Annotated in this window: 100 protein-coding genes, 1 tRNA gene and 1 pseudogene (1 of these 102 running past the window's edge); 55 read left to right on the forward strand and 47 right to left on the reverse strand. The window is 60.2% G+C overall.

Annotated elements, in window-relative coordinates; genetic code table 11:
- The 5 genes from RV1423_RS06600 to RV1423_RS06625 form a co-directional block, all read left to right on the forward strand.
- On the forward strand, positions 1–2,393 hold a 2,393-nt coding region (locus RV1423_RS06600; protein WP_034294630.1), incomplete at its 5' end, for an RHS repeat domain-containing protein.
- Between the two features lie 355 nt (positions 2,394–2,748).
- Positions 2,749–3,198: a type II secretion system major pseudopilin GspG gene (gspG, locus tag RV1423_RS06610; RefSeq protein ID WP_051516561.1), complete on the forward strand. Its 450-nt coding sequence runs from the start codon at positions 2,749–2,751 to the stop codon at positions 3,196–3,198.
- 125 nt (positions 3,199–3,323) lie between these two features.
- Positions 3,324–3,752, forward strand: a complete 429-nt coding sequence (locus tag RV1423_RS06615; protein WP_034294634.1) for a CopD family protein — start codon at positions 3,324–3,326, stop codon at positions 3,750–3,752.
- Between the two features lie 49 nt (positions 3,753–3,801).
- Positions 3,802–3,878 (forward strand) — tRNA-Arg (locus tag RV1423_RS06620).
- Positions 3,879–3,949: 71 nt separating this feature from the next.
- A complete protein-coding gene (locus tag RV1423_RS06625; protein WP_034294635.1) occupies positions 3,950–4,180 on the forward strand; it encodes a hypothetical protein in 231 nt (76 codons plus the stop codon).
- Between the two features lie 6 nt (positions 4,181–4,186).
- Here the strand turns inward: RV1423_RS06625 and RV1423_RS06630 are convergent, their stop codons facing one another.
- Positions 4,187–4,999 (reverse strand): inositol monophosphatase family protein, encoded by an 813-nt coding sequence (locus RV1423_RS06630; RefSeq protein ID WP_051516530.1) that lies wholly within the window; start codon positions 4,997–4,999, stop codon positions 4,187–4,189.
- Between the two features lie 27 nt (positions 5,000–5,026).
- On the reverse strand, positions 5,027–5,602 hold the full coding sequence (locus RV1423_RS06635; RefSeq protein ID WP_034294637.1) for a phosphonate degradation HD-domain oxygenase: 576 nt from the start codon (positions 5,600–5,602) through the stop codon (positions 5,027–5,029).
- Positions 5,603–6,034: 432 nt separating this feature from the next.
- On the opposite strand from RV1423_RS06635, the gene RV1423_RS06640 reads away from it, so the two are divergent.
- The 5 genes from RV1423_RS06640 to RV1423_RS06660 all read left to right on the forward strand — a co-directional run bounded on the left by RV1423_RS06640 (position 6,035) and on the right by RV1423_RS06660 (position 10,437).
- Positions 6,035–6,577 carry an iron transporter gene (locus RV1423_RS06640; protein WP_034294639.1) on the forward strand — a complete coding sequence of 181 codons (543 nt, stop codon included), beginning with the start codon at positions 6,035–6,037 and terminating at the stop codon, positions 6,575–6,577.
- A 102-nt stretch (positions 6,578–6,679) separates the two neighbouring features.
- A complete protein-coding gene (locus RV1423_RS06645; RefSeq protein ID WP_051516531.1) occupies positions 6,680–7,027 on the forward strand; it encodes a cupredoxin domain-containing protein in 348 nt (115 codons plus the stop codon).
- Positions 7,028–7,080: 53 nt separating this feature from the next.
- Positions 7,081–7,953, forward strand: coding sequence for an FTR1 family protein (locus RV1423_RS06650; protein ID WP_034294641.1), 873 nt, complete (start codon positions 7,081–7,083; stop codon positions 7,951–7,953).
- 57 nt (positions 7,954–8,010) lie between these two features.
- Positions 8,011–9,351, forward strand: coding sequence for a 4Fe-4S binding protein (locus RV1423_RS06655; protein WP_034294644.1), 1,341 nt, complete (start codon positions 8,011–8,013; stop codon positions 9,349–9,351).
- A 102-nt stretch (positions 9,352–9,453) separates the two neighbouring features.
- Complete coding sequence (locus RV1423_RS06660; protein ID WP_034294647.1) at positions 9,454–10,437, forward strand: bile acid:sodium symporter family protein; 984 nt, start codon at positions 9,454–9,456, stop codon at positions 10,435–10,437.
- A 31-nt stretch (positions 10,438–10,468) separates the two neighbouring features.
- Here RV1423_RS06660 and oxlT read toward each other — a convergent pair whose 3' ends face one another.
- The 9 genes from oxlT to RV1423_RS06705 all read right to left on the reverse strand — a co-directional run bounded on the left by oxlT (position 10,469) and on the right by RV1423_RS06705 (position 20,101).
- Positions 10,469–11,743 carry an oxalate/formate MFS antiporter gene (oxlT, locus tag RV1423_RS06665; protein WP_034294650.1) on the reverse strand — a complete coding sequence of 425 codons (1,275 nt, stop codon included), beginning with the start codon at positions 11,741–11,743 and terminating at the stop codon, positions 10,469–10,471.
- Positions 11,744–11,923: 180 nt separating this feature from the next.
- Positions 11,924–12,694 (reverse strand): GntR family transcriptional regulator, encoded by a 771-nt coding sequence (locus RV1423_RS06670; RefSeq protein WP_034294653.1) that lies wholly within the window; start codon positions 12,692–12,694, stop codon positions 11,924–11,926.
- Positions 12,695–12,834: 140 nt separating this feature from the next.
- Positions 12,835–13,917, reverse strand: coding sequence for an adenosine deaminase (locus tag RV1423_RS06675; RefSeq protein WP_155835041.1), 1,083 nt, complete (start codon positions 13,915–13,917; stop codon positions 12,835–12,837).
- A gap of 165 nt (positions 13,918–14,082) precedes the next feature.
- Complete coding sequence (locus tag RV1423_RS06680; protein WP_034294659.1) at positions 14,083–15,048, reverse strand: nucleoside hydrolase; 966 nt, start codon at positions 15,046–15,048, stop codon at positions 14,083–14,085.
- A gap of 41 nt (positions 15,049–15,089) precedes the next feature.
- Positions 15,090–16,106 carry an ABC transporter ATP-binding protein gene (locus RV1423_RS06685; protein ID WP_034294661.1) on the reverse strand — a complete coding sequence of 339 codons (1,017 nt, stop codon included), beginning with the start codon at positions 16,104–16,106 and terminating at the stop codon, positions 15,090–15,092.
- A gap of 6 nt (positions 16,107–16,112) precedes the next feature.
- Positions 16,113–16,892: an ABC transporter permease gene (locus tag RV1423_RS06690; protein WP_034294663.1), complete on the reverse strand. Its 780-nt coding sequence runs from the start codon at positions 16,890–16,892 to the stop codon at positions 16,113–16,115.
- Positions 16,889–17,731, reverse strand: coding sequence for an ABC transporter permease (locus tag RV1423_RS06695; RefSeq protein ID WP_034294665.1), 843 nt, complete (start codon positions 17,729–17,731; stop codon positions 16,889–16,891). The genes RV1423_RS06690 and RV1423_RS06695 overlap by 4 nt, the downstream gene beginning before the upstream one ends.
- Positions 17,732–17,831: 100 nt before the next feature.
- Positions 17,832–18,869 carry an ABC transporter substrate-binding protein gene (locus RV1423_RS06700; RefSeq protein ID WP_034294666.1) on the reverse strand — a complete coding sequence of 346 codons (1,038 nt, stop codon included), beginning with the start codon at positions 18,867–18,869 and terminating at the stop codon, positions 17,832–17,834.
- 128 nt (positions 18,870–18,997) lie between these two features.
- On the reverse strand, positions 18,998–20,101 hold the full coding sequence (locus RV1423_RS06705) for a porin (protein ID WP_081768744.1): 1,104 nt from the start codon (positions 20,099–20,101) through the stop codon (positions 18,998–19,000).
- Positions 20,102–20,315: 214 nt separating this feature from the next.
- On the opposite strand from RV1423_RS06705, the gene RV1423_RS06710 reads away from it, so the two are divergent.
- The 6 genes from RV1423_RS06710 to moaE all read left to right on the forward strand — a co-directional run bounded on the left by RV1423_RS06710 (position 20,316) and on the right by moaE (position 25,682).
- Positions 20,316–21,233, forward strand: coding sequence for a LysR family transcriptional regulator (locus RV1423_RS06710; protein ID WP_034294671.1), 918 nt, complete (start codon positions 20,316–20,318; stop codon positions 21,231–21,233).
- 68 nt (positions 21,234–21,301) lie between these two features.
- Positions 21,302–22,540, forward strand: coding sequence for a gephyrin-like molybdotransferase Glp (glp, locus tag RV1423_RS06715; RefSeq protein ID WP_034294674.1), 1,239 nt, complete (start codon positions 21,302–21,304; stop codon positions 22,538–22,540).
- Positions 22,541–22,575: 35 nt separating this feature from the next.
- Positions 22,576–22,833, forward strand: coding sequence for a molybdopterin converting factor subunit 1 (moaD, locus tag RV1423_RS06720; RefSeq protein WP_034294677.1), 258 nt, complete (start codon positions 22,576–22,578; stop codon positions 22,831–22,833).
- Between the two features lie 29 nt (positions 22,834–22,862).
- Positions 22,863–23,501, forward strand: a complete 639-nt coding sequence (locus tag RV1423_RS06725; protein ID WP_034294679.1) for a bifunctional 2-polyprenyl-6-hydroxyphenol methylase/3-demethylubiquinol 3-O-methyltransferase UbiG — start codon at positions 22,863–22,865, stop codon at positions 23,499–23,501.
- Positions 23,502–23,573: 72 nt separating this feature from the next.
- Positions 23,574–24,950, forward strand: coding sequence for a gluconate:H+ symporter (locus tag RV1423_RS06730; RefSeq protein WP_034294681.1), 1,377 nt, complete (start codon positions 23,574–23,576; stop codon positions 24,948–24,950).
- 249 nt (positions 24,951–25,199) lie between these two features.
- A complete protein-coding gene (gene moaE, locus RV1423_RS06735) occupies positions 25,200–25,682 on the forward strand; it encodes a molybdopterin synthase catalytic subunit MoaE (protein ID WP_034295156.1) in 483 nt (160 codons plus the stop codon).
- Positions 25,683–25,789: 107 nt separating this feature from the next.
- On the opposite strand, the gene RV1423_RS28980 is transcribed toward moaE, so the two are convergent.
- From RV1423_RS28980 to RV1423_RS29720, 5 genes are all read right to left on the reverse strand, one after another.
- Complete coding sequence (locus tag RV1423_RS28980; RefSeq protein WP_081768726.1) at positions 25,790–26,665, reverse strand: helix-turn-helix domain-containing protein; 876 nt, start codon at positions 26,663–26,665, stop codon at positions 25,790–25,792.
- 110 nt (positions 26,666–26,775) lie between these two features.
- On the reverse strand, positions 26,776–28,776 hold the full coding sequence (locus RV1423_RS06750) for a sensor histidine kinase (protein ID WP_155835043.1): 2,001 nt from the start codon (positions 28,774–28,776) through the stop codon (positions 26,776–26,778).
- On the reverse strand, positions 28,769–29,203 hold the full coding sequence (gene tssE, locus RV1423_RS06755; protein ID WP_034294689.1) for a type VI secretion system baseplate subunit TssE: 435 nt from the start codon (positions 29,201–29,203) through the stop codon (positions 28,769–28,771). The genes RV1423_RS06750 and tssE overlap by 8 nt, the downstream gene beginning before the upstream one ends.
- The gene (gene tssH / locus RV1423_RS06760) at positions 29,200–31,953 is read right to left on the reverse strand and encodes a type VI secretion system ATPase TssH (protein WP_034294691.1); all 2,754 of its coding nucleotides are present in this window, start codon (positions 31,951–31,953) and stop codon (positions 29,200–29,202) included. Before tssH ends, tssE begins: the two co-directional genes overlap by 4 nt.
- Before the next feature lie 125 nt (positions 31,954–32,078).
- Complete coding sequence (locus RV1423_RS29720; protein WP_034294693.1) at positions 32,079–32,462, reverse strand: hypothetical protein; 384 nt, start codon at positions 32,460–32,462, stop codon at positions 32,079–32,081.
- Between RV1423_RS29720 and RV1423_RS06770 the strand changes: the two genes are divergently transcribed.
- The 6 genes from RV1423_RS06770 to RV1423_RS06795 all read left to right on the forward strand — a co-directional run bounded on the left by RV1423_RS06770 (position 32,433) and on the right by RV1423_RS06795 (position 41,100).
- Positions 32,433–34,544 (forward strand): ImcF-related family protein, encoded by a 2,112-nt coding sequence (locus RV1423_RS06770; RefSeq protein ID WP_231502080.1) that lies wholly within the window; start codon positions 32,433–32,435, stop codon positions 34,542–34,544. The genes RV1423_RS29720 and RV1423_RS06770 overlap by 30 nt on opposite strands.
- On the forward strand, positions 34,541–36,124 hold the full coding sequence (tssA, locus tag RV1423_RS06775) for a type VI secretion system protein TssA (RefSeq protein WP_034294695.1): 1,584 nt from the start codon (positions 34,541–34,543) through the stop codon (positions 36,122–36,124). The genes RV1423_RS06770 and tssA overlap by 4 nt, the downstream gene beginning before the upstream one ends.
- A gap of 16 nt (positions 36,125–36,140) precedes the next feature.
- Positions 36,141–37,940 carry a type VI secretion system baseplate subunit TssF gene (gene tssF / locus RV1423_RS06780; RefSeq protein WP_034295161.1) on the forward strand — a complete coding sequence of 600 codons (1,800 nt, stop codon included), beginning with the start codon at positions 36,141–36,143 and terminating at the stop codon, positions 37,938–37,940.
- Positions 37,941–38,026: 86 nt separating this feature from the next.
- Positions 38,027–38,986, forward strand: a complete 960-nt coding sequence (gene tssG / locus RV1423_RS06785) for a type VI secretion system baseplate subunit TssG (protein ID WP_034295163.1) — start codon at positions 38,027–38,029, stop codon at positions 38,984–38,986.
- 33 nt (positions 38,987–39,019) lie between these two features.
- Positions 39,020–39,532, forward strand: a complete 513-nt coding sequence (gene tssJ / locus RV1423_RS06790) for a type VI secretion system lipoprotein TssJ (RefSeq protein WP_034294698.1) — start codon at positions 39,020–39,022, stop codon at positions 39,530–39,532.
- Positions 39,533–39,783: 251 nt separating this feature from the next.
- A complete protein-coding gene (locus RV1423_RS06795) occupies positions 39,784–41,100 on the forward strand; it encodes an Nramp family divalent metal transporter (RefSeq protein ID WP_034294700.1) in 1,317 nt (438 codons plus the stop codon).
- Position 41,101: 1 nt separating this feature from the next.
- Here the strand turns inward: RV1423_RS06795 and RV1423_RS06800 are convergent, their stop codons facing one another.
- Genes RV1423_RS06800 through RV1423_RS06815 form a run of 4 tightly spaced genes read right to left on the reverse strand, consistent with a single transcriptional unit; the run spans position 41,102 to position 45,950 of the window.
- Positions 41,102–41,974 carry an HlyD family secretion protein gene (locus RV1423_RS06800; RefSeq protein WP_034294702.1) on the reverse strand — a complete coding sequence of 291 codons (873 nt, stop codon included), beginning with the start codon at positions 41,972–41,974 and terminating at the stop codon, positions 41,102–41,104.
- Positions 41,975–42,005: 31 nt separating this feature from the next.
- Entirely contained in the window at positions 42,006–42,206 is a 201-nt protein-coding gene (locus RV1423_RS06805) for a DUF1656 domain-containing protein (protein WP_034294704.1), read from the reverse strand.
- Entirely contained in the window at positions 42,196–44,436 is a 2,241-nt protein-coding gene (locus RV1423_RS06810; protein ID WP_034294707.1) for an FUSC family protein, read from the reverse strand. Before RV1423_RS06810 ends, RV1423_RS06805 begins: the two co-directional genes overlap by 11 nt.
- Positions 44,433–45,950, reverse strand: a complete 1,518-nt coding sequence (locus RV1423_RS06815; RefSeq protein ID WP_034294711.1) for an efflux transporter outer membrane subunit — start codon at positions 45,948–45,950, stop codon at positions 44,433–44,435. The genes RV1423_RS06810 and RV1423_RS06815 overlap by 4 nt, the downstream gene beginning before the upstream one ends.
- A gap of 208 nt (positions 45,951–46,158) precedes the next feature.
- Between RV1423_RS06815 and RV1423_RS06820 the strand changes: the two genes are divergently transcribed.
- The 5 genes from RV1423_RS06820 to rraA all read left to right on the forward strand — a co-directional run bounded on the left by RV1423_RS06820 (position 46,159) and on the right by rraA (position 52,801).
- Entirely contained in the window at positions 46,159–47,100 is a 942-nt protein-coding gene (locus RV1423_RS06820; RefSeq protein WP_034294714.1) for a LysR family transcriptional regulator, read from the forward strand.
- A gap of 32 nt (positions 47,101–47,132) precedes the next feature.
- Complete coding sequence (gene crcB / locus RV1423_RS06825; protein WP_034294717.1) at positions 47,133–47,507, forward strand: fluoride efflux transporter CrcB; 375 nt, start codon at positions 47,133–47,135, stop codon at positions 47,505–47,507.
- A 190-nt stretch (positions 47,508–47,697) separates the two neighbouring features.
- Positions 47,698–50,289 carry an ATP-dependent chaperone ClpB gene (gene clpB / locus RV1423_RS06830; protein ID WP_034295165.1) on the forward strand — a complete coding sequence of 864 codons (2,592 nt, stop codon included), beginning with the start codon at positions 47,698–47,700 and terminating at the stop codon, positions 50,287–50,289.
- A 288-nt stretch (positions 50,290–50,577) separates the two neighbouring features.
- Positions 50,578–52,272 carry a diguanylate cyclase gene (locus RV1423_RS06835; protein WP_051516562.1) on the forward strand — a complete coding sequence of 565 codons (1,695 nt, stop codon included), beginning with the start codon at positions 50,578–50,580 and terminating at the stop codon, positions 52,270–52,272.
- 34 nt (positions 52,273–52,306) lie between these two features.
- A complete protein-coding gene (gene rraA, locus RV1423_RS06840; protein ID WP_034294723.1) occupies positions 52,307–52,801 on the forward strand; it encodes a ribonuclease E activity regulator RraA in 495 nt (164 codons plus the stop codon).
- 88 nt (positions 52,802–52,889) lie between these two features.
- On the opposite strand, the gene RV1423_RS06845 is transcribed toward rraA, so the two are convergent.
- On the reverse strand, positions 52,890–53,810 hold the full coding sequence (locus tag RV1423_RS06845; RefSeq protein ID WP_034294726.1) for a LysR family transcriptional regulator: 921 nt from the start codon (positions 53,808–53,810) through the stop codon (positions 52,890–52,892).
- Positions 53,811–53,953: 143 nt separating this feature from the next.
- On the opposite strand from RV1423_RS06845, the gene metE reads away from it, so the two are divergent.
- The gene (metE, locus tag RV1423_RS06850) at positions 53,954–56,305 is read left to right on the forward strand and encodes a 5-methyltetrahydropteroyltriglutamate--homocysteine S-methyltransferase (protein ID WP_051516536.1); all 2,352 of its coding nucleotides are present in this window, start codon (positions 53,954–53,956) and stop codon (positions 56,303–56,305) included.
- Between the two features lie 49 nt (positions 56,306–56,354).
- Here the strand turns inward: metE and RV1423_RS06855 are convergent, their stop codons facing one another.
- A complete protein-coding gene (locus RV1423_RS06855) occupies positions 56,355–58,580 on the reverse strand; it encodes an FUSC family membrane protein (protein WP_034294728.1) in 2,226 nt (741 codons plus the stop codon).
- 146 nt (positions 58,581–58,726) lie between these two features.
- Positions 58,727–59,257, reverse strand: a complete 531-nt coding sequence (locus tag RV1423_RS06860) for a PaaI family thioesterase (protein ID WP_034294729.1) — start codon at positions 59,255–59,257, stop codon at positions 58,727–58,729.
- A 381-nt stretch (positions 59,258–59,638) separates the two neighbouring features.
- On the opposite strand from RV1423_RS06860, the gene aceA reads away from it, so the two are divergent.
- The gene (gene aceA, locus RV1423_RS06865) at positions 59,639–60,943 is read left to right on the forward strand and encodes an isocitrate lyase (protein ID WP_034294731.1); all 1,305 of its coding nucleotides are present in this window, start codon (positions 59,639–59,641) and stop codon (positions 60,941–60,943) included.
- 83 nt (positions 60,944–61,026) lie between these two features.
- Here the strand turns inward: aceA and RV1423_RS06870 are convergent, their stop codons facing one another.
- The 3 genes from RV1423_RS06870 to modA are packed head-to-tail and all read right to left on the reverse strand — an operon-like array spanning position 61,027 to position 63,214.
- Positions 61,027–61,710, reverse strand: coding sequence for a sulfate/molybdate ABC transporter ATP-binding protein (locus RV1423_RS06870; RefSeq protein WP_034294733.1), 684 nt, complete (start codon positions 61,708–61,710; stop codon positions 61,027–61,029).
- Positions 61,707–62,384: a molybdate ABC transporter permease subunit gene (modB, locus tag RV1423_RS06875; protein WP_034294736.1), complete on the reverse strand. Its 678-nt coding sequence runs from the start codon at positions 62,382–62,384 to the stop codon at positions 61,707–61,709. The genes RV1423_RS06870 and modB overlap by 4 nt, the downstream gene beginning before the upstream one ends.
- 44 nt (positions 62,385–62,428) lie before the next feature.
- Positions 62,429–63,214: a molybdate ABC transporter substrate-binding protein gene (gene modA / locus RV1423_RS06880; RefSeq protein ID WP_034294738.1), complete on the reverse strand. Its 786-nt coding sequence runs from the start codon at positions 63,212–63,214 to the stop codon at positions 62,429–62,431.
- A 126-nt stretch (positions 63,215–63,340) separates the two neighbouring features.
- Here modA and RV1423_RS06885 point away from each other — a divergent pair, with 126 nt between their 5' ends.
- The 4 genes and pseudogenes from RV1423_RS06885 to RV1423_RS06900 all read left to right on the forward strand — a co-directional run bounded on the left by RV1423_RS06885 (position 63,341) and on the right by RV1423_RS06900 (position 67,996).
- On the forward strand, positions 63,341–63,694 hold the full coding sequence (locus RV1423_RS06885; RefSeq protein ID WP_034294741.1) for a winged helix-turn-helix domain-containing protein: 354 nt from the start codon (positions 63,341–63,343) through the stop codon (positions 63,692–63,694).
- A gap of 7 nt (positions 63,695–63,701) precedes the next feature.
- On the forward strand, positions 63,702–65,438 hold the full coding sequence (locus RV1423_RS06890; RefSeq protein WP_034294743.1) for a ClcB-like voltage-gated chloride channel protein: 1,737 nt from the start codon (positions 63,702–63,704) through the stop codon (positions 65,436–65,438).
- Between the two features lie 187 nt (positions 65,439–65,625).
- Entirely contained in the window at positions 65,626–66,513 is an 888-nt protein-coding gene (locus RV1423_RS06895) for a 23S rRNA (adenine(2030)-N(6))-methyltransferase RlmJ (protein WP_034294745.1), read from the forward strand.
- Positions 66,514–66,665: 152 nt separating this feature from the next.
- Positions 66,666–67,996, forward strand: a pseudogene (locus RV1423_RS06900) (EAL and HDOD domain-containing protein).
- Positions 67,997–68,050: 54 nt separating this feature from the next.
- On the opposite strand, the gene RV1423_RS06905 reads toward RV1423_RS06900, so the two are convergent.
- Together RV1423_RS06905 and RV1423_RS06910 are read right to left on the reverse strand one after the other, a co-directional pair.
- The gene (locus tag RV1423_RS06905; RefSeq protein ID WP_034294747.1) at positions 68,051–68,638 is read right to left on the reverse strand and encodes a hypothetical protein; all 588 of its coding nucleotides are present in this window, start codon (positions 68,636–68,638) and stop codon (positions 68,051–68,053) included.
- A gap of 102 nt (positions 68,639–68,740) precedes the next feature.
- On the reverse strand, positions 68,741–69,631 hold the full coding sequence (locus RV1423_RS06910; protein ID WP_034294749.1) for a hypothetical protein: 891 nt from the start codon (positions 69,629–69,631) through the stop codon (positions 68,741–68,743).
- Between the two features lie 164 nt (positions 69,632–69,795).
- On the opposite strand from RV1423_RS06910, the gene greB reads away from it, so the two are divergent.
- A complete protein-coding gene (gene greB, locus RV1423_RS06915) occupies positions 69,796–70,353 on the forward strand; it encodes a transcription elongation factor GreB (RefSeq protein WP_034294751.1) in 558 nt (185 codons plus the stop codon).
- Between the two features lie 120 nt (positions 70,354–70,473).
- Positions 70,474–71,793 carry a DUF3422 family protein gene (locus RV1423_RS06920; RefSeq protein WP_034294752.1) on the forward strand — a complete coding sequence of 440 codons (1,320 nt, stop codon included), beginning with the start codon at positions 70,474–70,476 and terminating at the stop codon, positions 71,791–71,793.
- Positions 71,794–71,859: 66 nt separating this feature from the next.
- Here RV1423_RS06920 and RV1423_RS06925 read toward each other — a convergent pair whose 3' ends face one another.
- The gene (locus RV1423_RS06925; protein ID WP_034294754.1) at positions 71,860–72,468 is read right to left on the reverse strand and encodes an FMN-dependent NADH-azoreductase; all 609 of its coding nucleotides are present in this window, start codon (positions 72,466–72,468) and stop codon (positions 71,860–71,862) included.
- Between the two features lie 132 nt (positions 72,469–72,600).
- Here RV1423_RS06925 and RV1423_RS06930 point away from each other — a divergent pair, with 132 nt between their 5' ends.
- Positions 72,601–73,548, forward strand: coding sequence for a LysR family transcriptional regulator (locus tag RV1423_RS06930; RefSeq protein ID WP_034294756.1), 948 nt, complete (start codon positions 72,601–72,603; stop codon positions 73,546–73,548).
- A gap of 22 nt (positions 73,549–73,570) precedes the next feature.
- On the opposite strand, the gene RV1423_RS06935 is transcribed toward RV1423_RS06930, so the two are convergent.
- The 5 genes from RV1423_RS06935 to RV1423_RS29725 form a co-directional block, all read right to left on the reverse strand.
- On the reverse strand, positions 73,571–75,853 hold the full coding sequence (locus RV1423_RS06935; protein ID WP_034294759.1) for a bifunctional (p)ppGpp synthetase/guanosine-3',5'-bis(diphosphate) 3'-pyrophosphohydrolase: 2,283 nt from the start codon (positions 75,851–75,853) through the stop codon (positions 73,571–73,573).
- 37 nt (positions 75,854–75,890) lie between these two features.
- Positions 75,891–76,094, reverse strand: coding sequence for a DNA-directed RNA polymerase subunit omega (rpoZ, locus tag RV1423_RS06940; RefSeq protein ID WP_007881846.1), 204 nt, complete (start codon positions 76,092–76,094; stop codon positions 75,891–75,893).
- 89 nt (positions 76,095–76,183) lie between these two features.
- Positions 76,184–76,825, reverse strand: coding sequence for a guanylate kinase (gmk, locus tag RV1423_RS06945; protein ID WP_034294762.1), 642 nt, complete (start codon positions 76,823–76,825; stop codon positions 76,184–76,186).
- 34 nt (positions 76,826–76,859) lie between these two features.
- On the reverse strand, positions 76,860–77,753 hold the full coding sequence (locus RV1423_RS06950) for a YicC/YloC family endoribonuclease (protein ID WP_034295169.1): 894 nt from the start codon (positions 77,751–77,753) through the stop codon (positions 76,860–76,862).
- A gap of 11 nt (positions 77,754–77,764) precedes the next feature.
- Positions 77,765–78,022 (reverse strand): hypothetical protein, encoded by a 258-nt coding sequence (locus RV1423_RS29725; RefSeq protein ID WP_155835044.1) that lies wholly within the window; start codon positions 78,020–78,022, stop codon positions 77,765–77,767.
- A gap of 20 nt (positions 78,023–78,042) precedes the next feature.
- Between RV1423_RS29725 and rph the strand changes: the two genes are divergently transcribed.
- The 7 genes from rph to RV1423_RS06985 all read left to right on the forward strand — a co-directional run bounded on the left by rph (position 78,043) and on the right by RV1423_RS06985 (position 85,933).
- A complete protein-coding gene (rph, locus tag RV1423_RS06955) occupies positions 78,043–78,777 on the forward strand; it encodes a ribonuclease PH (protein WP_034294773.1) in 735 nt (244 codons plus the stop codon).
- Positions 78,778–78,914: 137 nt separating this feature from the next.
- A complete protein-coding gene (gene rdgB, locus RV1423_RS06960; RefSeq protein ID WP_034294775.1) occupies positions 78,915–79,499 on the forward strand; it encodes an RdgB/HAM1 family non-canonical purine NTP pyrophosphatase in 585 nt (194 codons plus the stop codon).
- Entirely contained in the window at positions 79,499–80,752 is a 1,254-nt protein-coding gene (hemW, locus tag RV1423_RS06965) for a radical SAM family heme chaperone HemW (protein ID WP_034295171.1), read from the forward strand. Before rdgB ends, hemW begins: the two co-directional genes overlap by 1 nt.
- Positions 80,753–80,898: 146 nt before the next feature.
- Positions 80,899–82,101 (forward strand): HDOD domain-containing protein, encoded by a 1,203-nt coding sequence (locus RV1423_RS06970; RefSeq protein ID WP_034294777.1) that lies wholly within the window; start codon positions 80,899–80,901, stop codon positions 82,099–82,101.
- A gap of 4 nt (positions 82,102–82,105) precedes the next feature.
- Entirely contained in the window at positions 82,106–84,142 is a 2,037-nt protein-coding gene (locus RV1423_RS06975) for a bifunctional diguanylate cyclase/phosphodiesterase (RefSeq protein WP_034294779.1), read from the forward strand.
- Positions 84,143–84,584: 442 nt separating this feature from the next.
- Positions 84,585–85,274 carry an SCO family protein gene (locus tag RV1423_RS06980; RefSeq protein WP_197034892.1) on the forward strand — a complete coding sequence of 230 codons (690 nt, stop codon included), beginning with the start codon at positions 84,585–84,587 and terminating at the stop codon, positions 85,272–85,274.
- A complete protein-coding gene (locus RV1423_RS06985; protein WP_051516538.1) occupies positions 85,271–85,933 on the forward strand; it encodes a hypothetical protein in 663 nt (220 codons plus the stop codon). The genes RV1423_RS06980 and RV1423_RS06985 overlap by 4 nt, the downstream gene beginning before the upstream one ends.
- A 70-nt stretch (positions 85,934–86,003) precedes the next feature.
- On the opposite strand, the gene RV1423_RS06990 is transcribed toward RV1423_RS06985, so the two are convergent.
- Entirely contained in the window at positions 86,004–86,702 is a 699-nt protein-coding gene (locus RV1423_RS06990) for a GntR family transcriptional regulator (protein ID WP_034294781.1), read from the reverse strand.
- A gap of 252 nt (positions 86,703–86,954) precedes the next feature.
- Between RV1423_RS06990 and RV1423_RS06995 the strand changes: the two genes are divergently transcribed.
- Positions 86,955–88,262: an MFS transporter gene (locus tag RV1423_RS06995; protein ID WP_034294783.1), complete on the forward strand. Its 1,308-nt coding sequence runs from the start codon at positions 86,955–86,957 to the stop codon at positions 88,260–88,262.
- 32 nt (positions 88,263–88,294) lie between these two features.
- The gene (locus tag RV1423_RS07000; protein WP_034294785.1) at positions 88,295–89,569 is read left to right on the forward strand and encodes a glucarate dehydratase family protein; all 1,275 of its coding nucleotides are present in this window, start codon (positions 88,295–88,297) and stop codon (positions 89,567–89,569) included.
- A gap of 20 nt (positions 89,570–89,589) precedes the next feature.
- On the opposite strand, the gene RV1423_RS07005 is transcribed toward RV1423_RS07000, so the two are convergent.
- The 7 genes from RV1423_RS07005 to RV1423_RS07035 all read right to left on the reverse strand — a co-directional run bounded on the left by RV1423_RS07005 (position 89,590) and on the right by RV1423_RS07035 (position 99,655).
- Positions 89,590–89,991 (reverse strand): hypothetical protein, encoded by a 402-nt coding sequence (locus RV1423_RS07005; RefSeq protein ID WP_034294787.1) that lies wholly within the window; start codon positions 89,989–89,991, stop codon positions 89,590–89,592.
- Between the two features lie 115 nt (positions 89,992–90,106).
- Positions 90,107–91,153 carry a 5'-methylthioadenosine/S-adenosylhomocysteine nucleosidase gene (locus tag RV1423_RS07010; protein WP_034294788.1) on the reverse strand — a complete coding sequence of 349 codons (1,047 nt, stop codon included), beginning with the start codon at positions 91,151–91,153 and terminating at the stop codon, positions 90,107–90,109.
- An 85-nt stretch (positions 91,154–91,238) separates the two neighbouring features.
- A complete protein-coding gene (locus tag RV1423_RS07015) occupies positions 91,239–93,977 on the reverse strand; it encodes a nitrate reductase (RefSeq protein WP_034294790.1) in 2,739 nt (912 codons plus the stop codon).
- Positions 93,978–93,990: 13 nt separating this feature from the next.
- Positions 93,991–95,244, reverse strand: coding sequence for an NAD(P)/FAD-dependent oxidoreductase (locus tag RV1423_RS07020; RefSeq protein ID WP_051516539.1), 1,254 nt, complete (start codon positions 95,242–95,244; stop codon positions 93,991–93,993).
- Positions 95,241–95,597, reverse strand: a complete 357-nt coding sequence (gene nirD / locus RV1423_RS07025; RefSeq protein WP_034294792.1) for a nitrite reductase small subunit NirD — start codon at positions 95,595–95,597, stop codon at positions 95,241–95,243. The genes RV1423_RS07020 and nirD overlap by 4 nt, the downstream gene beginning before the upstream one ends.
- 133 nt (positions 95,598–95,730) lie before the next feature.
- Positions 95,731–98,307 (reverse strand): nitrite reductase large subunit NirB, encoded by a 2,577-nt coding sequence (gene nirB / locus RV1423_RS07030; RefSeq protein ID WP_034294794.1) that lies wholly within the window; start codon positions 98,305–98,307, stop codon positions 95,731–95,733.
- Positions 98,308–98,320: 13 nt separating this feature from the next.
- Complete coding sequence (locus tag RV1423_RS07035) at positions 98,321–99,655, reverse strand: MFS transporter (protein WP_034294799.1); 1,335 nt, start codon at positions 99,653–99,655, stop codon at positions 98,321–98,323.
- A 466-nt stretch (positions 99,656–100,121) separates the two neighbouring features.
- Here RV1423_RS07035 and RV1423_RS07040 point away from each other — a divergent pair, with 466 nt between their 5' ends.
- Both RV1423_RS07040 and RV1423_RS07045 read left to right on the forward strand, forming a co-directional pair.
- On the forward strand, positions 100,122–101,570 hold the full coding sequence (locus tag RV1423_RS07040; protein ID WP_034295177.1) for an aldehyde dehydrogenase family protein: 1,449 nt from the start codon (positions 100,122–100,124) through the stop codon (positions 101,568–101,570).
- Complete coding sequence (locus RV1423_RS07045; protein ID WP_051516540.1) at positions 101,551–102,495, forward strand: AraC family transcriptional regulator; 945 nt, start codon at positions 101,551–101,553, stop codon at positions 102,493–102,495. Before RV1423_RS07040 ends, RV1423_RS07045 begins: the two co-directional genes overlap by 20 nt.
- A 13-nt stretch (positions 102,496–102,508) precedes the next feature.
- Here RV1423_RS07045 and RV1423_RS07050 read toward each other — a convergent pair whose 3' ends face one another.
- Entirely contained in the window at positions 102,509–103,678 is a 1,170-nt protein-coding gene (locus RV1423_RS07050) for a winged helix-turn-helix domain-containing protein (protein ID WP_034294803.1), read from the reverse strand.
- Positions 103,679–103,769: 91 nt separating this feature from the next.
- On the opposite strand from RV1423_RS07050, the gene RV1423_RS07055 reads away from it, so the two are divergent.
- Complete coding sequence (locus RV1423_RS07055) at positions 103,770–104,756, forward strand: hypothetical protein (protein WP_155835046.1); 987 nt, start codon at positions 103,770–103,772, stop codon at positions 104,754–104,756.
- Between the two features lie 331 nt (positions 104,757–105,087).
- Here the strand turns inward: RV1423_RS07055 and RV1423_RS07060 are convergent, their stop codons facing one another.
- From RV1423_RS07060 to RV1423_RS07075, 4 genes are all read right to left on the reverse strand, one after another.
- A complete protein-coding gene (locus RV1423_RS07060) occupies positions 105,088–105,630 on the reverse strand; it encodes a flavin reductase family protein (RefSeq protein WP_034294809.1) in 543 nt (180 codons plus the stop codon).
- A gap of 396 nt (positions 105,631–106,026) precedes the next feature.
- Entirely contained in the window at positions 106,027–106,347 is a 321-nt protein-coding gene (locus RV1423_RS07065) for an H-NS family nucleoid-associated regulatory protein (RefSeq protein ID WP_034294811.1), read from the reverse strand.
- Positions 106,348–106,762: 415 nt separating this feature from the next.
- A complete protein-coding gene (locus RV1423_RS07070) occupies positions 106,763–107,479 on the reverse strand; it encodes a FadR/GntR family transcriptional regulator (RefSeq protein WP_034294815.1) in 717 nt (238 codons plus the stop codon).
- Between the two features lie 9 nt (positions 107,480–107,488).
- Positions 107,489–108,232, reverse strand: coding sequence for an SDR family NAD(P)-dependent oxidoreductase (locus RV1423_RS07075; RefSeq protein ID WP_034294817.1), 744 nt, complete (start codon positions 108,230–108,232; stop codon positions 107,489–107,491).
- 264 nt (positions 108,233–108,496) lie between these two features.
- On the opposite strand from RV1423_RS07075, the gene RV1423_RS07080 reads away from it, so the two are divergent.
- The 7 genes from RV1423_RS07080 to RV1423_RS07110 all read left to right on the forward strand — a co-directional run.
- Positions 108,497–109,318 carry a shikimate dehydrogenase gene (locus tag RV1423_RS07080; RefSeq protein ID WP_034294819.1) on the forward strand — a complete coding sequence of 274 codons (822 nt, stop codon included), beginning with the start codon at positions 108,497–108,499 and terminating at the stop codon, positions 109,316–109,318.
- A 71-nt stretch (positions 109,319–109,389) separates the two neighbouring features.
- Positions 109,390–110,625 (forward strand): branched-chain amino acid ABC transporter substrate-binding protein, encoded by a 1,236-nt coding sequence (locus RV1423_RS07085; protein ID WP_034294820.1) that lies wholly within the window; start codon positions 109,390–109,392, stop codon positions 110,623–110,625.
- Positions 110,626–110,752: 127 nt separating this feature from the next.
- The gene (locus RV1423_RS07090) at positions 110,753–111,694 is read left to right on the forward strand and encodes a branched-chain amino acid ABC transporter permease (RefSeq protein WP_034294821.1); all 942 of its coding nucleotides are present in this window, start codon (positions 110,753–110,755) and stop codon (positions 111,692–111,694) included.
- Between the two features lie 4 nt (positions 111,695–111,698).
- Complete coding sequence (locus RV1423_RS07095) at positions 111,699–113,006, forward strand: branched-chain amino acid ABC transporter permease (RefSeq protein ID WP_081768729.1); 1,308 nt, start codon at positions 111,699–111,701, stop codon at positions 113,004–113,006.
- Positions 113,003–113,770, forward strand: coding sequence for an ABC transporter ATP-binding protein (locus tag RV1423_RS07100; protein ID WP_034294823.1), 768 nt, complete (start codon positions 113,003–113,005; stop codon positions 113,768–113,770). The genes RV1423_RS07095 and RV1423_RS07100 overlap by 4 nt, the downstream gene beginning before the upstream one ends.
- Positions 113,767–114,525 carry an ABC transporter ATP-binding protein gene (locus RV1423_RS07105; protein ID WP_051516541.1) on the forward strand — a complete coding sequence of 253 codons (759 nt, stop codon included), beginning with the start codon at positions 113,767–113,769 and terminating at the stop codon, positions 114,523–114,525. The genes RV1423_RS07100 and RV1423_RS07105 overlap by 4 nt, the downstream gene beginning before the upstream one ends.
- Positions 114,522–115,343, forward strand: the 5' portion of a protein-coding gene (locus RV1423_RS07110; RefSeq protein WP_081768730.1) for an SDR family NAD(P)-dependent oxidoreductase. It continues 42 nt past the right edge of the window; the window shows 822 of its 864 coding nt (coding positions 1–822); it begins with the start codon at positions 114,522–114,524; the stop codon falls past the right edge of the window. Before RV1423_RS07105 ends, RV1423_RS07110 begins: the two co-directional genes overlap by 4 nt.

Genomic DNA, 115,343 nt, shown 5'->3' on the forward strand with positions numbered 1-115,343 from the left:
CCGACAACGGCTACCTCAAGACCAATACCTACGACAGCCTGGGCCGCGGCAGCAGCACAACGACCACAATCGACACGGCCTACACCAACAGCGCCACCTATGACGCCAACGGCCGCATCAACACCATCACGTACCCGACCGGCCTGACAGTGCAATATGTCTACACAAGCCTGGGCTACCTAAAAGAAGTCAGAAACAACCAGACCAACGCCTTGCTGTGGCGCGCCGACACGCAGAACGCCCTGGGCCAGTTGCTGCAACAGACCTACGGCAACAACGTCGTGACACAGCAAGTGTTTGAAGCGACGACAGGACGGCTGAAGAACATCTACGCCGGCGCCGGCAACAGCGTGCAGAACTTCAGCTACGCCTATGACTACCTGGGCAATCTGGTCAGCCGCAGCGACGGCAACCAGAACCTGACGGAAACCTTCCTGTACGACAGCCTCAACAGATTGACCAATGCGGTAGTGAATTCACCGGCAGCAGGTCTGTCGAGCACCAACTACACCTACGACAGCCTGGGCAACATCACCAACCGCAGCGACATGGGGACGTATGCCTATGGCAATGCGAACGACAGGCCGCATGCCCTGAAGGAGCTGAACTTCATCCATGGCGGCAAGCTGCAATACAGCTACGACGCCAATGGATCATTAATAGCAGAAGTAGCGATCGACAGCGCCGGCCAGGTCATCGCCGACCGGGGAAGAAGCGAGGTGTACACCAGCTTCGGCATGCCGCAGGCGATTGGCGCCCCGGGCATCAGCCTGGCGTTTGCTTACGGTCCTGAACATCAGCGTGTAAAACAGATTGCACCGGCAGCCACCACGATCTACCTGCACCCGGACAATACCGGCGGCTTGTTCTATGAGAAGGACATCAAGACCGACGGGACGATCGAACACAAACAGTTCATTACGGCGGGTGGTCAGGTCATTGCTTTAATTAAGCAAACAGGCACGACACAGACGATCCGTTATATGCATCGCGATCAACTGGGCTCGACGACGACGATCACGGACGAGCAGGGCAATGCAATCGAGAGATTGGCGTATGAGCCGTTTGGTAAGCGTCGTTTCCCGGAAGGCAATACGGACAATGCAGGCACGGTAGTTGGCGTCAATACGGATCGCGGCTTTACGAACCATGAGCATCTGGAGGAACTGGGGCTGATCCACATGAACGGGCGGATTTATGATCCGGCCATTGGGCGGTTCATGAGTGCTGATCCGTATATCCAGGCGGCGGATAACTTGCAGAGCTATAACCGTTACGCCTATGTGTTTAACAATCCGCTGAGCTTAACGGACCCAACAGGCTACTTTAGCTTGGGGGGGATCTTCAGGGGGGTACGTGATGCAGTGAAGGGGGTTTTAAGTAGTACTGTGGGGCGTATTGCTGTCACTGTGGCCGTGGCTTATTTCACTGGCTACTATAACTATGGCACCGCCATGGCACCATCGTATGGAGCTATGGGGACATCATCGTTGGGGTTGAGTAACTCAATCATGGGGGGCGCGGCAGGCGCATTTGCCGGTAGTGGCGGGGATTTTAGAGCAGCAATACAAGGTGGTATTACAGGGGCGGTCTTTTATGGTGCGGGTAGTTTTGCTGATGTGCAGGGCGCGGGATGGGGCGCAGGCAGTCTTGGTCGTACCGCAGTTCATGCATTGGCGGGTTGCGCCACAAGTTCTGCGTTTGGAGGGAATTGTGCATCAGGTGCGGTGGCAGCGGGTTTTGCGCAAGGAGTCGGAGGGAATATACCTGAGCTTCAAGGTAATTTTGCAGCCAATGTTGCCATCCGAGCCGTCATTGGCGGTACAGCATCTATTCTTGGCGGAGGGAAGTTTGAAAATGGCGCTTTGACAGCCGCCTTTGCCTATATGTTTAATGAGTGTGGCCATACAAGAATGTGTGGTTCCGATGCGATGAAAGTAACTGCGTCTGGTAATCGTGTTGCACCTCTATTGGACTTTGCACATACCGAAATACAGATTACAGGTGGTTATGATTTTGCAGTACTTGAAGGTCAACCTGGATATTCAAATGGCAACGGGCGTTTGGAAGGTCGTTCGAATGGTGCAAACAATGGGGATGCATTTTCTATAAATTTGAGTCCTACTGACGGAAGTACCATGGCAGAATTTGCAACTGATTTAAAAACCGCCGCAGCTCAATATAAAGATAACTTGCTGTATTCATTCCCTTCTCTCCGATACGGCGGTAACAATCTGAATGGCGGCTATAACAGTAACAGTTTTGCTGGAGGGGTTGTCGATGCCGCGGCCCCCAATAGTGGGTTTAGATACGTAATACAATTGGAAGCAGCATCGAAAGGATTCCGTGTACCAGGAATGGAAAATCCGATACCGTTAAAGCCCGTACGTTAAATATATGATTCTGCGAAAACTAGCTGTTGTATGTATTTTCTTAGGGATAGTCAGCGTAATAATCTTCGGTAAAGACTTTTTTTTTAGTCAAATCTTAAGTAACGATACATTTGCATTCTTGTTCTTCGCCCCATGGGGATTCAGTTGGTTTCTTAATGTGATCGTTTTAGTCATCGCATTGCGCTGGGTTTTAAATGAGCTCCAATGGCTGACTCCTTCTTTTTTTAAAATGTTCAAATTAGTTTTTTGGGGATTTGCAATACTTCTGTTGGGACATGCAATCTGGGTCGGGTATGTTGTAAGCAGAGGTGGAATTTGATTACCCACTCAAGGTCTAAATGAGATGCATAAATTTATGGTGTTGAAAATTTCCTCTGAACATAAATCTTCAGCGGGAATTGTGGGAGAGAGTGGTTTTACCTTGTTAGAGCTATTGGTCGTAATGGTCATCATTGGATTGCTGGCCGGCTATGTCGCCCCCCGCTACTTCGCCCAAATCGACAAATCCGAAATCAAAGCCGCCCGTGCCCAAATCGACGCCTTCGAAAAAGCCCTCGAAGTCTATCGCCTCGACACGGGCCACTATCCGGCAACTGAGCAAGGCCTCGACGCGCTGATGAAGCAACCAGCGGGTGAGACCAGATGGCAAGGGCCGTATCTGAAAAAGGCGTTGCCACAAGACCCATGGCAGCACGCATATATTTACCGTTTCCCCGGCGAGCACGGCGACTACGACATTTTGTCTTACGGCCGCGACGGCAAAGCCGGCGGCGAAGGGGAGGATGCGGACGTGACCAACTGGTGATGTTTTGCCGTGGCTGTCTCCCTGATGTATGCAATTCCAACTCAATCAGATGTGAATAAGGAAATAATCGGGATTTATCTTTTGGGAGCCTATCCCAAACGCAACCAGGCACAGGAGGTCCCCGCATGATGTATCTATGGATCAAGGCATTCCATGTCGCATCGGTCGTGACCTGGATTGGCGGCATGCTGATCATGGCGCTGGTTTTGCCGACGCTGCCGAAGGCAACGTCCGGCTACGCCGCCGCCGAGATGCGGCTGTTGCTGGCGGTTCGCCGCTGGAACCGGCACGTCACTTCGCCGGCGATCAGTCTGGCGTGGGTGTTGGGCGTGGCGCTGGTTTATTTCGGCGCCTGGCATACGTCCGGCTGGCTGGCGGTGAAACTTGTCTTCGCGCTGCTGCTGTCGGCCTTGCACGGCATCCAGTCGGGCTATCTGCGCCGCCTGGGCGATGCGCCGGGGCAGGGCGCCTCCGCGCTGCTGAAAAATTCCGGCGTGCTGACCATTGCCGCCGTCCTCGTCATTGCAGTGATGGTGGTGCTCAAGCCTTTCTGAGCAAAAACAGTTTGCAGTATTTCAAAATCCCTATATAATCGCGCCTCTTGCGGCTGTAGCTCAGCTGGATAGAGTACTTGGCTACGAACCAAGGGGTCGTGGGTTCGATTCCTGCCAGCCGCACCAAAATGAAAAGGGTCCGTCGAAAGACGGGCCCTTTTGTTTTTTGACCGCAGCTTCAAACAGTGGAGTTCTTCATGAATTCAGCCAGTAAATTTCCCTACAAAGGGCACGCCGTCTTTCCGCAAGTGGCGTTGCAGGGCAACGGGCAATATGCTGCCTGCTTCGTCATCAAGGCCGGTTACGACGGCAGCGGCGAAACCCGTTATGTGCGCGAACTGCCGACGACGGAGTTTGCCAGCGAAGACGATGCCGTCGCCTACATCCTCGATTTTTGCGCCGAATGGATCGATCAGAATCCGCTTTGATGGCCCTCAGGGGTTCAACGCCCGCAATACTTCGTCGTGAAGGCCGCCCGCCGTCGCCACGACGGAGGTGGCGTCTAACGGGCTGTTGCCTTGCCAGTCGGTGATGCGCCCGCCGGCGCCTTCGATGATGGGGACGATGGACATGATGTCCCATATCTTCAGGACCGGATCAAGCATGATGTCGGCGCCGCCGGTGGCCAACTGGAAGTAGCCGTGGCAGTCTCCCCAGCCGCGATACAGGCGCGTGCGGCGCGACAGGCGTTCGAAGGCCGGGCCGTCGTGGTGCTTGAAGATGTCCCAATGGTCGGTTGCCAGCAGCATGGCGTCGCCGATATCCGTGCAGGCGCGCATGCCGACCGGCTTGCCATTGAGCGTGGCGCCGTGGACGGTGCCGATCAGCAGGTGTTCCATCAGCGGACTGTGCAGGGCGCCGACGATCGGCCGTCCCTGATGCATGACGGAAATCAGCGTGCCGAAGATGTAGCAATTGGTGACGAACGCCTTGGTGCCGTCGATGGGATCGAGGACCCAGCAATATTCGGCGTCCTGCTGGTGGGCGCCGAATTCTTCGCCGATGATGCCATGCTGCGGATAGCGGGCCATGATCGCGGCCCTGAGCGCCTGCTCGGTGTCGCGGTCGGCGGCAGTGACCGGCGACTGGTCGGATTTTGATTCGACCGCCGTGCCGCTCAGGTAATGACCGCGGATGATGGCGCCGCTGATCTTGCAGAGTTCGCCGATGAAGGCGTGAAACTCCTGCAATTGCGCAGGCTCGGCGGCCTTGGTGAAAAACGGAGCAGGCGGCAGGAATGCGGTCATGGGAACTCCCCCGACAGACAGGATGGTTCAGTTGTGCGCGCAGCGTTCCAGATAGCGCGAAAAATGCGCATAGTCCGGCGTCGCAAAGTCGGCCTTCTTGGCAAGGTCGTCCCAGCGCCGCAAGCGAACGGCGTCGGCTGCATACGGCAGCGCAATGAAGGCGGTGGCTTGCCGTTCGTCGAAGACGCCGCCTTGCAATTGCAGGCTTCGCACCGAGTCGGCCGAAAGCGTTGAAAAATACGCGGGATCGGTCGCGCACAGGTAGCGCTTGGCGTCGACGTGCAGGCGAATCGGCGCCAGTACGTCGTCATCGAACAAGGAGCGCAGGAAGGGCAGGATGCGGTACTGGTGCAGATCATCGATGCCTGCCATGGTCGGCGTAGCGTGGACGTCATGGGTATCGTGCGCATCGTCGCTCTCTTCCAGCATATGGCCGAGATCGTGCAGCAGGCTGGCCGCAATCAACGCCGGCGCGGCGTTTTCCTGTTCGGCCAGGGCGGCGGTTTGCAGTGCGTGTTCCAACTGCGTGACGGGTTCGCCGGTATATTGGGTGTGGCCGTGCCGGCGAAACAGCCGGTCGATGTCATGCAGGTTCAAGGCCATGGTTTCAGTCCTGAAGAGTAGGGAGCCGTTTCTATGCAAAAGCGCATAAAGCCGACATGATAGAGGGAGCAAGGCTGCGGTATTGTGACAGTTTCATGACCGCAACGCGCTCGCTTCGCACAAGAAGGCTGGTCCATAACCCTTGTCTGCTTATTAGATCATTACGACTTGTTAATATCCGTAACACTTTGTAAGAGGAGTGGGAAGCATTCATAGCGGGGTATATCTTGTGGATTCCCCCCTCTAATTCATCCCCTGAATTAGATTTCAACCCGCGCCGAAAGGTGCGGGTTTTTTATTGGCCGTCATGGTCTCCGCCGGCGTTTTTGGCCGGTTTCTCCCGGTATTTTCACGTCAGGCGGACACGTATTCTCTCAGATGATGCTACAATAATAGTAATCATTATCATCTAATCAGTCGGAGAGAAATCCTATGATCGGTATCAAGAAAATAGCAGTTGCCGCCGCCATGTTCGCAGCGATGTCCGCTGCCGGCGCAGCCGAATATCCCATCGGCAAACCGCAGATTCAAAACGGCATGGAAGTCAGCGCGGTTTACCTGCAACCGATCAAAATGGAACCGGACGGCATGATGCGCAAGGCGGAAGAGTCGGACGTCCACCTGGAAGCCGACATCCGCGCAGTCGCCAAGAATCCCAACGGCTTTGCCGAAGGCGACTGGATGCCGTACCTGGTCATCAAGTTCGAACTGACCAAGGCCGGTTCGACCAAGGTCATCAAGGGCGACATGATGCCGATGGTCGCCAGCGACGGTCCTCACTACGGCGACAACGTCAAGCTCGACGGTCCGGGCAAGTACAAATTGAAGCTGACCATCTCGCCGCCATCAGCCAACGAGCATGCGCATTTCGGCCGCCACGTCGACAAGGAAACCGGTGTGGGCGCATGGTTCAAGCCATTTGAACTGAGCTACGACTTCACCTTCGCCGGCGTCGGCAAAAAGGGCGGCTACTGATCTGCCGTACTGGTGATGAGGGGCATGGGCCTTTTACGGCGCATGCCGAATTGACAAGGCCTTGTTTTCTGCAAGGCCGGGTAGGTAGTCTGGGAGCAATGGATGTCCTTGCGTAAATTGCAATTCACGGCCGGCTTGATCGGCCTGGCCTGCACGCTGTCTGCCGCAACTGCGTTTGCCGCAGATTTGCAGACTTTCAGGCTCGACATGTCGGACGGAAAATTCAACCCGGCGCGCATCGAAGTCCCCGCCGGGCAGCGCATCAAAATTGAAATCCACAACGTCGGCAAGACTGCAGCCGAATTTGAAAGCGTCGAATTGCGCAAGGAAAAAGTCCTGGCGCCGGGCGCGCAATCTTTCGTCGTGATCGCGCCGCTGCGTCCGGGAGAATACAAGTTTTTCGATGACTTCCACCTGAACATGCCGCAAGGCGCGATCGTCGCCAAATAAGCCGGGAAGAGGGCCAGGAAGCAAGTCAGTCATATGCAATTGAAAGGGATGTAATGGGGCAGGTGCTATTTATCGTCTGGCGTGAAAGCGTCGAGGCCTTGCTGGTGGTTGGCATCTTGCATGCCTGGCTGAAGAACGGCGACATCGCCGCGCGTCGCGGTCTGCCTTATCTGTGGGCCGGCGTCGTCGCCGGCGTCATTATTGCCGTGGCGCTGGGCGCGGCCTTGCTTGGATTCAGCGAATTGTTGTCGGGCGACGCGCAGACCTATTTCCAGATCGGCATGGTGCTGATTGCTGCGGCGCTGATTGTGCAAATGGTGTTCTGGATGCGCAAGCACGGCCGCACGCTCAAGAAGGAAATGGAAAGCTCCCTGCAAGCCAATTATGAAACCGGCAACTGGTGGGGCGTTTTCCTGCTGGTGGCGCTGGCGATTGCGCGCGAGGGCAGCGAAACGGCAGTCTTCCTGTACGGCATCGGCATGGGCCAGCAGGATGCCAGCCGCGGCGCGTTGATCTTTGCGGGCGCACTGGGTTTCGGCCTCGCGTTCCTGACCTTTTATCTGCTGCAACTGGGCGGAAAAATCTTTTCCTGGCGCCGTTTTTTCCAGGTCACCGAGATCATCCTGCTGTTGCTGGCGGCCGGACTGCTCCTGACCGGCCTCGAGAAGCTGGTGGACCTGCTGCTGGAAAGTTCGGACTGGTTCTCTTCGCTCGGCTTTGTTTCCAGTCTGACGGTACCGGTATGGGATACCAGTTGGCTGCTCGACGATTCGAGCACTTTCGGCAGCCTGGTGTCGACGCTGACGGGTTATCGCGCCCACCCGGCGCTGATGAGCGTTGCAATTTATGTCATATATTGGCTTGGGGTATCGTCCGCGCTCGGTCGGTCGAAGAAACCGCAAGCCAATAACAAGCAAGCGGCATAGAACGATATGAGCACCTGGACGCTCCCCAACACCCGACTGGCGCGTACGGGAGACTGGATGCGCCGCCACGGCGCATTGATCCGCGGTGTCCAGTGGATCGTCGTATTGTTGTACGCCTTTCTCATCCTCGTTCCCATTTTTCTGCCGCTGCCCGACGAGACCGCGCATATCTGGTCCAACCTGACCCTGATTGCGCAGTTCTGCTTCTGGGGTATCTGGTGGCCGTTCGTGCTGGTCAGCATGGTGCTGATGGGGCGGGTGTGGTGCGGCGTATTGTGTCCTGAAGGCGCATTGACGGAATTCGCCAGCAAGTTCGGCAAGGGCAAGTCAATTCCGCACTGGATGCGTTGGGGCGGCTGGCCCTTCGTGGCGTTTGCGCTGACCACCATCTACGGCCAGATGGTCAGCGTTTACCAATACCCCAAGGCCGTGTTGCTGGTACTCGGCGGCTCCACGATGGGCGCCATGATCGTCGGTTACCTGTACGGCCGAGAAAAGCGCGTCTGGTGCAAATACCTGTGCCCGGTCAACGGCGTGTTCGGCCTGCTGGCCAAGCTTGCGCCGTTCCACTACAAGGTCAACGAAGACGCCTGGCGCGCTTCCTACGACACCCATGGCAAGAAGACCATCGCCGTCAACTGCGCGCCGCTGGTTCCTTTGCGCAACATGAAAGGCGCATCGGACTGCCATATGTGCGGCCGTTGCAGCGGTCATCGCGACGCTATCGCCCTGACATGGCGCGCACCGACCGTCGAGATCGTCAAGGTCGGCCGCACCAACAACAATTTGTGGGAAAGCGCGCTAGTGCTGTATGGCCTGTTCGGCATCGCCATCGGCGCCTTCCACTGGAGCGCCAGCCCCTGGTTCGTCCAGGCCAAGCAATTCGTCGCTGCCTGGCTGATCGATCGCGACATCATGTGGCCGTTCGCCACCAATGCGCCGTGGTGGCTCCTGACCAATTATCCGCAACAAAGCGATGTCTTCAGTTGGCTGGACGGCGCCATGGTGGTGTCCTACATCACGGGCACGGCGCTGGTCCTGGGAACCTCGCTGACCGCGTTGTTCGCCATCAGCAACCTGATGCTCGGCAAATGGAATCGTTCCCGCTTCAATCACCTCGTGCAATCAGCTATTCCCCTGGCCGGCTGCGGCGTCTTCGTCGGCCTCTCGGCCACCACCATCAGCCTGTTGCGGGCCGAGCATTGGCCGGTGGACTGGGCCAATGACGTGCGCGCCGCCTTGCTGACGGTGACGACGTTATGGAGCGTCCTGCTGGCCTGGAAGGTCATCGGCCAGCACACCAAGGCAGTTCCGCAGCGTTTGCTGGCCATGCTGCCGGTGATCGGCGCGCTCGCGCTGGTGAACTATGCCTGGCTCCTGATGTTCTGGATCTGGTGAGGCCGGCTTGGCATCGCCGCGGGTGAGGGCGGCCGGACTGGCGTAAAATAGCCGGCTCGGTCCGAAGCGGATCTTCTTCCAGAACAAGCTGCAATCATCCCTATGACGCGCCCTCGTTTTTTGCCGGACAACCTGACCCTGATGCTATTGGCGGTTGTCATCACCGCAAGCCTGTTCCCCTGTACCGGCCAGACCGCCGTCGCTTTCGACTGGCTCACGACGTTCATGATCGGCCTGCTGTTCTTCATGCATGGCGCCAAGCTGTCGCGCGAGGCGGTGGTTGCGGGCATGGTGCACTGGCGTCTGCATTTGACGGTGCTGCTGTGCACCTTCGCCGTTTTTCCCTTGCTCGGTCTGCTCTTAAAGCCGGCGTTGCTGCTCGTGATCACACCCGACCTGTATCTGGGCATCCTGTTCCTGTGCGTGCTGCCATCGACAGTGCAATCGTCGATCGCCTTTACGGCGGTGGCGCGCGGCAACGTGCCGGCAGCCATTTGCAGCGCGTCCGCCTCCAATTTGCTGGGCATCTTCCTCACGCCGCTGATGGTCAGCCTCATCGTCGTGGCGCACAATGCCCAGCATTCCTCGCTGGATTCCATCCTGAAGATCGTCTATCAGTTGCTCCTGCCCTTCCTGGCAGGCCAGATTGCACGTCCGTGGATCGGCGCCTGGATGGGCAAGAATAAGTCCTGGCTGCGTTGGGTGGACCAAAGCTCGGTCTTGCTGGTGGTGTATGTGGCGTTCAGCGAAGCCGTCAATCAAGGCCTCTGGCGCCAAGTGCCGGCGAGCATGCTGATCGGCCTGATCGTGATCAGCGCCCTGATGCTGGGGATCATCATGACGCTGACGACCTTCGGCAGCCGCCGCCTGGGTTTCAACAAGGAAGATGAAATCACCATCGTCTTTTGCGGTTCCAAGAAAAGCCTCGCCAGCGGCGTGCCGATGGCGAAAGTATTGTTCGCCAGTCAGACCGTCGGCATGGTGCTGCTGCCGCTGATGCTGTTCCACCAGATTCAGTTGATGGTCTGTGCGGTACTGGCGCAGCGTTACGGACGGCGGCCGGAGGAGCGCAAATCCGCAGCATGATTGTCATCGGCCAGCAAGCGCATAGAAGAGCCTACTTTGCCACTTGCGCCAGATAACGTTTGCGCCAGGGTTTCAACACCACCAGCGCCAGCACCGCAGCGATGATATCCAGCGTAATGGCCGTTCCGAACACCGGATGCCAACTGCCGGTCTTCTCATGCATCAGCGCCGCCAGCGGTCCGCCGAGGATCGATCCGATGCCCTGGGAAATATACAGCCAGCCGTAGTTGGCGGTCGCGTTGCGCGTGCCGAAGGTATCGGTCAGCGTTGACGGGAACAATGAAAATATCTCGCCCCAGCCGAAGAACACCACGCCCGACAGCAGCACAAACAGCACCGCATTCTCGCGCGTCATGAGCCACAGCGCCATGGCGATGCCTTCCAGCGCGAAGGCGAAGAACATGGTGTTCTCGCGGCCGAAGTGATCCGACACCCAGCCGAAGAACGGGCGCGTCAAGCCATTGGTCAGACGGTCGATGGTCAGCGCCAGCGGCAGCGCGGCGAGGCCGAACACCATCACGCCGGCGACGCCGAAGTCGCGCGCGAAGCTGGCCATTTGCGACGTCACCATCAGGCCCGAGGTCGACATCATGGTCATCATGCAGAACATCAGCCAGAACAGCGGCGTGCGTAGCATCTGGCGCGGCGCCAGGTCGCGGCCGGTGGCTTGCGCGATGAGCGTCGCCGGCTGCGCCAGCATCGGATCGGGCGAGCGCAGCGCTTGCGAGGCGACGACGCCGATCAGCGCGAAGATCAGGCCGAATTGCCACAGCGTGCTTTCCAGGCCCTGGCCGGCGAGCGCGGACGAAATCGGGAAGGTCGTCAGGATCGCGCCCATGCCGTAGCCGGCAGCCACCATGCCGACCGCGAAGCCGCGGCGATCGGGGAACCAGCGCACCATCTGGCCGACCACGCCCACATACACGATGCCGGTGCCGAGTCCGCCGACCAGGCCGTAGCTGAGGTAGAGCATGCCGATGCTGGAGGCTTGCGAAGCCAGCACCCAGCTCAGGCCGGACATGACGGTGCCGATGGAAATCAGGCGGCGCGCGCCGAAGCGTTCGATCAGCCCGCCCTGGAACGGCGAAAAGAAAGTCTGCAAGACGATCAGCATCGAGAAGGTGATCTGCAGCTCCGACAGCGGCACGCCGAGCTTGGCCGAGAGCGGCTTGGTGAAGAGCGTCCATACGTATTGCGGGCTGGAAATCGCCATCATGCAAATCAGGCTGATCAGCAACTGGAACCAGCGGTTCTGGAGCAGCCCCTGCGCGCTGGAGGGCGCTGAGGTATCGGTCAGAGTGGTCATGCGTTTTCTCCTGGGTGAAGGGGGAACGGGGCGTCTTGTCGATGTTGCAAATTTATGTATGCATAAATTTCGCGAAAACGAAAGCAGAATCCGTGCCATTGGGTAATGCGTTCAGTCCGGGAGTGGAAGGGCGGCGTCGTGCGGCGGCGACCGCACTAAATGCGTGCCGAATGCGCGGCTTTAGCCGAAGCGCTTGCGCCGCGAGGGTGCCGCGGAGGGATGTTGTGCCATCTCGGTGCGGACCAGTTCGAGCCGGTCGATGGTGATTTGCTGGACGACGGCATGGCTGTCCTTGATGTGTCGTTCGGTCAGCGCGCCGGCGCGGGCGGTGTCGCCCGCGGCAATCGCATCGAGGATCGCGACATGCTCGTTGTAGGTGTCGGCGATGCAGTCGCCGTAGGCGAAGTCGAGGCGCCGCATGATGCGGATGTGCTCGGTGACCTGCCGGTAGACGGCGTCGGTCTCGGGATTGCCTGCGGCCGCGACCAGCGCCAGGTGAAAGCCTTCATCCAGCACGGCCACGGCCAGCCCGTCTTTCAGCCGCTGTGCCGGCGCGACCCGCCAGACGGCGGCAGACTGCGCCAGCAGCGCCTCGCGCGCCGGTCCCGCCTGAGGCGACTCGCAGATCCGGCGCACCGCATGCAGCTCGATCATTTCCCGCAAATCGTACAGTGCGGCAAAGCGCGACAAATCGATCGGCACGACTTCCCAACCGTTGCGGAAGTAACCGCGCACCAGTCCTTCGCTCTGCAATCGCATCAGCGCCTCGCGTACTGGCGTGCGCGAGACTTGCAGGCGCTCGGCGACATCGTTCTCGGCAAAGCGGTCGCCCGGCAGCAGGCGGAAAGCGAAAATGTCGTCGCGCAGTTTTTCATAGACGGCTTCGGCCAGTCGGACGGCGGGGCGCCGGACAGGTTCAGCGGCAGGGGGCGGCGATGTTGTCGGTTTCATGCGGTGGCGGCCGGCATATCAGACCCGCACAACGGGCGAGGGCTGCGGCTATGTATGAAATGAGTTTGAATGCCGTCAATGGTATCGCAAGCGATGCGGGTCTGGTGCGCGGATGTTCGCCGCCGTGTTGCCGCAGGGATTTATCCTTCCTGCACCGTCAGTTTGCTGCGCAGGGTGTCGAAGTCGGCGCTCCATTCGAGACGCCAGCGCTGCCGCAGGTCATCCTCGATCCAGGCGCCGTCCAGTCCGTTGAGCATGAAGCCGCGCATGTCGTCGATGCCGAAACCGAACTCCATCATCATCAGCCAGGCGCGCGTGGGCGTAACCAGATGCAAGGTCGGATCGTCGGTGTTCGGATGGACGCGCAGGCCCGCGCGCACCATGGCGCGGATCGGATGATCGAGCGCCCAGCGTTGCGGATCGAGCGTGCGCAGATAGTAGGAGTTGGTAGGCACCACCGTGAATATCTTGTTCATCTTCACGCATTTTTCCAGGAACGCCGGATTGTCGATCACGGTATAGCCGTGGTCGATGCGGTCGACTTTCAATAATTCGATGGCGCTTTCCACGTTCAGCCAGGGCATGCCGAATTCGCCGGCATGCGCGGTCGTTCTGAAACCGGCGGCGCGGGCGTCGCGATAGGCCTTCCAGAACAGTTCCGGCGGCCGGTCGTTCTCGCGGTAGTCCATGCCGATGCCGATCACTTCCGGCTGGCGATGCTCGCGCATCCATCCGACCATGGCGACAGCCTCGTCGGGACTGGCCTCGCGGTCGATGCTGGGAATCAGCCGGCCGATCACGCCGAAGTCGCGTAGCGCATCGCGAATCGCCAGCACGATGGCAGCCTGCGCCGAGGCATAGCCGATGCCGGACACGCGCACCGTGCCGGTCGGATTCCAGAAAAACTCGGTATAGCGCACGCCGTGGTTGTGCACGTCTTCCAGGTATTCGTAGGTGATGCGATGGAGATCCACCGGTCCCTGGATCAGATGGGCGTCCAGCGCGCGCAACACGCGCAGGACGCCGACCGGTTTTTCTCCGCGCGTGTAGAAGGCATCGATCTCTTCATGCGAGATGCGGTTGCCGGCCTTGACCGACAAGTCGACGAAGGTCTGCCGCCGCACCGCGCCGAACAGATGGCAATGCAACTCCATCTTGGGGATGGCGCGGACGAACTGTTCCAGATTCAGGGTGTCCTCCGCAACGATATTGTGGTCAGGCATGATCATGCTCCGGACGGGAAATAACGGTCGCGCGCAAGGCCGCGACAGAAGCATTCTTTGTTCTCATAAAGCTTGAATTCCATCTGTATGCAAAGGGACGGCCGCCGCCATGTCCATGGCAAAGCCGGCCCGTCAATCGGTATTCGTCGGGTTGCCCGCGTTCAGCTACAGGGTGCCGAGCAGCTCCTGCATCATGCACGCCATCGCGCTGGGGCCGTCGACCGTCATGGCGACCTCGGCATTGGCCGCAGCGCGGCGCGGCACGCGAAACTCGCACACGGTCATGCCACGCGTCAGTTTTCCCTGCAATTCGATATCCACGCGCGCCGGCTTGAAGCTGAAGAGTTCGGGACGGCGCAGGTAGATCGCCACCGCCGGGTCGTACATCGGCATCGGCACCGAAGCGTCCGGACTGCGGATGCGCAGGTAGGCGTCGAAATAGCCCGCCAGCCATTTGGCGCGCATGGTGCCCAGCGCGCGCACCTGCCGTACTTCCGCGGAGGTCACCAGCAATTGCCGGCACAGGTTGAGGCCGAACATGCGCAGCGGCACGCCGGCATTGAAGACCGCATCGGCGGCTTCGGGATCAGCGTAGATGTTGAATTCCGCCGCCGCCGTGTGATTGCCCTGATCGGCGGAACCGCCCATGAGGATGATCTCCCTGATCTGCGCAGCGATATCGGGCGCGCGCTGCAGGGCGGTGGCGATGTTGGTCAGCGGTGCGATGCACATCAGCGTGAGTTCGCCGGGATGGCGGCGCACCGCTTCGATCAGGGCATCGACCGCGTGCGGCAGCGGACTGCGCTTTTGCTGCTGCTCCTGCTCCGTTTCGGACTGGCGGATGTCGACCACCGGCAAGGGATCTCCGGTAGTCGACATACCGCTGTCGCCCAGGATGCACTGCGCGGTTTCCATCGCGCCGTTGAGCGGCGCTTCGCAACCGGCGTAGACCGGCACGTCGAGGTGATAGTGCTTCTTGATGCGCAAGGCGTTGTCGTAAGTCGTCGCCAGCGGCGCATTGCCCGCCACGACCGACACGCCCAGCCATTCGACGTCGAGATTGGCCGACAGCAGCAGCATGGCGAGCCAGTCGTCAAAGCCAGGGTCGGTATCGAGCCATATTTTTTGCATGGTGTGTTCTTGCCTGCTATTGAATCGGATGTTTTTTGTCGTCAGGCCTGCAAGAGCAGGGCCTGGTCCGCCGGCAGGGCAAAGTCGACGCTATCGCCCTCGCGCCATTGCGCGGCCCCGGCGCTGGCGCTGCCCTTGACGGGACCGACCGGCGTTTGCAACAGATATTCCACCGAATCGCCGAGGAAGCCGCGCGACAATACGCTGCCGCTATACGGACCGGCGCCGACGGCGACGCGTTCCGGACGCCAGCCGACGCAGACCGTGCCGGCCGGCGGCGCCATCGCGAACGGCAGGCGTCCGCCTTCCCCGTGCAGGAAGCCGTCGCGGTAGTCGAACAGGTTTTCAAAACCCATGAAATTGGCGACGAAGCGGGTGCGCGGAGCATTGAATATGTTTTCCGGGACATCCATCTGCTCGATCTTGCCGGCGTTCATCACCACGATGCGGTCCGACAGCGCGAGCGCCTCTTCCTGATCGTGCGTGACGTACAGCATGGTGATGCCGAGTTCGCGCTGGATGCGCCGCAGTTCGGCGCGCATCTGCACGCGCAGTTTGGCGTCGAGGTTCGATAATGGTTCGTCGAGCAGCAGCAACTTGGGTTCGATCACGATCGCGCGCGCCAGCGCCACGCGCTGTTGCTGGCCGCCCGACATCTGCGCCGGCAGGCGCGCCTCGAAGCCGCTCAGGCCGACCGCCGCGATGACGCGCTCAACCTTGTCGCGCAAGCTCGCGCCATCCACCTTGCGCAGGCGCAGGCCGAAGGCGACGTTGTCGAACACGTTCAGATGCGGGAACAGCGCATACGACTGGAACACCATGCCGATGTTGCGCTTGTTGGGCGGCAGGCGGCCGATGTCGCGCCCATCCAGCATGATGCTGCCGGCGCGCAGGTCGATCAGGCCGGCGATGGCGCGCATGGTGGTGGTCTTGCCGCAGCCGCTCGGGCCCAGCAGCGAAATCAGTTCGCCTTGCTCGACCGCCAAGTCCAGCCGGTCCACGGCGGTTTTGTTCTTGCCGTAGCCGAGCGCCAGTTGGTGTAGTTCCAGATAACTCATCGTGTCTCACATATATTTTGAAATGCCCAGCACCTTTTCGGTCACCAGCACAAAGGCCATGGTGAACAGGACCAGCAAGGTCGACAATGCCGCGATCGACGGATCGAAACTGTTTTCCATATGGCCCAGCATCTCGATCGGCAGGGTGCTGATGCCGGGGCCGGTCAGGAACAGCGACACCGGCACCTGGTTGAACGAAGTGACGAAGGCCAGGAAAAAGGCGGCGATCACGGCGCTGCGGATGTTCGGCAGCACGATCAGGAAGAAGGTCTGCAGGCGCGACGCGCCCAGCGTGATGGCGGCTTCCTCGATGTCGACGCGCAGGTTGATCAGGCTGGCGTAGACCACGCGCACCGCATAGGGCGTGAGCAATCCGATATGGCCGACCAGCAATCCGAGGAACACCGGCGCATCCGCCACCAGCACGAAATGGCGCAGCAAGCCCAGTCCCACCAGCATGGCCGGAATGATCAGCGGCGACGTCAGTATCTGTTTGATGACGCCCATGCCCGGCGGCGGCATGCGCGACATGGCGTAGGCCACCGGCACGCCGAGCAGCAGCGCGACGACGGTCGCCAGCAGGCCGATTTCGAGGCTGGTTCGGAAAGCGCGCCGGAATTCCTCCGACGCCAGCACGTCGACAATCCAGCGCAATGAATATGACGTCGGCGGAAACGCCAGCGTGTCGCCGGCGCTGAAGCCGGCCAGGAACACGATGACGAACGGTCCCAGCAGGAACAGGAACACCAGCCACAGCATGGCGCGCGAGAACAGGCCTTGTTTCATACGGTGCTCCGGCTGGAAGAGAGGCGTTTCAATCCGGCATTGACGGCGATGGTCATGGCGACCAGCACCACGGCGATGACATTGGCGGTGCCGAAGTCGCTTTCCACGCTCACCTTCTGGTACAGCAGCGTCTCCAGCATCAGCACCTTGGGGCCGCCCAGCAGCGCCGGCGTGACATAAGCGGTCACGCAGCCGGTGAATACCAGCGTGCCGCCGACGATCAGGCCTTCCTGCGTCAACGGCAAGGTCACGCGCGTGAAGACTTGCCAGGCGTTGGCGCCGAGCGTGGAGGCGGCCAGGGCGATGTCGCGCGACAGGTTTTCCATCGAACTGACCAGCGACATCAGCATCAGCGGCAGCAACAGTTGCAGCAGGCCGACGAACACCGCCATTTCGCTGAACAACAGGCGCTGCGGCTCATCGGCCAGGCCCAGCGCCAGCAGGGCGGAATTGATCGCGCCGTTGCGGCCGAACAGGACGATCCAGGCATAGGTGCGGGCGATCGGCGACACCATCAGCGGCAGGATCATCATGCCCAGCACCATGCCGCGATAGCGCGGCGCGACGCGCACGATGGCCTGCGCCGCCGGATACGACAGCAGCGCCGAGAACAAGGTCACCAGCGCGGCGATGCGCAGGGTGCGCAGGAATACCTGGCGATTGAGCGGTTCGGCAAAGAAACCGATGAAACGCTCGAATCCCCAATGCGCGGCCGGCGCATCCACCCGGAAGGCCTCCAGCAGCAAGGCCAGCACCGGCAGCAGGAAACACACTACCGTAAAGATCAACGCCGGCATGACGAGCATGACGCCGTTCCATTTTTGTTGACGCACCGACATCGGCCTGAACTCCCTTTACTGCTTTTTCAATAACGCATTTCAATGCACAAGCCCGGGCTGAGGCGGACTCAGTCCCGGGCGCTTCCTGGCTGGCAGGAACTTACTGGCTGATGCCCTTGTTCCACTGCTCGATCCATGAGGAGCGATGTTTGAGCAGGACTTCCGGTTTGACGAATTTCAGCGAGGCGATATGGTCGGCGCCGTAGGTGTTGAATTCGGCCTTATCCTTGGGCAGCGTCACCTGCATGTTGACCGGCGAATCCACCAGATCCATCGCCAGCGCGGTCTGGACTTCCTTGGACAGCCAGAAGTCGATGAGCTGGTAGGCGAGGTCGGCGTTCTTCGATTTGCTGACGATGCCCATCACGTTCATGCCCGCAGCCTGGCCCTCGGCTGGAATGCTCCATTTGAGCGGCATGCCGGTCTTCATCAGTTGCGCCCAGGTGAAGCGCGCCACCGGCGCGGCCCAGATTTCATCCTGGGCGAACAGCGACGACAACTGCGCGCTGTTCTTGGAGAAGGTCACGACGCTGTTCTTCATGTCGAGGATCTTCTTCATCCCGGTCGCAAAATCGTTGCCCTTGCCACCCCAGGCGATATCCGCCATTTGCAGCGTAAGGGGCCCCTGGGTCGTGCTGACATCAGGCAGGGAGAGGTGGCCTTTCATGTCAGTACGCCAGAGGTCTTTCCACGAGCTGAGCGATTTGATCTTGTCGGTGCGATACACCAGACCGACCGAATAGATGGTGTACCCGACCGCAAAGTTGCCGCCGATCGGATTCTTTGCAAAATTGTAAATCTGGCCGTAATTCTTCAGCTTGCCATAGTCGAGCGGCTGGATCAGGCCCTTGCGCGCCGCCTCCAGCATGCCGAAGTCCGACAGCAGCACCAGGTCGACCACCGGATTGTCGCGACGCGCATCGAGTTTGGCGATGCGGTCGGCGTTGTTGCCGGTTTCGACCACGATTTCGCAGCCGCATTTTTCCTTGAACGGCGTGTAGACGTATTTGTTGAATAGCGGCTGCGCGATCGGATAGGCCGACAGGACCAGCGTGCGTTTCTCGGCATGGGCATGCGAGGCGGTCAGGCTGAGCAGGCTGGCGCCGAGGGTCAAACCTGCCAATAATGCTTTCTTCAAGATGAAATTCCTTTAGACATTGATGCGATGCCCATTCTAGCTGTTTGCGGTTGCGCGGCTATGCGGCTCGCGGCAGGACCTGTTTGCGATCGGTATCATGATCTCGCCATAAGATCGCAAACAGGTTCTCAGAACACATGGCGCATGCCCACCATCAGCACGGCCTGCTTCTTGTCGCTGGAAGCCGGATAACCGAAGATGTTGGCGGTCTTGGCGTCGCCTGCCGCCATCTGGTAGCTGTAGGTGATGGCGACGTCGGTGCGCTTGGAGAGGAAATAATCGGCCTGGAAGTTGACCTGATGCCACTTCGGATTGGTGTTGATGGTGTCGTACTTGCCGGTGGTATAGAAATACGATGCGCCCAGGTTCAGCGCCGGCGTCAGGTGATGCACCAGGTTGAGGTCAAGGTTTTGCAGCGTCAGCTTGGTGTTGTCCAGATAGTCGTATTTGACATTGCTGTACATGGCGCCGAAATCGGTGTTGCCGACCGTATAGAAACCGCCGGTGCCGAGGATGCGCTGCTTGCGCACGCCGAAGGCGCTGTTGACGGCGCTCTTGTTGAAGATCAGCAGCGAGCTGGCGTAGTCGTTCGACATCGCGCCGTCCGGGCTCTTGGTGCTGTTGGGTGTATCCATCTGGGTATAGGCGACGGCCCATTTGAAGCGTTCGCTCTTGTAGCCGGAACCCAGGCTCATGACGCGGTTGGTGCTGGTGTCGCCGGCAGCTTCGCCGAAGCCATACAGCGCCGTGACGTTGAAGTCGTTGAAATAGGGGCTGATGTATTTGACCGAGTTCTGCACCCGCAGATTGTTGTAGCCGTTGTCGTTGTCGCCGATATGCACGCCGTTGCTGGCGATCACCACCGGGCCGAGGTAATCCTTGACCGCTTCGTACTGGCGGCCCAGGGTCAGCGTGCCCATGCGGGTGTTGCTCAGGCCGACGTAAGACAGGCGGCCGAACAGGCGGCCGTTCTGCGAAGCGGCGCCGGTCATCATGTTGAAGCCGTTTTCCAGATTGAAGATCGCCTTGGAGCCGCCGCCCAGGTCTTCCTGGCCGCGAAAGCCGATGCGCGGATTCTGGTTGGTGCCGCTCAATGCTTCCAGGTTATGCGGTCCGCCCTGGTTGGTCAGATAGCCGACACCGCCGGAAATCAAACCATAAATTTCCACCTTGCTTTGGGCGTATGCCTGGGCGCCCGCCAGCATCGCCGGTATTGCGACCGTTCCGATCATCCACTGCTTCATTACCATCCCCCCGGAGTAAAGGCCTTCCGGCCTGAGTAAAAAGTAAAAAATCCGACCTTCGTAAAAATCCAACATACGGGTCCGATTGCTGTCGAGATGCAGAATATGCCAAGTGGATAAATAATATAATTTGTTTATATTTATAATTTAATAAATTTGTCTTATAACCAATGTGGCGCCATCCCTGAGAATATCGGCCATCATGATCAAACTCACCAATAAGGTCACACTGCGTCACTTGCAGGCTTTCGCCACGCTCGCGGGCACCAACAGCTTCAGCAAGGCGGCGGAAGAGCTTTCGGTGACGCAGCCAGCGCTCAGCGCATCCATCAAGCAACTGGAAAACCAGTTGGGCACCAAGCTGTTCGACCGCACGACCCACCAGATCGGACTGACGGCGCAAGGGGCGCTGGTGCTGGAATACGCGACGCACCTGCTCAATACGGCGTCCAACACCTTCAACGACATCCGGCACGTCATCGGCACGGGGCGCCACCGCATCCGCATCGGCGCCATCCCCTCGGCGGTGACGCTGACGGCCGCAGTCATCGCGCGGTACAACGAAGCGCACGACGAACATGTGGAAATTTTGCTGTCGGACATGCCCAACGACGCCTTGCTGTCGTCCCTGCATACCGGCAAACTGGATTTCTGCGTGGGCATCAAGCCGCCCGACTCCCTGTCGCTGGACACCGTCACCCTGTTCGAGGACGAACTGGTCTTGATCGTGTCCAGAAAACACCCCTTATCCGAGTCGAAGGAAGTCCACTGGCGGCAGATGGCGGGGGAGGAGATCGTCATGTTCGCCCAGGGCAGTGTCTGGGAGTTCGCCTCCGCCGCGCTGTTGCAGCACGGCCTGGCGGCGTCCCGGCGATATCAGGTGGTGCACAGCGAATCGCTGTACGGGGTGGTGCGCGCAGGCATCGCCATCGGCATCATGCCCAGCCTCTACACCAGCTATCTGCGCGACGACAGCCTGCACGTCGCTCCGCTGCGCTTCCCCACGCTCAAACGCAAGATCGTGCTGATGCGGCGCAACGAGGTCAGCCGAAGCGAATGGACCGATCACTGCTTCCAGGAATTGCGCAACGATCTGAAACAGGCCAATCACTGGTTCTGAAAAACCTTCTTGCCATTTGTTCTAGAATGGATGCCTTTCCAAGGCAATTTCCCCTCATTTCCCCTTTTATGCCAGTCAAACCACCTCTGCTCAGCGTCGCCGAAGCGTTGAAATTCCTGCTCAAGTCCGCCGTCCCGCTCAGCGAAATAGAGACCGTTCCGACGCTGGAGGCCAACGGCCGCGTGCTGGCAACCGCGCAAGTGTCGCGGATCAACGTGCCCGGCATGGACAATTCGCAGATGGACGGCTACGCCGTGCGCGCGGCGGACTGCGCCGGCGGCGAAACCCGCCTGCGCGTGTCGCAACGCATTCCCGCCGGCCACGTCGGCGCGGCGCTGGAATCGGGCACGGCAGCGCGCATCTTCACCGGCGCCATGGTGCCGGCCGGCGCCGACGCCATCGTCATGCAGGAAGCCTGCGAAGTCGACAAGGACGGCAGCGGCGACCACGTCATCGTCCGCCACACGCCGCAACCGGGAGAATGGATACGCTGCACCGGCGAAGACATCAAGGCCGCCAGCACCATCCTGTCCGCCGGAATCCGCCTGCGTCCGCAAGAGCTGGGCCTGGCCGCCTCGGTCGGGCTGGCCGAACTGCCGGTGTTGCGCAAGCTGCGCGTGGCGGTGTTTTTCACCGGCGACGAACTGGCGATGCCGGGCGAAGCGCTCAAGCCCGGCGCGATCTACAACTCCAATCGCTTCCTGCTGCGCGGTCTGCTGGAAAACCTCGGCTGCGACGTCCAGGATTTCGGCATCGTGCCGGACCGGCTGCAAGCCACGCGCGAGACTTTGCGCGCCGCGGCAGCCGGCCGCGACCTGATCATCACCAGTGGCGGCGTGTCGGTCGGCGAGGAAGACCACGTCAAGCCGGCGGTGGAAGCAGAAGGCCGCCTCAACATGTGGCAGATCGCCATGAAGCCGGGCAAGCCGCTGGCGTTCGGCGAAGTCCATCGCGCCGGCGGCGGCAAGGCGTTCTTCCTCGGCCTGCCCGGCAATCCAGTGTCGACCTTCGTCACCTTTCTGATCTTCGTGCGGCCGTTCCTGTTGCGCCTGCAGGGCGTCGAACAGGTCGCGCCGCGCGTGCTGAGCATGCGCGCCGATTTCAACTGGCTCAAGGCAGACCGCCGCCAGGAATTCCTGCGCGCGCGCTTCAACGACAAGGGCGGGCTCGACCTGTTCCCGCACCAGGGCTCGGGCGTGCTGACCTCGACCGTCTGGGGCGACGGCCTGATCGACAATCCGCCCGGCAAGACGATTGCCGAAGGCGACCAGGTGCGTTTCATTCCATTCGACAATCTGCTCAATTGAGCTGGTTGCGGACGTATTACAAGGATCATCACCACATGAAAATAGAACTCCGTTTTTTTGCCAGCGTGCGCGAAGCACTGGGCGCCTCGCAGGAAGTCGTCGATTTGCCTGACCACGTGAAGACGGTCGGCGACGTGCGCGCCTTCCTGATGGGACGCGGCGGCCTCTGGATGGAAGTATTGGCGCCGGACAAGGCCTTGCGCATGGCTTACGACCATGTGATGACCGAGCCGGATACGCTGCTCGAAGAGGGCGGCGAAGTCGCTTTTTTTCCGCCGGTGACCGGCGGTTGATCATCAACGCTGGAGACCTCGGAGACGCCATGCCATTGCCCAAGGAAGACCTCGACAGCATCGCCGGCGGCACCCTGGCGCATTACGAAGGGCGCGCCGCCGACTTCCGCGAAGGCACGCGCGACCACGACGTCAGCCAGAACATCAACGCCTTGCTCGATGCGATCGCCCGACCGGCGCCGCTGGCCATCCTCGACTTCGGTTGCGGGCCAGGGCGCGACCTGAAGACGTTCAGCAAGCTCGGCCACCGTGCCATCGGCCTCGACGGCACGGCCAGCTTTGTCGAGATGGCGCGCGCCGATTCCGGTTGCGAAGTCTGGTATCAGAATTTCTTTGAACTGGATTTGCCGCCCTCATTTTTTGACGGCGTATTTGCCAACGCGTCCTTGTTCCATGTGCCGGTCGCCGAATTGCCGCGCGTGCTGGGCCAGTTGTACGCCAGCCTGAAAGCCGACGGCGTACTGTTCTGTTCCAACCCGCGCGGCAGCAACAGCGAAGGCTGGAGCGGTGGACGCTACGGCGCTTATCACGATCTGGAAGCCTGGCGCGGTTTCATGGCGGCAGCGGGTTTTGCCGAAATCCGTCATTATTATCGGCCCGACGGCTTGCTGCGCGCCGAGCAGGCCTGGCTTGCGACTGTGTGGCGCAAGCCTTCGAATGAGCGCTAAGAGCCGCTGACAAAAACAAGAGCGAAAAGGTGAGGAGACAATGGAAACATACATTGAACACAAGGAGATATCTTGCACCTGACCACTGAAATCGCCGCCTGGGCGGCACAGGACACGCGCCTGTTGCTATCCGTCCTGATTGCGCTGATCGCCATTGTGGTGTTGATCAGCTTTCTTAAAATCGCGCCGTTCCTGTCCATTTTGCTAGGCACCTTCATCGCCGGCATGGGTGCCGGCTTGCCGCTGGAAGAAATCGCCTCGGCCTTCAGCAAGGGCGCCGGCAGCATCCTCGGCGAGACCGGCCTGATCATCGCGCTCGGCGCCATGCTCGGCGCGCTCATGGCGGATTCCGGCGCCGCCGACAAGATCGTCACGACCTTGTTGCGCTATGCGAAAGGCAGGGCGATTCCCTGGATGATGGCGCTGGTGGCGCTGGTGGTCGGTCTGCCGCTGTTCTTTGAAGTGGGGCTGGTGATGATGGCGCCGATCATCTTCGTGATGGCGCGCCGTTCGCAGCAGCCCATCCTGCGCGTGGCGATTCCCGCGCTGGCCGGCATGACCACCTTGCACGCTCTGCTGCCGCCGCATCCGGGTCCGCTGATCGCCGTCAGCGCCTTGCATGCCGATCTCGGTACGACCATGCTGCTCGGGTTTGTGGTGGCGATTCCGGCGGTGATCCTGGCCGGCCCGTTGTACGGCATCTGGCTGGCGCCGCGCATGCCCATCGGCGAGCCGGAACAAATCGGCGCCTTGTTCAAGGGGCAGCAGGCGGCAGAGTTGCAGCCGGGCTTTGTGCCGTCGCTGGTGACGATCCTGCTGCCGGTAGTGCTGATGCTGGGTCGCACCGTCGCCAGGATCTGGGTCACGCCTAAAACGACGCTGTTCGAGATGCTTAATTTTTTCGGCGAACCGATCATCGCGCTGACCGTGACCGTGTTGTTTGCCGTGATCGTACTTGGCTGGAGCCGCGGCGTCAGCCGCACCGACGTCGGCGCCATCCTGCGCAAGGCCTTGCCGCCGATTGCCGGGTTGTTGCTAACGATCGGCGCCGGCGGCGGGTTGAAGCAGGCTCTGGTGACCGCTGGCATCAGCGACACAATCATCAAAGTGGCGAGCAGCACGCACGTGTCGCTGATCCTGCTGGCCTGGCTGATTGCGGTGGCGCTGCGCCAGGCTACCGGTTCGGCAACGGTGGCGACCACCGCCACCGCCGGCATCGTGGCGCCGCTGGCGGCGGGCCTGTCCGGTACGCACAATTCGCTGATGGCGCTGTCGATCGGCGCCGGTTCGGTGTTCTTCTGCCACGTCAATGACGCCGGTTTCTGGATGGTGAAGGAATACTTCGGCCTTGACCTCAAGCAGACCTTTGCAACGTGGTCGGTGATCCAGACCATCGTCTCGGTGGTGGGGCTGGGTATGACGTTGCTGTTGTGGGGCGTGCTCACCTGAGAACCTGTTCGCGCTCTTCTCTTATTGAAAATCTTGTGCGCTGTCGTCCTGACGCATGTCAGGACCCAGCGTCGTACCGACCGTCACCGTCTTCACGACGCTGGGTCCAGGCGTTCGCCGGGACGACGGTGGCAGACTGGAGATGCCTGGCTGAACGGCATTGCCGCTAAATCCGGGGCCGGGACTGGTTGTTTCTGCGGCCCGGATACATTGGGTACAATGGGCGCGATTCCATTTTTTTCCTTCATCATGCCGATTCGCGTCCAGACCGCCGATTTTGACCTCAGCGCAGAGATCGCCGCGCTGCGTTTATCCAATCCCAAGGTCGGCGCCGTGGTGAGTTTCGTCGGCACGGTGCGCGACCTCAATGACGGCGCCAGCGTGCAGGAAATGGAACTGGAACATTATCCCGGCATGACCGAAAAGGCGCTCGAGCAGATCGTCGTCGATGCCAGGGCGCGTTGGGATATCTTCGACGCGTTGGTGATTCACCGCGTCGGACCGCTGAAGCCGCTCGAGCAGATTGTGCTGGTGGCGGTGACGTCAAAGCATCGCGGCGAAGCCTTCGCCGCCTGCGAGTTCATCATGGATTTTCTCAAGACGCAGGCGCCGTTCTGGAAAAAGGAACAGACGCCTGAAGGCGCACGCTGGGTGGATGCGCGCGAAAGTGACGATCATGCTTTGTCGAAGTGGGCGCCTGAAACGGATAAGTCTTCCGCTAAAAGAAAGTAGAATCCGCGTCAATCCGCTCGAGCCAGTCACGGCGCATAAACACACATGGCGCATCAGACGCCGGCACATTGTGATGATCATTGGGCCGGCGCCGTCGCAGCATGATTTCAGTTCCGACCCGGAATCTGAAACAGGATGTTGTAGAAAGTTTTAACGAGGATTTCCAGCATGGCGGGCTTTTCCAGAACGGAAACTTTATAGAGTTCGACCATGCGCGCAATGTCTGAACCAATGGTCTCCTGCGTACGTAACTCTCCCGTCAGAATCGTGATCGGTACATTCGACTTCTGGAATTCACGGATATAGGCGATAGCGGGTTCCGAAGTCACGTCGGTGTCGATGCTCCAGTCCAGAATGTAAGCCTCGAATGGCTGCACCCGCACGACTTCCAGCAGCGACTCAACGTCATTGAAAGCCGACACCTGTATGCCTTGTCTGGCGAACAAGGCTGCAATGCCGTCCGGGATATCAGAACGGTCATCCAAGGCCGCAATACGCGGAGCAGGCAAGGGCGTCATATGGATGACCTGACAGGCTGTTTTTCCTTCAGGTGCCTTTGAGCCAGGAAGAACGACCCAACCTTCGGATTCTTCGATCGCGACCAGGGTTTCTTCTGCCGGCTTTGACAAAGGAGCTCCTGCCTGGAGGATGCACCGTTGCGGGATATTGCTCAGTTTAAGAATCGCATTCCATTGGGAGGCGTTGCCATCTGTCTTGTGCGAGTCATTGCTTGCCTGAGGCACAGGCGAACCCGGTCGACCAAAATGTTGTTCCAGCAGAGAAAGCTGGCTGCGTGTCCATCCGCGGAGCCCCGAGAATTTTTGCTGGACGGAGACCAATTCCAACCCGACGATATCGGCGACGATTCTGGCTTGTTTATGACGCAGTACGCCGCGCTGGGCAAGAACCTCTCGAATATAGGCAGTATAGGGATCGTGTGTAACGACGTAGGTTTGCTTTTTCGGGATCATGTATTTCAGCATCGAAAATAATTAACATATGCAAATGATATAGGGCATGGCAATCGATGTATCAAGCGAATAAAAATGTAGTAAATACATCGAAAAATTTCTATATGAATTCGCTTCACGCTCTATATCTGTTCGATTGGAACGCGAACCGTTATGCGGGTTCCTGAACCGATTTCGCTTTGTACATCAATGGATCCTTGCAACAACATCACGATGCGCTTGACGATAGCCAGGCCCAAGCCTGTTCCCAGTTTCTTCTTGGGCGAATTCAATTGCGAAAATGCTTTAAAAAGTCGTGGTAGATCATCCTGTGCGATGCCAGGTCCGGTATCGCTGACGGAAAGATTGAGATGCGATATTCCGGACGGACCTTGTTCGATCCATTCCGAGACGGTAATACTTCCCTGATCGGTAAATTTCACGGCATTCGATACCAGATTGTTCAGTATCTGGCGCAATCGATCGTGATCTGCCGTCAACGTCAACGTACTATTGGGATTGCGCAGAGTCAGCACCACTTGCTTATCGACGGCTTGTTGTATGAAATCGTCGATCACGCCATCCAGCAATTCCCCCAGGACAAAACTGGTTTTGCGCGCCGACAGCACGCCGGCTTCCAGGCGCGAGTAATCGGCAATGTCCTGCATCTGCGCGGTAATTTGCGCGGCCGCACGTTCCGCCTGTCCAATGAATTTCTCCACTTCCGGCGATTTGTCCAGAACGTTCAGCACTGACACTGCCACGCTCAGGGATTGCAACGGATTACGCAATTCATGACTGACAGCGGCAATGAAGACAGTTTTCTCCTTGACGGCTTCTTTTTCTTTTTCATAGGCGGCTTCCAGTTCTCTGACAAACCGTATCGATTGTTCCTTGCTTTCGGCTTCGGTCAGCTTGATCCGGTAGGCGAGCGCGAAGGCAAAAATCACCGTCTCCCAAGCCGAGGATAATTGGATGGCGTAATTCGTCACAAAATTGGCAGGCAACAGACCGATGAATTTGAAACCGATCAGTGCCAGCGAGATCGCAAACGCCACCCAGCCCAGGCAATACAAACCGGCAGGCGCGTACCTCTGATGCCAGCGTATGACGCCGGCGGCAATCAACAGCGGCACCAGCGGGAAGATCAGATAATTCAGGATGTGGTATGGATTGATCTGTTGCAAGATAAAAATTGCCAGCATGCTGGCCACGACAAGCCATTGGTAGATTTTGAGTGTCTTGTCCAGGCGAGGCGTGGCATCTTTTAACAGCAAAAAGTGGCGGGCAAACAGAATCACGCCATGCATGGCTGCATAGCCCGCTAGAGCAAACAAGCGTTCCTGCCACCAGCCCATTTTCATGAACAGCGGCGGAAATCCGTTCATATAGGCGAAGGTGAAGATGAAACCGCCCAGATAATAGATGTAATAAAAATAGGCGCGGTCACGCAAATACAGAAGCAGCATCAAGTTATAGAACCACATGATGATCATGCCGCCAAAAAACAGGCCAAGCCACAATTCGGCATCATGGATATGCTCGACCAAACCTTTCATGCCAGCCCACGTCAGGCTGATATTGAGGGTATGTCCATTCGGTTCGTAACGCATGTAATACGTGGTGGGGCCGCTTGAATTCGGCACTTTGAACAGGTACTGATGCACGTTGAAGGGACGCGCGCTGGCCGGCACTTCTTCCGTCAAGGATTGGGCCTGATATCTGCCGTCCGAAGGATGAAACAGCGTCAGCTTGCCCACGTGCTCCCAGCGTTCCAGCAGAAACCAGTAGGGATCAGGATAGTTTTGCGTATCGACTACGAACCTGATCCAAAGGGCTTTATGAGGATAGCGATAGCCCAGATTTCCTGTCGGCATAGGTTTAAATGCACCCATTCGTCCTTGCACCACGTCATCAATGCGATAGCTGCCGGCGGCATCGTCCAGAGAAGACATTTGCACATTGAGTTGCTGGGCCTCTTGACCGGCGGGGATAAACACCGCGGGATGAGCGGTATCGGCATGCAGCCAGTTAAACAGACGTATCGCAGCGACCAGCGACAAAATAATCAATAAAACGGTGAGCCAAGTGAAGCTTCGGGAGTGTTTGCCCCTGTAAATACCGCGTAAGGAAATATCAACCACGCTCTTGCTCCGATCTTAATAACTTGATGCGCGTCTGCCCATCAGGGGTGAAATGGGTGCCAAAACGCACCAGCCCGGCTTGACGCAAACGACAGCTCATCGTAAAGCTGAGCAGCATGCCGGGTTCGGTGGCGTCGATGGCGAGATCGATCGACGATAAACGCGGCTCATAGGCAAGCAAAGTGGTCTCGATTTCGCGCTTCAAGGTGTGCGCCGACGCGGGCAGATGGCGATAAATGGTCGACAGATCGCCCAGGCCATAGTCGGGCATATGTGCCAGCGCCCCGCGCCGGCTGTTCAGGATGCGCTGGATATTGTCTTGCACCGACAAGAACGTTTGCGTCGCGCTGTCGACTTCATCAATAGCCATTCCATTCGCAAAATGTCCGGTCAGCATGTCGAATAACCCCGGCCCGCCGCGCGTCACGATGCTTCCTCCGGCACATTCACGCCAGCGGCATCGAACATCACCTCAATGCCGGCATCTTCCGAATAGGACAACCGGATTGCGGAAGGTTTGCCTTGCTGCCTCATGCGCAGCAGCAATTGACGCGACAAGACCGGCAGAATTTGTTGATCGAGCAAGCTGTCGATATTGCGAGCACCCGAATCCGGCAACTGACAGGCGCGGGCCAGTTCGGCGATCAAGCCTTCGTCGCAGTGCAGGGGCAGAGAAAACTTGCGGCTGATGCGCTCTGCGACCTTGTCCAACTTCATCTGCACGATGCGCATCATCGCGGCGGCCGATAGGGGACGGTAAACGATGGTCTGGAAGCGCGCCAGCAAAGCAGGCTGAAAGTGTTCCACCAATAGCGGACGGATTGCTTCCATGAGGCTGGCGTTGGGGACCTCGTCGGCGGGATTCCCGTTGCTGCTGTCTTCTCCGGACTCAGCCGCCTGTTGCGCAAACTGATCGTTGACCGCCATGATCTGATCGCTGCCCAGGTTGGAAGTCATCAGGATCACCGTATTGCGGAAATCGATGACCCGTCCTTCGCCGTCGCGCATGTAACCGCGATCGAATACCTGATAAAACAGGTTCACCACATCGCGATGCGCCTTTTCCACCTCATCAAGCAGGATCACGCTATACGGCCGCTGACGCACCGCCTCGGTCAGCATGCCGCCCTGGCCGTAGCCGACATAGCCAGGCGGAGAACCCTTTAATTGCGACACCGTGTGCGCTTCTTGATATTCGGACAAATTGATCGTGATCAATGACCGTTCGCCGCCAAACATCACATCCGCCAGGGTGCACGCCGTCTCCGTCTTGCCAACGCCGCTAGGGCCGACCAGCAAAAACACGCCCAGCGGCGCCTCCTCCGAGGTCAGACCGGTTTTTGCCGCGCGCAGTCGCTTGCCCAGCGCCTCCAGCGCCTCATCCTGTCCGACCACCATACGGCCCAGTTGCGTCTCCAGATCCAGCAGCGTCGTCAATTCGTCCGACAGCAGGTTACCCACCGGCACACCGGTCCAGTCGGCAATCACGCGGGCGACGGCGGCCTCATCCACCTCGGCATGGACCAAGGCGGTATCGTCCTTGGGTAAGGCTGCATGCGCTGTCTTGATGGCAGCATGCAGATCGTTGCGGACAGATGCTTCTTCAGCGGCTCGCCATTGTTCACGCAATGTCGCCAAGTGGGCGGCGGCTTCTTTTTGTACGGCAAAGGCATGCCCCAACGCTGTCAGTTCCACCGCCAACGCGACGAGGCGCGCATCGATACGCGCCAAGGATTCCGCGACATCGAGCGAAGTCGCGCCATGGTCGGCAAGCAAGGCTGCGCGTTCCACCTCCAATGCTGCACGTTCGGCGCTCAAGGCCGCGATCGCTATCGGAGTGGCTTCACCGCTAATCCTGACCCGTGCGGCCGCCGTATCGAGCAAATCGACCGCCTTGTCCGGCAACTGGCGTCCGGTCAGATACCGGCGCGACAGACGCACCGCCGCGCTCACGGCGGCATCGGTAATATGCACACGGTGATGCGCCGCATAGCGTTCTTTCAGGCCGCGCAGCATCAGGCAAGCCGCTTCATCGTCCGGCTCATCCACCTTCACCATCTGGAAACGACGCTCCAGTGCAGCATCGCGCTCAAAGTACTGCTTGTATTCCGACCACGTCGTTGCCGCAATGGTGCGCAACTCGCCGCGCGCCAATGCCGGTTTCAATAAATTGGCCGCGTCCGCGCCTCCGGCGGTATTGCCGGCGCCGATCAATGTGTGCGCTTCATCGATAAACAGCAAGATCGGCCGGGGCGATTGCTGCACGGCTTCAATCACATTTTTAAGGCGCTGCTCGAACTCCCCCTTGACCCCGGCGCCGGCCTGCAAGAGACCCAGGTCCAAGGTCAGCAAACAGACATTGCGAATTACCTCCGGCACATCGCCTTCAGCGATCTTCAAGGCCAGTCCTTCCACCAGCGCGGTTTTCCCCACACCCGGTTCACCGACAAGAATCGGGTTGTTCTTCCGACGCCGGGCCAGGATATCGACCATTTGACGAATTTCCACATCACGGCCGAATACCGGATCGATCTTGCCGTCGCGCGCCTTTTGCGTGATATCGATGGTAAAGCGTTGCAAGGCCGAGGTATCGGCTTGTCCCGGCAGAGCAGGGCGCGATATTGGCGCCGTTGCCGATACATCGTCGTCGGTCTGGACCGTCGCTGTTGCCGCCGGCGTCGCACCGGTAGCGCCACCGCCTGACGCCTCCACCGACACCCGATCCAGTTCCGGCAACAAGCGCTCGATCTGCGCCGCCGACACCGACAGCAGCGGCCATGCATCAGGCGCGTGCAACAGATGCGGCGTCTGCACCAAGGCTGCCAGCAAATGTGAGGAGCGGATGATGCAGGACGATTCTTCCAGCGAGGCGCGCACCCACGCCGCCTGCAATAGCTGCCCCAGTCGCGGCGACAGCCCCGGCCTGCCGCGCAGGGTATGCGGCAAGCGGTCGATGGCCGACAGCAGTCCGTTCCAGATCGTGTCCATATCCAGTTCATAACGGCGCACAATTGCCACCAGATCGCCGTCGCCCAACTCCAGCAGTTTGATCAGCCAATGTTCGATGTCGATATCGCGGTGCGCCCGCGTCTCGCACAGGCTGGCGGCGTCGGACAAGGCTTGTGCGCAATGGTTGTTGAGACGGCGCAGGAAGGGGGAGAGGTCGCGTTGGGTCATGATTAAGCTAGAAAAGTGAATAAAAGCGGAGTAATTCCAGCGGTTGCCGAGTCACAGCCGGACGTTCTCCGGGATGCGGATATCCATGATTGATCGAAAAACGTGACAGCGTTTCTCAACGCGCTTCATGATTTGAGCAATTCCGGCAGATTGGCTAGTACTTTCTTTTCGCATTCGGCCAGCATCGAATCCAGTTGCGTTTTGACCAGCCGATAATCGTCCTTTGCCCACTGATCCCGGGACAGTGGCTCCGGCGAGGCATCCTGGCAATCGACTTTGACGTAAGGATTCGGGGAGAAATAACTCTTCTTTTCCTTCGATTTATAGATGAACAAGTCTGTCTTCAGACGAAATTTCTCTTCGTCATTGCCGAGCGTTTCGTAGACCAGGGCGGCTCGTCCTCCTGTCACGAGGATGGGTTGGTGAAATGCAGTGTTTTTGTAAGAGACGTTTTCTTGAACAAGCCGATTGATCTTGTTTTGCAAATCGACGACGAATTTGCCGGACAACTGCGCAGCGATCAACTCGATCAACAGGCCGGCCGTTTTGCGCTGGACGGTCATCAGTCCCTTAAAAGTTACCTGATGCTGGCGGAGCCGCAACGCAGCGACACGGCCTTCCTGACCCCGCAACTGATACGCCGCTGGCAACTCGACACCAGACTCCCGCCAGGGGAGCAGAGCGATCTGGCCGAACGCCTGTTGTCCTTCTATGGCAGTCATCTGGCCGCGCACCCCGACTGGCGCATCATCCCCAGCGCCGGTCTGGTGCAAGCCGCCCGCCAGACCTTGCTGGCCGCCATCGGCGTGGAACATGCCGACAGCACGCTCTATCGCAACATCGTCGCCGCTGCTGCCGACAAATACCCCGACCAGACGCTGGCCTCGCTGACCGTCGGTACCGACCCGCGCGGCTTGATTCGCAACAATGCGATTGTGTCCGGCGTCTTCACCCGCCAGGCCTATGAAGGCGCCATCGCCCCGGCCATTGCCGAGGCCGCCAAACGCAATACCATCGCCAGCGACTGGGTGTTGACCGGACAGGTGCAGCAGACCGCAACGCAATCGTCGGCGCAGTCGCCCGCGCAGTCAGCAGAATCATTGCAGGCCGCCTTGACCGCTCAGTACTTTGCCGAGTACGCCGAGCAATGGCAGATCTTCATGAACAACGTGCAATGGGAAGCGGCGCCGACCATGCCGGCGGCCATTGAACAATTGAAATTGATGGCCGACGCGCGCCAGTCGCCGGTCGTCGCCCTGATGAAATCCTTGCAATACCAGGGCTCTGCCGGTGTGCGGCAAGCCTCCCTGTCCGACACGCTGGTCGCCAAAGCGCAAAACCTTCTCACCTCAACCAAGGCGACTCTCCCGCCAGCCCAACAGAGCGACCCGGCCGGCCCGCTCGGCAGCGCCTTTGGACCCGTCTTGCGCCTGATCGGCAACGTCGACGGCAGTACCGGCGCCGGCAGCACCAACGCCGCCGCGCAAAACGGCAACGACCTGAGCATGCAACGCTACCTGGACCGCATCAGCGCCTTGCGTCTGCGATTGCAGCAGATCAACGGCAGTCCGGACGCCGAAGCGCAAGCCAGACAACTGGCTTTGTCGCTGTTCCAGGGCAAAGGCTCCGAACTGGCCGACACGCAAGCCTACTCGCAACTGGTCGCCGCCAGCCTCGGCGAACAATGGGCGAACATGGGCGATGCGCTGTTCGTGCGACCGGTCGCGCAAGCCGCGCAGACGGTATTGCAACCGGCGCAAGCCGGCCTGAACGAGGCCTGGAGCAACCATATTGCCGCCGCCTGGAGCAAAGCTTTCAGCGGCCGTTATCCCTTTGCCCAGACCGACAACGATGCTTCCCTGCCGGAACTGGCCCGATTCCTGAGACCGCAAAACGGTTTGATTGCAGCCTTCTTGCAATCGCAACTGGCCGGCGTGCTGGAGTTGCAAGGCGATCAATGGGTGCCGCATGCCGGCAGCCGGCTCAACTTCGATCCGGCTTTCCTGACGGCGGTCAATACGCTGCAACGCATCGGTGCACGTGTGTTGGTGCAAGGCGAGCCGCAATATCGCTTTGAACTCAAACCGATACCCGCTCCGGGCATTGAGGACAGCACGCTGACCATCGATGCCCAGAAGCTGCGCTACCGCAATGGGCATGAAACCTGGCAAAGCATGGTCTGGCCGGTGAACCAGACGCAGGACGTCGGCACGCGCCTGCAATGGCAGACCGACCAGGCCGGGACCAACAAGCATTATGAATTCAGCGGCCGCTGGGCCTTGCTGCGCATGCTGGAGCGTGCCCATGTCGAACCCATCGACAGTGCCACTTATCAACTGACCTGGCAGGCAATACCGGACGTCGGCGCACCGGCAACCAGCATCGCCCCCCAACCCGATCCGGACAACCTGATGCCGCGCGCAGCCATGGCGCCGGCCTCTCCTGAGCTGGTGTATCCCTTGTCGTATGTGATGCGCACCGAAGCAGGGCGGGGACCGCTGGAAATGCTGGGCTTGCGCGGCTTTGTATTGCCGGCGCGGATTTTTGTTGCGGCGTCGCGCGGCGCGATCGTTAAAAGGCAACCATCATGATGACCAAATTGCTCAATGCCTTGTTCGGCAGTCGTACCCCGACCGATCTGGCGCGCTCCACGCAGGCGCGCTGGGACGACTGGTTGCAGCCGATCAGCGCGGACTCGCCTGCGGGCGGTGATCTGGCCTATGACGACGATTTTTTAGCCATCAAGGACGAAGTCGCCAAACTCTCCGACATCGACGACGTCCTGATCGTCAACGGCGCCGAGCGCCTGTTAAAGCACAGCGCCAAGGATGTGCGTCCCGCCGTGTACTACGTCTACGGTCGGCTGCGTCAGGAGGGCGCGGAAGGATTGGCCTCAGGGTTGGAACTGCTCTCGGCGCTGATAGATCGCTTCGGCGAGCAACTGCTGCCGCAACGCGCCGAAAGCCGCAAAGTGGCACTGGAGTGGCTGACCGGCGCCACCTTCGCCAATCGTCTCGAACGCGTGCAGGGCCTGGAAGGCGTGCTGCTGGAGCGCAGCCTGTCGGCACTGGCCTTGATCACCGAACGCACCGCATCATGGCCGGAAGCGGCGCGACCGGAACTCGACGGCCTGTACCGTCGCTTTGAATCCTGTATTGAACACGCACAGGTCATCGAATCCACGCTGTCTGCCGTATCGGCGCCGAGCGCTCCCGGCGTCAATGCCGCGATCTTGCCCGCGACCGGCGAGGTCAGTTCCAGCCGCGATCTCCTGGAGCGCGCCCGGCAGATGGCCTTGTTCCTGCGCGAGCAGCCGCACGGCTATCTGGCAGCTTATCGCCTCCTGCGCTGCGTGCGCTGGGACACCCTGATCGATGTGCCGCCGCATGACATCAGCGGCAAGAGCCGGTTAGTGGCGCCGCGCACCGAACTGCGCGCCCAGTTGAAACGCCTGCTGCTGCAAAAGCAATGGCCGGAGTTGCTCGACCGCGTGGAGCAAGCCTTTGCTGAAGGTGCGAATCACTTCTGGCTGGATTTGCAGTACTACGCCCATACCGCGCAAGAACACGGCGGCGGAGATTACGCACAGGCGCGCGACCTGGCCGCCACCGATTGCGCGCTGATGCTGGAGCGGCTGCCCGGCGTGGAACGTTTGTCCTTCACCGACGGCACACCTTTTGCGGAAGACGTCACGCTGGAATGGATTACCCGCTACGCCACCGTCCGCGATATCGAACGCGGCGATACCGTCGCCCCCGTCGTCATCGCCGCCAGCCATACCGACTGGGCCGAGACGGAAGCGCAAGCCTTCGATGTGCTGCAACGGCAAGGGCTGGAAGCGGCCTTGGCCTGGCTGCAAGGTTTGCCCGCGCAAAAGGGCGAGCGCGATAGTTTCATCCGGCAACTGGTGATGGCGCGTGTGGCCGAACGCGCCGAGCGGCAAGACACGGCGTTGCATCTGCTGACCGTGGCCGACGACAGCGCCCGGCGTTACACCTTGGGCGCCTGGGAGCCGGGTCTGGCCTTTGAGGTCAAGCAGCACTTGCTGCGCCTGCTCACCCTGCGGATGAACCGCAAAGATGCCGACAAAGTCGCCGTCGCGCGACGTATGGACAGCTTGTTGGGCGAATTGACCGCGCTGGACCCGGCGCGCGCTGTAGGTCTTGCATGACTTGAAGGATATTTTGATGACCACACCCACCAAAGACCACGACATCCTGCGCTATTACGAAGCAGAGATGCGCTACCTGCGCGAAGCCGGCAAGGAGTTTGCACAGGCTCACCCCGACCGGGCGCGCATGCTCAATATCGACCGCGTCGGCGAGCGCGACCCGCATGTTGAACGCCTGTTTGAAGGTTTTGCCTTTTTAATGGGCCGCCTGCGCCACAAGCTCGACGATGAGTTGCCGGAACTGACTGAGGGACTGGTCAGCATGCTGTGGCCGCATTACCTGCGCATGATTCCCTCCCTGTCGATTCTGGAGATCTCGCCGGAATACAAGGTCCTGCAACGGCATGAAACGCTGCAGGCCGGTTTGGAAGCGGTCTCCGATCCCATTGGCGAGGACGGCGTGGAGTGCATCTATCGCACCACCCAGGAGGTCGATCTATATCCCTTGAAGCTGATCGAGGCGGCGCCGCTCACGCGGGAAGACGGTCGTTCGGTGATACGCCTGCGCCTGGCGGTGCAGGGGCAAGCGCAGCGCGAGTTGCTGACCGTGCCGCGCCTGCGGCTGTATCTGAACGCCGATCGTCCGGTGGCGCTGGCGCTGTATAAGGCATTGACGGCGCCGCCGCTGGCTATGCAAGTGCGCGTGCCGGGGCATCCCGCGCATGCGCCCGGGATGCCGCAAGCCATGCCGGGCCTGCGTCTGGAAGCGGCCGGCTTTGCCGCCGACCAGCGGCTATGGCCGAAGGCGGACAATGCGTTTGGCGGCTATCAGCTTTTGCTGGAATATTTCACCTTCCCCGAAAAATTCATGTTCGTCGATCTGCTCGGACTGGATATGCGCGCCATCGCGCTGAATGCGCCGTACTTCGATGTGGAAGTCGTGCTGGAGAAATCGTATCCGGACGATATGCGGTTCAGCGCAGAGAACGTACGCTTGTATTGCACGCCGATTGTGAATCTGTTTGAACTGGAGGCCGATCCGATCAACGCCACGCATCTGGAATCGGAGTATCGCGTGCATGCCATGGCGCATCACGGCGAGCACGTCGAGGTCTATGCGGTGGAATCGGTACGCGGCTTTGAGGTGGCATCGGGCGAGCGTTTCGAATATGCACCGTTTGCCGCGTTCCGGCATCGCGGCGGCATGCTGCGCCACGATATGCCGGAGCGCTATTTCCATACCCGCATGCGGCGCGGTCCGTCAGGAAACATGGATGCCTGGTTGGTGTTGGGCGGACATATCTGGGAACAACAGGATCGCCTGGCGCAGGAAATTCTGTCGCTGTCGGTGACCGGCACCAATGGCATGCTTCCCCGAAAAGGATTACGGGAAGCGGGCATTCGCCGCATGCGCAGCGGCTTCGCCAATGTGAGCGCGGTGCGCAACCTGACCGCACCGACCTTGCCGGTGTATCCGCCTACCGGCGACCGGTTTCACTGGCGCGTGCTGTCGCATCTGGCGCCCAATTATCTGTCTTTGCTCGATGCCGAAATATTGCGCGGCAGTCTGGCGCTGTATGACTGGACGGACGGGGAGATGAATAAACGCCGCATCGATGCCATTACCGATGTGCGGCACCGTCCCCTGCAAAAGCTGGTCAAAGGCGGTTTGCTGCGTGGCGTGGAAATTGAAATCACCCTGGACGGCAACCAGTTTGCGGGCGAGGGAGATATTGAATTGTTCGGCGAGATGTTGAACCGCTTCCTGTCGCTGTACGCCACGCTGAATTTGTACACCCGCTTGGTGATTGTCGCGCAACCTGGCGGACGACGCATCGCCTGGGGCGATACCAAGGGCGAAGGAGCACCGTTTTGAATGCTCCCTATCCGACGTCGACACAAACCGTTCTCGGCAAGACCGACCGGCCTTTGCTGCCGGCTTTGCTGGAGCATGCGCCGCAGATGAGTTTTTTCCGGTTCTGCGAATTGCTCGAACTGGCTGCGCCGGGCCTGTCGGCCTTGGGCAGCCGCGATTCGCCGTCCTATGAGCCGGTGCGTTTTTGTTCACGTAGACGGTTGGGATTTCCGAACCGGGAGATTGATGCGATCGAGTTGGATCCCGATGATCCGGTAGCGCCTCCTGTGGTGCGCACCACCTTTTTAGGTTTGTATGGGGTGGATGCGCGCATGCCCTCGTACTTCATCGATGAGATTGCCCAGAACCGCGACGGCGCCGAGCCGCTGGCGGCGTTTCTGGATCTGTTTCACCATCGTATCGTCACGCAGTTTTATCGGGTATGGCGCAAGTATCGGTATCCGGCCGGATTCAGGTCCAATGGGCAAGACGACGTCTCGCGCTATTTGCTCAGTTTTGCCGGGCTGGGGATTGGCGACGCCGCCGGCACGCGACAACACGTCGGCACACGAAAGCTGCTGTCGATGCTGGGCCTGGCCGGACAAAAAACGCGCACTGCCGAAGGTTTGACGGGGGTCTTGCAGCATGCGGTGCCGGATGCCCAGATTGAGGTGCGGGAGTTTCATCCGGTATGGATAGCATTGACCGACTTTGAGCGCATGCCGCTGGGAAAAAACTGCGTCCTGGGGCGCGGCTTTCACGATCGCGCCAATGCCATCCGGGTGGTGCTGCGGCCGCAGTCGCGGGAGTCGGTGCTTGGCTTGATGCCGGGCCAGGCGCAGCACAAGGAAGTGATGGCCTTGCTGCAGTTTTACCTCGGTTATGAGGCGCAGGCGCATCTGCACATGGAGGTCAGGCCGGAACTGATGCCCGCGCCGGTCTTGAATTCGGCCGAAGTGCGGCTGGGGTATTCGAGCAGATTGCCTGCCGTTTCGCTCGCCGGGAAAAAAGACAGTGTCGTGCGCGTTCAGCTCGGCATCTATGACGGATCAGGGACGGTACATTGAATGCAATCGACAAATGGTGAAAGGAATCAACTCATGAAGAATCAATTTCGACTCGGTGCGGCGATGTGCGTGCTCCTGGGCATTGCCGGCTGCGGCGTCGTTCAGGCGACCAAAGACGGCGCAGTGGATGCGGCGAAATGGGCGTTCACGACGCAAATCAAGACGATGAATATCGATCTGCTTGCGCGTTCGTCGTTGAACCCGAACAGCGGCGGACGTTCATTGTCGACGGTGGTGCGGGTCTATCAATTGAAGACCGCAAAGAATTTCGAAAAACTGGACTATGCGCAACTACAACGCAATGACATCGAAGCCTTGAAGCCGGATTTGCTGGCAACCAAAGACATTGTGCTGCGCCCGGACTCGCATGCCAGCATTAGCGAACCCATGAACAGCGAGGCGGAATACGTGGGCGTCGTGGCCTTCTTTCGCGATACGAATGGAACCTCGCAATGGAAGCTGGTGCTGCCGAAGAAGCAGTGGAAGAAAATCGACCCTGTGAAGATTGAGGTGCGAGAAAGTTCGCTGGAGTTGCGGGAGGGATAGTCGTTTCCGTATCGGAGAATCATTTCACGAGGCAAGCAGGGAATTAGAACTCATCTCATGCCTGCTTATGAAATGAGTTCTATATAAAATCGCTGACCTTCCTCAGGAATTCGCTACACTGCACGGTAGAATCCGTTTGCAAAACCGGTTTGGCATCGCATTTTGCATCAAATTCGATCGTCATCCCGGCGACGCCAGGGGGCGTGCCTTGCATTGTGCCGATCCAGACACCACCGATTAAAAAATAAAACATGTTTCACCTGCCGACTACCGCCACAGCTCCCTTTTGTCCCTCCGAAGTCTCCGGCAGCGTCGCGGTGCCGCCGCATGCCACCGTCTGGCAAAAGCTCAAGGTCTATGTCGGGCCCGGTCTGTTGATTTCCATCGGCTACATGGATCCCGGCAATTGGGCGACGTCGGTCCAGGCCGGGTCGCAGTTCGGCTACCGGTTGCTGTTCGTCGTGATGCTGTCGAGCCTGGCGGCGATCGTGCTGCAATGCCTGTGCGCGCGCCTGGGCATCGTCACCGGCAAGGACCTTGCGATCCATTCACGCGAGAATTATCCGCCGTTGGTCGGCAAGGGCATGTGGGCATTCGCGGAACTCTCCATCATTGCCTGCGACCTGGCGGAGGTGCTGGGTTGCGCGTTGGCGTTCAAATTGCTGCTGGGGGTGTCGCTGCCGGTCGGCGTACTGCTCACGGCGCTCGACACCGTGATTGTGCTGGGCCTGCAAGGCCGGGGATTCCGGCAGGTCGAGGCGATCATCCTCGGATTGGTGGTGACGATTGCGGCGTGCCTGTTTGCGCAACTGGCTTTCGTCAAGGCCGACTGGCATGCCGTGCTGCAGGGTTTCGTGCCGTCGCTGGCGGCGCTGTCCAGCCGTGAGCCGCTGTACCTCGCCATCGGCGTATTGGGTGCGACCGTGATGCCGCATAACCTGTACCTGCATTCGTCCATCGTGCAGACGCGCGCGGTCGGGCGCGACCGCGCCAGCTTGCTGGAGGCGATTCGTTATACGCGCATCGACACCACGGTTTCGCTGTTGATTGCGATGGCGATCAACGCGTCGATTCTGATCCTTGCCGCTTCGGCGTTCCATCGCAGCGGCCGCACCGATGTGGTTGACCTCGACGTTGCCTATCACTTGCTCGATCCGATCACCGGCACGTCGCTGGCGGCGATCCTGTTCGGCATCGGCCTGTTCGCGGCGGGGCAGAGTTCGACCTTCACCGGCACGATTGCCGGCCAGGTCATCATGGAAGGTTTCCTGAAACTGAAAATCCCGTGCTGGCAGCGTCGCCTGATCACGCGCGGACTGGCGCTGATCCCGGCGCTGATCGGCGTGCTGACGCTGGGGGAGCATTCGGTCGGACGCTTGCTGGTGCTCAGTCAGGTGGTGCTGAGCCTGCAATTGCCGTTTGCGATGTATCCGCTGATCAGGCTGACCAGCCGGCGCGACTTGATGGGCGACTTCGTCAACCAGATGTGGACGGCCGCGCTGGTGTGGATCTTGTTCCTCGGCATCAGCGCGGCGAATGTGTGGCTGGTGATTCAATTGTTCATCTGATTTATTTCTGCCGCTTGGCAGGCTCGAGCGTTACGGTGCAGGTCAGTCCCGCCGCCAGCAACACGTCTTTCGGCACTTCGTCGATCTGGATCCGCACGGGGATGCGTTGCGCCAGGCGCACCCAGTTGAAGGTCGGATTGACGTCGGCCAGCAGTTCGCGGCTTTGCGGATTGTCGCGATCGTAGATGCCGCGCGAGATGCTGTCGACATGGCCGCTCAGCGTGGCGCCGTTGATCAACTGGATTTTTGCCTTGTCGCCGACGCTGACGTAGGGCAGTTTGGTCTCTTCAAAATACCCGTATACCCAGAACGAATGACTGTCGATGATGGCGATCTTGGCCGCGCCTGCGCTGGCGTAGTCGCCGCGGCGCACGTTCAGGTTGGTGATGTAGCCGTCCACCGGCGCATAAATCCTGGTGCGGTCGAGGTTGAGCCTGGCGGCATTGCGCTGCGCGATGGCGACCTGATACTGTGCATCGGCGGCGGCGACCACGCTGCCGGCGTCTTCGCGGGTTTCCCGCGAGACGACCAGATCGTCCATGTCGGCGCGACGGCGCGCCTGGGCGCGGCGCATGTCGAGATCGGCCTTGCGCGCCAGTACGGCGGCGTCGGCTTGCTGCAAGGCGAGCTGGTAACGCGACGGGTCGATCTGCATCAGCAGGTCGCCCTTGTGCACCAACTGGTTGTCGCGCACCGGTAGGTCGACCACCTGGCCGGCCACGTCCGGCGCGAGGTTGACGACGTCGGCGCGTACGCGGCCGTCGCGCGTCCAGGGCGACACCATGTAGTGCTGCCACAGGCTCCACGCGAGGAAGATCGCGGCGAGGAAAATCAGCGCCGTGATGATGAAACGAAAAATCGATTTGACCGACATGATGGATGACTCCCGATGATTTCTGTAGGTGTTAGCTGTAGATCGCCAGGCCCAGCAGCGCCGCGATGCAGGTGAAGAGGCTGACGCGGAACAGCGCCGGATGCCAGACCAGGTCGTACAGGTTGAGCCGCACCAGGATGCGGTCGGCGACCAGCGCAATGGCGCCGGCAATCAGCACGGCCAGCAGCAGCGTCGGCACGTAGGCGTCGAAGAATGAAATTTCACGCGGCATGAGAAGTTCCCGAGGACAGGTTGGCGTCGCCTTTCCGAGGCGCAGGTTGCAATGGTTGCAGCGGCGATTGCGGGTCCAGCAGCGCCGTGCGGATGAAATGCAGGTAGCTCAGCGTGCGTTGCAAACGGTGGCGTTCATTGCGTTCGCGGTAATGCGGGCCGATAGCTTGTTGCACCTCGGCGATGGTGCGGTCGTTGGCTTCCAGCACTGCCGCCAGCGTGGCCGGGGTGGGGCGCTCGAATAGCGCTGGCAGCGTTGCGCGCAAACGGTCCAGGGCGGCATAGGCGCCCGGCGGCAACAGCTCGGCTTTGCTGCTGCGGATGCCGTGCAGCTCGGTGCGCAGCTCGATGACGGCATGACCGATTTCCAGCGTGGCGAACATCCAGCCGAAGGCGTTCTTGCGCAATGCCGGGCGGCTGCCGGTGAGCATGGTGATCTGGTGCATCAGGTCGCGTGTGCCGCTTTCAAATTGCAGCGCCAGATGCGCGAGCTTGCCGAAGCAGGCTTGTACGACTTGCTTGCGCAATTGTTTTTCCAGATGCCGCACGGTCCAGTCGGTGGTCGGCGGCAGGAGCACCATGAAGGCGGCCGTGGTCACGATCAGCGAGAGCATCAGCGCGACCGCTTCGTTCAGATAGCCGGCGGCGTTGAAGTGGGCGAGGTTGTCCGGCACCGCCAGGAACGGGAAGAAGATGCAGATGCCCATCCCGTAGCCGGCCAGCGCCGGTTTGGTGGTCAGCAGCACGGCCATCATCAGCACCGGCGCCAGCGCTGCGGCCAGCATCCAGAATCCGTCCAGCCGCGGCACCACCTGGAAGGTATAGAAATAGCCCAGGACCACGGCCACCGCCACGCCCATCGTCACTGTGCGGGTGGCCTTGGCGGGGTCGGGCGCGGCCGAGGTGATGGCGCAGAAGGCTGCCGCATTGAGCGCGGCGACGTCGCCGCTGGGCCAGCCGCTCAGGAGCCAGAAGGTCGACAGGCCGATCAGTGTGATGGCGGCGCGGGCGCCCGCAATGCCGGCGGTGACAACGCTGGTCTTGGGTGCATAGACGTGTTCCCATTGTTCGCGCTCGTGGCGGCGCTGCACCAGCGAGGCATAGGTCAGCGTATAGGCGTGCAACTCGTCGATCACGCGATACAGCAATTCGGCGGCGGTGTCGAAATCCAGCAGGGCGCCGTCATTGAGCGCAGGGGCATGTTCGGTGCGGGTGGCGCGTATGCGGCGCGGCAATTCCTGCTTGTAGCTTTCCAGCTTGAGCGCGGAGTCGGCTGCATCCACGGCGGTCATTACGGGTTCGCCTCCGCTGCGGGTGAGCAGCGGCTGCACTTCGCGGAAGTAGGGTGAAATCGCATCGATTGCCAGTTGCGCAGAGGGGTTGCGGCTGTCGTGCAGCCGGTTCATCAGTTGATGCAAGGCATGCACGCGGGTCGACAAGGCCATGAACTCGCTGTTCATGCGCGTCAGGCGGCCGCTGCGCAGGCGTACCTCGGGGTCTTCGAAGATGGCGGAACTGCGCAGGGCTTCCAGGCCGATGATGTCGCCGACGAAGCGGGCGTTGGCGGCCTCCAGTTTCTTGCGGTCGGCGGTGCCGCCCAAGGTGCCGCCGATCAGGTCGACGAAGGCGGTGAAGCGACTGCGGATGATGCGCACCAGGCCGGGCGCGCTGGCTTGCGGGAACACCAGCGCGCTGACCACGCCGGCGCATACGATGCCGACCGTGATCTCGGTCACGCGCGTCATCACCGAATCGAAGGTCAGCGCCGGATTGAGCGCGGCCGGGATGCCGATCAGCGCGACCGTATAGCCGGACAGCACGAAGCCGTAGGAGCGGAAGTTGCGGTTGTAGGCCGAGCCCATCGTGCACAGGCCGATCCACACGGCAGTGGCGAGCAGGAACAGTTCCGGCGTTTGCGCGAACAGGCCGACGAAGACGACGATGGCGACCGAACCGATCAGCGTGCCGATCACGCGGTAGAAGCTCTTGGCCAGGATCATGCCGCTTTGTGGCTGCATCACGATGAATACGGTGATCAGGCCGGAGCGCGGCGATTCCAGATCCAGCGCGTAGCCGATGCCCAGCGCCAGCAAGCCGGCCAGCACCATCTTGAAGACGTAAATCCAGTTGGGAAAATCGGTCTGCCGCCATTCCGCGGCGGCGTCGCGCAATTGCCGGCCGAGCGATGGTGCAGGGGACGACGGTTGCGCCGGAGCGGCGGGCGTATTCACGGGGCGGCTCCTGCCGCGGTCATGGTCGCGGCCACGGCATTTTCTGCGTCATTGTTCACGACGTCGGATGTTTCCAGGCCGCCTCCCAGCGCCACCGTCAGGCTGGCGTAGGCGCTGAGTTTTTGCGCCAGCAGTTGCTGCACCGTTTGCTGCTGGTGCAGCCATTGCGTTTGCGCGGTCAGCACGTTCAGGTAATTGGCGAGGCCGCGCCGGTAGGCGCGCGTGGCGATATCGATATTCTTTTGCGCCGCCGCCACGGACAGGTCGGCTTGCCGTTGCTGGCGCTCGAGGGCCTGCAGCGTCACGATCTGGTCGGCGATGCTTTTGAGCGCCTGGCTCAGCAGCAGGTTGTAGTGCTCGACTTCCTGGTCGTAGCCGGCGGTGGTGGCGCCGAGCTGGCCGCGCAGGCGGCCGCCTTCGAAGATCGGCAGCGAAATCGCCGGGCCGTAGGTGGTCGCGATGTTCGGCGCGCTGAGGAAGCTCAGCAGCCCGCCGCCGGCAGCCGTGGGGCCGATGCCGGCCAGCAGGTTGATGTTCGGATAGAAGGCGGCCTTGGCGACCGCGATGCCTTTGGCGGCGGCTTCCACGCGCCAGCGCGCGGCGCTGATGTCGGGACGGCGGCCGATCAGTTCGGCCGGCAGGGCGCTGGGCAAGCCGATGCCGGCCTGCAGCTTCATGCCGGGGCGAGTGATGCTGTCGCCGGCGCCCGGGCCTTGGCCGAGCAGCGCGGCCAACTGGTTGCGCGTGAGCGCGATGTCTTCGTTCAGGGCTTCGATCTGGCGGCGGGTTTCCGGCAGCGGCACTTCGGCCTGGGTGATTTCCATCTGGGTGCCGATGCCGCCTTTGAAGCGGCGGTTCGCCAGGTCGAGCACTTGCTGTTCCTGCCTGAGCGTTTCCAGGGTGTTGTCCAGCAGGCCATATTGCAGCGACAACTGCACATAGGTGCGCACCACGTTGCTTTCCAGATCGAGCTGGGCGGCGCGGGCGTCGGCGGCGACGGCGTGGATTTCATCCTGGGCGCGTTCGGTGGCGTTGCGGTTGCGGTCCCACAGGTCGACGTTATAGGACAGGCTGAGCGTGGCGGTGTTGTTCCAGGTCAGCTTGTCGCGGAAGCTGGCGCCGTAATAAACATTGTCGGACCAGTCCTTGCGGCCGACGGCGGCATCCAGTTGCGCTTGCGGCAATTCGCCGGCGTGCGCGACGACGGCCATGGCCTGCGCCTGGCGCACGCGGGCGGCGGCGATCGCCATGTTGGGATTGCCGGCGACGGCGGCGACCACCAGCCGATTGAGTTGCGGATCGGCATAAGACTCCCACCATGCGCGCTTGGGCCAGCCGGCTTCGGCGCCGACCTGGCGGATGGCGTTGCCGACGTCGAACGCATCGGATTGCCGTAAAGTCGCCTGCGGCTTGATGCCGCCATTATCGGCGCATCCCGCAATAATCAGACATAGCATCAGGCATAGCGCCGGGAGCGGCGCGGCAGGCAGGCGTTTGTCGGGAAGGGTGTTCATTGGATTATCCAAAAAAATGCAAATATCTAGCCTTTGTCATTCTATTGGGTAAGTATTTCGAGAAAAACCACAGGCAACACAAAGGGTCTTTTCAGAAACTGCAACAATAATCGTACCGATTTAGGTAACAATGCGCTATCCGGAAGACCACCGCAGGGCAATTTATCGCATTGCTTGGTGGCAACAGCCGGATTCAGACAGGAAACAGATGGATACCTTGCAAAACATGCGCATTTTCATGCGCGTTGTCGACGCCGGCAGTTTTACGCTGGCCGCGCAACAAATGGACCTGACCACCGCCCACGTGTCGCGCGCGGTGGCGGATCTGGAGCGTCATTTGCGCACGCGCCTGCTCAATCGCACCACGCGCCGTATCGCGCTGACCGAGGCCGGCGAACGCTACTTGCTGCGCTGCGAGCAGATCGTGGCTTATGTGCAAGAGGCCGAAGCCGAGGCCGGCGACGCCTACGTGAGGCCGTCCGGTCGCTTGCGCATCCACACCATGACCAGCTTCGGCCAGCGGTACGTGATTCCGGCAATTTCCAATTACCAGAAGCGTTATCCCGACGTCGCCATTGAGCTGACGCTGGCGCAGCGCGTGCCCGACCTGCTGGAAGAGGGATTCGACGTGTCGCTGGTGCTGGCGCGCGAGTTGCCGGATTCCGGCCTGATCTTCCGTCAGCTCGGCAGCATCTACAGCATCCCGTGCGCCTCGCCGTTCTACCTGGAAAAGCACGGCGTGCCGCACAAGCCCGCCGACCTGCTCAACCATCGCTGCCTGCAACTGGTGAGTTCGGTGTCGCCGCTGGACCAATGGGACCTGGAGGGGCCGGATGGCAAGGAAAACGTCGCCGTCAAGTCCAGCTTCCAGGTCAACGTCGCCGAAGCCATGCTGCTGAGCCTGAAGGAGGGCATGGGCATCGGCGTGCTGCCGATCTATTCGGCGGTGGACGCCTTGCGCGCGGGCACCATCGTGCGGGTGCTGCCGCAATACCGTCTGCAGCAGATGGGCGTGTACGCGCTGTATCCGTCGCGCCAGTACCTCGATGCCAAGATCAGCACCTGGGTCGATTGGATGCACGAAAGCGTCAATAAGGCCTTGCAGGACGATCATCAGGCGCTTGACCGGATTGCGGTTCTTTCGCCATGATCGTGCATTGACAAAAAACAGGGACCAAAACGATGAAATGGCTTGCGGTAGGAATGGGGGCGGCGCTGGGCGCCTGGTTGCGCTGGGGGCTGAGCTTGTGGTTGAACATCGCGGGAAACGCGTTGCCCCTGGGGACGCTGGCGGCCAACTGGGGCGGCGGCTTCGTGATCGGCTTCCTGGTAGCGTTCTTTGAAAGCTATCCAGCGCTGCCGCCGGAATGGAGACTGTTCCTGATCACCGGTTTTCTCGGCGGGTTGACCACATTTTCCACATTTTCCGCCGAAGCCATGATGCTGCTGCAGCGTGGCGACTACGTCTGGGCGATCGCCCATTCCGGTTTGCATCTGCTCGGTTCGATCGCTTTGTGCGTGGCCGGCTTTGCGGTGTACCGGGCGCTGTTTGGCTAACTACACGTTTATCGATGAAATGGGTTCCAAGGCCTGTCGGCACGCGAAGATTTCGTGTGAACAGGCTCCAGCTTGATCTGTATCAAATTCGGAAGGGATTTGCCCCGTTACGCTCTTGCCGCGTCGGATGTTTCCTTGAAATATGTCCGTCAGGCCCAATGTCATCATTATTCAAAATTTGGAGCGAAACATGCGTCTCGACAAACTCACCACGAAATTGCAGGAAGCTCTGGCGGATGCCCAGAGTCAGGCTGTCGGCAACGACAACCAGTACATCGACCCGGTCCACCTGTTGCTGGCCTTGCTGGCGCAGGACGACGGCGGCACCCGCTCGCTGTTGCAACGCGCCGGCGTCAACGTCGCCGGACTGACATCGGCATTGCATCACGCCATGACGCGCCTGCCCAAGGTGTCGGGCACCGGCGGCGAGGTGCAGATCGGCCGCGAGCTGGTGGCCTTGCTGAATCTGGCCGACAAGGAATCGCAAAAGCATGGCGACCAGTTCATCGCCAGCGAAATGGTGCTGCTCGGCCTGGTTGACGACAAGTCCGACGCCGGCCGCGCCGCGCGTGAAAACGGCCTCTCGCGCAAATCGCTGGAAGCCGCCATCAATACCGTGCGCGGCGGCGCCAGCGTGTCTTCCCAGCAGGGCGAAGGCCAGCGCGAGTCGCTGAAGAAATACACCCTGGACCTGACCGAGCGCGCCCGCAACGGCAAGCTTGATCCGGTGATCGGCCGCGACGATGAAATCCGCCGCGCGATCCAGGTGCTGCAACGTCGCAGCAAGAACAACCCGGTGCTGATCGGCGAACCCGGCGTCGGCAAGACTGCCATCGTCGAAGGCCTGGCGCAGCGCATCGTCAGCGGCGAAGTGCCGGACAGCCTCAAGTCCAAGCGCGTGCTGTCGCTCGACATGGCTGCCTTGCTGGCCGGCGCCAAGTATCGCGGCGAGTTTGAGGAGCGCCTGAAAGCTGTCCTCAAGGAGATCGCCCAGGATGAAGGCCAGACTATCGTCTTCATCGATGAGTTGCACACCATGGTCGGCGCCGGCAAGGCCGAAGGCGCGATGGATGCGGGCAATATGCTGAAGCCTGCGCTGGCGCGCGGCGAGCTGCATTGCGTCGGCGCCACCACGCTGGACGAATACCGCAAGTACATCGAAAAGGATGCCGCGCTGGAGCGCCGCTTCCAGAAGATCATCGTCGACGAGCCGAGCGTGGAAGCGACCATCGCCATCCTGCGCGGCTTGCAGGAAAAGTACGAGGTGCATCACGGCGTCGACATCACCGACCCGGCCATCGTCGCTGCGGCTGAACTGTCGCATCGCTATATCACGGACCGTTTCCTGCCGGACAAGGCGATCGACCTGATCGACGAAGCGGCGGCCAAGATCAAGATCGAAATCGACTCCAAACCGGAAGTCATGGACAAGCTCGACCGTCGCCTGATCCAGTTGAAGATCGAGCGCGAAGCCGTCAGGCGCGAAAAGGATGAAGCCTCGCAAAAGCGTATGACGCTGATCGAGGAAGAAATTGCCAAGCTCGAACGCGAATACGCCGACCTCGAAGAAGTCTGGAAGGCCGAAAAGTCCAGCGTGCAGGGCAGCCAGCACCTGAAGGAAGAGATCGAGCGCATTCGCTTGCAAATGGATGAAGCCACGCGCAAGAGCGATTGGCAGAAAGTGTCCGAGCTCAAGTACGGCAAGCTGGCCGAACTGGAAAAGGCGCTGGAAGTGCAGAACAAGCAGGACGCCGCCGGTGCAAGCGCCGGCAGCAAGCCCAGGCTGGTGCGCACCCAGGTCGGTGCCGAAGAAATCGCCGAAATCGTGGCGCGCGCCACCGGTATCCCGGTGTCGCGCATGATGCAGGGCGAACGCGAGAAGCTGTTGCACATGGAAGAAGTGTTGCATCAGCGCGTGGTCGGCCAGGACGAGGCGATTGTTGCGGTATCTGATGCAATCCGCCGTTCGCGCGCCGGGTTGGGCGATCCGAGCAAGCCTTACGGTTCGTTCATGTTCCTCGGCCCTACCGGCGTCGGCAAGACCGAGCTGTGCAAGGCGCTGGCGTCTTACCTGTTCGACACCGAAGAGGCGATGATCCGCATCGACATGAGCGAATTCATGGAGAAGCATTCGGTTGCCCGCCTGATCGGCGCGCCGCCGGGTTACGTCGGATATGAAGAGGGCGGTTACCTGACCGAAGCGGTGCGGCGCAAGCCTTACAGCGTGATCTTGCTGGACGAAATCGAGAAGGCGCATCCGGACGTGTTCAACGTCTTGCTGCAAGTGCTCGACGACGGCCGCATGACCGACGGGCAAGGGCGTACGGTGGACTTCAAAAACACCGTGATCGTGATGACCTCGAACCTGGGTTCGCACAAGATTCAGGCGATGGAAGAGAGCGACACGGCGCTGGTGAAGATGGCGGTCATGGCGGAAGTCAAACTGCACTTCCGTCCGGAGTTCATCAACCGCGTCGACGAGATCGTGGTGTTCCATGCCCTCGACGAAAAGAATATCGGCGCGATCGCCAAGATCCAGTTGCATATCCTCGAGGATCGTCTGGCCAAGATGGATATCGGGCTGGTGATTACCGACGCCGGATTGCAGAAGATCGCCGAAGCCGGGTTCGATCCGGTGTATGGCGCGCGGCCGCTGAAGCGGGCGATCCAGCAGCAAATCGAGAACCCGTTGTCGAAGCTGATCCTCCAAGGCAAGTTTGGCCCCAAGGATGTGGTCCATGTGCACGTCAAGGACGGCGCATTGTCGTTTGAGGCAAACTGAAATGTCTTGATTAACTCGTTGTAACTATGCTATCTAGTTCCCTGTTGGCTTGGAGAAATATTTGGAGAAAACAAGTATTTTTTCAGGTCGCAGGGAATTTTTTTATGTAAACGATTAAACTCATCAAATGCGTGCGGAAAGCACGAAATTGATGCTAAATCGTAGATAAAAAACAATAAAGCACGTGAAATATCCGTAGTGGATGATCGTGGTGTGGCATAGGCAAGGGGTGAAATTCTGAATCAATCTTCATTACAACGGTTGTTTATCCTGCCGTTTGTATTTCTGATGTTATGCCTGGCGGTGACGATAGGTTGGTTTTTATATCGCGCCGGCGATGATGCAACCGAGGTGCTGGCGCGCAATGCACTGATGGACACCATGAACCGGGTGGGGCAGGCGACCGACCGCCAGTTGCTCGGCGCGCGGGAGACGCTGCGCGTGGTGGCGCCGGATCCGATCCCACCGGCCGAAAAGGGCGGCCAGCCTGTTTATATTCCTTTTCCCAAAGAAAAAGCAGCGCTGGAAGAACGTCTGTGGCTTGCCAACAGTCTCTTCGATGAACCCAGCTATGTCTATTTCGGCGGCGCCGACGGCAGTTTCCTGGGTGTGAAGCAGGAAGAGAGGAGCCTCTTCATGTACAGCACCCGCGATCCGCAAGGCAAGAACTACGTCTATCACCTGCGCGGCCCAGGCACCGAGCCGACCCTGATTGCGACCCAGGACTACGAACCGCGCAACCGTCCGTGGTATCGCCAGGCGATCGAACGCAAGCAGGAAACCTGGTCACCGGTGTTCACCGACTTCCGTCTTAAATTCCTTGGCATCAGCTTGTCCAAGCCGGTCTATACCCCCGACCATGTCTTGCTGGGCGTGGCCACCAGCAGCATCGGCCTGCTCCAGCTAAGCGAGTTTCTCCAGACGTTGCCGCTGACCCGCAACGGCGTTGCCTTCATCATCGACATGTCGGGCGATCTCGTTGCGACTTCGGTGCATGAGCCTATCCACAAGGTCAATGGGGAAAATCTTGTGCGGCTGAACGCGGCACAAAGCAGTTCCCCTGTGGTACGCCAGGCCTACGCCGATCTCGTGGAGTACATGAAGAAGCAAAAGCTGGCGCCGGAAAAACTGATAATCCAGTCCCTGCAGACAGACGGCCCCAAGACTGAACTGGCATTCCGTCTGCACCACGACGTCGCCGGACTGGATTGGGTGGCGGTCAGCGCCGTGAGCCGTTCGGACTTCCTCGGCTCGGTGACGGGGGGCGTGTACCAGACGCTGTTGCTCGGTTTGGTCGCGGTATGCATGACCTTCGTGCTGGGCTTTGCCATCCTGCGCTGGGTATTGCGCGACATCCGCAAGCTGACGCTGGCGGCCAAGAGCATCGGCAACGGCGAGCCTTTCCCTTCGCTCAATATCGAGCGCCGCGACGAGATCGGCCAGTTGGCGCAAAGCTTCCAGGAGATGGAACGCAACCTGCGCACCGATCGCCTGACCAACGTGCTCAATCGCGATTCCTTTATTGCGCAGATCGACTTCCGCCGCCGTAAAGGCAATGAAGCCGTGGTGCTGCAGTTTGCCTTGCTGTTCATCGACCTCGACAGGTTCAAATCGATCAATGACCAGTATGGCCACGACGAGGGCGACAAGGTGTTGATCTCGGCGGCGTCGCAGTTGCAGAATGCCTTGCGCAAGGAAGATTCTGTGGCGCGCTTTGGCGGCGACGAGTTCGTGGTCTATTTGCATGGCGTATCGGACGAGAATGTCGCCAAGTCGATTGCTGAAAAGATTCGTACTTGCCTCAACCAGCCTATCGAAGGACGCGACGGCAACAAGTACCACGTCGATGCGTCGATCGGCATGGCGCTGTTTCCGCAAGACGGCCTGGATATCGAGACGCTGCTGCGCGTCGCCGACGAGCGCATGTTCGAGCAAAAGCGCATGCACCGCATGTTGTCGTATGATGTGCCGCACAAACAATAAACGGTAATGAATGGCAATGAACGGAGATCAACCCATGACGTTTTCCACCTGCGACCTGTGCGACAACAATGAAGACAAACTGGCTGACGGCAGCCTGGCGGTGCTGCCGCCGATCTTCGCGTCCTTCGGCAAGCGTGCGCTGTTTGCCGGTCCGGCCAAAACGCTGAAGGTTTTTGAAGACAACGTGCTGGTCCGCAAGACGCTGGAAACTCCCGGCAACGGCCAGGTCCTGGTGGTCGACGGCGGCGGCAGCCTGCGCTGCGCGCTGGTGGGCGGCAAGCTCGGCGAACTGGCGGAGAAAAACGGCTGGGCCGGCATCGTCGTCAACGGCTGCGTGCGCGACACACTGGAACTGAACGCCTGCGACGTCGGCATCCGCGCGCTGGCGACGCATCCGCAGCGCAGCGTGCGCAAGGGTTTGGGCGATGCCGATCTGACAGTGTCGATCGCCGGCGTGGCGGTGCATCCGGGCGACTGGATCTATGCCGATGTCGATGGCGTGGCCGTGTCGCGCACGGAGCTGATTTAATCGCTTCACGCATTGGCAATCAGAAAGCCGTGCAAGTTCGCACGGCTTTTTTTCGCCTATTGCCCTATTTGCCTATCGTTTCCGTCGACTAAAGCAACTCCACATTCGGTAAATTCAGGTAGCTGGTTTCGCGGGTGGACGCGACGAAATCGCTCAGGTAGGACTTGCCCGACAACTCCGGCAGGCAGGCCGCATACAGTCGCCCGGTCAGGCCGTCCGGCGTGATGCGTTTGGCCAGCACGTAATCGCGGTTGAGGTAGTTTTGCGCGGCCCATAGCGGCAGCGTGGCGATGCCGCGCCGGCTGGCGACCAGTTGCAGCATGGCGACGGTCAGTTCGGTGGTGCGCCGCTGCGTCTGGACGCCGGCGGGTTTCAGCACCTGGCGCACGACGTCGAGCATGTCGTCGGGCACCGGATAGGTAATCAGCGTGTCGCTGCCGAAGTCTTGCGCCGTCAGGTAATCCTTGCCGGCGAGCGGATGATCGTGTGCCAGCAGCGCCACGATCTCGAAACGGAACAGCGCGTGGTAGTCGACCGGCTCATCGGGATCGATTTCCGCCACGATGGCGACGTCGGCGCGATGTTCGTACAGCAGGCCGATCGGGTCCGCCTGGAAGCCGGAGACGATATCCATGTCGACTTCCGGCCAGCGTCTGCGGAACACGTCCATCGACGGCATCAGCCAGTCGAAGCAGGTGTGGCATTCCACCGCAATCCTGAGTTGTCCTGCTTCTCCCTGCTGCAGGCGCGCCAGGTCGCGTTCGGCGTCGGCAATGCGCGGCAATACCTCGTCGGCCAGCCTGAGCAGGCGGTCGCCCGCGGGCGTGAAGCGCACCGGCACCGATTTGCGCTCGAACAGCGGCATGCCGTGATGGTCTTCCAATTGCTTGATCTGATGCGACAGGGCCGACTGCGTAACGTTGAGCAGGGTGGCGGCGCGCAGCAGGTTGCCTGCTTCCTTGAGCGCTTGCAGGGTCTTGAGGTGCCGGAGTTCGAGGATGGAGTGCATTGCCGTAGTAACTATGAGTAAAATTCAAGATGATTCTTAAAATATATCGTTTGAATCATAGTCTATGTTCGCGCAAGATGCCAGCTCTCGGGATAGCGCGGCTTGCGGCTGTGCTGTCCCCGTCATTTTCAGGGGAGTTGGTCATGTCACAAATTGCACAGACAGCACAGGCAGAGCGCGTATCGGCGCACGTGTTGGGTTTTCCGCGTATCGGCGCGCAACGCGAATTGAAATTCGCCATGGAATCGTTCTGGAAAGGCCAGACTGACGAGGCGGCCCTGCGTGCGACCGGCAGGCAATTGCGCGCCCGTCACTGGCAGGCGCAGGCCGCCGCCGGCATGGACTACCTCACGGTCGGCGACTTCGCCTGGTACGACCAGGTGCTGGGCACGCTGGCGCTGCTGGGCGCCTTGCCGGCGCGTTTCGGGCTCGATGCCGGCAAACTGGACCTGGCAGGCTACTACACCATGGCGCGCGGCAACAAAGAGCACTTCGCCATGGAAATGACTAAATGGTTCGATACCAATTATCACTACCTGGTGCCGGAATGGACGCCGGAGTTGTCTTTCGACGGCGGCGTCGACTGGCTGTTCGATGAAATCGCCGAGGCGCAATCGCAGACGCAATCGCATCAGGTCAAAGTCGTCCTGCTGGGACCGCTGAGCCTGCTGTATCTGGGCAAGGTCAAATCGGGGCCGCAGCACAAGTCCGATCTGCACAAGCTAGACCTGCTGCCGAAGGTCGTCGCCGGTTACCAAAAGCTGCTGGCGCGCCTGCGCGACCAAGGCGTAGCGCTGGTGCAGATCGACGAACCGATCCTGGCGCTGGAGCTGGGCAAGGAATGGCTGGATGCTTTCCCGCCGGTCTACACGACGCTGGTGAGCGCCGCGCCTCCCTTGCTGCTGACGACTTATTTCGACACGGTCAGCGAACATGCCGATCTGCTGCGCAGCCTGCCGGTGGCGGGCGTGCATCTGGACGGCGTGCGCGGCGCGTCGCAATTGCAGGGGTTCGCCGACACATGGCCGCAGGACAAGGTGCTGTCGGTCGGCATCGTCGACGGCCGCAATATCTGGCGCTGCGATCTCGATGCCGCGCTGGCGATGCTGCAACCTTTGCACGACAAGCTCGGCGGGCGGTTGTGGGTGGCGTCGAGCTGCTCGCTGTTGCACGTGCCGGTCGATCTCGCCGATGAAAGCAAGCTTGATGTCGAAATCAAGGGCTGGCTGGCATTCGCCATGCAAAAGCTGGAGGAAATCGTAGTCCTCAAGCACGCGCTGGGCGGCAACGCCGACGCCGTGGCCGGCCGGTTTGCCGCCGCGCGCGCCGCGTTGGGCAGCCGGCGCAGCTCGCCGCGCATCCACAATGCGCTGGTGCAGAAGCGCCTGAAGGCGGTGACCGAAGCCGATGCCGAGCGCACCTCGGGGTTCCCGGCGCGTATCGCCGTGCAACAGCAACGCTGGAACCTGCCGGCATTTCCGACCACGACCATCGGTTCTTTCCCGCAGACGCCGCAGATCCGCCAGGTGCGCGCCGCCTACAAGCGCGGCGAGATCGGGCATCTGGATTATATGAACAAGATGCGCGATGAAATTCGCCTGGTGGTGGAAAAGCAGGAGGAACTTGGCTTGGATGTGCTGGTGCATGGCGAGCCGGAACGCAACGACATGGTCGAATACTTCGGCGAACAGTTGTGGGGGTACGCCTTCACCGCCAACGGCTGGGTGCAAAGCTACGGTTCGCGCTGCGTCAAGCCGCCGTTCATCTACGGCGACGTGTATCGTCCGGAAGCCATGACGGTGGGTTGGAGCAGGTTCGCACAAAGCCTGACGCAAAAACCGATGAAGGGCATGCTGACCGGGCCGGTGACGATGCTGCAATGGTCGTTCGTACGCGACGACCAGCCGCGCTCGACCACGGCGCTGCAAATTGCGCTGGCGCTACGCGACGAAGTCTGCGACCTGGAAAAGTCCGGCATCGGCATGATCCAGATCGATGAACCTGCGTTCCGTGAAGGCTTGCCGCTCAAGGCGCGCGACTGGAAGGAGTATCTCGACTGGGCGGTGCGCGTGTTCAAGATCAGCGCGGCAGGCGTACAGGACGAAACGCAGATCCATACCCACATGTGCTATTCGGAATTCAACGACATCCTGCCGTGGATCGCCGCAATGGACGCCGACGTCATCACGATCGAGACGTCGCGTTCGGACATGGAGCTGCTCGACGGTTTCGGCCACTACAAGTACCCCAACGACATCGGTCCCGGCGTGTACGACATCCATTCGCCGCGCATTCCGAACGTTAATGAGATGGTGCGTTTGATGGAGAAGGCGCGCGGCGTGATTCCGGATCAGCGTTTGTGGATCAATCCCGATTGCGGGCTGAAGACGCGCAACTGGCCCGAGACGTATGAGGCGTTGGCGCACATGGTGCAGGCGGCGCGCAAGCTGCGTGAGACGACAGCAATAGCAGCAACGGCAGTGAACGCCGCCTGAGCAGCGCCGTAGAGACAAGACGGCGGGAGTGAGTAGCTTCCGCCGTTTTTTATGCGTGTTCGGCCTGGCGCAGGATGTTTTCGATGGCGCCGGTTTGCGCCACGATTTCCTGCAAGTCGCTGTCAAGCAGCGTCGAGCGGCGCTGGAAGGTATGCCAGCCGGACCATCCGGTGACTTCGGCCGGCTGCGTTGCGAGAGCGGTATCGTCTGCGGCCGCAGTTTCAGCCAACGGATTGATCGGCGTGACTTCATCGGCCTGGACGGACGATGCTGCAATTGTTTCGGTGAGCATGCTTTGCGCCTTGAGCAGATGCGCGGTCGCGTTCTGGTATGTCTGCTCGATCAGCTTGTTGACTGGTTCGCGCGGCAGGCCTTCGGCATGGCGGCGCAGCAGGATGCGCAATGCGGCGATGTGGGCGGCGACCAGGTAGTTCTGCACCACGAAGCGGTTGATTTCGAGTACGGCGCGCTGTTTGCTGATCGGCTCGTCCATCATGCGCACTTGCGCCGAAATCAGCGCCGACAGGCTGTCCATGAAGCCTTTGCGACACACGCGGTAAAAAAAGTCGTCGCCGACCTTGCCTTCCATCATGTCGCGGCTGGCCTTGATGTAGCGATGGCTGGCGTGCAGGACATTCCTGATCAGGCGCGGCAGGTCGCGGTATTCCCAGCTTGGCAGCACGTAACTGAAAATGGTGGCGATGGCCACGCCGATGATGGTGTCGATCAGGCGTTCGCCGACCGCGCCCTGGTGGCCGGCCGGCACCAGCAGGTTGAGCAGCAGCAGGATTTGCACCGAAGCAGCGATGGCGGTGTAGCGGTACTTGACGTAAGTGAATGCCGGCGCCGCGACGCTGGCGACGAACAGCGCCGCCAGCAAGCCCATCGGATCATGCACGAAGCGCAGGATCAGCGCGGTCAGCAGGCAGCCGATGATGGTGCCGATCAGGCGGTCGCTCATGCGCTGCTTGGTCGAGCTGAAATTGGGTTTGAGGATGATGACAATGGTCAGCACGATCCAGTAGCCGTGCGACATGTAAGGCAGGTTGCCGGCGATCCACAGTCCGGTCGAGACCGCCAGCGCCACGCGGATGGCGAAGCGGAAGATCGGCGACTGCCAGCGCAGGTTGGCCACCAGCAGCCCGACCTTGTATTTCTGCTGGGTCAGGAAGGGCGTCATGTCCGAGCCCGGCAGGATGGGAATCGGATCGACCGGCTTTTGCGTGGCCAGGTGCAACTGCGAGATCAGTTCGATGATGTCGAGGATCTTGTTGTAGGTCACGCGCAGCACGGTGATGGCGTCGTCGGGAATCTTGCCTGCCAGGCTGTCTTGCTGCAACTGCTGCAATTCGTACTGCACGGCGCGCAGTTCCGCCTTGTAGTTGACGGTCGGCGTCGAGGCGCGCTTGCGCGTGACGGCGTAGGCGATGGATTCGATGTCCTCGGCGGTTTTGTTGGCCAGGTCGCGCAGGAAGATCATCACGTCGCTATCGCCGAAGTGGCTGCGCAGCAGGGCGTAGTCGGCGTGGGTCGACAGCACCTGCTCGTACAGTTCGAGCATGCTCAGGTGCACCTGCACCAGCAGGCCGTCCTGCTTGGTGTGCATGTCGCGCAGCACCAGGTCGCGCGAGGCTTGCAGCTTGTCGGCCAGCACGATCTGCTGGCGTACCAGTGTCGTGAACTGTGCTTGCAGGTCGCTGCGCACGTCGTAGAAATCGGCCTTGATGCGCAGATAACGGGCCAGTTCGAACAGTGCTTCGGCCAGCACCTGCTGTTTGACGCGCCGCCGCAAGAAGTACGACACGATCATTGAATAGGTCAGGTAACCGAGTCCCCCGGCCAGGAAGAACGCCGCATGCACGAAGGCCGCCTCGACCGGCACATTGTTTTCCATCGACAGCGTCATGACCATCAGCGCGGCGAATTGCAGCGGCAGGGTCTTCTTGCCGTAGACCACCATCATGCTGGCGAGGAAGCTGACCAGCACCATCGCCACGCTGACCAGCCAGGGAATCGGCGCGCACAGGCTGATGACCAGCAAGACCACGGTGCATAGCAGCACGCCGGCCAGCATTTCGTTGAATTTGTGGCGCAGCGGACTGGGCAGGTCCATCAGGCTGGTGCAGAGCGCGCCGAGGAAGACCGTCATGGTGGTCTGCATGTCGACCACGTTGAAGGCCAGCATCGTCAGGCCGATGACGCCGGTGGCGATGCGTACGCCGGTATAGAAATAGTGGCTGAAGAGGAAGGTGCGTATATCCAGGGCGTAATGCATGTAGGTGTAGGCAGTCGGCTAAATTTCTGTAAGCGACATTCTGGCCCTTCTTCCTGCAATAGACAACCGATACGGCGCAGGGCATCCGATGAAAATTTTTCCGGACGTCAGCGCATATCCGGCTGACTGGGGGACATACCGAAACATCAAGGCAGCGGGAACACCAGGCAGGTCGTGGTCGCATGCGCATAAATCTTGCCGTCGACATCGACGATGCGGCCTTCGGCGATGCCGACGCGGTTGCCGACCTGGATCACCTTGCCTTCGGCTCGCACCGGGCCGGTCTGTGCGGTCAAGGCGCGGATCAGGTTGACCTTCAGTTCCAGCGTGGTGTAGCCCATGCCTTGCGGTAGCATCGAATGCACGGCGCAGCCGACCGCGGAATCGAGCAGGGTGCAGAAGTAGCCGCCATGCACGCTGCCCAGCGGATTGTAGTGCTGTTTGCCGGGCGTGCCCTGGAATACGATGCGGCCCGGCTCGCCTTCGATGGGAATGAAATCCATGGTTTCACCGATCGGCACTGATGGCAACTCGCCGTCCCAGATGCGCTGCAGGAAATCCATGCCGCTGCCGGCCTTCAGATCGTCCATCGAGGCGACGCCTGGGGCGGCCAGTTTGGCGCGAACTTCCGCTTCACGGGTTTGCCATTGCCGGAGTGTCTCTTCTCTGCTGCTCATGCGTTTTCCTTGCGTATGGAGTGAATGGAGTCGAATCGTTACTTTTATGATGAAAGAATGGCTGCATTATGCCTCGGCTGCTTACGCTTGCGTTGGTTCAACCCGGGGAAATGAAGCAAAGCAAGGTGCAATTTTCATGATGCAAAAATGTCATTTCACATCGTGGGAAATGCGATTGCGCAGCATCATAGATTTATTTCATTTTTAGAAATTTCATTTCGTATCGCAAAAATTTATATTTAAGTAATTGAATAATAAGATAAAAAATTTATTTATATGTCTTATATAAGACATTGTTGCTCCGCACCGAAAAGCCTATTATGAAGTCATGGAATTCACTTTTTGACCTCCATTTTTTGATCACTTTTAAGGAGTTTGACCATGACGACACGCGCACAACAGATTCAGGCATTGGCGAAGGACTGGGCGGAAAATCCGCGCTGGAAGGGCATCAAGCGTAACTATTCGGCGGACGATGTGGTGCGCCTGCGCGGTTCGGTGCAGATTGAGCACACGCTGGCCAAGCGTGGCGCGGAAAAGCTGTGGAACCTGGTCAATAATGAACCTTTCGTCAATGCATTGGGTGCGCTGACCGGCAACCAGGCCATGCAGCAGGTCAAGGCCGGCCTGAAGGCGATTTACCTGTCCGGCTGGCAAGTCGCCGGCGACGCCAACCTGGCCGGCGAAATGTATCCCGACCAGTCGCTGTACCCGGCCAATTCGGTGCCGATGGTCGTCAAGCGCATCAACAATACCTTTCAGCGCGCCGACCAGATCCAATGGTCGGAAGGCAAGAACGACATCGACTTCTTCGCGCCCATCGTGGCTGACGCGGAAGCCGGTTTCGGCGGTGTGCTCAATGCCTATGAACTGATGAAGTCGATGATCGACGCGGGCGCCGCAGGCGTCCACTTCGAAGATCAGTTGGCGTCGGTGAAGAAGTGCGGCCACATGGGCGGCAAGGTGCTGGTGCCGACGCGCGAAGCGGTCGAAAAGTTGAACGCCGCACGTCTGGCGGCCGACGTTTCCGGCACGACGACGCTGGTGATTGCGCGTACCGACGCTGAAGCGGCCGATTTGCTGACCTCCGACGTGGACGACAACGACAAGCCTTTCCTGACCGGCGAGCGCACTGTCGAAGGTTTCTTCAAGACCCGTCCGGGTATCGATCAGGCCATCTCGCGCGGCCTGGCGTATGCCGAATATGCCGATCTGGTCTGGTGTGAAACCGGCAAGCCGGACCTGGCTTTCGCGAAGAAATTCGCCGAAGCCATCCACGCCAAATTCCCGGGCAAGATGCTGTCGTACAACTGCTCGCCGTCGTTCAACTGGAAGAAGAACCTGGACGACGCCACCATCGCCAAGTTCCAGAAGGAGCTCGGCGCCATGGGCTACAAGTTCCAGTTCATCACGCTGGCCGGCTTCCACGCGCTGAACTACTCGATGTTCAATCTGGCGCACGGCTATGCGCGCAACCAGATGTCGGCCTTCGTCGAACTGCAGGAAGCCGAATTCGCGGCAGCGGAAAAGGGCTTTACCGCCGTCAAGCATCAACGCGAAGTGGGCACCGGCTATTTCGATGCAGTGACCCAGGCGATCCAGCAAGGTCAGTCGTCGACCACGGCTTTGCACGGTTCGACCGAAGATGAACAATTCTTTGACAGTGCGGCAAAGAAGGTCGCCTGATCGGAAAAGCAGGAGAAGCCTGAGTCCAGGAGGTACCCACCTCCGCCCATGCGGGAGCCGCACTTCACAAGAGTGCGGCTTTTTTATTGGCTGAAGGATTTTTGTTGCGTGATCATGCCGTCGCGCACTTCAAACACCGCATCGCCGAGCACATCGACGTCGGCCGGGTCGTGCGTGATGATCAGCATCGGCACATGCAACTGTTGCTGCAGTTCGCTCAGTTCGCGCCGCATGCGTTCGCGCAAGGAAAGATCGAGCGCGGAGAAGGGTTCATCCAGCAACAGGATATCGGGTTGCGCCACCAGTGCGCGCGCCAGGGCGACGCGCTGGCGCTGGCCGCCGGAAATCTGCGAAGGATAGCTGCTGGCGGTCGTTTCCAGGCCGAAGGCTTGCAGCCATTTTGCAACCGCGGGATGCGACGCCGGTTTGCGCAAATTGAAGCAACCGCGTTGCAATCCGAATGCGATGTTCTGCGCCACAGTCAGATGCGGAAACAGGGCATAGTCCTGAAATAGATAGGCAACGTTGCGCTGCTGCGGGCGGACATTGATATCGTGCTCCGCGTCGAACAGCGCGCGCCGGTTCAGGCTGATCTTGCCGGCGTCGGGTGTCATGAGGCCGGCAATCGCCTTGAGCGTCAGGCTCTTGCCGGCGCCGGACGGGCCGTACAGCACGATGCGGTCGCTGTCGGAGGCGAATCCGATGTCGAGCTGGAATACGCGGTCGCCGGCGCGCAACTCTTTGCGGATGTGGACGGAGACGCTCATGCGAGATCTCCGCGGCGCGCGTGGCTCGGCACCAGCCGGCCGGCGATCAGCAACACCGCCACGCAGGTGATCGAGGTAATCACCACCAGCAGCGTCGCAGTGGAGTCGTCGCCGGCCTGCACGGCTTCATAGATGGCAACCGACAGCGTCTGCGTGCGCCCGGGCAGATTGCCGGCGATCATCAGCGTGGCGCCGAACTCACCTAGCGCGCGGGCGAACGCCAGCAGCACGCCGGCGGCGATGCCGCGCGCCGCCAGCGGCAGGCTGACGCGGAAGAACACGCCGGCTTCGGTGACGCCGAGGACGCGTGCGGCGTTTTCGAGCTGCTTGTCGACGTTTTCAAATGCGGCGCGCGCCGATTTCAGCACCAGCGGAAACGCCACGACGGTCGAGGCGATCACCGCGCCTTGCCAGGTAAACACCAGTTCGATGCCAAGCCCGGACAGCCACGCGCCGAAGGTGCCGCGCTTGCCGAACAGCACCAGCAGGTAATAGCCGAGCACCGTCGGCGGCAGCACCAGCGGCAGCGTGAGGATGGAGTCGATCAGGTCGCGCAGCGGCGAACGCCAGCGCGACAGCCCGTAGGCTGCCGCGACGCCGAGAAAGAGATTGAGCACCGTTGCCCAGCCCGCAACTTTCAGCGAGAGCAGCAACGGGGTCCAGACTGAACCCATAAATTAGACGCCAATCAAGCGAGAAATAACCAGCCCGCAGCGTATCAGGGTTTCAGGAAACCGTAACGCGCCAGCACAGCCTGGCCTGCGGGCGATTGCACATAGGCCAGGTATTTGTTGGCCAGTTCGGTCTGGGTGGTGCTTGCCGTGACGGCGATCGGATAGGTGGCCGGCGTATCGGAAGGGATGCGGATGACGACCTTGACCTTGTCCGGCATGACAGCGGCGTCGGTAGCGAAGACGAAGCCGGCTTCAACTTCACCGCGCGCGACGTAATCCAGACTTTGGCGCACGTTTTGCGCCATGACGCCCTTGGCAAGCACGGCGTCCCACAGTCCGGCATTTTCCAGTGCGGTCTTGGTGTAGCGGCCGAACGGCACCGAGGCCGGGTTGCCGAGCGCCACTTTCTTGACGCTGGCCTGCATCAGGTCTTTCAGGCTGCTCAGCGATAAGCTGCTGTCGTTCGGCACGATCAGCACGATCTGGTTGGCGGCGAAATTCTTGCGCGTGGCCGGTTGCACGGCTTTCTCGGCAACCGCCTTGTCCATGGCGGTCTGGTCGGCCGAAGCGAACACGTCGGCCGGCGCGCCGCGCACGATTTGCTGCATCAGGATGTCGGATGCGCCGAAGTTGTTGATGACCTTGACGCCAGGGTTTTGCTGCTCGAAAGCTGTGCCCAGATCCTTGAATGCATTGGTCAGGCTGGCTGCGGCGGAAACCACCAGATCGGCGGCGTGCGCAGGCATGGCGGCAAAAGGCAGCGTCAGCAGGGCGAGCGAGGCGGACGCAGCAAAACGACGCAGTTTTTGTGCGGCAAGAGAGGTGGGCATGAAGGTTCCTGTGTTCTTGATAGGGGAGTGCGTAGCTGTTCGGAATATACGTAAGGATATAACGATAGTCAATCCGCCGTAGGGAAACCATGCAATTTGCTGCATGGGCTTGCTACAATCGCGTCCATGACACATTCCAAGACCGTAAGACTGCGCGTAATGCAAGGCGACACGATTGCCTTCGGGCCCGGCAAAGCTGCATTGCTGCTGGCCATCGAACGTACCGGCTCGATTTCCGCGGCAGCGCGGGAAATGGAGATGTCCTACCGGCGCGCCTGGCTGCTGGTCGAAGAAATGAACCGTTGCTTCAACCGGCCGTTGGTGGAAACCGCAACCGGTGGCGCCAAGGGCGGCGGGGCCAGCATTACCGACCTGGCGCGCGATGTGGTCGCGTGCTATCAGCGCATGCAAAAGAAAGCCGACAGCGCGGTCGAAAAAGACATGCTTTACCTGCGTTCCCTGATCGTCGACAAGGACTGACCGGTCGATGCGCAACTTTTACCTCAAGTGCCGTTTCCGTCTGCAGAACACCCTGCGCATGTCCGAAAGCCATGCAATGCTGCTGTGGGCTGCCGTCATCGGTTTCGTCGGCGCGCTGGCGACGATTGCCTTTCGCGAATGCATCAGCGGGGTGCAGTATCTGCTGACCGGGCATAGCGGCAGCTTCGTCGAGATCGCCAAAGGCCTGTCCTGGCAAATGCGCGTGCTGCTGCCTGCCGGCGGCGGCATCGTGGCTGGCCTGATCCTGGTGTGGGCCAAACGCATGCCGGCCGGCGCCGCTTCCGATTACATGGAGGCCGTGGCGATCGGCGACGGCCATATTCCCGTGCGGCATACCTTGCTGCGCAGCCTGTCGTCGCTGGCCACCGTCGGTTCCGGCGGCTCGATCGGGCGGGAAGGGCCGATGGTGCAACTGGCGGCGCTGTGCGCGTCGCTAGTGGGGCGCTTCGCCCATTTCCCGGCGTCGCGTATGCGCCTGTTGGTCGCCTGCGGCGCGGCGGCAGGCATCACCTCCGCCTACAATGCACCGATCGCCGGCGCGTTCTTCGTGACTGAAATCGTGCTCGGCGCGCTGGTCATGGAGAGTTTCGGCCCGGTGGTGGTGGCCTCCGTGGTGGCCAACATCACCATGCGCGAGCTGCCGGGCTACAAGCCAGCCTACGAGATGCCGTACTTCCCGGAAATCAGCGGTGTCGAGATCATGCTGTTTGTCGTGCTGGGAATACTCGCCGGCCTGCTGGCGCCGCAATTCCTGCGTTTGCTCGATCTCGGCAAGAAGCTGTTCCAGAAGACGCGCCTGCCGTTGCCGCTCCGGCTGGGCGTAGGCGGTTTGCTGGTGGGCTTGTTGTCGGTACGGGTGCCAGAGGTTTGGGGTAACGGCTACAGTGTCGTCAATTCGTTGTTGCATACCGACTGGCTGTGGTCGACGGTGCTGGTCGTGCTGATTTACAAGATCGTCGCCACCGTGCTGACGGCCGGTTCGGGCGCGGTCGGCGGGATTTTCACGCCGACCTTGTTCGTGGGCGCCGCCATCGGTTTCCTGTTCGGCGATATGGCGCACGCGCTATGGCCGCATGCGGTTTCCCAACCGTTCGCCTATGCGATGGTGGGAATGGGCGCGTTCCTGGCGGCGACCACCAATGCGCCGTTGATGGCGATCCTGATGATCTTCGAAATGACGCTGAGCTACCAGGTGGTGCTGCCGCTGATGCTGTCTTGCGTGGTCGCTTATTTCATCGCCCGCAGCCTAGACGCCAATTCGATGTACGAAATCACGCTGAAGCGCCATCGCGACGCAGCCGAGCGTGTCCGCCTGCGCGGCACCCACATGAGCGAGCTGATCAAGCCGGCCGAGACGGTGTTGCACATGGATGCGCCGTTTTCCGAAGTGACCCGGATTTTTTTGCAGTACCCGGTCAAATATATCTATATCACCGATTCGGATAATCGCTACCTTGGCGTGGTCGCCTTGCAGGACGTGACTTCGCTGCTGCTCGACAAGGACGACACTGCCACCAAGCGGGCGGGAGATTTCATGCGAACGCATTTTCTGCACGAAGTGACGCCGGACATGTCGCTGGGCGAAGCACTACAGTTGTTTCTCGATCATCAGGGAGAACGCTTGCCGGTCATCGCCAGCGTCGAGAATCCGCAATTGCTGGGCGTGGTTTTCAAGACATCTTTGCTGGACGCCTATTTTCGTCTGGACCGTTCTGGCGAATAGGTCGCAAAATGCTTGTCGGCCGCTTTGTAACATTCCTGAGGCGGGCTGACAATTCTCCAGGCAACCTTGTTAGAATGCGAAGCTAAATGTGAAAAACTATCAAGACGCGCAAGACGATGTGCGATCTTGAAGCAAACGCAGATGCAGCCGACGTTGGCAATTAACATATCAAGGATTCAAAGGATTTATGCTGAGTTACCGCCATGCCTTTCATGCTGGCAATCATGCTGATGTGCTCAAGCACATGGTGACGATCCAACTGTTGCGCTACCTCGGCCAAAAAGAAACTCCTTACATGGTGATCGATACCCATGCCGGCGCAGGCGTCTACGCGCTGGATGGGAATTACGCCAGCAAGAACGCAGAATATGAGACCGGCATCGCCCCCCTGTGGGAGCGTACCGATCTGCCGGAAGCCGTTGCCGACTACGTGCAACTGGTGAAGGGCCTCAATCCCAGCGGCAAGATGCGTTATTACCCGGGTTCGCCTTATTGCGCCAACCAGGTGATGCGCGAGCAGGACCGGCTGCGCCTGTTCGAGTTGCATCCAACCGAAAGCAAGGTGCTGGCCGATAATTTCCGCAAGCTCGAAGCGCATGCCGCCGAGCAGGGTAAACGTCCGGCCGGGCGCGGTAAGCGCGTCATGATCGAGCGCGGCGACGGTTTTCTGGCGTTGAAAGCCTTGTTGCCGCCGCCGTCGCGGCGCGCGCTGGTCCTGATCGATCCGCCTTACGAGGACAAGCGCGACTACCAGCGCGTCAAGGAGACCCTGCAGGATGCGTTGGTGCGGTTTCCTACCGGCACATATGCGGTCTGGTATCCTGTGCTGCATAGAATCGAGTCGAAGCAGTTTTCGGACCGGCTCAAGCGTCTCGGTGCCAAGAGCTGGCTCAATGTCACGTTATCGATCAGTTCGCCTTCCCCGGATGGCTTTGGCCTGCACACCAGCGGCATGTTCGTGCTGAATCCGCCGTGGACGCTGGAAGCCACGCTCAAAGACGTCATGCCGTATCTGGTCAAGGTGCTGGGGCGCGACAGTGGTGCGGGTTTCGTTCTGGAATCGGGAGAAACCTGACATGGATTGCATCGACGGGGCATTCGCCGGCGCGGTTGGATGTCGTTTTATCCGTGCAATGTTTTCTGGTGCCGCATCAGGGCATGCAGCAGCAAGTCGTGCCGGGAATGCATTGTTTGCCAAAGTACTGCGGTAATCTAAAACAAGAAATCATGACTGAATCGTCTCCTGATCACGCTGCTCCGGCGCACCATGCCCATGATTTTTTCCTGGCCCGACAACCGATCCTCAATCGCGAGCAGGAGCTGATCGGTTACGAACTGCTGTTCCGCAATGCCGCCTTCGGCCCGGCCAACGTCAATGATGACGTGTCGGCAACGGCGTCCGTGATCGCCCACGCTTCCGAACTGGGCCTCAACAACGTCATCGGCAACCTGCACGGCTTCATCAACGTCGATGCGACGGTGCTGATGAGCGACTTCATCAACTTCCTGCCGACCGACAAGGTCGTGCTGGAAATCCTAGAGACGGTCAAGGTCACGCCCGAACTGGTCAAGCGCGTCAGCGAACTGGTGCGCGCTGGTTATGTGTTTGCGCTCGACGACGTGATCGCCGAATCGGAAGACATTGCTCATTGGTCAAGATCATCAAGATCGATGTCATGGAGCTGGATTCCAGCAAGTTGCTCAAGCTGAGCATGCATTTCAAACGCGCGCAAAAGATGCTGCTGGCCGAAAAAGTCGAGACGGTGGGACAGTTCCGCGACTGCGTGACCTTCGGTTTCGATTACTTTCAGGGATATTACTTCGCCAAGCCGGTGATCCTGCAGGGCAAGAAGCTGGAGGCGTCCAAGATCGTCATCATGCACATCCTGACGCTGCTGGTGCGCAATGTCGACAACGGCGAAGTAGTGCGTTATATCAAGCGCGACGTAGCCTTGAGCCTGACCCTGCTGCGGCTGGTGAATACGCCGGTATACGGCTTCATGAAGCACATCGATTCGCTTGGCCAGGCGTTGATCGTGCTAGGCCGCCGCCAATTGAAGCGCTGGCTGCAGATCCTGCTGTTCGCCAACACCGAGAAGGACAAGGCGCACTCGCTGTCACCCTTGCTGATCCTGGCGGCGACGCGCGGCAAGATGCTGGAGCTGATCGCCGAGAAGTTGCGTCCGGGGCGCCGCAAGATGTCCGAGATCGCTTTCACGGTCGGCATTATGTCGCTCGTCGACGCCTTGTTCGGTATGAACATGGAAGCCATCCTGGTCCAGATCACCGTCAGTGCCGAAATCCGCGATGCCTTGCTGTTTCGTACCGGGTTTTACGGCGAGATCCTGCAACTGGCCGAATTTACCGAACAGGCTGACAAGAGCAGCCAGCAGATGATTGAATTGCTGTCCTCGCTGCAACTGACGGCTGAGGACTTCTATGAGTTGGAAACCCAGGCGTTTGAATGGGGCAACAACATTTCTTCCAACATGGGCCATGCGCCGGCCAAAAAAACTGAAGACCCCGGCAGCGCGACCGACATCACGGAGCCGGAATAAGCACCACTGGCAAGAGGGACACGGTGCAGGGGCCGCAGGATCGATGCCGGGATGTCAGTTGCGGTCGCGCCGTCTTGCAGCATATTTCCTGATCATGCGCGCCAGGCGGTTGCCTTGGCCATTCCCATTTTGCCAGCGCTGTCTGAGCGCCTCCCACCATTGTCGCCGCATGGCGGCGAACGCGGCAACGCCGGCTTCGATCTGTTGCCAGGCTTGCGTGGCGCGCAGTTGCCCGATCATCCTGTCCTTGAAACGAAGCACGGCGTTGCGGCAGCGCACAAACCAAGGCAGGGACAGCAGGGCTTTTTGGGTCAGCGCGTAAAGGCGAGCCACCAGCGCCGTGCCCAACACCTTGGCGGCAATGACGACAGCCAGTCCCAGCGTGGGATGGCCGTGCGCAATCGACAGCAGGGCAAGAATCTTGACCGGCAGCAGCAACAGGCTGGGCAGGAGGAATACAGCCAGCGCGGCGTAGGGTGAAAAATTGCTGATCCAGGACTCCAGGCGGGCCACGAAAGGGATCAGCGGCAGGCGCGCCAGCACGCGTTTGCTTGCGTTCCACAGCCACTCCTCGAACAGCAGGAGGATGGCTGCGGTGTAGATCAATGGCGCAAGCAGGTATTTTCTGGTCTTGTGCGGCAAGGAGCGGTCCTTATGGATGCGGGAGCGACTTCAGCATATGTTGGGCAAGCACCCGAAAAACAAGCCGGTCCCGCAGCGGGACGTTTCTGATGGTTTTGAACCTTAACGCACCTGGCGCTGCTTGATCAGGCTCAGCCAGCGGTCGCCCCATTTTTCATCGCTCATGCACGACGCATATTCGGTCACTGTGCGCGCCGCGCGTTCCAGCAACTGGATGTCGGCTTCATGCTGGCGCGCCACATGTGGATCTTCCAGGAACAGCACGCGACGGCATTCGTGTTCGAGTATCAGTTCGGCGATCTGCGCATCGCCGCCCAGCGGGCCGCTCAGGAAAGGTTTGACCCAGTTGCGGCCGGCTTCGCCCTTGATCTTGACCGCGAGTTCATTGAGCAGACCGCCGGTGGTGCCGGTCGCGCAACGGAAGGCAAAGCTGTCGAGCACCTCGAAGTGGCGTTCGGCCAAGGCCAGCATGCGCGCTTTCATTGAATCATGGGCGATCAGCGCAATGCCTTCGTTGGCGAGGTTGAAAGAAGCGTCGAGTGTGCGATCCGGTTCCGCGCCAACGGCAATCGCTTCCAGCTCGAACCACTCCTGCGCCCCGGCCAGGGTCGACAGGAAAGGTTTGCCGTGGATTACGCACTGACGCTTCAGCGCCACCGCCTCGGGAAAGGTCGAGGACGGATCGACCGGATCGATCAGGTAAATGATGGCATCCAGTTTGCGTGCCGGATCGCTGTCGACCACGCGCGACACCAGTTTCATCAGCCCGCCCTGGCGGCCATAGGGAAAGCGTTCGAGATGCGGATAGCCCGGCAGCAGGCCGAGCTGGCCGATGGCATCGAGCGTGCGGCCGACGACGACCAGTTCCGGCTGCAGGGCTTCGATGCGCGCGCGCGAGCCCTGGAGCAATTGCACCAGCGCCGAGTTGGGGGCGTCCTGATGGGCTCGGTTGGCGGCCAGGCCGATGCGATAGCGAGTGGAAGATGAAGACATGGAAATGGCTGAAGGGTGCAGTGAAATGAACGTTGTTCCCGATTGCGAACGCAGCCGCATCAATTGGAGTTATCGGCAAAATGCGTTCTCGGGAACTTTAACATACCGCTACAATGATAAACAGGCCGCATGGCCTGTATTGACCGGAATATGCAAGCGAAAACATGAATAAAGCATTCGTAAAAGAATCCGACGGCGACGATGACGACGAACTGGCGTTGCCGGCGATACCTGCCGGCGCCAAGAACTATATGACGCCGCTGGGCCACAAGCGCATCAAGGATGAGCTGCTGCACCTGATTGACGTCGATCGTCCGGAAGTGGTGCGTATCGTGCATTGGGCCGCCTCCAACGGCGACCGCTCGGAAAATGGCGACTACATCTACGGCAAGCGCCGCCTGCGCGAAATCGACCGGCGCATCCGCTTTCTGACCAAGCGCCTCGACATCGCCGAGGTGGTGGATCCGACTGTCCATCACGGCAACGACCAGATATTTTTCGGCGCCACCGTGACCTATGAAAACCAGGACGGCGTCGCGCATACCGTGACCATCGTCGGCATCGATGAACTCGATCCGCTCAATGGCAAGATCAGTTGGATCTCGCCGGTGGCGCGCACCCTCACCAAGGCACGCGAAGGCGACGAAGTGACGCTGCAGACACCGGCGGGCGTAGAACAGTTGACCATCCTTGAGGTCAGCTATCCGGCGCCGCAAGACTGAGGTCCGACTGAACGCACCCGAACACCGCATTGCCGTAGGACCTTGGAACGGATTCTGCTTCCTCCGTCCTTGCCGTGCAGCGCCACGCCCCGATTTCCTGATTGAAACAAAGGTAAGTCCATGTCCATCGTCTATGCCAGCCTGAATCACCCGCAACGCGTCGCATTGGCGGCGGAAGTTCACTCGCGGCCGTTCCTGCATCTGAAAGCGCCGGAGAGCCTGACTCATCTCGCGGTGTATCTGCGCGATCAGGCCGGCGCCAGCCAGCATGTATTGCTGACCGACTTGTGCGTGCATTTTGGCGTCACAGCGCCGGGCATCGACGCCAAGCATTTCTTCCACGATTTCGGTCGCTTTCGCCTTAAATGGGAATGTCATACCGAATTCGCCAGTTACACCTTCGCCCAGAGCCACGATACGGAATTGACGACGGATGAGGCGTTCTCCGACGTGCCGCTCAGGCATGTGCCGCAGCAATGGCTGCTGGCGTTGCAAGGCAAGATCATGGTCGCCGCGCATGTGGTTCTGGAACGTGCGTCGAAGGCGGATATCGCGAGCAATGTGGCGCGTCTGTTCGAAGGCAAGCTGCTATCGTCCAGCAAAGTGCTGCAGGGCGGTGAAATCTGGACCGACTTCGTGATCCAGGCCGACGGCTTCAGCCGCTTCGTGGTGCGCGACATCGACCTGCGCGACATGCAGGGCGGCCGTTTGGTGCAACGCATCCTGGAGATCGAAACCTATCGCATGATGGCCTTGCTCGGTTTGCCGCATGCCCAGCAGGCGGGTCCTGTATTGAACGACATTGAGAGCGACCTGGCCACGCTGACCGCGGCGATGGTCGATTCCGATCACGGCGCGGCCAACGCCGGCGACGGACATGCCGAAGATGAATTGATCCTGCGCAAGATCACCGGCCTGGCGGCGCGCATTGAAAAAATGTCGCTGGAAAACAGCTATCGCTTTTCCGCTTCGCAGGCCTATTTCCGCCTCGTCAAGGCGCGTATCGAAGAACTGCGCGAGACGCGCGTGGAGGGCGTGCCGACCATCGGTGAATTCATGGATCGCCGGCTGGCGCCGGCCATGGACACTTGCGCTTCGGTGGCGCGCCGGCAGGAAGCGCTAGCCGAACGCATCGCCCACACCAACGACTTGCTGCGCACGCGCATCGGTATCGTGCAGGAGCAACAGAACCGCCAGATACTGGAATCGATGAACGCCCGCGCCGCCCAACAGTTGCGCCTGCAACAGGCGGTGGAGGGCTTGTCGGTAGCGGCGATCTCCTACTACATGGTCGGCCTGTTCGGCTATGCCGGCAAGGCGCTCAAGGCGGCTGGCGTGCCGGTCAATCCCGACATCGCCACCGGCATCATGGTGCCGGTGTTTGCGGCAGGCGTCTGGCTAGGCTTGCGGCGTCTGCACAAGAGCGTGCACGCTTCCTGACGGGAGTCTGTTGTACGCAAAAAAGCCGGATCTTGCGGATCCGGCTTTTGCTTTTCAGGAATCTGATCAGACGTTGGCGCTGATTTTTTCCTGTGCCTGCGCGATAGCTTGCTTGGCTTTTTCTTCACCCATGGCCACGCCTTCGGCGATGACCAGCTCGACGTCGGTGATGCCGATGAAACCCAGCACGCTGCGGATGTAGGTACCCTGGAAATCCAGCGCTTGTGCAGGACCTTCCGAGTACACGCCGCCGCGCGACAGGATGACGATGGCGCGTTTGCCGGTCGCCAGGCCGACCGGACCCTTGTCGCCATAACTGAATGTGCGGCCGACGCGGCAGATATGGTCGATCCATGCCTTGAAGGCCGACGGCGGTGCGAAGTTGTACATCGGGATGCCGATCACCAGCGTATCGGCGGCCAGCACTTCGTTGACCAGTTTGTCGGACAGCGCAATGATTGCTTGCTGCTCGGCGCTGCGTTTGTCGGCCGGCGTGTAATAGGCGCCGATCAGCGCTTCGGTGACGTGGGGAATGTTGGACGAGGCCAAATCGCGATGGACGACTTTGCCGCCAGGGTTCTTGGCTTGCCATTGTTCGACGTAGGCGGCGCTCAGTTGACGGCTGATCGAGCCGGAGAGGCGGGCGCTGGAGTCGATGTGCAGAAGGGTGCTCATGTTTGTTCCTTGGGAAGTTGCCTTTGGTTAATCAAAGTCGCGGGTAATTGCGATGAATGCAGCATAAAGGCTTTCCAATAACACTAATAGATGGGAGAATTTGATTTCACTAATCCATTTTTGTGGTGAATTATGCTGGATCTCAATGACATTTCCGTTTTTGTCCAGGTCGTGCGCGCCGGCAGCTTCGCTGCCGCCGGCCGCCGTCTCGGCATGCCTTCCAATACCGTCAGCCGGCGTTTGCAGCTATTGGAGGAGAGTCTGGGCGTGCGCCTGTTGCAGCGTTCCACGCGGCAGCTCAACGTGACTGCGGCGGGACGCGAGTTTTTCGACCGTTGTGCGCCCGGCATAGAAGATATCCAACTGGCCGGCGCCGATCTGTTCACCAACAGTCGCGAACCGGGCGGGATATTGAGGGTGGCTGCGCCAGCGGACTTTCTGGATAATTTTTCCATGGAATGGATTGGCGAGTTCATGCGCCAATATCCCAAGGTGCAACTGGAGTTCCAGTTGAGCGATGAGCATGTCGACCTGATCGCGGAAGGCATCGACGTCGCTTTCCGCGGCGGGCTATTGCCGGATTCCAGCCTGGTGGCGCGCAAGCTGGGAGAAAGCCATCGCGGCTTGCTGGCCAGTCCTGGCTATCTCGAACGCCACGGCACGCCGACTTCGCTGGAACAACTGGCGCAGGATCATTCCTGCCTGTCCAATTCCAGCGCCATGCAGCACGCATTGTGGCGATTGGAAGGTCCGCGGGGCGTCGAGACGGTGCGCGTGACGCCGCGCCTGTGCGTCAACACGGCGCAAGGCCTGTTGCGGGCGACGCGTGCCGGATTGGGGATTGCCTTGCTGCCGACGATGATCGCTGCGGAGGATTTGCGCCGCGGAACGCTGGTCAGCGTCTTGCCGCACTACCAGCGCGATCTGAGCGGTTTCTATGCGGTCTACCCCAATCGCAGGCAATTGTCGCTGGCGGTGAGTGCGCTGATCGAGTTCGTGGCGAAGAAGGTGGCGGGCGGCGCCTGCGAAGGCAGCTATGGCGCGCAGGATCTCGACATGGATAAAGCCGAAGCCGCCTGAGACGACGTTCAGTTGCGGGCGGTCAGTTGCGCTCGCGCAGGATGCGGGTCACGCTGTCGATGCTGCGGATGCCGCGCATGGTGCGCGCAAGGTGGACGCGGTCTTCGACCTGGATGGTGAAACGCAGGTGCTTCATGGACGGATCGCCATCGTCGTCCATGCTGACCGACACGATATGCGCGTCAGCTTCGCCGATTTCGGCGGCGATGCGCGCCAGCGTGCCTTTCTGGTTGTGCGCCAGGATGGTGATGCGGCATTCGAAGCGACGGTTCAGTTCGCTGGCCCAGTTGACTTCGATCCAGCGATCCGGTTCTTTTTCGCGATGCCGCTTGGCGGTTTCGCAATCTTCGACGTGGACGATCAGCGCCTGATCGTGCTTCAGATGGCCGATCAGTTTGTCGCCCGGGATCGGCAGGCAACAGGCCGCCAATTGCACGGTCGAACCTTCATTGCCGGTGATGACGACCGGGTCCGGCTTGCTCGGCAGCATTTGTCCTTCGACGTCAAGTTGCGGGATCGCGCCGCCGCCTTCGGTCATGCCCATGATGTGGCGCGCCACCAGCGGCGCCATGCGCGTGCCGATGCCGATGTCGGCGTATAGCTCTTCCATGGTCTTGGCGCTGGATTCGTTGAGCAGGCGCTCGATCAGCGCGCCCGGCAGGTCCGGCTCCAGTCCGAGCGTGTTGAGCGCATTGGTCAGCAGGCGTTTGCCCAATGCCTGCGATTCGACCAGGTTGACCGTGCGCAGGCGATGGCGGATGGCCGAGCGCGCCTTGCCGGTGCGCACATAGCCGAGCCAGTTCGGGCTCGGTCGCGACGACGGAGAAGTGATGATTTCGACGATGTCGCCGTTGTGCAGTTCGGTGCGCAGCGGCGCCGGTTCGTGGTTGATCACGACCGAGGTGGTCTGGTCGCCGATGTCGGTGTGGATACTGTAGGCGAAATCGAGCGCGGTGGCGCCGCGCGGCAGGGCGATGATCTTCGACTTCGGCGTGAAGACGTAGACCGAATCCGGGAACAGGTCGACCTTGATGTGTTCGAGGAACTCGGCCGAGTCGCCTGTTTGTTTTTGGATGTCGAGCAGCGATTGCAGCCAGGCATGGGTGCGTTGCTGCAGGTCGGTCAGGCTGCCTTCGTCGTCCTTGTACAGCCAGTGCGCGGCGACGCCGGATTCGGCCACGCGGTGCATGTCCTGCGTACGGATCTGGAATTCGACCGGTGTGCCGTAGGGGCCGATCAGCGTGGTATGCAGCGACTGGTAGCCGTTGAGCTTGGGAATCGCGATGTAGTCCTTGAACTTGCCCGGCATCGGCTTGAACAGCGAATGCAGCGTGCCCAGCGCGACGTAGCAATTGGCAAAGCTGTCGACCACCACGCGGAAACCGTAGACGTCCAGCACCTGCGAGAACGACAGGTGCTTGTTGCGCATCTTGCGGTAAATGCCGTACAGCGTCTTTTCGCGGCCGTCGACCTGGGCCGGGATGCCGGCGGCGATCAGCGTGCTGGTGACGGATTCGAGAATCTTGGTAACCACTTCGCGGCGGTTGCCGCGGGCCGCCTTGACCGCTTTCGACAGCGTCTTGTGGCGCAGCGGATAGAGGTGCGAGAATGACAGTTCCTGCAGCTCGCGGTAAATATTGTTGAGGCCGAGACGGTGCGCGATCGGCACATACACTTCCATGGTCTCGCGGGCGATGCGGCGCCTCTTGTCGGGCGGCATCGAGCCCAGCGTGCGCATGTTGTGCAGGCGGTCGGCCAGCTTGACGAGGATCACGCGCACGTCGCGCGCCATTGCCAGCAACATCTTGCGGAAGTTTTCCGCCTGCGCTTCGATCTGGCTCTGGAATTCGATCTTGTCGAGTTTGGACAAGCCGTCGACCAGCGACGCCACCTGCGCGCCGAAGCGTTCGATCAACTCTTCCTTGCGCACGCCCTGGTCTTCCATCACGTCGTGCAGCAGCGCCGCCATCATGGCTTGTGCGTCGAGCTTCCAGTCGGCGCAGATTTCGGCAACCGCGAGCGGATGGGAAATATAGGGTTCGCCCGACTTACGCATCTGGCCCAGGTGCATCTCGTCCGAGAAGCGGTAGGCTTCCTTGACCTTCTTCAGTTCGGAAGGCGTGAGGTATTCCTCGAGCTTGTGCGTCAGATGGGTAAACGTCGCGACACCGCTATGCAAAGCGGGGGCAGGGTCTGCAGCAGGGGAGCTTTGTTTCGACGCCGAGCGCCTGGAAGACGCTCGGGGAGTGCTAGGCGATGCTGATAACGGAGAACCGAGGGTTGAATCTGTTGGTGTCAGGCTCATACGTTGGCGTTATCAGCAGCATCGACGTGGGTGAAACTCAGGCAGGCACTTTTTTCAGCATTTCGATACCGACCTTGCCTGCTGCGATTTCACGCAGGGCTGTCACGGTAGGCTTGTCCTTGGCGTCCACTTTCGGTGTGTGGCCTTGCAGCAATTGGCGTGCGCGATAAGTGGCAGCCAGGGTTAGCTGGAAGCGGTTAGGGATTTGCTTGAGGCAATCTTCAATGGTGATACGGGCCATAAGAACTCCTGATTTCGTGTTTCCGGTTCAACTTGGATCTTGATCCGATCCTGCCTGCGTCAGGCGACGATGCTGGATTGTCGCCCGGTTCAGGGGCTGGCATGAATGCCAAGCTGGGTGAATAAGAAAGTGTTGCGCGCAGCCTGTTGCGGGAAGCGGCAACGAGCCGCTTTGACAATCGCCGTCAATTCCGACAAAGCCACTGCAAACTCTTGATTAATAATAACATATTCGAACTCCGGAGAGTGAGCGATTTCGCCGCCGGCAGCGAGGATGCGGCGCGTGATGACGTGGGGTTCATCCTGGCCGCGCTTTTTCAATCGCTCTTCCAGCGCCGCAATCGACGGCGGCAAAATGAAAATGCCGATCGCATTGGGAAACTGCTTTTTCACCTGCTGCGCGCCTTGCCAGTCGATTTCCAGCAGCACGTCGGTGCCGCTGGAGATCTGGTCGGCAATCATCAGGCGCGAAGTGCCGTAATAATTGCCGTGTACTTCGGCCCATTCCAGGAATTCGCCTTCGGCCTGGCGCTTGAGGAAATCGTCGGCCGTCGTGAAGTAATATTCGCGGCCATGTTGCTCGCCGGGGCGCGGCGGGCGCGTGGTGTAGGAGATCGACAGCCTGATTTCGGGCTCTTGCTTGAGCAGGGCGTTGACCAGGGTCGATTTGCCGGCGCCGGAGGGCGCCACCACCATGAACAGGCTGCCGGAGGTCGGTTTTTTGGTAGGCATGGAAGGCTCTCTCGGTATCAATAGGGAATAGGGGTTATTCTAGGTTCTGGACCTGTTCGCGCATCTGGTCGATCAGCAACTTTAATTCCATCGACGCGTCCGCGAGCTCTTTCATTGCGGCTTTCGAGCCGACCGTGTTGGCTTCGCGGTTCAGCTCCTGCATCATGAAATCCAGGCGCTTGCCGACCTGGCCGCCTTTCTTGAGGATGTGGCGAGTCTCGGCCAGATGGGCCGACAGGCGCGCCAGCTCTTCGGCAATGTCGATGCGGATGCCGTACAGCGTCACTTCCTGGCGGATGCGTTCCAGCACCTCTTCGCGCGGCAGCGACGGCGTCGCACCTTCCTTTGTGGCCAGGCCGAGTGCTTCCTGCATGCGCTCGGTGGCCTTTTGCTGGAATTGCGCCACCAGTTGCGGCACCAGCGGCGTGATGCGCGCGACGATGGCTTCCATGGCGTCGATACGGGCTTCCAGCACGGACTGCAAGGCGGCGCCTTCGCGCGCGCGGCTGTCGAGGAACGCGGTCAGCGTTTGCTGCAAGGTCGCCAGCACGTCGGCTTGCAGCGTGTCCTGGCCGATTTCGGCCTCTTCGATGACGCCCGGCCAGCGCAGCAATTCGTTGACGGTCAGTGGCGCCGCATCGGCGAACTGGCTGCGCACTTGCGTCTGCAGGCCGATCAGCGTGGCCAGCAGCGTCTGGTTGAGCGCCTGGCTGGCGCCTTCGGTCGTCTTGCGGCCGAAACTCAGCCGGCACTCGACCTTGCCGCGCACCAGCTTGCTGATGATGGCTTCGCGCATCGCGGGTTCGACGGCGCGCAGGTCGTCGTTGACGCGGAACTGGAGGTCCAGGAAGCGCGAATTGACGCTTTTCAGTTCAACGGTGATCGCGCCGGCGGCGGTTTCGCGTTTGGCGACGGCATAGCCGGTCATGCTATAAATGGTCAATCGATTCTCCGGATGTCTGGCCGCCCATGTTTGTGCGGACGGCCGGGATGATGATTTGCGTGGAGCGCCGCGGCGCTTCCTTTACAAACCGGCAATTTATCAAGACAATGCCGGTAAAAAATATTACGTCGCGTCTGTGAGGCGTGATTGTATTTGGGTTTGAATAGCGCATTGTAAAAAGTTTGTTTGCCGCGCGCCATCAAAACCTGTTCACCCGGTTCTGCCCGAGCGACAAAACGCAGGGCGACCGCCACCGATTTCCAGAGGAAGACCCATGACCCAGTTTCAACGTCCCAGCGGACGCGCCACCGCCGATTTGCGTACCGTCCGCCTGACGCGCCATTACACCAGGCATGCCGAAGGTTCCGTGCTGGTGGAATTCGGCGACACCCGCGTGCTGTGTACCGCCAGCATCGAAGAGAAGGTGCCCGGCTTCCTCAAGGGCAAAGGGCAGGGCTGGCTGACCGCCGAATACGGCATGCTGCCGCGCTCGACGCATACGCGCATGGACCGCGAAGCCGCCAAGGGCAAGCAGTCCGGCCGTACGCAGGAAATCCAGCGCCTGATCGGCCGCGCCCTGCGCGCCGCCTTCGACCTGGAAGCTTTCGGCGAACGCACGCTGCATCTCGATTGCGATGTCCTACAAGCCGACGGCGGTACGCGTACGGCGGCCATTACCGGCGCCATGGTGGCGGCTTACGATGCATTCTCGGTACTGCTGGGTCGTGGATTGATTACAGCGATTCCGCTCAAGCATTTCGTTGCCGCGATCTCGGTCGGCGTCTACCGCGGCGTGCCGGTGCTGGATCTCGATTACCTGGAAGATTCCGACTGCGACACCGACATGAACGTCGTCATGACCGATGCCGGCCATTTCGTCGAGGTGCAGGGCACCGCCGAAGGCGCCGCATTCGACCGCGCCACGCTGAACAGCCTGCTCGACATCGCCCAGAAGGGTATCGGCGAACTGCTTGCCTTGCAGAAAGAAACGCTCGGCCTGCCGAAGTAAGGTCGCGCTGAAATACCCTGCACGAAAGGAGCGGCGGCCAGCAGCCTCGGCCGAATCCTTTTACAATCCCGGCATGCCATGTCCGTCGTTGCGGACATGGCGTTTTTACTTTGGCCATTCAACCGTTGTTATCAGTCATGACACAAAAAATCGTTCTCGCTTCCAATAATCAAGGCAAGCTCAAGGAATTCGGCGCCTTGCTCGGGGAAATCGGTCTGGACGTGCGTCAGCAAGGCGAATTCGATGTTCCGGAAGCGGAAGAACCGTTTGCCACCTTCGTCGAAAATGCCTTGGCAAAAGCGCGCCACGCTTCCCGCCTGACCGGCTTGCCCGCTTTGGCCGATGATTCCGGCGTATGCGTCAACGCCCTGGGCGGCGCACCCGGCGTCTGGTCGGCGCGCTACGCCGGCGAGCCCAAATCGGACGCCGCCAACAACGCCAAACTGATTGCCGACCTCGTCGGCCATGACGACAAATCCGCCTATTACTATTGCGTGCTGGTCTACGTGCGCCATGCCGACGACCCGCAGCCGGTCATTGCCGACGGTTCCTGGCACGGCGAAATCGTTGCGCAGGCGCGCGGCGCAGGCGGCTTCGGTTACGACCCTCACTTCTGGCTGCCGGCGCTGAACAAGACCGCAGCCGAATTGACCCCGGCGGAAAAGAATGCCTGCTCGCACCGCGGACAGGCGCTGCGCGCGCTGGTTGAGAAGCTGCGATGATCATCCCGATCAAACCGGTCGGCGTCGATCCGTCCTCGATGCCGGAACAGCCGGCCCGGTCCGAACCGGCGCAAGCCGCGCTGGCTTTCCTCAAGCCGGGCAGCCTGCAACTGACGGCCTTGCCGCCGCTGTCGCTGTACGTGCATTTTCCGTGGTGCGTGAAGAAGTGTCCCTATTGCGATTTCAACTCGCATGAAGTGAAGGGCAGCTTTCCCGAAGACGCCTACCTCGACGCTCTGCGCGCCGACCTGGAATCGGCGTTGCCGCTGATCTGGGGTCGCAAGATCTATTCCGTCTTCATCGGCGGCGGTACGCCCAGCCTGCTGTCGGCAGCCGGGTTGGACCGTCTGCTGTCGGACATTCGCACCTTGGTGCCGCTGGACATCGACATCGAAATTACCATGGAGGCCAACCCCGGCACCTTCGAAGCCGATAAATTCAAGTCTTACCGCGCCAGCGGCGTCAACCGCCTGTCGATCGGCATCCAGAGCTTCAACTCGGTGCATCTGGCGGCGCTCGGGCGCATCCACGACGGCGACCAGGCGCGCAAGGCGGTCGAGATCGCCCACGCCAATTTCGACAATTTCAATCTCGACCTGATGTACGCCTTGCCGTCGCAAAGCGTGGAAGAGGCGCAACGCGACATCGAAACCGCCATCGCCTGTGCGCCGCCGCACCTGTCGCTGTATCACTTGACGCTGGAGCCGAACACGCTGTTCGCCAAATACCCGCCGCCGGTGCCGGACGAAGACGCCAGCGCCGACATGCAGGACATGATCGCCGCGCTGACGTCTGCGGCCGGCTACCAGCACTATGAAGTATCGGCCTACGCCAGGCCGAAGCGCCAGGCGCGCCATAATCTCAACTATTGGCAATTCGGCGACTACCTCGGCATCGGCGCCGGAGCGCATTCCAAACTGTCGTTTCCGCATCGTATCGTGCGGCAGATGCGCCACAAGCATCCGCAAACCTATCTGGAGAAGATGCGCGCCGGTAATGCGATCCAGGAAGAGGGCGAAATCGGCCGCGCTGCGCTGGGCTTCGAGTTCATGCTCAACGCCTTGCGTTTGCAGGAAGGTTTCCAGGTCAACTTGTTTGCTGAGCGTACCGGCATGAGCATCAACAATATCGATGCGGCGTTGAACGAAGCCGAAAAAAAGGGTTTGCTGTACCGCGACCACAAGACCATTCGCCCGACCGAGCTGGGGCAGCGCTTTCTCAACGATTTGCAGGAAATGTTTTTAGTTGAATGAACATGAACAATGAGGCAAGTCTGGTTTTCTCAGGTATATTAAGAAAAATTTTTAACTCGCATAAGAATTTTCTTTTGAAATTCACCGATTTATTGTTAATGACTAATTAAAAATGTTGCGGCTGCTCACCGCAATGTCTATATAAAATGGCTGTCCAGGATAAAAGCATTCCTTCTTTTCCTCTCGTTTTTCTACAGCCCGTTGCAGACGTCCATTACCTATGGACGGCTCTGTCGCTTCATGTTTCGCCGCTCGACGAAAACGGCAGCGATCTGTTTTCCCGGCTTTTCAACGAATTCGGCCTTGGCGAAGCCATGGGGCGGCTTTCCTGCATCCTGACGGTGCCAAATCCGGATAAATTCGTCGGCGAGTTCGGCGCGCCGCCGCAGGACACCAAGCTGATCTTGCGCGTGCCGGTGGAGTATTGTGCCGATCCGGCCAGGCAGCCTTTGCTGGAACGCCTGACCAAGCTCGGTTATAGACTGATCGCCGACGGTCTGCCGCCGCGCAATGCCTTGTTCCCGGATTTCATCGAATCGCTGTCGCTCGATTGCAGCGCCGGCATCTTGCCGGAAGCCGGTATCTGGCTGACCCGCCTGCGCGGTCCGCATCTTGCGGAAAACGTGCCTGATCCGGTGCGGTTCGACGCTTGCCGCGCCGAAGGTTTCCGCTGGTTCAGCGGCGAATATCCGTTGCTGCCGTCGTCGACCATTGTGCAGAAGGATGCAATCTCGCGCGGGCGTTTGGTCAAGCTGCTGGAACTGGTGTCGCACGACGCCGATGCACCGGCCCTGGAGGGCTTGCTCAAGCAGGATCCGGCCTTGTCCTACCAGTTGTTCAAGCTGGTCAGTTCGGCTGCTTTCGGCTTTTCAGCCCACATCACCAATTTCACCCAGGCCATTAACCTGCTGGGCCGGCGGCAGCTCCAGCGTTGGCTGCAATTGCTGCTGTATGCACGCTTTCCGGGCGACGAGTCGGCCAATCCTCTGCTGCCGCGCGCCGCTGCGCGCGCCGCCATGATGGAGGCATTGTGCCAGCAGCTCGATGGCGACCGCGACGAGCAGGACCGTGCATTCATCGTCGGCATGTTTTCGCTGCTGGATATTTTGCTGACAATGCCTTTAAGACTCATCATCGAGCCGCTCAGACTGCCGCAGGACATCGTCGATGCCCTGATGCAGAGACGCGGCCGTCTGGGCCGGTTGCTGGATATTGTGGAGCGTTCCGAATATGGCCGTATTCCCTTGCGCCACACCGACCTCGAGTCGGGCGGCGTCACTGCTGAAGGTTATTGCCGCGCCTTGATACAAGCCTATCGCTGGGCATCCAAAGTCAGTCACGAGGCCTGACATCATGATCGCCACTCTCGGCAGCAATGATTTCGCCTGCTGCACGGCACTGCTCGAGGCAGTGTTGGGCCTTGACGGCGCGGCGCTGCATGAGGCATTGGGCAGCGCTGTTTCGACGTTCCTGGGTCGCGTCGGCGGCCGCTATCTGCCGGGCCCGCCGGTCGATGCGCTGCAATGGACGAAGGTCGTGGAGCACCAGGGCCAGTCATACGGCCTTTATGTTTTTCCTGACTCTGCAGACAGTTACACGGAAGCCGAAGCCGCTCGCCTTGCATCGTTTGCAGCGTTGACCGGCCGTCTGCTGCACAATCGCGCCGACACCGAAAAGCGCAGCCGCGCGTTGGACCAGATCGAATCAAAGCTGGAGCAACAGGCCCAGATTCTCAACCAGATGCACGAGTCGGTCATCACGATGGACCAGGCCGGCTTCATCATCAGTTGGAACCGCGGCGCCGAGCAATTGTTCGGCTACACGGCGATCGAGGCGATCGGCCGCAATGTGCTGTTCCTGTATGAGAACGAAGATGAGGACGACACTGCGCTCAACGACGTCTTCCTGTCGCAAGGCGGACGCGAGATGGAAGTGCGCCGCCGCAAGAAGTCGGGTGAAACCTTCTGGGCCAGCCTGTCGCTGTCCATCATGCGCGACCAGTACGGCCAGCCGATCGGCATGATCGGCTACATCAACGACATCACCGAACGCAAGAACGCCGAAAAGCTGATTCATCATCTGGCCTATTACGATTCGCTGACCGGCTTGCCCAATCGCACGCTGCTCACGCGCACGGTCGATCAGGCGCTGGTGGCGGCGCAGCAGGACAATATCTACGGCTGCATCATGTTCATCGACCTGAACCGCTTCAAGCCGATCAACGACACCCTCGGCCATGTCGCCGGCGACATGCTGCTGGTCGAAGTGGCGATCCGCCTGCGCCGCGCGCTACGCGAAGAAGATGTGGTGGCGCGACTGGGCGCGGATGAATTTGCAATCGCACTGTTCGATATCGACAAGGATTATCATGCCGGCTTCGTCGCGCAAAAGTTGATCGCGCTATTCGACGAACCGTTCTTCATCGACGGTCATGAACTGCGTGTCGGCGCCAGCATCGGCATCAGCATGTATCCGCAAGACGCGGTCGACACCGAAACCCTGCTGCGCCTGGCCGACATCGCCATGTACCGCGCCAAGCAGGGCGGTGAGAATAACGAAGGCGGCTACGCGTATTACAGCGAAGAGATGAACCGCAACACGCTGGACCTGCTGCGCATCGAAACCGGCCTGCTGCACGCCTTCGAATACAACGAACTGTTGCTCTACTACCAGCCCAAGATCGATTTCGCCGGCGGACACATCACCGGTGCCGAAGCGCTGGTGCGGTGGCAGCATCCCGAGCGCGGCTTGCTGGGGCCGGGGGATTTCATCCCGATTGCCGAAGAGACCGGCCTGATCGTGCAGTTGAGCGAGTGGGTACTGGAGGCGGCCTGCGCGCAAGCGCGCCAGTGGAAAGACGCCGGCATGGAACCGATTCGCATCGCCATCAACGTGACGGCGCGCGAATTCACGCGTTCCTTGCCGGACCGGGTGAGGGCGGCGCTGAGCCGGCATCAGTTGACCGGCGACTGGCTCGAACTGGAAATCACCGAAAGCATGCTGATGAACAGCACCGATCGCGTCATCTCCATCATGGAAAAGATTTGCCTGCTGGGTGTGACTATCTCGTTAGACGATTTCGGCACCGGCTATTCGAGTCTGTCTTACCTGAAGCGTTTCCCCATCAACACCCTGAAGATCGACCGTTCGTTCACCACCGGCATTCCCGACGACACCAACGATTGCGCCATCGCCAGCGCCATCATTGGCATTGCCAAGCAGCTCAGGCACAAGGTTATCGCCGAAGGCGTCGAGAGTATGGAGCAGTTCAGTTTCCTCAAGGAAGCCGGATGCAATGAATTGCAGGGTTATCTGTTCTCCCGCCCCGTGCCTGCTGCAGACTTCCATCTCATGCTGACCGAAGGCCGCAAGTTCTCCGCCTCGATCTGAATCTCCCCGGTTTCATCCTGCACCGCATCGCGGGCAAAGGTCGCTTGCGGTCCGGCATCAAATTTTTTGTTGCCGTATGGGAAAATTGCGTTATTCTTTACGATGATTTTCACAAAGCATCGGTATTGTCAAAAAAGCAGCATGCAGGGTAGGGAAGGGGTTGCATTGCCGCCGGCAACAATGGGCGCCATAGCCTGAACCATGCGTCGATAGCGTTATAAAAAAAACATCAACCGTTCTGTTAAGCGACATTCTCTTATGTGCACCACACCGAGCGATCAAGCCAGGCGTGACGTTCCTACCGGGTACAAACCGGTTTTGCTTTTGTTTGCGCCCTGCATTCCTCATTTTTCATTTTTTCTTCTTCCATTTCGCTCTGTTCGCGGGGGCGCCTGCCGCCGACGGTCCGAACATGCCATCCGTCCGTTTTGATTTCAGTGCCATGAAAACTTACGAGCCTCCGGTTGAGATTTTGGACGCCGCCTCATTGTCGCGTACGCTGATTGTCTTGTGCATGATCGCGCTGTTTGGGCTGGGCGCGCTATGGCGCGTCACCTCCGGATTCCGCGCGATATCGAGCGAACAGGCGCGACGCATCTCCATCAGCCAGCAACCGACAAGCGTGCCGAACACGCGGCTGGCGCTTGCCTCAGGCGGCAATACGCCATTGCAGCAGGCATTGGCTGCCGATGGCCGCGTGGCGATCATCGCCTTTACCTACGCGGGTTGCAACGGCATATGCGCCGCGCTTGGCGACGAATTCCAGCGCCTTCAGCAGACTATCCGGGAGCGCGGCCTGGAGCGCGATATCCGGCTCATCAGCATCAGTTTCGATCCCGCCGACTCGCCCGCGCATCTGAGAAAATATGCGCGCTCGCTCAAGGCGGACAATGCGCTCTGGCAGTTTGCCAGCGTTCCCGACAGCATGCAGCGGCGCCTGTTGCTCGCGACTTTCGGCGTGGTCGTCCTGCCGGCACCGTTGGGCCAGTTCCAGCACAACGCAGCGTTGCATATCGTCACGCCGGAAGGCAAGCTGGTGGACATTGTCGATGCCAGCGACCCGAATGCGGCATTGGCCGAGGCGGAGAATCTGGCGCTCGGCAAGCGCAGGTTGTCGTTGGCGGCATCATGAAATCGCTGGAAATTCTCAGGCAAAACACCACCGCCGTGTTGGTCTCGGGCATCCTCTTTTTCATCGCCATCATGGCCCGGCGGATGCTGGAATCCACCATGTTCAGCCACGTGCTGCTGCAGATGCCGTTGCTGATCCTGAGCGGGGTATTGCTGGCGAACTTGCGTCCCCCGGCGTTTCCCCCGCGCCGACCGGCACTGCACCGCCTGTGGCGGAAATGCGATGCGCACGGTCTGGCGAGCATGCTGGCGTTGCTGTTTTCCTGTGCTTACTGGATGGTGCCGAATGCGATCGAGCGCGCTGTGATCAACCCGTTCGACGACTTCGCCAAGTTCCTTAGCCTGACTCTCGCCGGCGCCTTATTGCCCGGGGCTTTGCGCAAGAGCCATATTGTGGTGCAGATATTTTTCATCGGCGGCATTGTCTGGATGATGGCGATGGCCGGGATGATGTATCAGAATGCGACGCAACGCCTTTGCAACAGCTATCTGCTGGACGATCAGGTCCGTACCGGCATCGGTCTGGTGGCGCTGGCGGTCATTTTGCCCATGTGGTGGTGCGTCTCCAACTCGCGTGCGGTCGCTCCGAAGAACGGTCTTCGGCAGGGCGGCATCCTCGACGACAATAGCGGCATAGGCCGCGCCGCCTGCAAGGAATAGCATTTAATCGCATTCATCCCGCTGGCATCGGCTTTCCTTGCTGTTCGCATGGTACTTTGCGATGGCCGTTTCAATCCTTGAGGTAATGCGGGAAACGCGCCCGGATATCGTCCAGGTGCGAGAGCGTGCCTGACAGGTGCGCACGCAAGGCGTCTTGCGCCGCGGCCGGATCGCCGGCCGCGATTGCCTTGACGATGGCAATGTGGTCGCGCAGCACCGCGTGCGCCTTGCCGGGAATCGGCACATGCAGCGCGCGCAGGCGATCCAGGTGGCCGCTATGGCGTCGCACCATGGCCCACAAATCGGGAATCTCGGCTGCTTCATACATGTGCCGGTGGAAGTCCTGGTCGGCTTCGACAAATTCGCTGTAGTCCTCGCTGTCGGCCAGCACGCGCTGCTTTTCGATGCTGGCTTCCAGCCGTGCGATCAGTGCCGGATTGGGCGTCGACGCCAGCACATGGACGATTTCCAGTTCGATGGAGCGGCGCAGGAAATGCGCCTGGCGCGCCATCGCGATGTCCACGGCGCGCACCACCGTCGCATGCTGCGGGAAAATATCCACCAACCCTTCTTCGCCCAGCTTCATCAGCGCATCGCGGATCGGCGTCTGGCTCAGGCCGAATTGCAGCGCCAGTTCCGCGCGCGAGAGGACCGTGCCAGGCGTCAGTTGCATCGTGATGATGGCCTCGCGCAGTCGCTCGAACACTTGCGGCGCGGCGTGGCGCGAGCGATCGAGTTGATGTCGGGGCTGGAGCAAGCGGTTGTTCATGGGCGAGGCACAATAAAAAGAAAGCGATAAAACAGCAGTCCGGACGACAAGCGACAGGTGGAGAACAACAGGTGAAGAAACGAGCCTGCCTGAGATAAAGCGCAATGCCTGCCTGATCTGCAATGTTATCTGCATGATAAAGCAGTTTTTGTGCATTGACACACTAATATATTAGTGTTTTAATGCCGCAAAGGTGACGCATTGGCGCCGCCAAAGCCTTCTTCGGAAGCAAAAAAACGCAGGAGACAAGCAGTGGGCACAGCGCAGGCAGCAAGTATCGCGGGCAAGATCCCGTCGCCGTTGGACAGTGCAATAGCAAAGATCAAGCAGCGCATCTTGCCGCTGTTCGTCATCATGTTCATCGTCAATTACATCGACCGCGTCAATATCGGCTTCGTGCGCACGCACCTGGCCGCCGACATCGGCATCGGCACTGCGGCGTACGGATTGGGAGCGGGCCTGTTCTTCGTCGGCTACGCCATCTTCGAAGTGCCGTCGAACATGCTGCTGCAAAAATTCGGCGCCAAAGCCTGGCTGACGCGCATCATGCTGACCTGGGGCATCGCCGCGACCGCGATGGCTTTCGTGCAGGGCGAGACGTCGTTTTATGTGCTGCGCTTCGTGCTCGGCGTGGCGGAAGCTGGATTCTTCCCGGGCGTGATCTACTACTTCACGCAATGGCTGCCCGCCGGCGAGCGCGGCAAGGCCATGGCGATTTTCCTGAGCGGTTCGGCGCTGGCGTCGATCTTGTCCGGCCCGGTGTCGGGCGCGCTGTTGCAGATCGAAGGCGGCGGCCTGCACGGCTGGCAATGGATGTTCATCATCGAAGGCATGGCCTCGGTAGTGCTGTGCGGCGTGGTCTGGTTCTGGCTCGATTCGAGGCCGGCCGATGCGACCTGGCTGAGCCAGCGCGAACGCGATCTCGTCGCCGACGCCATCGCCGCCGAGCAGGAGGAGCGGCAAAAGAACAAGCCGGCGCATGTCTCGGCATGGTCGCTGCTGCGCGACGGCCAGATCGCCATCTTCTGCTTCATCTATTTCTCGATTTCGCTGACGATTTACGGCGCGACGTTCTGGCTGCCCAGCATCATCCGCAAGATGGGCGCCTATTCGGATTTCCAGGTCGGGCTGTTCAACTCGATCCCGTGGATCATCTCCATCATCGCCATGTACCTGTTCGCCAGCCTGGCGGCGCGCTTCAGGTTCCAGCAAGCCTGGGCGGCCGCCGCGCTGATCATTGCGGCCATCGGCATGTATGTCTCGACCTTCGGCGGTCCGGTGTTCGCCTTCGTATCGATCTGCTTTGCCGCCGTCGGCTTCAAGGCGGCGTCCTCGCTGTTCTGGCCGATTCCGCAAGCCTATCTCGACGCCCGCATCGCAGCGGCGGTGATTGCGCTGATCAATTCGCTGGGCAACCTGGGAGGCTTCGTCGCGCCGACCACGTTCGGCTTCCTCGAACAGAAGACCGGCTCCATCCAGGGCGGCCTGTATGCGCTGGCGGCGACCTCGGTGGCGGCGGCGATCGTGGTGTTTTTCGCCCGCACCGGCAGCAAGAAATAATCCATTCCTGAAACACAGACAGAAGACCTGCCATGAAGATTTCACGCGTCACCGTCACTCCGATCGCATTCAAGGATGCGCCCCTGCTCAACGCCAGCGGCATCCATGAGCCGTACGCCTTGCGCTCCATCATTGAAATCGAAACCGACAACGGCCATTTAGGTCTTGGCGAAAGCTACGGCGACGCGCCGGCGCTGGCGGTCCTTGACAAGGTCAAGACGCAACTGATCGGCCTCGACCCGTTCAACTTCAACGGCCTGCGCGCCATCGTCAAGGCCATGGTCGCAGGCATGTCGCCGGCCGGCAATGGCGGCGCCGAGCTGGCGCCGGGCTCGCAAGCAAGCAAGGCAGTCAGCAATGCCTATTCCGCTTTTGAAGTAGCCTTGCTCGACGTCCAGGCGCGCCACCTGAATGTGCCGCTGGTCGACTTGCTGGGCGGCGCCGTGCGTACCGAGATACCGTTCAGCGCCTACCTGTTCTTCAAGTATGCACAACACATCGACAGCCCTTACGCGCCGGACGCCTGGGGCGAAGCCTTGAGCGAAGAACAGATCGTCGCCCAGGCGCGCAAGATGATCGACGAGAACGGCTTCCAGAGCATCAAGCTCAAGGCCGGCGCGCTCGAACCGGAACATGAGGTTGCCTGCATCAAGGCATTGAAGAAGGCTTTTCCGAACGCGCCGCTGCGCATCGACCCCAACGGCAACTGGTCGCTGGAAACTGCGGTGCGCATGGCCGAACTGCTCGGCGATGACCTGCAATACTACGAGGATCCGACACCGGGGCTGGAAGGCATGGCCGAACTGCATCGCCGCACCGGTTTACCGCTGGCGACCAACATGGTGGTGACCGACTTCGACGAGTTCCGCCGCAGCGTCGCCTTGAACAGCGTGCAGATCGTGCTGGCCGACCATCATTACTGGGGCGGCCTGCGCGACACGCAGTTGCTCGCGCTGATGTGCGACACCTTCGGGCTGGGCGTATCGATGCATTCCAATTCCCACCTCGGCATCAGCCTGATGGCGATGTCGCATGTGGCGGCGGCGGTGCCGAACCTGTCCTACGCCTGCGACACGCATTATCCCTGGCAGGAAGCCGACGAAGAAGTCATCAAGGGCGGCAAGCTGGCGATCCGCAACGGTTGTGTCAGCATCACGCGCGCGCCCGGCCTTGGCGTGGAACTAGACCGCGACCAATTGGCCAAGCTGCACGAGTTGTATCTGGGCTGCGGCATCCGGTCGCGCGACGACGTGCGCCAGATGCGCAAGTACAAACCGGATTGGAAAACTGTCAAACCGCGCTTCTAGGCCGGCGGTCGTTCGTCCGTTCAATTGGATGGCGGAACGGGGCTGTTGACCCGCGGAAGCGGCTGATAGGGTTTGCCGGCAATCCCCAGGTTGGACGGTTCCGCAGGTTTGACGGCAGGGGCAAGGTATCCGACGACATCCAGTACGCCCCACCAGGCGGGGTCTGCGGTTTTGAACTGAAGCGGCGCAGAGGCGTTCGGCGTTGGTACAACAACATTTGGCGTGCCAAGATCGCGCCAGGACGCGCGGTCGCCCCATTTGCCGCTGCTGCGGACGATCTCATCGGGCAGCGGCTTCGCTAGCGGCGTGCCAACCTCGGGCTGTTGCGCGCTTGCCGGATGGAGCCAACCCGCGCAGCAGGCGGCCAATACAAGCGACTTCAATAACGGGACGACCTTGTCGGTGGTGAATGTAGCGATCATGTCCAGACTCTCCATGAAATTGTCTGGACAATCAGACGAAGAATCCGCGCCAGGGTTCGCTGGGGGACATTGATTGCAACTAATGCCGGCAAATGTTCGCAAAACTTCTAATTAATCATCGATGGTTTTGCTGGTCTCGCCGCTGGCGCCAGGCTTCCAGAAAAGCCAGCGTCACGCTCGCCTCATTGCTTTCAGCCAGCCCGCTGCTGAAAAAAGCGCCGACATCCGTGAAATCGTTGCCGCCCGCCAGGTCGGACAAGCTGCGAAACGCGATGAAAGGCACGCGGTTGGCATAAGCAACTTGGGCGAAGGCGGCCGTTTCCATATCGACAAGCTGCGCCTGGATGGTTTCATGCAGATAAGCGCGGTAACCCGGATTGGCCAGAAAAGCCGTTCCGGAAACGCCGCGTCCGCCGACGGTCAGCATCGGCTGCGTGCTGACGCACAACGCCGGATTTTTCGGACCGCATTTGGCCAGCGCCGGTCGCAAGGTGCGCGCCAATGCCAGCATCTCCGCATCGGCCTCGAAATCGAAACGGAATTCGCCCTGCGGCGCGTTGCCGCCATTCATGACAAAACTGTCGCGCATGAACAGGCCGCTGCTGACCGGACCGGCGGCCGTTTCGAACCTGAAGTCCGGCCGGGCCTTGCCGTCATGCGTTGCCAGTCTGAGTCCCAGGCAACCGACATCCGCCGCCGCACCGCACGGCCCCGGCACGCTGCCGTCGCCGTTCCAATAGACTTCCATCGGCATGGCCCAGCGCTCCGGCACGATCACATCGCCGACATGGTGATCCGGATCGACGCCGCCGGCGATACCGCTCATCAGCAGGCGCTCCACATGGAAGTGATCCAGCATCAATTGCGTGACCATGGTGGCATTGACCATGCTGACGCCGCTCAGCACGATGACCACCGGATTGCCGCGCAAGATGCCGGTGGTGAAGCGATTGCCGTTGATGCGCCAATCGCGTTTTTTCTGCGTCTGTTCAAGCAGTATGTCCGCTTCGGCGCCGAATGCGGAAACGATGCCGATGCGCGGCCGGCATTCGCTGAGGCAGCGTTTCTTTTCAGCCTGGGCCGCGCCGGTTGCGGTCAGCAGCAGAGCACCGGCCAGCAGCGTGCAGGCCAATTTCTTCAGGTGGGAAATGAGGGCAGGCAAGGGCGATCCTTTCGCAGCAGGAGCAAGAAGCGCAAAGGATGCCGAATAATGAAGAATTTCGCCAGCGTTTATTCGCGCGGATACGTCAGGCGGTTTCCGCCGCATGCGTCTCCACCAACAGCTTCTTGATCTCCGGCACGCAGGAGCCGCAATTGCCGCCGGCTTTGAGGCAGCCAGTGACTTCGGCGACCGTCTTCAAGCCTTTTTCACGCACCGTATTGCAGATGGTGTTGCGGCCCACGCCGAAGCAGGAGCAGACGGTCGGACCGGTGTCGGCGCCTTTTTCGATGGGTTGGCCAATCAGCAGGCCGACGCGGTCGGCTTCCTCCAGTTGCTCCTTGTCGAACAGGCCCGCCAGCCAGGCGCGCGAGGGTAGGTCGGGGCGTGTCGACATGAAGAGGCACATGTCGATGCGGTCATTGTCGATATGCACGGCGCGGTAGACGCCTGCGGTGCGGTCTTCATATTCGAGCCAGTCGGCGTCGATGTCGTGCACGCCGAGCAGCGTGCGTGCCCAGGCGCTGTGGTCATTGACGACGTTGCGGCCGGCCAGTTCGTAGCGGGCGAAGTCGCGGCCCTGGATGCGCGTCCAGTGCGTGATGGCGTCGAGCGTCAACGCTTTGCGGCTGAGGATGAAGCCGTGCCAGGACACGCCGAATTCTTCGATGTTGACCGGCGTGTGCTTGAACTCCGGTTCGCCCGAAACGGGATCGACCACCGGATTCACCAATGCGCCGACGCGCGCGTCCGAGGCGGTCTGGTTGTTCCAGTGGATCGGCACGAACACGCTGCCGCGCGCGATGCCGCCGCTGTGCTGCACGCGCGCCACCATCGCGCCCCAGCGCGAGCTGATGCGCGCCAGGCTGCCTTCGCGCACGCCGTAGCGTAGCGCATCTTGCGGGTGCATGTCGACGAAGGATTCCGGAACGTGGTCGGCCAGCCGCGCCGATTTGCCGGTGCGCGTCATGGTGTGCCACTGGTCGCGCACGCGGCCGGTGTTGAGCACCAGCGGAAACTCTTCATCGGGCAGATGCGCAGGACCGCGCGGCGGTGTAGGCACGAAGCGCGCCTTGCCGTCGGGATGCGCGTAGCAGCGGTCGCCGAACAGGCGAGCTGTACCGGCGATCTGCGCGTCGGTTGTGCGCGTTGCCGGCCACTGGATCGGTTGCAGTGCATCGAATTGCCGTTTGTCCATGCCGGTCAGGCCGTCCAGATTGAACATGCGCATGCTGTTGCCGGCGATCTGCGGCGGGCCGTTGCGATAAGCGCTCAGGCGCGCGTGTTCGTCGAAAATTTCATGTACGCCGGCAAAATCGAAACCGCGGTAGCCCATGCGTTTGGCGACGTCGCAGATCACTTGCCAGTCGCCACGCGCTTCGCCGGGGGCGGACAGAAAGGGCCGCTGGCGCGAGATGCGGCGCTCCGAATTGGTGACCGTGCCATCCTTTTCGCCCCAGCCCAGCGCCGGCAGCAGGATATGCGCGAAGGCATTGGTGTCGGTGTTTTCGATGATGTCGGAAGAAACCACCAGTTCGCATTGGGACAGCGCGCGCCGGACCACATTGGCATCCGGCAGGCTGACCATGGGATTGGTCGCCATGATCCAGACCGCCTTGATCCGGCCGGCTTCAATGGCGTTGAACAGGTCGACCGCTTTCAGGCCGGGACGGTCGGCAATGCGCGGCGAATCCCAGAAGGTTTGCACGGTGTCGCGGTGCAGGGCATTGTCGAGATCCATGTGCGCGGCCAGCATGTTGGCCAGGCCGCCGACTTCGCGTCCGCCCATGGCGTTGGGCTGGCCGGTGATCGAAAACGGTCCCATGCCGGGCTTGCCGATGCGGCCGCTGATCAGGTGGCAGTTGATGATGCTGTTGACCTTGTCGGTGCCGGCGCTGGACTGGTTGACGCCCATCGAGAACGCCGTGATGACTTTTTCGGTATCGGCGAACAGTTGGTAAAAGGCCAGCAGATCGTCGATATCGATCTTGCAGATGCGCGCGACTTCCTGCGGGTCGGCGCAATCGGCGTCGGCAACCGCCAGCGCCTCACCGAGGCCGGCAGTGTGCGCATCGACGAACGCGTTGTCGCGCGCGCCGCGATGCGCCAGGAAGCTCATCAGGCCGTTGAACAGCCAGACGTCGGTGCCGGCCTTGACCGGCAAATGCAGGTCGGCCAGTTCGCAGGTGGCGGTGCGGCGCGGATCGATGACGATCAGTTTCATCCCGGGCCGGTTTTCCCTGGCCTTGGCAATCCGTTGAAAAAGAATGGGATGGCACCATGCCGTATTGGAGCCGACCAGGACCACCATGTCGGCCTGTTCCAGGTCGTCGTAGCAGATCGGCACCAGGTCTTCGCCGAAGGCGCGCTTGTGGCCGGCCACGGCCGACGACATGCACAGGCGCGAGTTGGTGTCGATGTTGGCGCTGCCGATGTAGCCTTTCATCAGCTTGTTGGCGATGTAATAATCCTCGGTCAGCAACTGGCCGGAGACATACAGCGCCACCGCATCGGGGCCATGCCGGTCGATGATGCCGCGCAAGCCGCCCGCCACCTTGTCGAGCGCGGCGTCCCAGCTCACGCGCTGCAGGTTGCCGCCGGCGTCGCGCATCTTGGGATGCAGCAGGCGGCCGTCGAGATCGACGGTTTCGCCGAGCGCCGATCCCTTCACGCACAGGCGGCCCTTGTTGGCCGGATGCAGTTCGTCGCCGGCAATGGCAATCGCGCCGTCGGCCTGCAAGGAAGCGCGCACGCCGCAACCGACGCCGCAATACGGGCAGGTGGTCTTGGTGCCGGGGACGGAGAGCGGAGCTTGGGATAGATTCACGATGGTTTCCTGATCAGGCTGCCTTGGTGGGATTGCACAGCGCCTGGCCGAACAGCAATTGATGACGGATGGCGGAGATGTCGCCGCCTTTCTGGATCAGGTCGAAATACCACGGGCCGTCCTTGACGTCGCCGTACAGCACAGCCCCGATCAGCCGGCTGCCCTTGAGCACCAGCCGTTTGTAGATGCCGCGGCGCGGATCGCGCAGCACCAGGTCTTCGGTGTCTTCGGCGCCGATGAAATCGCCGGCGGAATACAGGTCGACGCCGGTGACCTTGAGTTTGGTCGCGGTCGCCTGCTGTATGTAGCGGCGATGTCCGGCGCCGGCCAGATGGGCGCCGCACACGCGCGCCTGATCCCAGATCGGTGCGACCAGGCCGAAGGTGGCCTGGCGATGCTGCACGCATTCGCCGACGGCATAGATGCGCGGGTCGTAGGTTTGCAGCGTGTCGTCGACCACGATGGCGCGATCGCAATGCAGGCCGGCGTCTTTGGCCAGGCCGATATTGGGACGCACGCCGGCGGTCATGACAACCAGATCGGCGGGGATTTCAGCGCCGTCTTTGAAACGCACGGCCGTGACGCGGTCGGCGCCGACGATTTCTTCCGTCTGTGCATTGAGCAGGAAGCGCAAGCCTTTCATTTCCAGCGCTTTTTTGAGCAAGGCCGCGGCGGGCTTGTCCAGTTGCTGGTTCATGAGGCTGTCGGTGACATGCACCACGGTCACGTCCATGCCCTGGCGCAGCAGGCCGTTGGCGGCTTCCAGGCCGAGCAGGCCGCCGCCGATCACCACCGCGTGGCGGTGGTTGCGTGCGGCGTCGAGCATGGCGTTGACATCCTGGATATCGCGGAAGGCGATCACGCCCGGCAACGCATGCCCCGGCACCGGGATGATGAAAGGCTTGGAGCCGGTCGCCAGCAGCAGGCGGTCGTAGCGGATTTCGACGCCGGCCTGCGATCGCACGATGCGGCGGCGACGGTCGATTTTTTCGATCGGATCGCCGGCGTGCAGCGTGATGTTGTTTTGCGCGTACCACTCATGCGTGTTGAGCATGATGTCGGCGATGCTCTTGTCGCCTGCCAGCACCGGCGACAGCAGGATGCGGTTGTAGTTGCCGTGCGGTTCGGCGCCGAACACGGTGATGTCGTACAGATCCGGCGCCAGCTTCAGCAATTCTTCCACCGTGCGCATGCCGGCCATGCCGTTGCCGATCACGACCAGCGACGGTTTTGTTGAAGAATCGACAGGAGCCGGAACGATTGTCATGCGGCCACCCACACCTTGCCGCCGTCGACGCGCGCCGGATAGGCGCTGACCGAGTGTTCCGGGGCTTCCAGGCATTCGCCGGTCTGCAGGTCAAAATGCTGTTTGTAAATCGGCGAGGCGACCACGACGCGTTCGCCGATGCTGCCGACCAGGCCGCGCGACAGCACCGAGGCTTCCGCGTTGGGATCGTAGTTGCCGATGGCGAACACGCGCGTTTCATTCCGGCTGCCGTCGATGACGTGGAATACCGCCACCTGTTCGCCGTTGATCAGCGCGCAGACGCCGGTATTGGGCACGATGTCGGCGATGTCGCAGACTTCGATCCAGTGTTCAATTTGTCGGTCGCTGTGCATGTGTTTCTCCTTCATCTATCCATCCCCGTCGTCCTGACGAAAGTCAGGACCCAGTGCCGTGTCTTCGATCAACCTGCATTGCGTGTATTCAACGCCGCTGGGTTCTGACTTTCGTCAGAACGACAGGCAATTTTTATACTGCCTCTACAACCACCGGAATATCGATCAGCTTGCGCTCGGCCACCGTCGCCGGACGAATCTGCCCGCGCTCGTCGACGAACCTGACGTTCTTGTCGGCTTCCTTGCTGTTGACGAAGTGGCGGAAGCGCTTGCGCGTTTCAGGATCGCTCACGGCTTTCTTCCATTCGCATTCATAGGTGTCGACCACATGCTGCATGTCGGCTTCCAGTTCGGCGGCGATGCCGAGCTTGTCGTCGATGACTACGCTCTTGAGATAGTCGAGTCCGCCTTCAAGGCTGTCGCGCCAGGTGCTGGTGCGTTGCAGGCGATCGGCGGTCCGCACGTAGAACATCAGGAAGCGGTCGATGTAGCGGATCATGCTCGCCTTGTCGAGATCGGAGGCGATCAGCTCGGCGTGGCGCGGCTTCATGCCGCCGTTGCCGCAGACGTACAGATTCCAGCCTTTTTCGGTGGCGATGATACCGACGTCCTTGCCTTGCGCTTCCGCGCATTCGCGCGTGCAGCCGGACACGCCGAACTTGATCTTGTGCGGCGAGCGCAGGCCCTTGTAGCGATTTTCCAGTTCGATCGCCAGGCCGACGCTGTCGTCCACGCCGTAACGGCACCAGGTCGAGCCGACGCAGGATTTGACCGTGCGCAGCGATTTGCCGTAGGCGTGGCCGGTTTCAAAGCCGGCGGCGATCAGTTCTTCCCAGATGTCCGGCAACTGTTCGACGCGGGCGCCGAACAGGTCGACGCGCTGGCCGCCGGTGATCTTGGTGTAAAGGCCGTATTTCTTGGCAATCTGTCCGACCGCGATCAGGCCGTCCGGCGTGACTTCGCCGCCGGCCATGCGCGGCACCACCGAATAGGTGCCGTCCTTCTGGATGTTGCCGAGGAAATAATCGTTCGAGTCCTGCAGGCTGGCATGTTCCTTCTTGAGCACGAAATCATTCCAGCACGACGCCAGGATATTGGCGGCGACCGGCTTGCAGATATCGCAGCCGAGGCCCTTGCCGTGTTGCGCCAGCAGTTCGCCGAAGGTCTTGATCTTGTTCACGCGCACCAGATGGTGCAATTCCTGGCGCGAGTAGGCGAAGTGTTCGCAGACGTGGTTGTTGACGGCCAGGCCTTGCTTCTTCATCTCGGCCTTCATCACCTGCGTCACCAGCGGCACGCAGCCGCCGCACGACGTGCCTGCCTTGGTGCAGGCTTTGAGGTCGCCGATGTTGGTCGCACCGGACGCCACCGCCATGCACAAGTCACCCTTGGAGACGTTGTTGCATGAACAGATTTGCGCGGAGTCGGGCAGGGCGTCGACGCCCAGGCCGACCCTGGCCTTGCCGTCGGCTTGCGGCAGGATCAGGAACTCGGGCGATTCCGGCAATTCGATGCGGTTGAGCATCATTTGCAGCAGCGTGCCGTATTCGGCGGCGTCGCCGACCATGACCGCGCCCAGCAGATGCTTGCCCGATTCGGAGACCACGATCTTCTTGTAGATCTGCTTGCGCTCGTCGGTGAACTGGTACGACCGCGCGCCCGCTTCCTTGCCGTGCGGATCGCCGATGCTGGCGACGTCCACGCCCATGAGCTTCAACTTGGTGCTCATGTCGGCGCCGTTGAATTGCGGCAAGCCGCTGGTATCGTCGTTCAGGTGCGCCAGCAAGTGTCCGGCGGCGATGCGCGCCATGTCGTAGCCGGGCGCGACCAGGCCGAAGATGCGGCCGTTCCACAAGGCGCATTCGCCGATGGCGTAGATGTCGGTGTCCGAGGTCAGGCAACTGTTGTCGATCACGATGCCGCCGCGGTCGCCGACTTTCAGGCCGGACTCGCGCGCCAGTTCGTCGCGCGGGCGGATGCCTGCCGAGAACACAATCATGTCGGTGTCGAGGTGGGTGCCGTCCTCGAAGTTCATGCGGTGCGTGCCAGTCTTGCCATCGACGATTTCGAGCGTGTTCTTTTGCGTATGCGCGGTGACGCCCAGGTCCTGGATCTTCTGGCGCAGGATGCGGCCGCCGCTGTCGTCGACCTGCACCGCCATGAGACGCGGCGCGAATTCGACCACATGGGTTTCCAGGTTCATGTCGCGCAACGCCTTGGCGCATTCCAGGCCGAGCAGGCCGCCGCCGATCACGACGCCGGACCTGGAGCGCTTGCCGCATTCCAGCATGGCTTCGAGGTCTTCGATGGTGCGATAGACGAAGCAGTCCTTGCGCTGGTTACCCGCGACAGTCGGGACGAACGGATAGGAGCCTGTCGCCATCACGAGCTTGTCGTAAGACAGCGTTTCGACGGCGCCGCCGACGTTGACGGTCACGGTCTTGGCGGCCACGTCGATATACTGTGCCTTGGCGTTGAGTTTGAGGTCGAAGCTGACCGTGCTCTTGCCGGCATCGAAAAAGCCGGGCGCGACCAGGGAAAGATCGTCGGCTGTCTTGCCGGCGAAAAATTCCGACAGATGCACGCGGTCGTAGGCCGGGCGCGGTTCTTCGCACAGCACGGTGACGTTGAGGTCGGCTGCGCCGCTGTCGGCGAGGCATTGCAGGAATTTGTGACCGACCATGCCGTGGCCAATGACGATAATGTTCATGATCCGGTTCTCCTCAGGCGGTGATGTTGCCGGCGGCAAGGACTGCCTCGCCGGTCTTGTCCGTCGTGCTGAAACGCACGGCGACGGCGCACAGTGCGGAAATCGTCACCAGTACGCCCAGCACGCTCAGCGTTTGCTGGGTGTTGCCGAGTTCCTTCATCAGGAAACCCGCCAGTACCGCGCCGACGTTGCCGCCTGCGCCGATGATGCCGGCCACGCCGCCCAGCGCCTTGCGGTCGATGAACGGCACCAGTGCATACGTGGCGCCGCAGGCCATGTGCGTAAACAAGCCGAAGCACAGCATGGCGACCACCGCCAGCGCGGCGTTGCCGGCATGCGCAAACCACAGCAGGCCGAGGCCTTCGCCCAGCATCATGACAAACAGCAGCAGGGCGCGGCGATTGAGGCCACCGACCCGCGCCATCCTGTCGGAGACGATGCCGCCCAGCGCGCGGGCAAACAAGGCCAGCAGGCCGAAGCTGGCGGCCGCGATGCCGGCGCTTTTCAGCGACAGGCCGAAGTGGTCGACGTAGTAAATGGCGGCGATGTTGTGGATGAAGATTTCCACGCCGAAGCAGGCGCCGTAGGTGATGAACAGCATCCACACGCGGTAGTTGGCGCTGGCGGCGCGAAAGCTTTCCCAACCGCCTTTTTTCCCGCCTTCGACGGCGATGCCGGCGGCACGCAGTTCATCGAAATTGCCCTGCGGACAATCTTGCGTGAAGTGCCAGTACGCCGCGGCCATGAAGAGCATCAGCAGGCCCGGCACCAGCAGCGCGACGCGCCAGCCGAGGTTGTCGCCCACGCCCAGCATCAGCGCAGCGGCCAGCAACAACGGCATCAGGCCTTGCGCGACGCCGCCGCCGGCATTGCCCCAGCCGGCGGTCGCGGCGTTGGCGGTGCCCACCACGTTCGGCGCGAACATCACCGAGGTGTGATACTGCGTGATCACGAAGCTGGCGCCGACGGCGCCGATGCACAGGCGGAAGAACAGGAAGCTCTCATAGGTTTGCGAAAAGCCGACGCCGATCACCGGGATCGCGCCGAGCAGCAGCAGGCCGGTGTAGGTCTTGCGCGGACCGTAGCGGTCGCACAGAGGGCCGACGATCAGGCGCACCAGGATGGTCACGGCGACCGCGGCGATGTTGATGTTGGCGATCTGGTCCAACGTCAGGCCGAGCTGGCCCTTGATCACCGGCATCAGCGGCGCGCAGGCGAACCAGGCAAAGAAGCACACGAAGAAAGCCATCCAGGTCAGATGGAAAACGCGCATCTGCGGCGACGCGATGGAAAAGAGTTGAATCCTGTTTGCCTTGCTGAATTGCGTGGTAGCAGCGGTATCGGCCATTTTTATCCCGTTAAAAACAAAAAGGCGCCCGCTCAGCCAGGCAACAATGCCAAGCTAAGCGGACGCCGTTGTCCTGCAGATCCGTCTTTAGATCGGCATTAAAAATAGTGGAAAGGGGTGGATCGTCGTTGATCCATGCCTGCTCTTATGCAAAGCTTGTGCCAGAAAGGCGGATTCCCTGATGCAGCATGGTTTTGGGGCGCGAAGAGGTGCGCCCGCAACAGGGGCGATGACAAAAATATATGTCATGTTGTGATGTGTTGCGGTGCAGGCCGCCCGCAAATGGTGCGCTGCACTGAGCGTTTTTGGTCAGAAAGGGAATGGCCTGGACTTGCCGCCTTGCAAGCCGGATGCCGGAAAATCCGGCGTCTTGCAGGATCAGGCAATCCTCCGGCAGCATTGGTCTACCGCATCGCATGGCCCGGCTCGTACCATGTCCGGCATGTTCACTCAAGCGGGAACCGACATGCAACACATCAACGACATCTATATCAACGGCCAGTTCGTCCAGCCGCACGGCACGGAAACCATGGAACTGATCAACCCGACCGACAAGACCGTCATTGCCGTCGTCCGGCTGGCCGACGAAGAAGACGCGCGCCACGCCATCGCGGCGGCAAAGGCGGCTTACAAGACCTTTTCCCGCAGCAGCAAGGAAGCACGCACTGGTTATTTGCAACGCCTGCATGACGCCGTCCAGCGCCGTGCGCCCGAACTGATCGAAGCCATGATTCGCGAATACGGCGGCACGCGCCGCATGTGCACCGCGACGGTGGCGCGTTCGGCCGCCAGTTTCCTGCAATCGATCGAACTGTTGCAGACATTCGACTTCGTGCGCCAGGCCGGCAGCGCGCGCGTCACCATGGAGCCGCTCGGCGTGGTCGGCCTGATCACGCCGTGGAACGCCAACTACGGCTTCATCTGCAGCAAGCTGGCAACCACACTGGTGGCCGGCAGCACGGCGGTGATCAAGCCCAGTGAACTGAGCGCCATGCAGACGCAACTGCTTACGCAATGCCTGCACGAAGCCGGTCTGCCGCCGGGCGTCTTCAACGTCGTCACCGGCCGCGGCGACACCGTCGGCGCAGAAATCACGCGCCATCCCGACATCGCCAAAATATCTTTCACCGGCTCGACCGCCGTCGGTAAACAGATCGCGCGCGGCGCCGTCGACACCATGAAGCGCGTCACGCTGGAACTCGGCGGAAAATCGCCCAACGTTCTGCTCGACGACGCCGATCTGGCAACGGCCGTCCCGCAGGCGGTCATGGCCGCCTCGTTTAACAACGGCCAGGCGTGCCTGGCGGGAACGCGGCTGATCGTGCCCGAACATCGCCTCGACGAAGTCAAACAACTGGTGAGGCAGGCTGTGGCGGCCATGAAGGTCGGCAATCCGGGCGATGAAGACACCGTCGTCGGCCCGCTGGTCACGCAAAAGCAATATGAGCGCGTGCAGGGCTATATCCGCCTCGGCATCGAAGAAGGCGCCGAATTGCTGGTCGGCGGCGAAGGGCATCCGGAAGGGCTGGAGCAGGGGTACTTCGTCAAGCCGACGGTGTTCGTCAACGTCCGCAACGACATGCGCATCGCGCGCGAAGAGATCTTCGGACCGGTGTTGTCGATCCTGACCTATCGCACCGAAGAGGAAGCCGTCGAGATCGCCAACGACACCGTCTACGGCTTGCACGGCTACGTCAGCGGACGCGACCTGGAGCGCGCCAACCGCGTGGCGTCGCAGATCGTGGCCGGTCGCATCTTCATCAACGGTCTGTACGACGAACCGCGCGCGCCGTTCGGCGGCTTCAAGCAATCCGGCATCGGCCGCGAATTCGGCCCCTACGGCCTGGAAGCGTATGTTGAACCGAAAGCCATCATTGGTTACGATGTTCCCGTCCATGAAAACGCCAGCCGCTAATCCCGCCGAACCTGCTGCTTCCGACCCGCTGGCGCAACTGCGGGCGCAAGTCGCCACGCACTTCGATGGCGTGCCGCCTGGGCAGCGCGACGTGCATACCGCGATTCCTTATCTGTCCTTCATCCGGCTGAGCCAGCCCACGGCGCTCAATCGCGGCATGCTGGAGCCGTCGATGTGCCTGGTCGTGCAGGGCCGCAAGAAGATATTGATCGGCAATAGCGTGAGTCACTACGGCGTCGGCGCCTATGTGCTGTCGGCAATCGATCTGCCGGTGTCGGGACAGATCGTCGAAGCGAGCGCGGAGCTGCCGTACTATGGCGTGCGCATCGAGCTCGACCCGAGGGAGATTGCGGCGCTCATCATCGAGCTCGATATCGCCGCCCCGCCCAAGCGCACTTCGCGCGTCGGCGCCTATGTGGATGAATCGGATAGCGAGTTGCAGCAGGCTTTCCTGCGGCTGGTGGCGCTGCTGAAAACCCCCCGGGACATCCCGGCCATGTCGCGCATCCTCAAGCAGGAAATCATGTACCGCCTGATTGCGGCGAAGAACGGCGACGTGCTGTACCACACCGTGCTGGCGCATTACCAGGAAAAGGGCGTCAACGACGCCATCCGCTGGATCAAGGAAAATTACGCCCAGCCAATGTCGATCGAACAACTGGCAAAGCAGGTGCGCATGAGCGTGTCGACGCTGCATCATCGCTTCAAGGCCGCTACCGTCATGAGCCCGCTGCAATACCAGAAGCAGACGAGGTTGCTGGAAGCGCGCCGCATGCTGATGACCGGCAGCATGGAGGCGGCCACGGTGGGCTACCGGGTCGGCTATGAAAGCCCGTCGCAATTCAGCCGCGAATACCGCCGCCTGTTCGGCGCGTCGCCGTTGCAGGATGTCGAGTTTCTGAAGCAGCACATCGTCGAGACATAAGCGCCGCGTTGCATTACCGCGTGCGCGCCATGCGCATCGACTGCTTCTGGAATTGCTCGAAACGATGCAACTCCTGCTCGACGGCCGTCTTCAGCGGCTTCGATTTTTTCGCGATCCAGGTCCATTTCTGCACCAGCAGCTTACCGGCCTGCCGGTCCATCTTGAGATCAAGCGCGGCAACGATCTCGTCGCCCGCCAATACCGGCAACGCGAAATAGCCGAGCACACGCTTTTCGGCGGGCACATAAGCTTCAAAACGATGCGCGTAGCCGAAAAACAGTTCCAGCCGCTTGCGCTGGATCACCAGCGGATCGAATGGCGAGAGGATATGCACGCGCTGTGCAGAGGCGGGTTCGGTGACCTCTTCCAGCAACGCCGGTTCGATCCAGTGCTGGCTCCTGGGGGCGCCGTCGATGTGCACGGCCAGCAGTTGCCTGCGCCTGACCGCCGCATCGATCAGTTCCCTGACCAGCGACTTCGCATGGACGCTGCCGTAGCAGATCGACTCCAGGCTGACCATGCCTTGCGCTTGCAGTGCACGGCGCAGCAGATATTGTGCGAACTGTTTTTCTTTCACCGGCTGCGGACGCCGCTGCCAGCCGAAATGGCGTCCCGCCAGTTCGTAGGTCTTGAGCATGCCGGTACGCTTGCTGATCACCAGGTCGCCGATGAAGAATCCCCATCTCAGCGCGCTCCGGGATGGTTTGCGGCTGCCCCAGGGGTGGGTCTTTTCGACCAGCACCTCATCTTCGATATCGCGAATGGACAAGCCGCCTTCCTTGCGGATGCGCTTGAGCAGCGCGGCATAGTCGGCCTCGTCCACACCGGCGAAAGAGGAATGCGGATTAAGCCGGCGCTGTTCCATCGCAGGCAGGAAATGGCGGAAATCCGTCGTCGGTACATAAGCCAGCGCATGCGTCCAGTATTCGAACACCGACTTGTCCACCGACTGGGCCTGTTCGAGGTCGGTCGGCTTGTATGCGGGAATGCGCGTGTAGAGGATGTGATGGTGGCTGCGCTCGATGACGTTGATGGTGTCGATCTGCACGTAACCGAGATGCTCGGCGGCCAGCCGCACGGCGTCGGGACCCTTGCCGAAGGGAGCCAATTCGTCGAGCCGCTGGGCGCGCAACCAGATGGCGCGCGCCTGGGCGGGATGAAGGGCAAGCGAAGCGATGCTCATTGTCGGTCGGTCCAAGGATATCTGTTCAAGAAGGAGGATGGCGAAATTGTAGAGAGTTTCGCCGAAGCGCGTGAGAGAGGGCAGCGCGAGGATGGAGAAAGAATGGAAAAGTAAAGTCGATGATATATATCCCGTCGTGCACACCCAATTCGTACCGACTGTACCGCTAGATGAAAGCAAAGAGGCTTTGCGTAGGCAACAGGAGGCTTCAAGGTTGGAGGCGAGAGTCATCGAGTCGGCCAAGGTAATTTCCGAAGCTGATGAGAGACATTTCAGACTGGCGAAAGAGTATATCAAGAATATATTCCCCGACATGGCGAAGAGCTACCGCGATTTCAAGTGGCAAATTGAGTTTGCTAGAGTATTAGAGGAAATTGCAAAGCTTCAGGATCGGGATTTTTATTCAGCCATTAACAAGGAGGGAATTCATCAGGCGACGACTGTATTATTGAAAGACAAAGAATACAAAGGATACCAACCGCCTTCGGTACAGGACTTCCTTGAACTTGCGCTAAATAAAACATTAGTTCATGCGTTCGATGGGATTTATAAAAAAGGTAAGCCGTATTGGTCCAAAACGCCGGATGGCACAGAGATTGATCCGACCGGGACTGTCAAAAAAGTGCCGATCGATATCACGCCCAGCATCAGAACGGATTATTCCGGCTATGACGTCAAAGAATTCTTATATCAACTTCAAAAGGCGCTTGAAAATCCACCTGGGGATACGGCTGCACAACTCATGCGTGTCCACGGAAAATGGACGGAGGACGATATAGTGATGGCAAAACAGATAGGCGCCTTTGTCGTCAGGGCTTTTGAATCCCTGGGATACATACCGATTATCGGCACGCCGGCGGCCGTGGCCATGGTTGCGCGGCCAATCGCCTCAGGGATGGTTAACTTCATTCAGCGAAGAGTGAATGAGGGGGGGACTTTTGGGAAGGAGGACGTCAAGGATTTGGCTGGCGTTGCCTGGACAGCCGTTGGGCTAAGAATACCGGCCAAACCGGCGAAGAAGGCTATCCCTTTTATAGTGGGCCATGTTGCCGTAGGTGAAGGAATAGCAAGAATTTAGTGAAATGCCGATCGGCATGCGACGACATTCGGCAGGCCCTGCTCACTTCGGACGAATCGCGTGCACAGCGCTGCTTGCGCTGGAGGGCGATAACCTTGGGCAGGTCGTTCGCTGGCAGCGGCGGCATGCATCTGACCTGCCAGGGTATTTTCGGACCAACTGAAATTTGAGAAGATAGTTCCCAGACAAGGATCCGTCTGTGCTTAGCTTAGCTGTAGCGGCGTTCTCGCGCGTTCCGAGATCAGGCTTTGGCTGCTGCGGCGATACATTCCGACCTGGCGACGTAGGACCGAAGGGCGGCCTTATACGGGCATGTCCCATGAATACTAAACTAAACGCCGTAGGGGAGCTTGGATGCCATCATCTTCCTCCGGTCGATCTTGCGCCCGTCGACAATGAACGTTCCGTCGCCGACAGCGTGAATCGTGCGTTTCTCCTTGCGTGTGGTATCCACGTATGCGGCAACCGCCTCCAACACCACGATGTTGTGCTTCTTGACGATATCGATGACCTTGCATTCGATGTTGGCAAGGCATTCCTTGATCAAAGGCGATTTGACGACCTTTCCCTGTACCGGCGTGAGCCTGAACCTGGAAAACTTGTCCGTGTCTGCCCCGGAGCAGGTTCCTATGCCGACCACCTTATCCAGCATGTCAACGGTAGGAATGGCAATGACGCATTCCTTATTTTTGCGCAACGCCGCGTAAGAGTAATTCCATTCACCCGTGGTGATGGCAAATACCGGAGTGAAGTCCATGACCATCGTCCAGGAAATGGTCATGACATTGTCCTTCTGCCCGTCATGGGTCGTCACGAGGACAACAGGTCCGGATTCCATCAGGGTGAAAGCCTTGTTCAGTTTCAACTGACGCATGAGAGCACCTTGTGATATTCGTTGATCGATGAGTCTGCCGGAAAACATCCGGCGTTGTTTGACCTATCTCAAAATGTGAACAAAAGCTGCTCTTCGAGCAGCGGGCCTTCAATAAACTGCACGCCTGCATGTAAGGAAGCTGCCGCAGCCTGCTCGGATCAAACATGATTGTCGTGTGATTCGATGATATTCCCCGATATCTGCGGATTAAATAGAATATTTAACGGAACTTATACAAACGAAATCCCGCAGGATATTCGCAGTTGGTCTTCCTCAGCGATTGCGATTCCGGCTAAGCCGCTCAACATATTTGTCCTTTATAAAGACAATAAAGAAAAAACCCACCATTGTGAGGTGGGTTCGGTCGCGACAATACACCCCATTCCGGGATTTTATTTATTGGGTAATAGCGTATTTCTTTTTGAGTTTTTCGCTGACTTGTCCATCAGGGCCTTTAAGCCAGGAAGGGATTCGGCCACGGCCGGCCCAGGTCAGATTCTCTTCATTTCGATAGAGCGGCTCAAGGGCTCCTTTAGTTTTCTTTGTTTTGGATTTCTTTGTGGTCAACCCCAATTCCTTGGCGGTGAAGCCATATTCGGAAATCATCGATTTAATACTATCAATGATCGGTTGCCGTTCCTTCTGTTTCACATCTTCGATTTTCTTTGCGATTTCAGCCTGTTGGGCCAGCAACTTATCTAATTCACTAACAGCCATGTTTCTCTCCTAAAAAACATAATTTGAGCAGAAATTACACTATTCAATATCAGTTTTCAATTATTTTTTTGTAATTGCTGTTTTTCTCAATATTTTCTTTTACCGTTTTTTACTGTTTTTCTTCGGGATGACGAAATTTATCGACAACAGTAAATGTTCAATCAGTTTTATTTCGGCTTGGAAGAAAGGGAAATGACGTCGGAGAGACCGGACGCATTGGGAGCGTTGGACCGTTGGGCGGCATCGGTTTTTTCGCCGTATGTCGATGAGCCGGCAACCGGAGAAAAAGGATGCTGTCCCGGATGCAGCGGCTGCGATTGATCTCCCTATGGTGGGATTCCAGGCGGCTGGATGCCGTTCCAACAGCCGGTCAAGCCGACTATTGGAGTGGAGGCCGATGTATGAGTGCGGCCGGTTAATCCTGCAGGTATTTATTCAGTCGTTTGGCCGCATTGCGCAGATGTGTCTCTGCAGCGAGTGCGGCGGCGGCGGGGTCTCGGCTTTCAATGGCTTTGACGATTGCCTTGTGCTCATCTTGTACTGCCTGCACCAGATTGTGATAATTGGCAGCCGTATTTGTGCGTGCCTGCCGGATGAGGCGCCGCACGTGGCGTTCCAGATACTCGTTCAACATGCGAAAATGGGGATTCTTGGTCGAGTCCACGATCGCCTGATGAAAGGCGTAATCCTCTTCGTCGCCCAGGCGGTCGTTGACGATCGCGTACTCCATGCCCACGAGCGCCTGTTTGATTCTTTTGAGGTCGTCGGGCGTGTGCCTGACCGCTGCGTAGCGCGCTGCGGCGGCCTCAAGCGTGACCAATAGCTCAATGACGTGTTCGAGTCCCTCGGCGTCATCCAGGGCCGTGGCGTCAAGGCGAAAGGCCTGGCGCGAACCTCGTTCGTTGACGAAGACGCCCCGGCCTTGCTGGGAGTTCACGATGCCTTCCGATTTCAGTTGGGACAATGCTTCGCGCACGACCGAGCGGCTGACGCAAAACTGTTCGCCAAGCTGTTTTTCGCTGGGCAGTTTGTCGCCTGGTTTCAGGCGCTGGGAGCGAATCTCGTCATTGAGCCATTCGACGATGTCTTCTGTAAGCGATTGGGTGGACGCTGACGCTGTGTCGTTTTTCATGACTTCGAATTAATTGATGTACAAACCGCCGTTGACCTGCAAGGTTTCCGCAGTAATAAATCCCGCCAGTGGAGAGCACAGGAAGGCAATGCCGCCGGCGACTTCTTCCGCCGTGCCGAGGCGCTTGAGTGGTGTATTTTGCAACAACGTTTGTTCGTTCTTGGCCAGCAGGTCTTTGGTCATCGGTGTGGCAATGATACCCGGAGACAAGGCGTTGACTCGTGTTTTCGGGGCCAGCTCCAGCGCCAGGCTACGCGAAAAGCTGATCACGGCTCCCTTGGAGGCCGAATAGTGCGCGTGGGCATAGCTGCCGCGTTGCGCGGCGACGGAGGAGAGCGTAACGATGGAGCTGCCTTCGGTCAAGAAAGGGATGACCGCACGGCAAATGTAGAAGGTGCCGTCCAGATTGATCTGCATGAGCTTGCGCCATTCGTCGTCGGTCATGTCCGCCACCAGCTTTTCGGGATAGATGCCGGCGGAGTGGACCAGATGGTCTATCCCGCCAAAGCGTGCCGCAACCTCCTGGGCGACGTTGCGGCAAGCCTGCGCGTCGGAGACGTCGGTGACATGGATGCTGACCTGGGCGTCGGGGACTTGTGCTCGCAATTCATTTTGCAAGGTTTCCAGAGCGGACGGATTGACGTCGCTCAGCGCAACGCTGGCGCCATGTCTTGCCACCAGGAGGGCTGTCGCCCGGGCAATGCCGCCGGCAGCGCCGGTAATCAAAAAGGTCTTGTTGCTAAACGAAATCACTGCGTCTCCTTTGAATGGGGCGAGCAAGCATCGATCTGTATGCGGGTCGATTCCTTGCACATTTTCATCTGTCGAATATGTCAGCGGCGATCTGTTGACACCGTCCAAACTGCTCGGTAGAATCGCCCCTCAACTTGTCTGACATGTTTAATATCTTATCAGACATCTTGGTGAAATCCTACTCCGTCGAGGCAAAACAGTGACGGTAGACGAACGATAAAAAGACTGGTCGCGCACGATGGCCGGCGTTAGCGAGGAGACACTATGCTCAGCAGTACAGGCCGGCAAATCACCGGCAACACCAGGGTGGTGGCCATCGTTGCCGACCCCATCGGTCATGTCCGCACTCCGCCGGCATTTAACGCGCTGATGGCGCAACGGGACGTCGATGCGGTGATGGTGCCCTTCAATGTGCGTCCCGACGATTTTCCTCGGTTCATCGCGGCAGCTCCCCTGATCCAAAGTCTGGTGGGGCTGGTCGTCACCATTCCCTACAAAGAAGTCATCATCGAACATTGCACGGCATTGACCGAATCCGCCCGGCGCATGGGCGCAGTCAACGTCGTGCGTTTTGACGATCTGCCAGAGGGCGGCCGCGGCCTGGTCGGCAGCAACTTCGACGGCATCGGTTTCGTCGGCGGCTTGCTGGCGCAAGGCCATGCGCTCAAGGGGCGCCGCGTCTATCTGGCCGGCGCCGGCGGTGCGGCAAAGGCGATTGTGCATGCGCTGGCGGAAGAGGGCGTCGCTGCCATCGGCATCTATAACCGCAGTCCGGCCCGCGCCGGGCAACTCGTCGGCGAGTTGCGTCAATGTTATCCGGCGCTGGATGCGCATGTGGCCGATGCCGCGCCGCAGGGGTACACCCTGGCAATCAATTCAACGTCGCTTGGACTGCATGCGTCCGACCCGCTGCCGTTTGCGCCGGACGCCTTGCCGCCCGGCGCCGTCGTCGCGGAAGTCGTCATGAAAACAGATATCACGCCGCTCCTGGCGAAAGCCGGCGCATGCGGCTTCGCCGTGCACCTGGGGCGTCACATGATGGAAGTGCAGATTGAACGCATAGGGGAATTCCTCGGCCTGATCTGATTGCCAGAAATTTTGCAGTTGGTTTTTCGCGGTACCGGATGTCATTTCAAAATCATAATGGAGATGTGTGAATGAACAAGAAACAAATCGGTTTGTCGTTCTGCGCTTTGGTTGCAGTGGGAACGGCCCAGGCAGGTGCGCCGCTGAAGGTGGCGCTGGTGGAGACGCTCTCAGGTCCGCAAGCCTCCACAGGCTTGCTGTATCGCGCGGCAGTCAAATATGAACTCGATCGCCTGAACGCTGCCGGCGGCTGGAACGGCGCGCCGATCCAGGTCACCGAATACGACAATCAGGGTGGTCCGGCAGGCGCGTCCGACAAGGTGAAGGCCGCAATCGCAGGCGGTGCGCAAATCATCATCCAGGGCTCCTCTTCAGCGGTATCGGGCCAGATCACGGAAGATGTCCGCAAGTACAACCTGCGTAACGCAGGCAAGGAAGTCCTGTTCCTGAACATGGGCGGCGAGGCGTTGGAACTGACCGGCGACAAGTGCCACTTCTATCACTTCCGCTTCACCACCAATGCGGTGATGCGCGTCAAAACACTCGTGCCGGCGATGAAGGAAGCCAAAGAACTGGGCACCAAGGTCTATGCCATGAACCAGAACTATTCCTGGGGCGTCGACATGGACAAGGCCATCAAGGAATACGCCTCCGCCGGCGGCTACACCGTAGTGGAAAGCACGCTGCACGACGTCAACAAGATCCAGGATTTCTCGCCGTATGTCGCCAAAATCAAGGCCAGCGGCGCCGAGACGGTGTTGACGGGGAACTGGTCCAACGACCTGTTGTTGCTGATGAAGGCAACGCGCGCGGCCGGTCTGAAGCTCCGTTTCGGCACCGTCTTCCTCGATCAGCCGGGCAACATCGGCAATGCCGGCGACACCGCGCTGGGCCACTACATTTCACATGCCTTCAACATCGAAACCAACAAGCAGACCGAGCAGTTCGGCAACGACTACAAGGCCAAGACCGGACACTATCCGACCTTCATCGAGCCGCAGACCGTGTTCGGCATGCAGATGCTGGGCGAGGCGCTCAAGCAGACCAAAGCCAGCGGCGACAGGATCAACGTGACCGAACTGGCCAAGGCGCTGGAGAAGGTCAAGATCGAAACGCCGATGGGGGAAACCTCGATTCGCGCGGCCGACCATCAGGTGCTGTTGCCGGTGGTGGTGTCGCGTGTCGAGAAGAATGTCAAATACAAGGTGGACGACACCGACATGGGCTTCAAGGTGATCAGGAAGTTCAGTGCGGAAGAGGCTGCCAATCCGGTGCAGAGCTCCTGCAAGATGCAACGCCCGGTCTGATTCTTCATTGCATTGAAGCCGCAGCCGTCCTCGCCGCAAGGCGAGGCGGCAGCGGCCCGCACTTCAGGCTGCCCAGTTTTCTGCGCAGCGTGGGCCCGCTTTTACCTGCTCACTCTGGAAAGTATTTATGGAATTCATCATCGTCTCGCTCATCAACGGCACTATTTACGGCCTCCTGCTGTTCATGGTGTCGGCCGGACTGACGCTTATCTTCGGCATGATGGGCGTGCTCAATTTCGCGCATACCTCGTTTTACATGGTCGGCGCCTATCTGGCGTACAGCCTGCAGAAAGTCATCGGCTTCTGGCCGGCGATCATCGTCTCGCCCGTCATCGTCGGCTTCCTCGGAGTGATCGTCGAACGCTATTTCCTGCGCCGCGTGCACAAGCATGGACATGCCCACGAACTGCTGCTGACGTTCGGCCTGTCCTTCATCATCGCTGAAGTGATCAAGCTCTTCTTCGGCAACTACCCGGTCAACTACCAGGTGCCGGCGGCCTTGAGTTTCTCCGCGTTTCGCCTGTTCGGCACGGACTATCCGTTTTATCGCCTGATGATGGGCCTGATTTCCTTGCTGATGTTCGGCGTGATCTATTTGCTGCTGTCGCGTACCCGCATCGGCATCGTGGTGCGATCGGCCATCTATCGTCCCGCCATGGCGGAGACGCTGGGACACAACGTTCCTCTGGTGTTCATGGGCGTGTTCGGCGTGGGCGCCGCGTTGGCGGGCCTGGCAGGGGCGATCGCGGGCGCCTTTTATACGACGAACCCCAACATGGCGCTGGAACTTGGCGTGCTGGTGTTCGTGGTGGTGGTCATCGGCGGGCTGGGTTCGCTCGAAGGCGCAATGCTTTCGTCGATCCTGATCGGCCTGATTTCCTCCTTTGCGGTCGGGATCGATCTGAGCGCGGCCGATCTGCTGGGCTATCTCGGCGCCGGCGAGTGGGCGCAGCAAGTCGGCGGCCTCCTGACATTGAAGGTCTCGTCGCTGGCGGCAACGATTCCGTTTGCCTTGATGCTGGTCGTGCTGCTGGTGCGTCCGTCGGGACTGATGGGCGAGAAGGAATAAACAAATGAATAAACCATTGAATCAATCCCTGCAGGCATCCTTGCCCCCGGGTCAAGCCGTCGGGCGCAGCCGCGCCGGCGTCGAACGGCTTTACCTGCGTCTTCTCCTTGCGGCGGTCTTGCTGTTGCTGCTGGCCTTGCCGGGCCTGTTATCGCAAGCGCTGGTCAACGCCGCCATTCAGATGCTGATCGGCGCGCTCTTTGCGAGCGCATTCAATGTGCTCGCAGGCCAGGGCGGCATGCTGTCGTTCGGGCACGCCGCGTATTTCGGCATCGGCGCCTTTGCGACCTTGCATGCCATGAATGCCCTGTCCGGCGAGGGGCTGCTGCCGACGCCGTTGATGCCGGTCTTCGGCGCCTTGGGCGGCGCCGCACTGGGCTTGGTTGCCGGTTGGTTTTCGACCCAGCGCAGCGGCGTCTATTTTTCCATGATCACCCTGGCGCTGGCCGAGTTGCTGCATGCGCTGGCGCCGCATCTCAAAAGCACCTTCGGCGGCGAAGGCGGCGTGTCGTCCATGCGCATGCCGGCCTGGGGAATCTCGTTCGGCAATCCATCCGAAGTGTATTACCTGACGCTGGCCTGGGTAGTCGCTTCGCTGGCGCTGCTGTACTTCTTCAGCCGCACGCCGCTGGGCCGATTGGCATTGGGGCTGCGCGAGAATGCCCATCGCCTGAAATTCCTCGGCTACAACGTGCATGTGCTGCGGGTACTGGTGTTCATGATCTCAGCCATGTTTGCCGGTATCGCCGGCGGTTTGCTGGCCATGAACAACGAAGCGGCGAACTATGTGCTGTTCGATGTCCGCCTGTCTTCCGAGGTGGTGCTGAACGCCTATATCGGCGGCGTCGGCGTGTTTTTCGGACCGGCGCTGGGTGCTGCCGTCATGACTTTCTTCGGCTACGCCGTGTCCGACCTGACGCGCTCCTGGCTGCTCTATCAAGGCATCATTTTTGTGGTGGTGATGATGTTCATGCCATCCGGGCTGTCGGGGATTTTTGCATGGTGGAGGAACAGCAAGCATGCCGGCACCGTCTTGCTGCGCTTTGTCCTGGGCTGGAGCGTCGGCGCCTTGTTGTGCGCCGCGGCGACGGTGTTGACGGTCGAGTTGCTGCAACGGGTGCTGGGCGCGGATTATCAGTCGCTGTTGGTGGCCGGTCAGGCCTGGCCTGCCATCGATCTGTTCGGTCGTTCCTGGCAGCCAGGCGCCGTGTCGACCTGGCTGCTGCCGGCGGTGTTGCTGGTCGCGGGATGCCTGGTGCTGCGCAAGACAAGCGATGCGTGGGCGAAGCTTAACGATCAGGAGGCAGTATGAACGCAATCGTCAATACAAGCGCCCTGAGTTTGCGCGACGTCCACAAGTCGTTCGGTGAAGCGCACATTATTCGCGGCGTGAATCTGGAACTGTTCGAGGGCGAGCGTCATGCCTTCATCGGCCCCAACGGCGCAGGCAAGTCGACCTTGTTCCATCTTATCTCGGGTCAGTTCAAACCAAGCTCCGGCGACATTTTTCTGGGACGGCAGCCGATCGGCGGTCTGGCGCCGGAACGCATCAATCGCCTGGGCCTGGCGCGCTCGTTCCAGATCACCAACATCTTTCCGAAATTGTCCGTCTACGAAAATCTGCGGCTGGGCGTCATGCAGCGCTTTGGCCTGCAATACACCCTGTGGCGTCCGATTTCCGGTTACGCCAGGGTGCGCGAGCTGACCGATCAATTGCTGGAACAGGTTCGCCTGACGCGGCATCGCGACACCTTGGGCGGGGAGCTTTCCTATTCGGAACAGCGCTCACTGGAAATCGGCATGACGCTGGCGTCCGATCCGAAAGTCCTGTTGCTGGACGAACCGATGGCCGGCATGTCGCGCGAAGAAACCGACTACACCGTCGATTTGCTGCGTGAACTGTCGGCCGGCCGCACGCTGATGATCGTCGAGCACGACATGGACGTGGTGTTCTCGCTGTGCGATCGCATCAGCGTGCTGGTCTACGGGCAAGTCGTGGCCACCGGCACGCCGGAGGAAGTGCGCAGCAATGCGCAAGTACAAGAAGCCTATCTGGGCACCGAGGTGAGCGCATGAGCCTGAACAGTCAATCCATACCTTCGTCGTCCCGGCATGCGCAGGGCGCGCCCTTGCTGCAGGTTCGCGACCTGCATGCGCATTACGGAAAGAGTCACATTCTCCAGGGCGTCAGTTTCGATGTCGGGCACGGCGAAGTCATCAGCCTGCTGGGCCGCAACGGTTCGGGCCGCTCGACCACGGCGCGCGCCATCATGGGCCTGGTGCCGCCGACGGGCGGGCAAGTCCTGCTCAACGGCAAGGATCTGGCCGGCTGCCGTCCCTATGCGGTCTGCCGCGCGGGAGTCGCCTTTGTGCCGGAAGAGCGCGAGGTGTTCGGCAATCTGAGCGTCGACGAGAACCTGCAAATGGGTATCCAGCCGGGCCACGCGGATGCGCCGAAATGGAATGTGGAGCAGATGTTCGATTTCTTTCCGCGTCTCAAGGAACGCCGCAATACCCGCGCCGGCAATCTGTCCGGCGGCGAGCAGCAGATGCTGACGATCTGCCGCTCGCTGCTGGGCAACCCCAGGGTCATTCTGATCGATGAGCCGACCGAAGGCCTGGCGCCGAAGATCGTCACCGTCGTGGGTGAAGCGATCCAGGAAATTCATCGGCGCGGCGTGTCGGTGGTTCTGGTCGAACAAAAACTCACCATCGCTTTGAAGATTTCCACCGGCGTTTGCTTGCTGGGCCATGGACACATCGTGTTTCGCGGCACACCGGGCGAATTGACCGGCAACCCTCAACTTTTGAAAGATTGGCTGGCAGTATGACGAACGCCGTAACCACCGTTACCACCGCAACCGCAGAACAGCGGGACCTCGACGCGCATGCCTTGCATGCCGTCGCCCGGTACAAGAATTTCTCCGATCTGGCCGGCAAGGTCGTCTTCATCACCGGCGCCGGCAGCGGCATCGGCCGCGCGATGGCCGACGCATTCGCGGTCAATGGCGCCCACCTGGCCTTGCTGGACATCAACGCGGAATTGCTGGCGCAGGCGCGTGCGGAACTGCACACCGTGTTTCCGCAAATCGAGGTAGAGACGTTCGTCGCGTCGATCACCGACGATGTCGCGGTCGAACAGGCCGTCAATGCCGCCCAGGCGCGCTTCGGCCGTATCGATGTCTTGCTCAACAACGCCGGCATTTCGGCCAATCGTCCCACGCTGGAACTGGCCCCTGCCGACTGGCGGCGCGCCATCGACATCAACCTCAACGGCGTGTTCTATTGCGGCCAGTCGGTCGCCCGCCACATGATGAAGCAGGGCAGCGGCGTGATTCTGAACACCGCCTCCATGTACGGCACCGTCGCCGCGCCGGAGCGCGCGGCGTATTGCGCCAGTAAAGCTGCGGTGGTGATGCTCACCAAAGTCATGGCGGTCGAGTGGGCGCCTTCAGGTCTGCGGGTCAACGCCCTGGCGCCCGGTTACGTGCAAACCGCGCTGGTCGATGAGTTGGTCCGCACCGGCCGCATGGACCTGGACGCCCTGGTCAGGCGCACGCCGGCGCGGCGGCTGGGCCAGCCGCATGAAATTGCGACGCTGTCGCTGTTCCTGGCGTCCGACAGCGCCTCTTATATCAACGGGCAAGCC

It is taken from the genome of Herbaspirillum sp. RV1423 (genome assembly GCF_000577615.1).
Taxonomy (GTDB): Bacteria; Pseudomonadota; Gammaproteobacteria; order Burkholderiales; family Burkholderiaceae_D; genus Herbaspirillum.

Coding starts and splice junctions, on each gene's coding strand:
- greB (WP_034294751.1), top strand. CDS start 69,796: ATGAATAAAGCATTCGTAAAAGAATCCGACGGCGACGATGACGACGAA.
- RV1423_RS06650 (WP_034294641.1), top strand. CDS start 7,081: ATGGGGCAGGTGCTATTTATCGTCTGGCGTGAAAGCGTCGAGGCCTTG.
- RV1423_RS06975 (WP_034294779.1), top strand. CDS start 82,106: ATGATCGCCACTCTCGGCAGCAATGATTTCGCCTGCTGCACGGCACTG.
- RV1423_RS06870 (WP_034294733.1), bottom strand. CDS start 61,710: ATGAGCGTCTCCGTCCACATCCGCAAAGAGTTGCGCGCCGGCGACCGC.
- RV1423_RS06910 (WP_034294749.1), bottom strand. CDS start 69,631: ATGTCTTCATCTTCCACTCGCTATCGCATCGGCCTGGCCGCCAACCGA.
- tssG (WP_034295163.1), top strand. CDS start 38,027: ATGAGTTTTTTCCGGTTCTGCGAATTGCTCGAACTGGCTGCGCCGGGC.
- modB (WP_034294736.1), bottom strand. CDS start 62,384: ATGGGTTCAGTCTGGACCCCGTTGCTGCTCTCGCTGAAAGTTGCGGGC.
- RV1423_RS07000 (WP_034294785.1), top strand. CDS start 88,295: ATGAAGATTTCACGCGTCACCGTCACTCCGATCGCATTCAAGGATGCG.
- rph (WP_034294773.1), top strand. CDS start 78,043: ATGACCCAGTTTCAACGTCCCAGCGGACGCGCCACCGCCGATTTGCGT.
- RV1423_RS06820 (WP_034294714.1), top strand. CDS start 46,159: ATGGATACCTTGCAAAACATGCGCATTTTCATGCGCGTTGTCGACGCC.
- rdgB (WP_034294775.1), top strand. CDS start 78,915: ATGACACAAAAAATCGTTCTCGCTTCCAATAATCAAGGCAAGCTCAAG.
- RV1423_RS06920 (WP_034294752.1), top strand. CDS start 70,474: ATGTCCATCGTCTATGCCAGCCTGAATCACCCGCAACGCGTCGCATTG.
- RV1423_RS06630 (WP_051516530.1), bottom strand. CDS start 4,999: ATGACCGCATTCCTGCCGCCTGCTCCGTTTTTCACCAAGGCCGCCGAG.
- nirD (WP_034294792.1), bottom strand. CDS start 95,597: ATGCACAGCGACCGACAAATTGAACACTGGATCGAAGTCTGCGACATC.
- RV1423_RS07090 (WP_034294821.1), top strand. CDS start 110,753: ATGGAATTCATCATCGTCTCGCTCATCAACGGCACTATTTACGGCCTC.
- RV1423_RS07050 (WP_034294803.1), bottom strand. CDS start 103,678: ATGAGCATCGCTTCGCTTGCCCTTCATCCCGCCCAGGCGCGCGCCATC.
- gspG (WP_051516561.1), top strand. CDS start 2,749: ATGGTGTTGAAAATTTCCTCTGAACATAAATCTTCAGCGGGAATTGTG.
- RV1423_RS06985 (WP_051516538.1), top strand. CDS start 85,271: ATGAAATCGCTGGAAATTCTCAGGCAAAACACCACCGCCGTGTTGGTC.
- RV1423_RS06660 (WP_034294647.1), top strand. CDS start 9,454: ATGACGCGCCCTCGTTTTTTGCCGGACAACCTGACCCTGATGCTATTG.
- RV1423_RS07100 (WP_034294823.1), top strand. CDS start 113,003: ATGAACGCAATCGTCAATACAAGCGCCCTGAGTTTGCGCGACGTCCAC.
- aceA (WP_034294731.1), top strand. CDS start 59,639: ATGACGACACGCGCACAACAGATTCAGGCATTGGCGAAGGACTGGGCG.
- RV1423_RS06855 (WP_034294728.1), bottom strand. CDS start 58,580: ATGCATTACGCCCTGGATATACGCACCTTCCTCTTCAGCCACTATTTC.
- RV1423_RS06970 (WP_034294777.1), top strand. CDS start 80,899: ATGGCTGTCCAGGATAAAAGCATTCCTTCTTTTCCTCTCGTTTTTCTA.
- RV1423_RS06655 (WP_034294644.1), top strand. CDS start 8,011: ATGCGCCGCCACGGCGCATTGATCCGCGGTGTCCAGTGGATCGTCGTA.
- RV1423_RS06935 (WP_034294759.1), bottom strand. CDS start 75,853: ATGAGCCTGACACCAACAGATTCAACCCTCGGTTCTCCGTTATCAGCA.
- RV1423_RS07085 (WP_034294820.1), top strand. CDS start 109,390: ATGAACAAGAAACAAATCGGTTTGTCGTTCTGCGCTTTGGTTGCAGTG.
- RV1423_RS06815 (WP_034294711.1), bottom strand. CDS start 45,950: ATGAACACCCTTCCCGACAAACGCCTGCCTGCCGCGCCGCTCCCGGCG.
- rraA (WP_034294723.1), top strand. CDS start 52,307: ATGACGTTTTCCACCTGCGACCTGTGCGACAACAATGAAGACAAACTG.
- RV1423_RS06725 (WP_034294679.1), top strand. CDS start 22,863: ATGCCATTGCCCAAGGAAGACCTCGACAGCATCGCCGGCGGCACCCTG.
- RV1423_RS06685 (WP_034294661.1), bottom strand. CDS start 16,106: ATGAGTTATCTGGAACTACACCAACTGGCGCTCGGCTACGGCAAGAAC.
- RV1423_RS06990 (WP_034294781.1), bottom strand. CDS start 86,702: ATGAACAACCGCTTGCTCCAGCCCCGACATCAACTCGATCGCTCGCGC.
- RV1423_RS06675 (WP_155835041.1), bottom strand. CDS start 13,917: ATGCCTGACCACAATATCGTTGCGGAGGACACCCTGAATCTGGAACAG.
- RV1423_RS06930 (WP_034294756.1), top strand. CDS start 72,601: ATGCTGGATCTCAATGACATTTCCGTTTTTGTCCAGGTCGTGCGCGCC.
- RV1423_RS06680 (WP_034294659.1), bottom strand. CDS start 15,048: ATGCAAAAAATATGGCTCGATACCGACCCTGGCTTTGACGACTGGCTC.
- RV1423_RS06845 (WP_034294726.1), bottom strand. CDS start 53,810: ATGCACTCCATCCTCGAACTCCGGCACCTCAAGACCCTGCAAGCGCTC.
- RV1423_RS06795 (WP_034294700.1), top strand. CDS start 39,784: ATGTTTCACCTGCCGACTACCGCCACAGCTCCCTTTTGTCCCTCCGAA.
- RV1423_RS06635 (WP_034294637.1), bottom strand. CDS start 5,602: ATGGCCTTGAACCTGCATGACATCGACCGGCTGTTTCGCCGGCACGGC.
- RV1423_RS06835 (WP_051516562.1), top strand. CDS start 50,578: ATGTTATGCCTGGCGGTGACGATAGGTTGGTTTTTATATCGCGCCGGC.
- oxlT (WP_034294650.1), bottom strand. CDS start 11,743: ATGACCACTCTGACCGATACCTCAGCGCCCTCCAGCGCGCAGGGGCTG.
- nirB (WP_034294794.1), bottom strand. CDS start 98,307: ATGAACATTATCGTCATTGGCCACGGCATGGTCGGTCACAAATTCCTG.
- RV1423_RS06800 (WP_034294702.1), bottom strand. CDS start 41,974: ATGTCGGTCAAATCGATTTTTCGTTTCATCATCACGGCGCTGATTTTC.
- RV1423_RS06980 (WP_197034892.1), top strand. CDS start 84,585: ATGAAAACTTACGAGCCTCCGGTTGAGATTTTGGACGCCGCCTCATTG.
- RV1423_RS07080 (WP_034294819.1), top strand. CDS start 108,497: ATGCTCAGCAGTACAGGCCGGCAAATCACCGGCAACACCAGGGTGGTG.
- tssJ (WP_034294698.1), top strand. CDS start 39,020: ATGAAGAATCAATTTCGACTCGGTGCGGCGATGTGCGTGCTCCTGGGC.
- crcB (WP_034294717.1), top strand. CDS start 47,133: ATGAAATGGCTTGCGGTAGGAATGGGGGCGGCGCTGGGCGCCTGGTTG.
- RV1423_RS06705 (WP_081768744.1), bottom strand. CDS start 20,101: ATGATCGGAACGGTCGCAATACCGGCGATGCTGGCGGGCGCCCAGGCA.
- RV1423_RS06625 (WP_034294635.1), top strand. CDS start 3,950: ATGAATTCAGCCAGTAAATTTCCCTACAAAGGGCACGCCGTCTTTCCG.
- moaD (WP_034294677.1), top strand. CDS start 22,576: ATGAAAATAGAACTCCGTTTTTTTGCCAGCGTGCGCGAAGCACTGGGC.
- RV1423_RS07105 (WP_051516541.1), top strand. CDS start 113,767: ATGAGCCTGAACAGTCAATCCATACCTTCGTCGTCCCGGCATGCGCAG.
- glp (WP_034294674.1), top strand. CDS start 21,302: ATGCCAGTCAAACCACCTCTGCTCAGCGTCGCCGAAGCGTTGAAATTC.
- RV1423_RS07045 (WP_051516540.1), top strand. CDS start 101,551: ATGAAAACGCCAGCCGCTAATCCCGCCGAACCTGCTGCTTCCGACCCG.
- RV1423_RS07005 (WP_034294787.1), bottom strand. CDS start 89,991: ATGATCGCTACATTCACCACCGACAAGGTCGTCCCGTTATTGAAGTCG.
- RV1423_RS06645 (WP_051516531.1), top strand. CDS start 6,680: ATGTCCTTGCGTAAATTGCAATTCACGGCCGGCTTGATCGGCCTGGCC.
- RV1423_RS06925 (WP_034294754.1), bottom strand. CDS start 72,468: ATGAGCACCCTTCTGCACATCGACTCCAGCGCCCGCCTCTCCGGCTCG.
- RV1423_RS07055 (WP_155835046.1), top strand. CDS start 103,770: ATGGAGAAAGAATGGAAAAGTAAAGTCGATGATATATATCCCGTCGTG.
- metE (WP_051516536.1), top strand. CDS start 53,954: ATGTCACAAATTGCACAGACAGCACAGGCAGAGCGCGTATCGGCGCAC.
- RV1423_RS06640 (WP_034294639.1), top strand. CDS start 6,035: ATGATCGGTATCAAGAAAATAGCAGTTGCCGCCGCCATGTTCGCAGCG.
- RV1423_RS06950 (WP_034295169.1), bottom strand. CDS start 77,753: ATGACCGGCTATGCCGTCGCCAAACGCGAAACCGCCGCCGGCGCGATC.
- RV1423_RS07035 (WP_034294799.1), bottom strand. CDS start 99,655: ATGGCCGATACCGCTGCTACCACGCAATTCAGCAAGGCAAACAGGATT.
- RV1423_RS28980 (WP_081768726.1), bottom strand. CDS start 26,665: ATGCTGAAATACATGATCCCGAAAAAGCAAACCTACGTCGTTACACAC.
- RV1423_RS07065 (WP_034294811.1), bottom strand. CDS start 106,347: ATGGCTGTTAGTGAATTAGATAAGTTGCTGGCCCAACAGGCTGAAATC.
- tssF (WP_034295161.1), top strand. CDS start 36,141: ATGACCACACCCACCAAAGACCACGACATCCTGCGCTATTACGAAGCA.
- RV1423_RS06805 (WP_034294704.1), bottom strand. CDS start 42,206: ATGCCGCGTGAAATTTCATTCTTCGACGCCTACGTGCCGACGCTGCTG.
- RV1423_RS06890 (WP_034294743.1), top strand. CDS start 63,702: ATGCGCAACTTTTACCTCAAGTGCCGTTTCCGTCTGCAGAACACCCTG.
- RV1423_RS06670 (WP_034294653.1), bottom strand. CDS start 12,694: ATGAAACCGACAACATCGCCGCCCCCTGCCGCTGAACCTGTCCGGCGC.
- RV1423_RS06895 (WP_034294745.1), top strand. CDS start 65,626: ATGCTGAGTTACCGCCATGCCTTTCATGCTGGCAATCATGCTGATGTG.
- clpB (WP_034295165.1), top strand. CDS start 47,698: ATGCGTCTCGACAAACTCACCACGAAATTGCAGGAAGCTCTGGCGGAT.
- tssA (WP_034294695.1), top strand. CDS start 34,541: ATGATGACCAAATTGCTCAATGCCTTGTTCGGCAGTCGTACCCCGACC.
- RV1423_RS07095 (WP_081768729.1), top strand. CDS start 111,699: ATGAATAAACCATTGAATCAATCCCTGCAGGCATCCTTGCCCCCGGGT.
- RV1423_RS07020 (WP_051516539.1), bottom strand. CDS start 95,244: ATGACAATCGTTCCGGCTCCTGTCGATTCTTCAACAAAACCGTCGCTG.
- RV1423_RS06710 (WP_034294671.1), top strand. CDS start 20,316: ATGATCAAACTCACCAATAAGGTCACACTGCGTCACTTGCAGGCTTTC.
- RV1423_RS07040 (WP_034295177.1), top strand. CDS start 100,122: ATGCAACACATCAACGACATCTATATCAACGGCCAGTTCGTCCAGCCG.
- modA (WP_034294738.1), bottom strand. CDS start 63,214: ATGCCCACCTCTCTTGCCGCACAAAAACTGCGTCGTTTTGCTGCGTCC.
- RV1423_RS07070 (WP_034294815.1), bottom strand. CDS start 107,479: ATGAAAAACGACACAGCGTCAGCGTCCACCCAATCGCTTACAGAAGAC.
- RV1423_RS06860 (WP_034294729.1), bottom strand. CDS start 59,257: ATGAGCAGCAGAGAAGAGACACTCCGGCAATGGCAAACCCGTGAAGCG.
- gmk (WP_034294762.1), bottom strand. CDS start 76,825: ATGCCTACCAAAAAACCGACCTCCGGCAGCCTGTTCATGGTGGTGGCG.
- moaE (WP_034295156.1), top strand. CDS start 25,200: ATGCCGATTCGCGTCCAGACCGCCGATTTTGACCTCAGCGCAGAGATC.
- RV1423_RS07060 (WP_034294809.1), bottom strand. CDS start 105,630: ATGCGTCAGTTGAAACTGAACAAGGCTTTCACCCTGATGGAATCCGGA.
- RV1423_RS06615 (WP_034294634.1), top strand. CDS start 3,324: ATGATGTATCTATGGATCAAGGCATTCCATGTCGCATCGGTCGTGACC.
- RV1423_RS06885 (WP_034294741.1), top strand. CDS start 63,341: ATGACACATTCCAAGACCGTAAGACTGCGCGTAATGCAAGGCGACACG.
- rpoZ (WP_007881846.1), bottom strand. CDS start 76,094: ATGGCCCGTATCACCATTGAAGATTGCCTCAAGCAAATCCCTAACCGC.
- RV1423_RS06695 (WP_034294665.1), bottom strand. CDS start 17,731: ATGTCGGTGCGTCAACAAAAATGGAACGGCGTCATGCTCGTCATGCCG.
- tssH (WP_034294691.1), bottom strand. CDS start 31,953: ATGACCCAACGCGACCTCTCCCCCTTCCTGCGCCGTCTCAACAACCAT.
- RV1423_RS06690 (WP_034294663.1), bottom strand. CDS start 16,892: ATGAAACAAGGCCTGTTCTCGCGCGCCATGCTGTGGCTGGTGTTCCTG.